Origin of the sequence: Avibacterium endocarditidis (assembly GCF_965138825.1) — a bacterium.
In the GTDB taxonomy this organism is placed as follows: Bacteria; Pseudomonadota; Gammaproteobacteria; order Enterobacterales; family Pasteurellaceae; genus Avibacterium; species Avibacterium endocarditidis.
Window position 1 is genome coordinate 57,672 of the sequence record NZ_CBCSDH010000001.1, and the last position, 115,343, is coordinate 173,014.

Consider the following 115,343-nt stretch of genomic DNA (forward strand, 5'->3'; position numbering starts at 1 on the left):
GGCGCTTAACATAAAAGTGAAAGATTTAGATTGGCTTTCTGACATAATTTTTCCTTTTTATCCAAATAGGTGGCACATTATGCAGAAATTTAAAAGTGCGGTCAAAAATCTATGAATTTTTCTCCTTGTTATAGGGCATATTCCCCCCTAAAATAATAAAAATTTTCACCGCACTTTAATGAAGGGATCTATGCTACTGAGCATTTTGTATATTGTGGGTATCACCGCCGAAGCGATCACAGGGGCATTAGCCGCTGGACGTGAAAAAATGGATATTTTCGGCGTGGTTATCATCGCCTCAATGACTGCCATTGGCGGTGGTTCGGTACGTGATGTGCTGCTCGGGCATTATCCCCTTGGTTGGGTGAAAAATCCTCATTACTTTATTATTGTTGCCAGCGCCGCAGTGCTAACAGTGGTGATCGCGCCATTCATTCGCCATTTTATGCGCTATTTTCGCACCATTTTCTTAGTGCTAGATGCCTTAGGGCTTATCGTATTTTCCATTATCGGCACGCAGATTGCGTTAGATATGGGGCATAGTTTTATTATTGCGATTATTGCTGCCATTATCACTGGTGCATTTGGTGGCGTGCTGCGGGATTTGCTGTGCAACCGCATTCCTCTTGTCTTTCAAAAAGAGCTGTATGCCAGTGTTGCATTGCTGGCGGCAAGTATTTATATTGGCTTGCTTCAATTGAATATTAATCACAATATCGTGATCGTGGTGACCCTCGCTTGCGGTTTTACCATTCGCTTGCTCGCCATTCGTTTTGAGTGGCATTTGCCAGTGTTCGATTATCAAGAGCAGGAAATCGCCGAAAAGCAAGCCGATGACAAACTGCCGAAAAAAATCAAATAAAAATTAAAATAAGGATAAACAATGACGAATTTAGTAGAAATGGGTAAACAAGCCAAACAAGCGGCTTTTGTGTTGGCGCAATGTAGTGAGAAAGAAAAAAATCACGCGCTTCAATGTATCGCCGATCAATTAGAACAACAAGCTGATCGCATTTTGGCGAAAAATGAAAAAGACATTCAAGCCGCTCAACAAAATGGTTTGTCAGAAGCCTTGATTGATCGTCTATTGCTTACGCCTGAACGGCTACACGCCATTGCCCAAGATGTTCGTCATATTATTTCTCTGCCCGATCCAGTGGGTAAAATCATTGACGGCGGCACCTTAGACAGTGGATTAAAAATTGAACGTGTGCGCGTGCCTTTAGGCGTGGTGGCAACCATTTATGAAGCGCGACCAAACGTAACCATTGATGTTGCTAGCTTATGCTTAAAAACAGGCAATGCGGTGATTTTACGCGGCGGCAAGGAAACGCAACATTCCAACAAAATTTTAGTTGAAGTGGTGCAACAAGCCTTATTACAAGCTAATTTACCGCAATACGCCGTGCAAGCCATTACTGATCCAAACCGCGATTTAGTGATGCAATTAATGAAACTGGATCGCTATGTGGATATGCTTATTCCAAGGGGCGGTGCGGGCTTACATCAGCTTTGTAAAGAAAATTCCACCATTCCTGTGATCGTTGGGGGTGTGGGCGTATGCCATACTTTCGTGGAAGAAAGCGCCGATTTAAATCGTGCCTTAGCGGTGATTAGCAACGCTAAAACACAGCGCCCAAGCACTTGTAATACCCTTGAAACCTTGTTGGTGCAAGAAAGCATCGCCGCGCAATTTTTGCCAATGTTGGCGGAATTTAGCCAATCGAAAATAAAATTTCACGCAAATTCCACCGCACTTTCTATTTTAAGCGATTCGGGGGCACAAGTTGTGCCATTGCAAGAGCAGGATTTACAACAAGAATGGGGTTCGCCTGATCTCAACGTGGTGATTGTCAAAGATATTGATGAAGCGGTGGCCTTTATTAATCAATATGGTACGCAACATTCTGATGCGATCTTAACCAGCTTGCAACGTCTTGCGCAACAATTTATCAATCAAGTGGACAGCGCGGCGGTGTATGTCAATGCAAGCACTCGTTTTACTGATGGCGGGCAATTTGGCTTAGGCGCAGAAGTGGCGGTGAGTACACAAAAACTCCATTCTCGCGGACCAATGGGATTAGAAGCGCTAACATCTTACAAATGGGTGGGCGTAGGGGATTATTTAGCGCGTCCTTAATTCCTTAGTGAGAAATTGAAAATTATTCGATTATTCGGGCTAAAATTTTATAATATCAAAACGTCATTTTAAAAATGACGTTTTTATTTAATTTTATAAAATAATATTTGACAATGTTTAATGAAATCGTTATTTCTAGGGCATTCTAATACAACATCATTGATTTTTTATAGGAAGGTAAAACTATGTCAACTCTCTCTGTGGCAAAATTCGGTGGAACTAGCGTTGCAAATCATAGCGCAATGAGCGCTTGTGCAAATATTGTAACGGCAGATCCTAATACGCGTGTGGTGGTGCTTTCTGCTTCGGCAGGTATCACCAATTTATTGGTTGCGCTTGCTAATGGCAAAGACGCAGAAGAACGCGCGAAACTCATCGCAGAAGTACGTCAAATTGAAGAAGCGATTTTAGCTGAGCTTAAAGACGACAGCGAAGTGCGGGCAAAAATTGAAGAAATTTTAAAACATATCGAAAGCTTGGCTGATGCCGCAAGCGTGGCTGCTTCACCGGCTTTAACAGACGAATTGATCTGCCAAGGGGAAATGATGTCCACCTTGCTTTTCGTTCAAGTGTTAAAAGAGCTTGGCGCAAAAGCCGTTTGGGTGGACGTGCGTACCATTGTGGCAACCAACAGTCATTTCGGTAAAGCCGCGCCAGATGACGAGCAAACGCAGAAAAATAGCGATGCGCTATTAAAACCGATTCTTGCTCAAGATAACGACACAATGATTATCACGCAAGGCTTTATTGGACGCGATCCACAAGGCAAAACCACCACCTTAGGGCGTGGCGGCAGCGACTATTCTGCGGCACTTTTAGCCGAAGTATTAAACGCCAAAGATGTATTAATTTGGACGGACGTAGCCGGTATTTACACCACCGATCCACGCATTGTGCCAGCAGCACAACGCATTGACACAATGAGCTTTGCGGAAGCCGCAGAAATGGCAACGTTCGGGGCGAAAGTGTTACACCCAGCAACCTTGCTTCCAGCGGTTCGCAGCAATATCCCTGTGTTCGTAGGATCAAGCAAAGCCCCACAAGATGGCGGTACTTGGGTAACCAAAGATCCACAACCACGTCCAACCTTCCGTGCAATTGCATTACGCCGCGATCAAACTTTGGTAACCCTTTCTAGCCTTAGTATGCTACACGCACAAGGTTTCTTAGCAAATGTGTTCAATATTTTAGCGAAACACAAAATTTCTGTGGATACCATCACCACTTCTGAAGTAAGCGTCGCACTCACTTTAGACAAAACAGGATCTGCTTCATCAGGCGCGGAAATGCTCTCGCCAGAATTGCTCGCGGAATTAAGAGAAGTGTCTAGCGTGAAAGTGGATACAGGCTTATCTTTAGTGGCATTGGTGGGTAATGATCTGCATATCACCGCAGGCATCGCAAAACAAATTTTCGATACCCTAGAAGCCTACAACGTAAGAATGATCAGCTACGGCGCAAGCACTAACAACATCTGTATGTTAGTCCAAAGCGAACAAGCTGATGATGTGGTCAGAGCGTTGCATTTGAATTTGTTTGAATAATACAAAAAAGAAGGCGGAAATTTTTCCGCCTTTTTAGTTTCAACTCAAATTACCTTTGCTGTTCGGCAAACTAAGATCATTGAATTACATTTTCTTTAAACTTTCCAATGATTTATGCTGAATTAAAACATTTTCCCCTTTGGCTTGGAAATATTCACCGATTTGTTGGGCAATGTAAACGGAGCGGTGTTTGCCGCCGGTGCAGCCAATGGCGATGGTGAGATAGCTGCGGTTATTTTGTTTTAACATTGGCAGCCAGGTTTCAATGTAATTGCGGGTGAGATAAATAAAGTGGTTCACTTCATTATGTTTGTTGAGAAAATCCATTACAGGCTGTTCTAACCCTGTCATTGGGCGTAGCTCTGGGTTCCAGTGAGGATTAGGCAGAAAACGCACATCAAACACATAGTCTGCATCGAGCGGAATGCCATATTTAAAGCCAAAAGATTCGACGATAATTTTTAATTCTTTTTGGGTATGCCCGAGCAAAAATTCACGCAAGCGTTCTGCTAACTCGTGGGTGGAAAGATGGGTGGTGTCAATAATTAAATTGGCGGCATCAATCAGTGGCGTGAGATATTGCTGTTCCGCATCAATGGCCGCTTCAAGGGAAAGGGAATCAACGGAAAGCGGGTGCAGACGGCGTGAATCGCTATAACGCTTGATTAGCGCATTGCGTTCACTATCCAGGAAAATAATTTTTACCTGATGATGTTGTTGCAGTTGCTCAAGGCTGTGTTCCAGTTCTGCGTTTGAAGAAGGAAGATTGCGAATATCAATGCTAATGGCAACAGAGGATTGCTTTTTCGCCAAAATTGTTGCCAGCTCAGGCAGCAGGGTGACAGGGAGATTATCCACACAATAGTAGCCAATGTCTTCTAAGGCACGCAAGGCAACAGATTTGCCTGCACCAGAACGTCCGCTAATAATGATGATTTCCATCTGATTTCCCCCTGAATGATTGTTACTGTTCTGTTTCTACCGCTTGCTCATTCTGTGTATTTTCTTGTTCGGCTTTTGGCTCGCTTTCTTGTCCGCTTTGCTGCTCAGCGTCTTGTTCGTCATCAGAATGATTATCAGCATATTCAAAAATTTGCCAAATTTCCTCCGCACTTTTTGCTGCTCTTAACTGCTTGCAAAGGGATTTATCTAGCAATTTTTCCGCTAATTCAGGTAACACGGATTGAGAAAATTCGCCACAAGCTTCAGAAGGAATGAGTAAGGCAAAAATTAAATCCACATCACGGTGATCGGCGGCTTCATAATCAATCGGCGTGGCAAGTTGCAAAAACACGGCAATAGGTTTATCGCCTGTATGCAAACGCCCTTTGGGCATTGCTACGCCATTACCTAAGCCTGAATTACCCAGCTTTTCACGGTTAAATAAGCAATCAAAACTGCTGTGTTCAGGATCGTCTTCGCCGTGGATTTGATCCGCCACAATGCGGCTAATGGTTTCAAAAACACGTTTTTTACTTGAGCAAACCAGTCCTTGGCGAATATTTTCAGGACTCAGTAATTGGGTAAATTTAGTCATAAGTTATAGTTTAAATTCTTCACCGAGATAAACCCGTTTCACCTGTTCGTTATTCATCACTTCTTCAGGTGTGCCTGTGGCGATCATTTTCCCTGCACTTACAATGTAAGCACGCTCGCACACATCAAGGGTTTCACGCACATTGTGGTCGGTAATTAGCACACCTAAACCACGATCGCGCAGATCCATAATAATCTTTTTAATGTCAATCACAGAAATGGGATCGACCCCAGCAAAAGGTTCATCTAATAAAATAAATTTAGGATTCGCAGCTAACGCACGGGCAATTTCAACACGGCGGCGTTCCCCACCAGAAAGGGATTGCCCTAGGTTATCGCGAATATGGCCAATGTTAAATTCTTCGATTAATTCTTCCGCTCTTTCGCGGCGTTGTTGTGCATTGAGATCGTTACGAATTTCTAGCACCGCCATTAGGTTATCGTACACGCTTAAACGGCGAAAAATAGACGCTTCTTGCGGCAAATAGCCCACGCCTTTTCTGGCGCGATCGTGCATTGGCAGTAAGCTAATATCTTCATCATCAATGCGAATTTTGCCCTCATCTTGTTGCACCAAGCCCACAACCATATAGAACGTGGTGGTTTTGCCCGCGCCATTAGGCCCAAGCAAGCCCACAATTTCATTTGATTTCACGTTTAAACTCACATCAGAAACCACTTTGCGGCTCTTGTAGCTTTTGGCTAAATGTTCTGCATAAAGCGTTGGCATAAGGCTATCCTATTTCTTTTTACTGTTTAATTGCGCAGGAATTAATACGGTTTTAACACGAGATTTGCTTGAACCTGAGGCTTTTAGCTGTTGTTTTTTCACATCATAAGTGATTAGTTGCCCTGTGATTTTGCTGTCTAGCTGTTTTAATTCTGCATTGCCCGTTAAGGTTAAAAATTCTGTACCAAGATCGTAATGCACTTTATTCGCTTTGCCGTCCACTGGTTTGCCATCATCTAATAATTGATGAAAGGTAACAGGACGGCCATAGGCATCTACGGTTTCTTTTTTGTTGGAATTTTCAGGTGGACGCGTAATCACCACTTTATCTGCTTTAATCAAAATAGAACCTTGGGTGATCACCACATTATCGGTAAAGGTTACCGTTTGGTTTTCCATATCCAAGGATTGATTGTTGGATTCAATGTTAATCGGTTGATTGGTATCATCTTTTAAGGCAAAAGCTGACATTGAAGTCATAAGTGCGGTAAAAAATAAAAGAGATTTACTTGTTAATTTCATAGTGGGTTTTCACCTGTTCTGCTAAGGTTGCAATTTGTTGTTTTAAGTTACCAGTTAATTTGGCGCCGCTTGATGTAAAATTCAAGCCAGTAATGGTGGCCATTGTATCAGAGTGAATATCTTGCGTCTTTAAATTTACCGTAGCTCGTTCGGTATCCACGCGTTGCAGACGCGAATCGCTCAAGAGGCTTTGCACAAATACATCGCCTTCTAAATATAAAAGATTATCTTTCGTTAATTTGGCATTTTTAGCACTGATTTTCCAACTCTGTGTGCCTAAGGTTTCATCTTGCACATCATAAAGATAAACCACAGGATACTGAAAATCTGTGTTTCCATTAGACGCATAGTGTTCAACTTTGTTTGCGATAGCAAAATATTGTTTTTCCCCTGTAGGTGAATAGACAGTCGTTTGCATTTTCTCCCCAACATATTCAGGGCTATCTTCTGATTTGATCAAGCCGGCAAGCTTTTCAGAATCACTCTGCTGAAGGCTATAAAACCAAGCGAGTAATGCAAGGACAATCACCGACAAAACAATATTCCAACGAATATTCATAGTTTGAATGGCTCATTTTTTCAAGATTAATTAAGTGCGAAATGATAGCATAATTTTACTAAAAGCAAGAACAATTCCGTGTAAATAGAAGTGCGGTGTAAATTTTTACAATTTTTTACAAAGTCTGTTTTCGCCGAAATTCCACGAAAAAAGCGCTGAGTTTACGTCTTTTTATTGTATTTTCAGCTTAACGCATCATAAAACCAATGAATAAAATAGGAAAACAGTCTTTGACATTCTGTTTGCATCGCATATCATTGCCACATTTTGAACAACACTGGTGAATAAGCGTGCTATGACTCGTTCTTTTGTAGAAGTAAAAAATCTCACCTTTAAACGTGGTGAGCGTGTCATTTATGATCGCCTGAATTTACGCGTTGAACAGGGAAAAATCACTGCCATAATGGGGCCGTCAGGGATTGGGAAAACCACCTTGTTGCGTCTTATTGGTGGGCAACTTTCACCTGATAGCGGAGAAATTTTGGTCGATGGTAAGGATATTTGTCAAATGTCCCGTGCAGAGCTTTATAAATTGCGTCAGCGCATCGGAATGCTCTTTCAGTCAGGCGCATTGTTTACCGATATGTCCACCTTTGATAACGTGGCGTTCCCTATTCGCGAACATACCAATTTGCCAGAACAATTAATCCGTGAAATGGTATTGATGAAGTTGCAAGCGGTGGGGTTACGCGGTGCAGCGGATTTAATGCCCTCTGAATTATCTGGCGGTATGGCAAGGCGTGCAGCTTTAGCACGAACCATTGCCCTTGACCCTGAATTAATTATGTATGATGAGCCATTTACGGGACAAGATCCTATTAGTATGGGCGTAATTGTGAGCCTGATTAAACGCTTAAATCAAGCGTTACAGCTCACGTCTATCGTGGTTTCTCACGATGTACAAGAAGTGCTAAGTATCGCCGATTATGCCTATATTATTGCGGATAAAAAAGTGATTGCTGAAGGAACGCCAGCCGAATTGCTCGCTAGCCAAGATCCACAAGTGCAACAATTTATTAAAGGTGAAGCAGACGGCCCTGTGCGTTTCCATTACCCAGCTGGCGATTATGTTCAGGAGTTATTTGATGATAAGTGAGATGATTTCCGCCTTGGGACGCAGTGCCATCAATTTTTGCAAGGGCATTGGGCGTTCAGGTTTTATGCTATGGGGCGCATTAGTCGGGCAACCACAAATTAGAAAGCATTTTCCATTGCTGATTAAACAGCTTTATGTCTTGGGCGTGCAATCTTTACTGATTATTATGCTTTCAGGCTTGTTTATTGGTATGGTGCTTGGGCTACAAGGCTATGTGGTGCTAGTGGATTTTTCTGCTGAAACCAGCCTTGGGCAACTGGTTGCCCTTTCCTTATTACGCGAGCTAGGCCCTGTGGTTACCGCATTATTATTTGCAGGCCGAGCAGGATCTGCGCTAACCGCAGAAATTGGTTTGATGAAAGCCACCGAACAGCTTTCTAGCCTTGAAATGATGGCGGTTGATCCGCTGCGCCGCGTGATTTCGCCACGTTTTTGGGCGGGCGTGATTGCAATGCCGATCTTATCCATTATTTTTATCGCCATTGGTATTTGGGGTGGCTCATTGGTGGGGGTTGATTGGAAAGGCGTGGACGCAGGCAGTTTTTGGTCAGTAATGCAAAACTCAGTGAGCTGGAAAACCGATATTCTCAATGGCTTAATTAAGAGTCTATTTTTCGCCATTGCCGTGGTATGGATTGCTCTGTTTAATGGTTATGACAGCATACCAACTTCCGAAGGCATCAGCAAAGCCACCACCAAAACCGTGGTCAATGCTTCCCTTGTGGTACTTGGGCTAGATTTCGTTTTAACCGCGATAATGTTTGGTGGGAGTTAAAGTCTTTCTAGTGTATAAATAATGATATGCTTACTGTGCAATCAGGGATATGATTAACAATGAACTTGCAAAGGAGGACATATGGAACTTGTGCTAAAAGGTGAGAAAGAACTCAAAAAACGGTACAAAGCTAAAAATAGCTTTTATACGGTAGATGAAATAGATTTACTTTACAAATTAGAAAATGGTCTTGTTGAAACCAAATCGCAGGATCAAGTTATGGAAAATTTGCGTCATCGTTTAGGGCTAACTGAAAAATGATGAAGTTTGATTACAACATCGTTTGGTATAGTGTTGCTGAAAATAAATTGCTCAAGCAAGCAGACTATATTTTGCAAAAATCCCAAAATCCGATTATTTCTGAACAGTTTTATGATGCAATTAAAAGTGAAGTAGATAAATTGTCTTATACTGCGGATATTTACAAATTTCGTAAGCGAAAAGAAATCCCAATTTTAAATGGTAAATATCAAGTGAAATTTCTTATTGGTATTGAAAATGTTTATATTGTCGATTTCAAAGCAGCTTGGCAGAATGCTTATTAGCAGAACAATATTTGGTATATGTAGTTAATAGTTTATAAATTATGAAGTAACCAATGCGATTATTTCATTTCATTAAAAAACAGCACAAAATAAAGTGCGGTGTAAATTTAAGGTATTTTTATGCGACAAACAGCAAAGTATGAATTTTGGGTAGGGTTATTTTTATTGCTTGCCATTGGCGCTTTTGTCTTTTTAGGATTAAAAGTGGCAAATGTGCAAGGCTTTAGCCAAGCAAAATCTTATCAAGTGAGTGCAACTTTTGACAATATTGGTGGACTAAAAGTGCGTGCGCCATTAAAAGTTGGCGGTGTGGTAATTGGGCGAGTAAGTGATATCGAGCTTGATCCACAAACCTATTTGCCAGTGGTGAAGATTGCGATCAATCAAGAATATAACGAAATTCCTGATAACAGCTCGCTTTCAATTAAAACTTCAGGCTTATTAGGTGAACAATATATTGCGTTGAGCATTGGTTTTGATGATGGTGAAACCACTAAAATGCTCAAAGAGGGCAGTAAAATTGTGGATACCAAATCGGCAATGGTGTTAGAGGATTTAGTCGGCCAATTCCTTTATGGGGATAAGAATAAATCTGATGACAGCAAACCTGAAGCGCAACAATAATTTCTTTTTTCGTTTTACGGAGGAATCAATGTTAAAACAAACAATGACAAACTGGTTAAGCAAAACTTTAGTAATTTTCACCGCACTTTTTGCGGTGCAAGCAATGGCGGACGATAGCCCTTATGGCCTAATGCAAAAGGCATCAGACAAATTGTTTAACGATATTGCTAACAGCCAAAGCCAAATTAAACAAAACCCAAATTATTTAAGAACCATTGTGCGTAAAGATTTAATGCCTTATGTACACGTTAATTATGCGGGATCATTGGTGTTAGGGCAGTATTTCAAAAGTACCACGCCAGAGCAGCGTACAAAATTTTTCGCCGCCTTTGATCAATTTATTGAGCAATCTTATGCGCAAGTTTTAACCCTATATAAAAACCAAAAAATTGACATTGAAAAACCGAAAAATGTGTCTGATAACCAAATGAGCATTCGCGTGAAAGTGATGCAAAATGGTAATGCGCAGCCAATTAATTTAACCTTCTTCTGGCGTAAAAACAGCAGAACGGGTGAATGGCAAGTGTATGATATGGCGGCTGAAGGCGTGAGTATGGTAAACACCAAAAAACAAGAATGGAGTGCAACCTTACGCAAAGACGGCATTGAAGCGCTGACCCAACAAGTGCAAAAAGCGGCAAATGCGCCTGTTACATTGGGTAAATAATCAATGCACAATACATCAGGTTTAGCACCAAGTTTAACTTGGGCATTTGAACAAAATGATGATAAGATAACGCTCCGCTTGACTGGGGCGTTATCCAGAAAAACGTTGTTGCCATTGTGGGAACAACGTTATTCTTTTTTATCTACGGATAAAATTGCGCACCAGCAACTTATTTGGGAACTTGCCGATTTAACGCGAATTGACAGTGCAGGCTTTGCCTTATTGTGTGATTTTATTCATCATTGCCAAAAGCAAGCACAGACGCAAATCATTCAAAATGCACCTGAGCAATTCCTCACATTGGCTGATCTTTTTGGGTTATCAAAATGGATTGACCCGTTTTTACAACATAGTGGAAATAATTAATGGAAACGCAAGAAATTGAACGAATTTTAAAAGACGCACTTGGGCTTGAAGAAGTTTATGTACAAGGCGAGAACGCCCATTTCGGCGTGATTGTTATTGATGATGAGATTGCCACACTTTCAAGATTAAAACAGCAACAAACTATCTATGCACCATTAATGGGCTATTTTTCCACTGGCGAAATTCACGCCTTAACCATTAAAACCTTTACCCAAGAAAAGTGGAAACGTGAGCGTTTACTTAACCCAATTAATTAATCAGTAGGACATTGATATGCAAAAATTTCGTGTTTATGGGCAATCTCGTTTAAGCGGTGATGTTAAAATCTCAGGGGCAAAAAATGCCGCTTTGCCTATTTTATTTGCCGCAATCTTAGCCGAAGAACCTGTTACCTTAACCAATGTACCCGAGTTAAAAGATATTGAAACCACACTAAAAATTTTGCGTCAGCTTGGTATGCAAGTAGAGCAAAAAGACGGTGGCGTGGTGTATTTAGACGGCTCAAAAATCAATCATTTCATTGCACCTTATGAACTGGTGAAAACAATGCGTGCTTCAATTTGGGCATTAGCACCTTTGGTGGCGCGTTTTCATCAAGGACAGGTTTCGCTCCCCGGTGGTTGTGCCATTGGTGCGCGTCCTGTGGATTTACATATCAGCGGTTTAGAACGTTTAGGCGCAGAAATTGTACTTGAAGATGGTTACGTCAAAGCGCATACCAATGGGCGTTTGATCGGCACACGAATTGTAATGGAAAAAGTGAGCGTGGGCGCAACCCTTTCTATTATGACTGCAGCCACCCTTGCACAGGGGACAACCATTATTGAAAATGCTGCACGCGAACCTGAAATTGTGGATACCGCCGTATTCTTAAATAAAATGGGCGCGAAAATTAGCGGTGCAGGCACAGATACTATCACTATTGAAGGGGTAGAGCGTCTAACTGGCTGTGAACACGCGGTGGTGGCCGATCGTATTGAAACTGGCACATTCCTTGTGGCAGGGGCGATTTCAGGCGGGCGCATTGTTTGCCATAACACGAAAGCGGATACCCTTGATGCGGTGATTGATAAATTGCGTGAAGCGGGGGCTGAAATTGAGATCACCGAAGATACCATCACGCTAGATATGAAAGGCAAACGTCCAAAAGCGGTGAATATTCGCACAATGCCACACCCTGGTTTCCCAACGGATATGCAAGCGCAGTTCACTCTATTAAATATGGTGGCGGAAGGCACAAGTAAAATTACCGAAACCATTTTTGAAAACCGCTTTATGCACATTCCAGAATTAATCCGTATGGGCGGAAAAGCTGAAATTGAAGGCAACACCGCGATTTGCCACGGTGTAGAAAGCCTTTCAGGTGCGGAAGTAATGGCAACGGATTTACGCGCTTCAATCAGCTTGGTGTTGGCGGGTTGTATCGCAAGTGGTGAAACCATTGTAGATCGCATTTATCATATTGATCGTGGCTATGAGCATATCGAAGATAAATTGCGTGGTTTAGGTGCGAAAATTGAGCGCTTTACTGAACAGGATACGTTTGAATAAAAATAAGGAAATCTCTTCTAAATTTTATTTCCTTTCGTTACCACCTTAATAAAATAGCCAGAAAACTTCTGGCTATTTTTATACCGATAACAAAATTACTCTTTGTAAATAATGCCTTTGTTTGCCTCAAAATCGGCTGCTTTAATTGGCGAATGTTCTTGGAAATATTCTTTCAAGCTGTCTGCATCAACAAAGCCCGCATTAACATAGGTTGGGTTATCTGTCATTACTGGATAACCATCACCACCTGCAGCACAATAACTTGGTAAAGAAATGCGATACATTTTATTGAGATCGATTGGTTTTCCTTGAATTTTCACATCAGATACTTTTTTCGCTTTGCGATCTACAGTCATTGTAATGCCATAGAACTGTGGATAAGCCCCTGAATCCACTTCTTTTAATGCCACGACATCAAGATAATTGAGCAAATCTTTTCCGTTCATCTCAAAATAGCTGATGATATTACCGAAAGGTTGTACAGTTAGAATATCTTTATAGGTTACATCTCCCCCTTCAATAGAAGCACGGATACCGCCGGAATTCATAATACCGATGTCGGCTTTCACGCGTTCTGCTTGTGAACGGGCAATTAGTTGTCCTAAGTTTGTTTGATGGAAACGTACAATATCGCGATCGCCCACTAAACGATCATCAACTTTCCCAACGACTTGACCAAGCAATTTATCCCCTTGATCTTGATAGGTTTTGAGATGCGCAAGTAATGCTGGATCGGCTGGAATTTCTTCTTGATACAACACATATTCACTTGAGCCGTCTTCTTTTTTCACTTTCTTTTTCAAGTTAATTGGTACTAATTGATAATTTTCTAAGGTGAGCTTGCCATCTTTAAAGGTGAAATCTGCACGCCCTAAATATTTGCCCCATTCCCCTGCTTGCATGATCCAAGTGTTTTTCTCAAACAATGGTTTACAGCTATCGCCCGGTTTAAATTTACTGTTAAATGAACCGTCTTCATTTATGCATAGTGTGTCGTGCGTATGTCCGCCGATAACAATATCAAATGCTCCCGCAGGCAATTCGCGTACCATTGAAACATCGCCCGGTGCGTTAGAACCGTATTTCGCATCAGGGTAAAATCCCATATGCGTAAGGGCGATTTTGAGATCGGGCTGTTCATTTTTGTCTAATTCTGCGAGCACGGTTTTTGCACTTTCCGCTGGGCGTTCAAATCTCACAGCGGACATAAATTCAGGATTTCCTAGCTTCGCCGTATCTTCTGTGGTTAATCCAACCACTGCAATTTTTAATCCTTGTTTGTCTAAAATCGTGTAAGGATTGACTAATAAATCCCCTGTTTTTTGATTATAAACATTCGCAGCAAGGAATGGGAATTTTGCCCATTTCTCTTGCATTTCAAGAAGTTGTAATGGATTATCAAATTCGTGATTGCCTAGTGTTAATGCCTCGTAGCCCATCAAATTTAATGCTTCAATATCAGGTTTGGCATTTTGTAAATCAGACTCTGGCACACCCGTGTTGAAATCGCCTGCATTGAGCAAGATCACTGAACCACCTTTCTGTTCAACTTCCGCACGAATGCGATCAATCAAAGTTTTTTGCGCTGCTAAACCATATTCACCATTTTTATTTTGCCAGTAATGACCGTGTAAATCGTTCGTGTGAAGCAATGTGAAATGATAAGTTTGGTTGGCTTGGTAAGCATAGCTGAAAGAAGAAATGGCTAAAAGTGATGTGAGTGTTGAGTATTTGAACAATGAGGCTAATTTCATAATCATTCTCCTAGTTGGTTAATTAGCAAATTTATTTTATCGGAAGTTGCGCAAAAAGAGATCATTTATTTCGTAGAATGAAAAAGAAATTGCGATATTTTTAAGTGCGGTGCAATTTTTACGAATTTTTATCGTAAAAAAGAATCTATGATCTGCCCTTAGTCTGTTATTTCTTGAGGGCAGAACATAGACTATGCCTTTATTTTTCCTTAGCTGAGTTCACGCATAAACGCTTGTGCTTTTTCTACCATTTCTTTTGAACCAACAAAGAACGGTGAGCGTTGGTGTAATTCCGTTGGTTGAATATCTAAAATTCGCTGATAGCCATCAGTGGCAAGTCCGCCTGCTTGTTCGGCTAAAAACGCTATTGGATTGCCTTCATAAAGTAAGCGAAGTTTGCCATTTGGATAGTTTGTAGCACTTGGATAAATATAAATCCCACCTTTCAATAAATTGCGGTGGAAATCAGAAACCAATGAGCCAATATAGCGCGATGTATAAGGACGTTGAGTAGCTTTGTCTTCCTCTTGGCAGTATTTAATGTATTTTTTCACCCCTAATGGGAATTTGAGATATTGTCCTTCATTAATAGAATAAATTTTACCCGATGTTGGCATTTGAATATTTTCGTGTGAAAGGCAAAATACTCCTAAAGACGGATCGTAAGTAAAGCCATTCACCCCATTACCAGTGGTATAAACCAACATTGTTGATGAACCATAAACAATATAACCAGCTGCCACTTGACGATGCCCCGGTTGCAAAAAATCTTCTAAGGTTACTGGTGTTCCGATAGGGGAAACACGGCGGTAAATAGAAAAAATCGTGCCAACGGCAACATTCACATCAATATTTGATGAGCCGTCTAAGGGATCGGTTAAAATTACATATTTCGCATTGCGTCCGCGTTCGGTATCAAAGGCAACAAAATTTTCTTCTTCTTCGGAAGCAAATCCTGCCACTTCTTCGCGTGCAATGAGGGCTTGTTTCATTGTGTTGTGAGCAAATAAATCTAACTTCATTTGCTCTTCACCTTGCACATTCTCCACGCCAGAGTTACCAATAATGTTATTGGTTAGCCCAGCTTTGTTAATATCACGGTGGATTACTTTCGCCACTAAGCGAATAGAAGAAAGAATGCCTGAAAGTTCGCCTTTTGCATTGGGATATTCCGCTTGTTTTTCAACAATAAATTGCCCTAACGTTTTCATAATTTATCCTTATTTTTGAATGAATACATTGTACAGTTTGAAAGAGTTGATTTATTATAGCTAGCCTTTGAACAAGAGAAATAATCTCCTACTGAGTTTGTGATCTCAGGCACATTTTATTTTCGTTTTTTGTATAAGAGATAAAAAAATGACACAAAAACATATTCATATTCTTGGAATTTGCGGCACGTTTATGGGTGGTGTGGCGATTATTGCCAAACAGATGGGATATAAAGTAACGGGATCGGATGTTAATGTGTATCCGCCAATGAGTACTTTTTTACAGGAAAATCAAATTGAAATTATCCCGAATTATGATCCTGCTCAGCTTATGCCTGCGCCAGATTTAGTGTTAATTGGCAATGCAATGAAGCGTGGCAATCCTTGCGTGGAATATGTGCTTGAGAATAGGTTACCTTATACATCAGGACCGCAGTGGTTGCACGATAACTTATTGCGTGATCGCTGGGTGTTGGCGGTTTCTGGTACGCACGGGAAAACCACCACAACAGGTATGCTCAGCTGGATTTTAGAGAAAAATGGACTAAATCCCGGCTTTTTAATCGGTGGCATCGCGGGCAATTTTGGTACATCAGCCCGTTTAGGTGAAAGCCCATTTTTTGTCATTGAAGCTGATGAATATGACACCGCATTTTTTGATAAACGCTCAAAATTCATTCACTACAATCCAAAAACCTTGATTATCAATAACATTGGTTTTGATCACGCGGATATTTTTGATGATCTCAAAGCGATCCAACGCCAATTTCATCATATGATCCGCACCATTCCTGCAAGTGGACGCATTTTATCTTTCGCCAATGAACAAAGTGTAAAAGAAACCTTAGAAATGGGCTGTTGGTCTGAACAGCAATTCTTGGGAGAAGGACAAGAATGGTATGCCGAACGCATCACCAATGATTGCACCGAGTTTGCTGTGTATCATTTTGGCGAAAAAGTGGCAGAAGTGAAATGGAATATTGTTGGACAACATAATATGCACAACGCATTAATGGCGATTGCTGCAGCGTATCACGCAGGTGTGTCGATTGAAAATGCCTGTGCCGCTTTAGGCAGTTTCATTAATGCAAAACGTCGTTTAGAGTTAAAAGGCGAAGTGAATGGCATTAGCGTGTATGATGATTTTGCCCATCACCCTGCAGAAATTCTCGCAACTTTAACCGCACTTCGCGATAAAGTGGGCGGTGGCGTGCGAATTCTTGCGGTGTTAGAACCCCGTTCCAATACAATGAAAATGGGTGTTCATAAAGATGAACTAGCGCCTGCACTAGTGCGTGCTGATCATATCTTTTTATTACAGCCAGACAACATTCCGTGGGATGTGGTGGACATCGCAAACCAATGCGTTCAACCTGCTAGCTGGACAGCAAATTTAGATAAATTAGTGGATATGATTGTGGCAGAAGCCAAACCAAGCGACCACATTTTAGTGATGTCAAATGGCAGTTTTGGTGGTATTCATCAAAAATTACTTGATAAATTAGCTAATTAAAAAATAAATGGGATTTATTGAAAATAAAAGGTGCTATTTTAGCTATATGCTGTTACTATGGCTTTGCTTTTTAAGCAGTAGAGATAACAATCAATAATCTGTGGCTATATTTAAAGTTTTTTATTTTATCATCATAATATTATTGCGTTATCTAAGATTAGATTTAACTTAGGATTTACAATGTCTAAAAATAATGGAACCGTTAAATGGTTTAACGAAACAAAAGGGTTTGGTTTTTTACAATCAGAAGGTGGAGAAGAAGTGTTTGTACATTTCTCAGCAATTCAATCTAAAGGATTCCGCACCTTAAAAGAAGGTCAAGCCGTGGAGTTTGATATTATTGATGATAAAAGAGGAAAAAAAGCAGAAAACGTAATGATTTTAGCTTAATTCTTTTTACTAAAACACCGCAACGAAAGTGCGGTGTTTTTTTATGGAAAATATTCTAAATAATCTTGATCAGAAGAATAAGGAAAAAGACAAATAAAAAACCGCCGATAAAATCGGCGGTTAAAAATCTGGTTGCGGGGGCTGGATTTGAACCAACGACCTTCGGGTTATGAGCCCGACGAGCTACCAAGCTGCTCCACCCCGCGTCTGTGGGGGCGTACTATACGCCGTTTTATTTTTAATGCAAGCCTTAATCCTAAAAAAATGGTTTAACTGATAGAAAAATCAGCAATTTGCTGAGTTTCAAGGCAAAATGCACAAAATTTCCACCGCACTTTTCTTGATCTAAAAAATAAAAGAACGCAAAAACTGCTATCACTTTGAGCGGTTTTTTGTTATTTTACGCCGTTTGATTGCAAATGATTTTATTAAGGAACTTCAAATGCCGATGTCTGCAAAATTTTTCAAAAATTGCACCGCACTTTTAACTATCGCGGTGCTTTCTGCTTGCTCTAGTTCAACCCATAAAACAACCAAAAAAGTGAGCGTTAAAAATACCACTACTGATACCAAAATTTTCGGTGCAAAATATGATGGACGCACCTATCAGCAACAATTCTTAATGCCTGTTTCCAGCGTAGAAAATCGAAGTGCGGTGATAAATCAAGGGGATTTTTTAACTCAACTTTCTAATGTACGTCAATATTCTTCACGCTTAACCAATAAATTTGCGGTGAGCTACGGCAAAATCACTAACTGGGTTTTATCGGGAGCAAACGTCAATGAGTTATCCAGTTTCGGCATTCAGCCAATGATTATGAAAGGGCAAGATGGCTATCAAAACGTGTTGATGACGGGCTATTATTCTCCAGTTATCCACGCACGCCGTACGCCACAAGGTAAATATAATCAGCCCATTTATGCATTGCCAAGCCCATCGCAAAAACGCGTGAGCCGTGCGCAAATTTATGCCGGCGCATTGCGTGGCAAAGGCTTAGAACTAGCTTACAGCGATTCAATGATCGACAATTTCTTGCTTGGCGTGCAAGGCAGTGGCTATGTAGATTTTGGTAACGGCGACTTGAACTATTTCGCCTACGCAGGGCAAAACGGCTTAGATTATGTGGCGGTTGGGCGTTTATTGGTGGAAGATGGTGAAATTGCCAGAGAAAAAATGTCTATCCAAGCCATTAAAGATTGGGCAAAGGCGAACCCTTCACGCTTGCAAGCCTTGTTAGAACGCAATCCATCTTATGTCTATTTTAAAAACGATCCAACGGGCAAAGTGAAAGGCTCGGCAGGCGTGCCGCTCGTGCCAATGGCATCGATTGCTTCCGATCGCTCACTTATCCCTTCTGGCTCGGTGGTGTTAGTGGAAGTGCCACAAATTGACCGTAAAGGTAACTGGACTGGCGAACACAAATTGCATTTGATGATTGCCTTAGATGTGGGCGGCGCGGTAAAAGGCCATCACTTTGATTTATATCGCGGGATCGGTGATGAAGCAGGCCATATCGCAGGCTTATCCAAACATTACGGACGTGTGTGGTTATTACAATAATGACAGCGCGTATTGATAATTATGAACAGCGCTTTGGTGGCATTGGGCGACTTTACAGCCCTGCTGCCTTGCAACGTTTACGCCAAGCGCACATTTGCGTGATCGGCATTGGTGGCGTGGGATCTTGGGCGGTGGAAGCCCTTGCTCGCTCTGGCATTGGTGAGATCACAATGATTGATATGGACGATATTTGCGTTACCAATATTAATCGCCAAATCCACGCCATTTCTGGCAATGTGGGCAAGCTGAAAACGGAAGTGATGGCAGAACGTGTTGCATTGATCAATCCTGATTGCAAGGTGCATATTATTGATGACTTTCTTTCCAGCGAAAATTTAGCGGATTACCTCAATCGTGGCTATGATTATGTGATTGATGCCATTGATAGCGTCAAAACCAAAGCTGCGCTGATTGCCTATTGCAAACGCAACAAGATAAAGGTTATCACCGTGGGCGGGGCGGGCGGTCAAACCGATCCAAGTCAAATTCAAATTGCTGATTTGAGCCGCACCATTCAAGATCCCCTCGCCGCAAAAGTGCGGTCAATTTTACGCAAGGATTTTCATTTTAGCCAAAATCCAAAGCGAAAATTTGGGGTGGATTGCGTGTTTTCAACGCAACCGCTGATTTTTCCTCAAATGAGCGAAAATTGCCAGGTGTCTGCTACGATGAATTGTGCCAATGGTTTTGGTGCGGCGACAATGATCACCGCAACCTTTGGCTTCTTCGCCGTTTCCCGCGTAATCGAAAAATTATTAATGACAACCACCTAGTCTTCTTATTTTTTAATAAAAAAAAAGATAGCAATTTTTTGCAAAACGATCTAAGCTAAGCCGACAATTTCTGAGAATCATTCTTAAAAATGGGAGCGTTTATGACAACCTTAAATCGTTTATTTAAGCACAGTGCTGTCGCGGCAGCGGTGTTTTCTTTTTCTACTTTGGCAAGTGCGAGCGTGGTTAGCTCCATAAAACCCCTTGGTTTTATTGCCTCCTCCATCGCGGACGGGGTTACGGACACGCAAGTGCTTGTGCCAGCGGGGGCTTCGCCACACGACTATAATCTGAAACCTTCCGATGTGCAAAAATTGAAATCGGCGGATTTGGTACTATGGGTCGGTGAAGACGCGGACGCGTTTCTTGCCTCGTCATTACAAAAAAATGTGGACGCAAGCAAAGTGGTTACGATCGCGAAATTGGCAGGCATCACACCTGATATGCTAGCCAAAGGCGAACATCATCACCACGATCACGACCATCACCATCACGATGGTGAAGATCACGACCACGACCACGAGCATCATCACGATCACGGAAAATCAGAGGCTCACGAGCATCAGCACAATCATGGAACAGATGACGCTCACGACCACGATCACGATGAATTAGAAACCAACTGGCACGTTTGGTATTCACCACGCATTAGCCAAGTGGTGGCTGAAGCGGTGGCAGATAAGCTCACTCAACAATTCCCTGCGAAAAAAGCGCTGATTGAAAAAAACTTAGCCGAATTTAACCGCTCTTTGAACGCACAAAATGAGAAAATCAAGCAACAGCTCGCTCCAGTGCAGAAAAAAGGCTTCTATGTATTCCACGATGCCTATACCTATTTCAACGAGGCTTACGGATTAAACCAAGTGGGTGCGTTTACTATCAACCCATTGGTTGCCCCAGGTGCGAAAAAATTGGCCCATATCAAAGAAGAAATCGAAGAGCATAAAGTCGGTTGCTTATTTGCCGAGCCACAATTCACCCCAAAAGTGATCGAAACCTTGCATAAATCCACTGGCGTAAAAGTAGGGCGTTTAGACCCAATGGGCGATGCCGTTGCCTTAGGTAAAGATTCTTACGCCAACTTTCTACAATATACCGCGGACAGTTATTATAACTGCTTGAAATAATAGTATTTTGTGTTTAGAGCGAACATTAACTGTTCGCTCTTTCTTTTGCCTAAAAATCGAATTAAAATCGACCGCTCTTTACGGCTCTGTTATAATCCCGCCATTCTTTTTGATGAAGCATAAGAGATGCCAATGAAAAAATTATTTGCCACCACTTCCCGTGGCTTTGAAGAATTATTAAAAACCGAACTCAGCGAGCTTGGCGCACAAGAATGTCAAATTGCGCAAGGGGGCGTACATTATTTAGCCGATGAAGAAACCCTTTACCGCACGCTGTTGTGGTCAAGGCTCAGCTCGCGCATTTTACTGCCTTTGGCACAAAGCAAAATTTATAGCGATTTGGATCTTTACTCTACCGTCATCGGGCAAAATTGGCTGGATATTTTTGACGAACGCTGCCAATTTGTGGTGGATTTTAACGGCACAAACCGTGAAATTCGCCATACTCAATTTGGGGCAATGCGAGTGAAAGATGGCATTGTGGATTATTTTGAGCGTCAAGGCAAAGCGCGCCCGAGCGTGGATAAAGACAATCCTGATATTCGCATTCACGCCTATTTAAACCGTGATGATTTCATTCTTTCCCTTGATTTAAGTGGCGATGCCTTGCATTTGCGTGGCTACCGTGAAGACACAGGTGCTGCGCCATTGCGTGAAACCTTGGCGGCGGCCATTGTGCTGCGTTCAGGCTGGCAACAAGGCACGCCGCTGGTTGATCCAATGTGTGGTTCAGGCACATTGTTGATTGAAGCAGCACAAATGGAAGCAAAAATTGCACCGCAGTTGCACCGCTTACGTTGGGGATTTGATTTCTGGAAAGGGCATAATCCGCAGGCTTGGCAAAAAGTGAAAGACCAAGCCATCGCCCTTGCCGAACAAGGCTCACAGCAGGCTCAAGCCCATTTTTATGGGTTTGATTTAGATCACCGCGTGTTACAAAAAGCGCAACGCAACGCGAAAAATGCTGGTGTTGCCCATTTAATTCAGTGGAAACAAGGCGATGTGGCAGCGTTGAAAAATCCAGCCAGCGAGAAAGGCACGCTAATTTGTAATCCGCCTTATGGCGAACGCTTAGGCACAACCCCTGCGCTCATTGCCCTGTATTCCGTATTTGGGCAACGTTTAAAACAGCAATTCGGTGGTTGGAATGCGTCTATTTTCGGTGGTGAACCTGCGTTGTTAGACTGCCTGCGATTGCGTTCGCACCGCCAATTTAAAGCGAAAAATGGGCCGTTAGATTGCGTACAAAAAAATTATCAGATCGCTGAAAACAAGCACGCACAAATTGAAAGTGCGGTACAAAATTCGCAAATTTCTTCCGCAGAAAATCCGCCCGTTGCGCAAGATTTCGCTAACCGCTTGCAGAAAAATAGCAAGAAAATCGAAAAATGGGCAAAACAGCAAGGCATTAATGCGTACCGCCTTTATGATGCTGATCTGCCTGAATATAACGTGGCGGTGGATCGCTATTTAGATCATATTGTAGTGCAAGAATACGCCGCGCCAAAAAATATTGATGAAAACAAAGCCCGTCAGCGTTTGCTTGATGCGGTAACCGCCACCCTTGCCGTTACGGGCGTGGAAACCAATAAATTGGTGCTAAAAGTTCGCCAAAAACAAAAAGGCACAAACCAATATGAAAAATTGGCCAACAAAGGCGATTATTTCTATGTGGAAGAATATGGCGCGAAACTTTGGGTGAATTTAACGGATTATCTGGACACGGGGCTATTTTTGGATCACCGCTTAACCCGCAAAATGCTGGGTGAAATGGCACAAGGCAAAGATTTCCTGAATTTGTTTGCTTACACTGGCTCTGCCACCGTTCACGCTGCGCTAGGTGGCGCAAAATCCACCACCACCGTGGATATGTCGAACACTTATCTCAACTGGGCAGAACAAAATTTAATTTTAAATGACATCGAAGGTAAACAGCATAAATTGATCCAAAGCGATTGCCTACAATGGCTAGAAAAATGCGACCGCCAATTCGATTTGATTTTCGTTGATCCCCCTACGTTCTCTAATTCTAAACGAATGGAAAACAGCTGGGACGTACAGCGCGATCACATTCAATTATTCACCCACTTAAAACGCATTTTACGCCCAAACGGCACAATTGTGTTTTCCAACAATAAACAAAAATTCAAAATGGATTTTGACGGCATCGCTAATCTCGGCCTAAGTGCGGTAGAAATTTCAGCCAAAACCTTGCCACTAGATTTTGAACGTAATAAGCATATTCATAATTGTTGGTTAGTAAGGTTCATCAAATAAATTTTGGATTTTTGTACCGCACTTTAAAGTTAAACAATTCTTAGATTGAAAGATAAAAAAACCTTTTCTTACGAAAAGGTTTTTTATTTTCGCGTTTATCTTAAATGTGCCATACGGCAAAAATGGTTAAGATTGAAAATAGCGTAGCGAGTCCGTAGAAAATCACGCCTGCGGCTGGAATATGTACTTTAAAATCGTGCAAACCTAGGTGAACACGGTGAATGCCACACCAAGCAGGGAAGATTAGTAATGCAAGGAGTGCTAATTTTCCTATCCAAGTGCCTGCAAATGCGATGATATTGTCTGGCGAAACCAATCCAAATGGAAGTAAAAAGCCTAAAATCAGCACAAGAACAGGGAAGAATACGGCACTGATTGCACCGCCCGCACCAAATAATAACCATACAACAGGCTCATTCGAACGTTTTGGATTTTGTTTATTCATATTCTTATTTCCTATACGAGAATTAAGGTAATAATGCTAACGAAAGCGGTGATCCCCCAGAATACACGAGAGATCAATTTGGCATCTAGGCGTTCATTTTTCACAATAATATTAGCCATTTGTGGTGCCATATTAAAGAACGTGTAGCTATTTAATAATACTGCACCAAGGGTGATGATGTTTAAAATCACCACGATTGGGTTTTGCAAGAAATGAACAAAGTTTGTGGCGAATGTGCCATTGCCTAGGCAAATTAAGCCGTAAAATAGCTCTAAACAAAACCATAGGGTTGGAACGGCTGTGCTTTCACGCAATACATAGAATTTGTAAAAATCTAACTTTTTCCACCAAGTTGGTTTCACTTCACGCACATATTTTTTGCGTTTGCTTGCGGTTACTGTTGTCATTTTACTTCTCCTTTAGTTTTGCGGTTTTAACATTGCAAAAACGTAGTCTTTCGCACTTTCGATTTTGCCTTGGTTCACTGCGGAGGCTGGATTAACGTGTTTTGGACACACTTCAGAACAGTAACCCACGAATGTACAGCTCCACACCCCGTTATCGCCGTTAAGAATTTTCATTCGTTCAGCTTTACCGTGATCACGATTATCAAGGTTATAGCGATGCGCCAATGTAATTGCAGCAGGGCCGACAAATCCTGGATTTAAGCCGAATTGTGGGCAAGCTGCATAGCATAAACCACAGTTAATGCACATTGAGAATTGACGATATTTCTCTAGCTGTGCTGGGGTTTGTTTGGTGCGACTTTTCGCTAATTCCGCCGATGGGTGCGGTTTGCCGTCCAGCGGTGGGGCTTCATTACCGATAATGTAAGGTTTAATGCTTTCTAAACTTTCAATAAAGTGGCTGAGATCCACCACCAAATCGCGCTCAATTGGGAAGTTAGCCAATGGTTCAATACGCATATGCCCGCTGTAATCACGCAAGAATGTTTTGCAAGCGAGTTTTGGCTTGTTATTCACCATCATTCCGCAAGAGCCACAAATTGCCATACGACAAGACCAGCGGTAAGACAATTCAGGTTCAAGTTTATCTTTAATATAACCAAGTGCATCTAACAATGAGGTTTGGCTATCATAAGGCACTTGGTAAGTTCTTAAATAAGGTTCTTTATCTACTTCAGGGTTATAACGCAGAACCTCAATATTCATCATTGTTTGATTAGCCATTTGTTTGCTCCTTAGCTTTCGCTGCCGCTTCTTGTGCTTCAGCTTCCGCACCATAAACACGTTTTGCAGGTTGAGATTTTGTGATTTTCACTGGGCTATATTCAATGCGAGGCATACCGTCAGCATTGTAGAAAGCCAAAGTGTGTTTTAAGTAATTCACATCATCACGTTCTGTGTAGTCTAAGCGTTGGTGAGCACCACGAGATTCTTTACGCTCAATGGCTGAATTCGCAATAGATTGTGCTACATCTAAAATGTAACCCAATTCCACGGTATAAAGTACATTGGTGTTGAACACGCTTGAGCGATCAGCAATGCGAATGCGTTTATAACGTTCTTTTAGTTCAGCAATTTTATCAACGGTTTGTTGCATACTTTCTTGTGTACGATAAATACCACAACCTTCTTCCATTGAATCGCCCATTTCATCACGGATTTGTGACCAAGATTCAGTACCGTCTTGGTTATATAAATCTTCTAAACGTTGGATTACATCGCGCGCTTGTGCATCTACCGCTGTTTGGTTGGCAGGTGCGGCTTCAGTAGCTCGTTTTGCTGCATATTCACCGGCAACACGGCCTAACACAACTAATTCGGCAAGTGAGTTAGAGCCTAAACGGTTCGCACCGTGCAAGCCTGATGAAGCACATTCACCCACAGCAAATAAACCTTTAATACGGGTTTCGCTGTTGAAGTCCACTTCAATACCACCCATTGTGTAATGCACAACAGGGCGCACAGGAATTGGTGCTTTGGCAGGATCAACACCCTCATAAGCGTTAGCAAGTTCACAAATAAATGGTAAACGTTCGTGCAAATATTTTTCACCTAAATGACGTAAATCAAGGTGGACCACGTCCACGCCTTTTGCGGTTTTTAAGGTGTTGCCTTTACGCCATTCTTGCCAGAACGCTTGCGACACTTTATCACGCGGGCCTAATTCCATATATTTATTTTCAGGTTTACCGATTGGCGTTTCAGGGCCTAGACCATAATCTTGTAAATAGCGGTAACCGTCTTTATTGACCAAAATACCACCTTCACCACGACAACCCTCAGTCATCAAAATCCCGGTATTTGGTAAACCAGTTGGGTGATATTGTACGAATTCCATATCACGCAATGGCACACCGTGGCGATACGCCATTGATAAACCATCACCGGTTACAATACCGCCGTTTGTATTGAAACGGAATGCACGACAACCACCACCGGTTGCGATAATCACCGCATTGGCATTGATTTGCACCAATGTGCCTTCCATCATATTCATTGCCACCATACCACGAGCGTGGCCATCATCAACAAGAATATCTAACACGAAATGCTCATCAAAACGTTGAATTTGCGGGAATTGCATTGAAGTTTGGAAAAGAGTATGTAACAAATGGAAGCCTGTTTTATCGGCGGCGAACCAAGTACGTTCGATTTTCATACCACCGAAACGACGCACATTTACATCACCGTCTTGTTTACGGCTCCAAGGGCAGCCCCAGCGTTCTAATTGCGTCATCTCAACAGGGGAATGTTCTACAAAGTATTCCACCACGTCTTGCTCACATAACCAATCGCCCCCAGCTACGGTATCGTGGAAATGTTTATCATAAGAGTCTTCTTCCTTGATTACTGCAGCGGCGCCTCCTTCTGCAGCCACAGTATGGCTACGCATAGGGTAAACTTTTGAAACTAAGGCAATTTTAAGGTTTGGATTTGCCTGTGCTGCTGCAATTGCCGCTCGTAAACCACCGCCACCAGCGCCAACAATTGCAATATCGACATTAACAGTTTGCACGATTTCCTCCAATATAAAGTAGATGAAATGTCTAAGAAAAATTTCAAATCGTTTGAAATTTATTAGGGTATATCTATTTTGCCACGCTTTTATAAAAGAAATCAGACTTTTTTAGCAAAAAAAGGGAGCAAAGTTTCAAAGTGTGATCTAACTCAAAAAAGTTAGTGAATATTTTAGCCTTAATGAGAACTTTTCTCTTTTAGAATGAAGCGATTGCGTAAAAACCTTTCATTGTGTTGAAATATTTCAGGTAAAATAACCGCACTTTTTTCACAAAATGGCTCAGACAAATTATGACAGAAAATGAACAATGGCGACCAACGGCCAGTATTCAAAATTTATTAGCCCGTGCCAAAATTATGGCAGAAATTCGCCGCTTTTTTACTGATCGCGGTTTATTAGAAGTAGAAACCCCAATTTTGAGTGAATTTGGGGTAACAGATGTGCATCTTGCCACTTTTAGCACAGAATTTACTTCCCCTTTCAAGCATCAATCGAAAACCCTATGGCTTTCTACTAGCCCAGAATATCCAATGAAACGCCTACTTGCCGCTGGCAGTGGTGCGATTTTTCAGCTTTGCAAAGTGTTCCGTAATGAAGAGTCGGGCAGAAAACATAATCCCGAGTTCACAATGTTGGAATGGTATCGTCCACATTTTGATATGTATCGCCTGATTAACGAAGTTGATGATCTGCTACAACAAATTCTGGATTGCGAACCCGCAGAAAGTATGAGCTATCAATTTGCGTTCCAAGAATATGTCGGGCTTAATCCGCTTTCTGCTTCTCGCGAAGAGTTAATTGCCAAAGCGAAAGATCATCATCTGGAACAAGCGGAAAATGAAGACAGAGATACCTTGCTGCAATTTTTATTCAGCTCTGTGGTTGAACCGAAAATCGGGCAAGAACGCCCCGTCGCTATTTATCATTTCCCTGCAACCCAAGCGGCATTAGCACAAATTAGCTCGGAAGATCATCGCGTGGCGGAGCGTTTTGAGTTTTATTATAAAGGCATTGAGCTGGCGAACGGTTTTAATGAACTCACCGATGCAAATGAACAACGCCACCGCTTCGAGCAAGATAATCGCCAACGTGAAAAGCTCGGTTTACCAACTCGCCAGCTTGACGAACGATTCCTTGCCGCACTTCAAGTTGGCGTGCCAAATTGTGCAGGCGTGGCCCTAGGCGTGGATCGGTTAATTATGATTGCACTAGGCGCTGAAAATATCAGCGAGGTTATTTCATTTAATATAGAAAACGCATAGACACTCAAAAAACGCGTGAAAAACCACCGCACTTTAGTTTCAGATAAAAACTGAAGTGCGGTGGTTTTTCTTTCAAATTGTGATCTTTCTCTCATATTTGAAGAAAATATTCAAATAATTTTATTTTATGGAGCTATTCTTTCATTTCTCATTTGAAGTAATCAAAAAAACATTATTTTTCATATGGTTATAGAATTTAACTATCTTTCCTTTCTGGAGCATTCAAGTTGAAATCTATTTTTAGATCACATTTTTACTTCATTAGGGAGAAACTCTATCTTTTATAACATATTGTTTTTAATAGTGTTTCTTTAAATTGGAAAAAGTTTCCTATTTTTGACAGAAAAAAATAACCTACCTATATTATTTCCAACCGAAATTATTTTGGTTAACTAATATCAGGTTGATGGAAATTCAAGCTTTATTCTGTCGAGCATAATAAGGCCTTAAACAAAGGAAGTTCATTATGAAAAAGACACTTATCGCATTAGCTGTAACAGCAATGATTTCAGCCACCGCAAATGCCACCGTAATCTATGAAAAAGAAGGCACAAAAGTTGATTTAGATGGACGTATGCACTTTGAATTGCGTAATGATTCAGAGCAACGAAATGATTTGCGCGACATTGGCTCTCGTGTACGCGTAAGAGCATATCAAGATGTTGGTGCAGGATTTAAAGTGTTTGGTGGAGCAGAATTACGTTTCTCTCATGGTAACGGTTCTGCCAGCGCTATTGGTGGAAATCTCAGAACTCATCGTCTATTTGCTGGGGTAAGCCAAAAAGATGTGGGTACATTAACCTTTGGCCGTCAATTAAACTTAGGCGATCATATTCCTAAAGCAAATTATACTTATGATGGCGGCGGTAACATTTTCTTTGATGGTCATAAAAAAGCAGCAACATTTATGTCAAATAAATTTGCAGGTTTCCGTTTTGCCGCAGATTATTATTTTGGGCAAGCGAATAAAGCAAATCAAACCTCAAGTGGTACAACTGGCTGGGACGAAGGTCAAGGCTACGGTGTAGGCTTCTTCTATGATAATACTTTTGGTGATGTCGCTGTACGTTTTGGCTCAGGTTATTCATCAGTAACGCAATCAGAAGATGGTACAGAAGCAAAAGAATTTAAACTTAAACGTGGTGGTGTAGGCTTTGATATCACTTACGACAAACTCATCACATTAGGTTTTGACTGGGCATTTGGTAAAGTGTCTAAAACGGGGGTAGAAAGCGGTAATATTGGCTTCCAAAAAGTAGCGGGTTATAAAGCAACATTACATAAAAACAACCGTTTCTTAGTTGGCTTAAAAGTAATGGCAACTCCGCAAAATGCAGTTTATGGGGAATATTATTTCGCAACAGGTAAAAAAGCTGCTCCAACAGCCGACTCATTGAAAATGCGTGGCTGGATGCTTGGTGTAGATCATCGCTTTAATAAAAACTTTGTTGTGTATCTTGAAGGTGGTAAAGGTAAAGTTAAACAAGGTGGTAAAGTACTTAACAAAGATGGAAAAGCAAATCACCGTGTTGCATTGGGAGCACGCTTCCTATTCTAATGTTAATGCTTTGATTTAAACCAATTATAAGAACGAGCCACTATAATTAATTATGGTGGCTCATTGTAGTAAAATAGCCTAAACCAAAACTTGTCCGATAATACTTCGTGTTTCCTCTTTCACTTCTGTGAGTAGCACTTGGATTTTATCACCGATTTTATAGGCTTTCTCGCCTTTGATATAAAGGGCGATTTCGTCTGGGTTTACCTGCATTTCTTCCTTGTTATTGTGAATGGTGGAAGCAGGGATAAACATTGACGCACCGTTTTCTAACAATAATACACGCAAGCCACCACGCATAACATCTTGGATTTCTGCGTCAAATTGAGCGTTACTTTCCACTTTGTCGGCTAAATAACGGCAGTATAGCCAGTCGGCAATATCTCGTTCAATTAAACGGTTTTGACGGCGTGCTTCTTGTAAGCGTTGCAGCACATCGTCTGCTGGTCTGTGATATTCCTGAGTAGTCAGGCTGGCTTTGATTAAACGGTGATTGACCATATCCGAATATTTACGGATTGGTGATGTCCAAGTGGCGTAGCCTTGCAACCCTAAACCAAAGTGCGGGGCAAGATCCGCTTTAAATTCGGCAAAAGTGAGATAGCGGCGCAGGCGCAGTTCAAGATAATCCCCTTCAATGGGTTCAATATCGTGACGCATACGGCAGTAACCTTCGAGAGTGGCCAAGTTTTCGCTAGAATAGCGATCTTTAAGTTCCGCTTCATTTTCTTCATTGGCTAATTGTGAAAGAAGAAATTGCTGTGCAGCCGCAAGATTTTTTTGATCAAAACCGCTGTGCGTGTTGAAAATGCCACATTGTGCCGTTTCATTGAGATATTGTGCTGCACAAATATTGGCTAAAATCATTGATTCTTCCACGATTTGGTTCGCAATGCGGCGATATTCTGCCACAATTTCCGCTACTTTGCCGTTTTCCGCTAATTTAAAGCTGTAATCCGGTTTTTCTTTAAATAATAAAGAGTGGGTTTTGCGCCATTGAATACGCGCAAGGGTAAATTGGTGTAGCAAATCAATTTGATTTTTTGTAGCAGGATCTTCTGGTTGCCACGCATTTTCTTGTTGTTCTAAATAATCTGAAACCTTGTTGTACGCCAACTTCGCCTTAGATTGTACATTGGCGGATTGGAAAACGGGGTTGTTACGAATATTGCCTTGTTGATCAATTTCAATGGTGCAAACCAACGCTGGGCGCATTTCATTTTCCATTAGGGAACAAAGCTCATCAGAAAGCTCACGCGGTAACATTGGAATGTTGAAACCTGGTAGATAATTGGTGAAACAACGCTGCTTGGCTTCTTGTTCAATCAGTGAATTTTCATCAATGTAAGCGGTTGGATCGGCAATTGCCACCACTAATGTCCAGCCTACGGCTTGGCCATTTTCTTCCAAGGTTTCGATATAAAGCGCATCGTCCATATCTTGCGTGCTTTCGCTGTCGATAGTCACGAAATGAAGTGCGGTCAAATCTTCACGAGTTTGTTGATCGAGCATTGTGTAGCTTTCTTGCCCTTGAACAGGGTAGCGCGATTGTTGATGGCGCGCGAGGGTTACCCACCAAGGGGCAAATTCATCGTCTTTTTGGCAAATGAACTGTGTGATTTGAGCGAACAAAAAGCGATCATCACGCAGTGGGTGCGTTTTTAATTCTGCCACCACCCAATCGCCTTCTTGCAGATCTTCCGTTACCGCTTTGGCTTTATTTGCGCCAATGGGTTGATTGATCTGTGGGTGATCCACCAACACTTGCAATTTTTTGTCTTTATTGAACCGCACTTTGGCGATAAAACGGGTTAGCATTGGCTCGAGCAATTCTTCTGGTTCGGCTTGTTCTTTATCGCCAATGGTTTCAATGCGCGCTTTGATTTTATCGCCGTGCATCACTTTTTTCATTGCAGCAGGGGGAATGAAATAGCTTTTTTTCTCTGTTTCTAAAAAGCCGAATGCCTTGTCTGAACCGCGCACCACGCCTTCAACCACAGGTTTGCTATCACGAATTTGCTGTTTTAATTGGGAAAGTAAGGGGTTATTTTGAAACATAATTATTTTTTCTTAATAAACGACAAAAGGCAGACGCATTGGTCTGCCTTATTTTTGTAAAAGTTAAAATTATTCCGCACCTAATTCGCTCATTGCGGTAATGCTGAAACCTGCATCAACGTGCAACACTTCACCCGTTACCCCTGAGGCTAAATCAGAGCATAAGAACGCTGCTGAATTACCCACATCTTCAATGGTTACAGTACGGCGTAATGGGGCGGTGTTTTCAAAGGTTGCTAACATTTTCTTGAAGTTTTTAATGCCAGATGCGGCAAGTGTACGGATTGGGCCAGCTGAAATCGCATTTACACGAATACCGTCTTTACCTAAATCTGCTGCCATTACGCGGGTGCTGGCTTCTAATGAGGCTTTGGCTAAACACATCACATTGTAGTTTGGAATGGCACGCTCCGCACCTAAATAGGTGAGAGTAACAAGCCCTGAATTTGGATTTAACATTGGACGTGCCGCTTGTGCCATTGCTACGAAGCTGTATGCACTGATGTCGTGAGCAATGCGGAAGCCTTCGCGGGTTGCGGCATTGACATAGTCGCCGTCTAATTGATCGCCCGGTGCGAATGCGATCGCGTGAACGAAGCCATCGAATTTTTCCCAATGTTTGCTTAATTCCGCAAAACAGTGAGTGATATTTTCATCGCTCGCTACATCAAGGGGAAGAATGATGTCTGAACCAAATTCTTTGGCAAATTCTTCTACGCGTGGTTTTAATTTATCGTTTAAATAAGTGAAAGCCAGCTCTGCACCTTCACGTTTCATTGCCGCAGCAATCCCATAAGCGATAGAGCGATTGCTCGCTAAGCCTGTAATTAAAATACGTTTACCAGTTAAGAAACCCATTTTTTATTCCTATTTGTGATGAAAAAATTGTGCATAGTATAAGGGAAAAGTGGTGTTTATACAAAGCTGACCTGAAAATTCGCAAAATTTACACCGCACTTTGCTTTCCCATTTTTTATGCGGGATTGTAAATATCTTTAAACTCCACATCAAAACCGTGATTTTCCGCGAGCCATTCGCCTAAGGCTTTCACGCCGTAACGCTCGGTGCAATGGTGGCCTGCAGCGAAGAAATTAATGCCTTGTTCACGCGCAGAATGAATGGTTTGCTCGGAAACTTCGCCCGTAATAAAGGCATCAAGCCCATGCTGTGCGGCAAGATCAATATAGCCTTGTCCGCCACCAGTGCAAATTCCCACGCTGTGGATTAAGTGCGGTGCATTTTCGCCACAAAAAAGGGGCTTACGCTGTAATTGCTGTTCAATGCGTTGCGCCAATGCTTCACCGCTAATCGGTGTTTTCAACTTGCCATAAACGGGAATGCTGAATTTTCCTTGTTCCAACGGTTGCAGATCTTCAATGCCAAGCAATGCTGCAAGCTGTGCGTTATTGCCCAGTTCTGGGTGAACATCAAGGGGCAAATGATAGGCATAAAGATTAATATTATTTTGCAATAATGCCTTGATGCGCTTGCCTTTCATTCCACGAATACAGGGATTTTCACTTTTCCAAAAATAACCATGGTGTACCAAAATGGCATCAGCATTTTGCGCAATGGCATAATCAATCAAGGCTTGGCTTGCGGTTACACCAGTAATGATTTTTTTCACCTGCTCTCTGCCTTCCACTTGCAAACCATTGGGAGCATAGTCAGAAATCGCCGCTGCGTTAAGTTTTTCGTTAAGAAGTTGTTCTAGGGCTAAATTATTCATTTTGTTGCCATTTCATAATAAAGGGAAAGATCATAGCTAACCTTTCCCTATTTGATTAAAAATTATCCTTTATGCTTCATCGCTGGGAATAAAATCACATCACGGATTGATGGGGCGTTAGCGAAAAGCATTGCTAAGCGGTCGATGCCTAAGCCTTCGCCAGCGGTTGGTGGTAAACCGTGTTCAAGTGCGGTAACAAAATCGTCATCTTTGAACATCGCTTCATCATCGCCTGCTTCTTTTGCTGCAACCTGCGCATCAAAGCGTTCAGCCTGATCTTCTGCATCGTTAAGCTCTGAGAAGCCGTTACCAATTTCGCGGCCACCGATAAATAGTTCAAAACGATCGGTCACTTCTGGGTTTTCATCATTACGGCGTGCTAATGGTGAAATTTCCGCAGGGTGAGCCATTAAGAACGTTGGCTGAATTAAGTGATGTTCTGCCACTTCTTCAAAAATGGCATTGACGATCGAGCCTAAGCCCCAAGATTTTTGTACTTCAATGCTAAGTTTGGAAGCCAAGGCTTTGGCACGATCGAGGTCGTACAGATCCTCTTTCACGATACCTTTATCCGAACCGTGTTTTAAGATCGCCTCGTGCATTGTGATTCGCTCGAACGGTTTGCCAAAATCAAATTCATAATCACCGTAAGGGACGATGGTTGTGCCTAAAATATCTAAGGCCAACTTGCGTAATAACTCTTCGGTGTTATCCATTAAATCGTGGTAGTCCGCATAGGCTTGATAGTACTCGATCATCGTAAACTCTGGGTTATGACGCACCGATACGCCTTCGTTACGGAAGTTACGGTTTAGCTCAAACACACGCTCAAAGCCACCAACAACAAGGCGTTTGAGATAAAGTTCTGGCGCAATACGCAGATACATATCAATATCTAAAGCATTGTGATGGGTCACAAATGGACGTGCTGCCGCACCGCCTGGGATCACTTGCAACATTGGTGTTTCTACTTCAATAAAGCCTTTGCTGATGAAATATTCACGCATTCCTGCAATTACTTTTGAACGGATAATAAAAGTGCGGCGAGACTCTTCGTTAGAAATAAGATCCAAATAACGCTGACGATAACGCATTTCTTGATCCGCGAGACCGTGGAATTTATCTGGCAATGGACGCAATGCCTTGGTTAAAAGCTGTACTTCGCTAGCGCGCACGGTAAGCTCATTGGTTTTGGTTTTGAATAGCGTCCCTTTCACGCCCACAATATCGCCCAAATCCCAGTTGCCCACGTCATCGGCATAAACGCCTTCAGGCAGGTTGTCGCGTGCAATATAAAGCTGAATACGGCCGCTCATATCTTGCAAGGTAACGAAAGTTGCTTTACCCATAATACGGCGTGTCATAATACGTCCTGCCACTTTCACTTCCACACCTTGTTCTTTCAAGGCTTCGCCATCAACCTCATCATATTGTTGATGTAAATCCTGCGCAAGCGCATCACGGCGGAAGGTATTGGGAAACGCATTGCCTTTTTGACGCAACGCCGCTAATTTTTCACGGCGAACCAGCATTTCACCGTTTAAATCTAATTCTTGGGTTTGTTCTGTCATTTTGTTTTACCTTTAAATTTCAGTGATTATTTTATTGTTCTATTATAGCCCAGCCTTCAAACTCGCCTCAATAAATCTGTCCAAATCGCCGTCTAGTACGGCTTGGGTGTTGCGGTTTTCTATGCCCGTACGCAAATCTTTGATGCGTGAATCATCTAACACATAAGAACGAATTTGGCTGCCCCAACCAATGTCGGATTTGTTGTCTTCCATTGCTTGTTTTTCCGCATTTTGCTTTTGTAGCTCCAATTCGTAGAGCTTGGCTTTGAGCTGTTTCATCGCCTGATCTTTATTTTTATGCTGTGAACGATCGTTTTGACATTGCACCACAATACCGCTTGGAATATGGGTAATTCGCACCGCACTTTCGGTTTTATTCACGTGCTGACCGCCCGCACCTGAGGCGCGATACACATCAATGCGTAAATCCGCAGGATTGATTTCAATATCAATATCGTCATCAATTTCAGGGTACACAAAAGCGGCGCTGAAAGAGGTGTGGCGGCGGTTGTTGGAATCAAACGGGCTTTTTCGCACAAGGCGATGAATGCCTGTTTCAGTGCGTAGCCAGCCAAATGCGTATTCGCCAGAAATGCGAATAGTGGCCGATTTTATGCCTGCCACATCGCCGTCTGAAACTTCCATTAATTCTGTTTTAAAGCCTTTGCTTTCCGCCCAACGTAAGTACATTCGCAATAGCATTTCTGTCCAGTCTTGAGCTTCCGTACCGCCTGAACCTGCTTGCAGATCCACATAGCAATCGGCACTGTCGTGTACACCGCTGAACATTCGGCGAAATTCAAGCCCTGCGAGTTTTTGTTCTAGCTCGTCTAATTCGGCGACAGCTTCGTTGAAGGTGGCTTCGTCTTCCGCTTCAATGGCGAGTTCAAGCAAGCCGTCCACATCGTCTAACCCTTGTTGCAGGTTGTTGATGGTATTCACCACGCTTTCAAGGCTGGCACGCTCTTTGCCGAGCGCTTGCGCTTTTTCTGGCCCATTCCATACATCAGGCTGTTCAAGTTCAGCATTGACTTCTTCTAACCGTTCGACTTTGCTATCAAAGTCAAAGATACCCCCTAAGGGTTGCCGTGCGTTCAGTGAGATCGGCAATTTTATTTTTGATTGGATTAATTTCAAACATAAATTCAGTTCTATCTAATTTTGCATATAAGAGCCGAATTATATGCTATTTTAGCCCAATTTGGTAGGTCAATTATGTTGAAAGCCTTTTCCTATTAGCTTGTTGATTGGGCTTGTGATAAAATCCGCCTTTCACAAGGAATAGACATCAGGAAAGAAAAATGAAGAAAATCATTACCGCACTTTCGTTAGCCGCGTTGTCCGTCTATGCCGTGGCAAGCGATGCACAAATTGAAGCGCAATTAAAAAAACTTGGCGTATCACAAATGGAAATTAAGTCATCGCCGATCAATGGCTTAAAAACAGTTATCAGCAACGAAGGCATTTTTTACGCTTCCGAAGACGGCAAATATGTGCTGCAAGGTCAGCTATATGAGCTAACTGATAAAGGTGCGGTGGATTTAACAGGAAAATTTTTGCTAGATAAATTAAATAGTTATAAAAATGAAATGATTGTTTATCCGGCAAAAAATGAAAAATATGTGGTAACCGTATTTATGGATATTACCTGCCATTATTGCCACTTATTACATCAACAACTTAGTCAGTATAATGATTTAGGCATCACCGTTCGTTACCTTGCATTTCCGCGCGGTGGCTTAAATAACAATACAGCAAAACAAATGGAAGCCATTTGGCAAGCGAAAGATCCTGCACAAGCTTTAAATGAAGCGGAAAAAGGCAACTTGCCGAAAACTTTGAAAAATGCTGATATCGTGAAGAAACACTATGAACTTGGTGTGCAATTTGGTGTGCGCGGCACGCCAAGCATTGTTACGCCGAAAGGTGAGCTTATCGGTGGTTATTTACCACCAAAAGAATTGCTTAAAGCCTTGCAAGAAGAATAGGTATAATACAAATTATGAAAAATTTCTTATATACCCATTTAATCTAGATGATCTTTTGTGGGTTCCCTTCAGTCTTGCCCGAATGGAAGTTAGATTTTTAGGCGAAAAAAATTGTAATTTTGTGTAGCGGAGCGAAACAAAATCTCTTTTTTCGCCGCTTGGAAAATCTAACTGGAATGAGGAAAAGCGAGACTGTAGGGTGTGCTTTCTTTTGCCTACTTTGCTTTGCACAAGCAAAGAAAAGTAGGTCGCCCTTTTAGGGCGAAACCTAAAATGTGTTTAAGGATTTTATTTCGTGATCAAAACAATCCAACGCCGCCCCATTAGCACAGCACAGCCGATTAGCGATCACCCTTTGCTTGATCGTCTTTATCGTGCGCGCCAAATCGAAAATCCGCAACAATTAGACCGCACTTTGAAAGCGATGCTTTCGCCACACGCGTTATTCGGTATGGATAAGGCAGCGGAATTGTTGGCACAAGCGCGTATGGCGCAAAAAAATATTGTGATCGTGGGGGATTTTGATGCCGATGGCGCAACTAGTACGGCGTTAACCGTAGTGGCGTTACGTCAGCTTGGTTTCCAACAAGTGGATTATCTTGTGCCAAACCGTTTTGAGCAAGGCTATGGCTTAAGCGTTGAGGTGGCAAAGCAGGCGCTAGAAAAAAATGTGGAAGTGCTAATCACAGTGGATAATGGCATTTCTTCCTTTGAAGGTGTGGCATTTTTGAAACAACAAGGCGTGCAAGTGGTGGTGACAGATCACCATTTACCTAGCGAAATGTTGCCTGAAGCTGATGCCATTGTGAACCCGAATTTAGCGCAATGCGATTTCCCGTCTAAATCCTTAGCTGGCGTGGGTGTGGCGTTTTATGTGATGTTGGCATTACGCGCTAAATTACGCGAAAAAGGCTTATTTGATAGCAAAACTCAGCCTAATTTCACCGAATTACTTGATTTAGTGGCACTTGGCACAATTGCTGATGTAGTTCCGCTTGATCAAAATAACCGCATTTTAGCCTATCAAGGTTTACAGCGTATCCGTGCAGGGCATTGCCGCTATGGGATTCAGGCCTTGGCGGAAGTGGCGAATCGTGATATGAGCCGTTTCAGTGCATCAGATTTAGGCTTTGCCATTGCGCCACGTTTAAATGCTGCAGGGCGTTTGGATAATATGTCGGTGGGCGTGGAATTGTTATTGGCTGAAGATATGCCCTCCGCCCGTGCTTTGGCATTGGAGCTAGATGGCTTGAACCAAACGCGCAAAGAAATTGAGCAAGAAATGAAATTAGAAGCGCTAGAAATTTGCCGAAAATTGACCGCACTTACGCCACCGTTGCCCACTGGCATTGTGCTGTATCAGGCGGATTGGCATCAAGGTGTATTGGGGATTTTAGCTTCAAGATTGAAAGATCAATTTCATCGTCCTGTGATTGCTTTTGCACAAGATCAAGCTGGCGTGCTTAAAGGCTCGGCACGCTCCATTGAGGGGCTGCACATTCGTGATGCGTTGGAACGGTTGCATTCTCGCCACCCTGACATCATTTTGAAATTTGGCGGACACGCAATGGCAGCGGGATTGAGCATTCAAGAAGAAAAATTTAGTGATTTTCAGCGCCTATTTAACGAGGTGGTGGAAGAGTGCCTAGACGAAAAAGATCTACAAGGCATTGTGTGGACGGACGGCGAACTGGCAAGCCAGTTTATGAATTTGGATACTGCCGAGCTTCTCAAACAATCAGGACCTTGGGGGCAAGCCTTCCCAGAGCCAACGTTTGACGGCGAATTTAAATTGCTTCAGCAACGTTTAGTGGGGGAAAAACACCTCAAAATGATGCTTGAACCCCAAAATGGCGGGCCATTACTCGATGCCATCGCCTTTAATGTGGATACGCGTTATTATCCTGATCTTTCGTTAAAAAGGGTGAAATTAGCTTATAAATTGGACGTCAATGAATATCGCGGACAACGCAATATTCAACTGTTGGTGGATTATATTGAACCTTTGGCTGAGTAGCGTAATCTGATGTGGCGATTAATTTTCTTTATCACAGGGCTTAGTTTTTTGCTTGCGCAAAGCGCAAGAGCGGAAAGCGAAACGCCACCCACCTTACAAATTAATCAATTTGAAGATGGACGGGATTATTTTTCCTACGAAGAACCGCTAGCCATTCCCACGCGCGCAGATCATAAAATTCTGTTGCAATTTTTCTTTGATTACGATTGCCGAGTCTGTTCCGTGGCGCAGGATATTCTTAATTTATATAGCCAAATTAACCGTGATAACGTTGTGCTTATTGAAACGCCCGTGGCAACGGCAAAAGCGAATTTAACGGCAAATATTTTTTATGCCCTACAAGCAATGAATGCGGAAAATGTGTCGGATTTATTGTTGTTTGAAAGCTCAGAAAAACAGCGTTACACCGAATTATCTCGCTTTTCCAACTTGCTAAAATGGCTGCAAGAACAACACATTGATACAGAACAATTTCGCAAATTATATCATTCAGCAGGCGTGCGTTTGCAGGTGCGTGATGCCATTCAACTGACCGAAGATTATGGCGTGTTTACCTATCCTTATTTAATTGTAGAAGGAAAATATGTGCTGACTGCAAGCACGCTTTATAACGATGATTACAGCTTTGCGGTGCTAGATTTTTTAATTAACAAACTATTACAAGAGAAAAAACAATGAAAATCGGAATTGTAGGTGCAATGGCACAAGAAGTGGCTTATTTATCTGAGCTAATGGAAAATAAAACCACCACGCAAATTGGCGGCGCGACTATTTACCAAGGCTCGATTAACGGCAAAGACATTGCCTTATTGCAATCGGGCATTGGCAAAGTAGCCGCTGCAATGGGAACAACGGCGTTATTACAACTCGCAAAACCTGATGTGATTATTAACACTGGCTCGGCAGGTGGCGTGGCGCAAGGGCTAAAAGTGGGCGATGTGGTGATTTCAACCCAAACTGCTCACCACGATGCCGATGTTACCGCATTCGGCTATGAAAAAGGTCAGCTACCAAATTGCCCAGCGCGTTTTAATTCTGACGAAAATCTCACCGCTCTTGCGCAAAAAGTGGCGACTGCCCAAGGACAAAAAGTGCATAAAGGCTTAATCTGCTCGGGCGACAGTTTTATCCACGGCGGCGAACCCTTAGCACAAATTAAACAAGATTTTACTGATGTGTTGGCAGTCGAAATGGAAGCCGCCGCCATTGCCCAAGTGTGCCACGCTTTCAACGTGCCTTTTGTTGTGGTACGTGCAATTTCTGATAGCGGAGATGGTGAAGCCAGTATGTCCTTTGAAGAATTTCTCCCCCTCGCCGCCAAACAATCCTCCGCAATGGTTTTGGCGATGATTGATGCGTTGTCATAATTTAAGCGATAAAAGACAGAAAAAAGTAATAGCAAGAAGCCTTAGTATTTTTATAGCTAAGGCTTTTTTAATTTTGTGCTTTCAAAAATGGCAATAGCAATAATGCGATAAGAAAGGCACAGCAAGAAATCACCACAAAAAAACCATTCCAATGGAAATATTGCATTACTACCGCGAGCGGATAGCCTGATAGTGCAGCCCCTAAATAAGCAAATAGACCGATAAACCCTGTGGCTGCGCCGGGGGATTTTTTATGTGAACATTCAGCCGCCGCCATTCCGATAAGCATCTGCGGGCCAAATACAAAAAATCCAATAGAAAAAAACACCGCACTTTGCAAAATAAAGATTTCTTGCACCATTAACCATAGTGCCAAAATGGAAAAGAAAATACCAATGGCAAATAATAATGCCATTGGGCCACGATTACTGGAAAATAATTTATCTGATCCCCAACCAGCAACTAACGAGCCTAAAATACCACCAATTTCAAATAAAGAAATTGCACTATTAGCAGATACCAAATCGTAATGATACTTTTCAGTTAAATAAATATTTCCCCAGTCATTAATTGCGGTTCTTACAATATAAACAAGGGTATAACTTAGCGCCAAAAGCCAAATATATTTATTTAGGAAAACATAGCGATATAATATTTGTTGCCAAGAAAGATCTTTTCCCTCTTGCTCTTGAATTAACTCTAATTTATCTCTACGCCATTGCCCTATACTTGGTAAACCAAGGGATTCTGGCGTACCTCGTAAACGTAGAGCAAGGAATAAGGCAATAAAAATAGTGATAATTCCTGCAATAATAAAGCCATAACGCCAACTGTAATGCAAGGTTACATAGCCGATAATTAACGGAATTAATGCACCACCCACGTTGTGAGCCGTATTCCAAACCGACCACCAAGCACCCCGCTCTGTGCGCGAATACCAAGTGGTGAGTAATTTAGAACAAGCTGGCCAGCCCCAACCTTGAAACCACGCATTGAGAATCCACAAACTCATAAAAACCAATAATGAACTTGATAACCCAAAGAAAATATTAATTACGCCACTAAAAAATAAGCCAATCGCCATAAAATAGCGTGGATTACTACGGTCAGAAAATATCCCTGATAAAAATTTAGAAATGCCGTAAGTAATATAAAATGCAGTAGTCATCATTCCAATATCATTTTTATCAATACCTAAATCAGCAATTAATGCAGGGACGGCATAGTTAAAACTTTTTCGTGTAAAATAAAAGCCTGCATAGCCAATATACATCGCAAACATTAAATGAATGCGCCAATATTGATAACGTTGATTGATTTGTTGTTGTGTTTCTGTATTCATTAATTAATCCAAGGTAATTCCACAAAAATACTTGTGCCACTTTGTTGCTGTTTTGTCCATTTTAGAGAATGAATATCAAATTTCCCGCCTAACATTGCAACACGTTCTTTCATTCCTTTTATGCCTAAACCAGTATGATTGATTTTAGATAGATCAAAACCAATGCCATTATCCTGAATATGTAATGTGATTTTTTCATCAATATTCAAATAAATATTAACTTCTGTTGCTCCAGAATATTTCTTTATATTATTTAATGCCTCTTGGCATAAGCGATATAAGGTGATTTCCAGTAAATGGGAAAGTATCCTATTTTTAGGGTTGTTACAAAGTAAATGAATTTGTGTATTTTGGCTGGCAAAATCTAATTCAATAAACAGATTTTGTAGGGCTTCTTGCAAATTAAGATCATCTAAAATACGCGGACGGATTTTATTAATTAAGCCTTTAATACTATCGTAAATATTCAGAGATAATTGCTCAATAATTTGTGAGAGTTTTTCATATTCTGGTGTTTTTCCAATTCGTTTTAAAATGCTCGCTTGCGTTCTAATTGCGGTAATGTTTTGTCCAATTTCATCGTGTAATTCTCTTGAAATTTCTTTTCTAATTTCTTCTTCACGATGAATTAATTGTTGGGTTAAATATTGGTTTCTTGCTAATTCTTGGCTTAAATGTTGATTTAAATCGCGTTGATGTTGAATGCCTAAACCAAGGAAAATCCCTGTAATGGTTTGTGCGGAAAGCGTAAGTAATAAATCCGTTAATTCTATGTTAGAAAAATGGTGAGTTGTACTAATCAATGCCAAACTATTTAATAAGATCCCGAGTAGCGCCCCTTGCCAGCCATAACGGAAAGCAAGCAAGATAATCGGAATGGATAAGAAAAACAGCGAAAAACGATTAAAAGATTCAGGCAAATCTGTCTGAATATAAATGTTTAAGACAAAGAGTAAAAGATAAATGATGATAGGCTTAGATCTTAAGCTAATAGGTTTTCTAATCAGGCTAGAAGTTAGCGGCAGCCATTTTATTTCAAACAGGAAATAATAAATTAAATAACAAATTGGAATAATTAGCACCGCACTTGAGAAACTAACCAAAAAGGTGAAATAAAAACTTTCAGCGCCAATAAAGTAGAGTGCATTAATTAGGCTGAGTAATGTAATTAATAGACCTTGTAGCAATAAGCAGCGTAATTGGCTGCCAAAATAGTATTTTTTAAAGATAAGCAATAGTGGAATATTTAGTAATCCAAGGAAAATGATAGAGAATGTATTATTTTCAGGAAATGCAATATAGAGTAATAGTAAAATGCTATACTCGGCAAGATAAATGGAAAACCAATATTTTATTTTTGTATGAATGAGAATGCCAATGCGTAGCGCAAAAGGAAAAAATAAAAAAGAAAGCAGCGGATCTTCTAATAAATAATTAGAAATAATCCATAAACAAAAATAGGCTGGCGCAACAAAAAAGCAGCTATAAATAAAAAAGAAAATTGTGTTCATTTTATCCTTTACTATGGAAGAAATTCGCCAATTCAACGTTATTCTTCACATTTAACTTGCTCATTGCATTGGCACGATGAACGTGAACAGTTTTTATGCTCAATGATAATTCTGCCGCAATTTCTTTCACTGTTAGCCCTTTGGAGAGTAATTCACAGACTTCTTGTTCACGTTTTGTGAGTTGGGCGAGGGTATTTTTAATCGGCGTATTGACGAGTTTTAAGGTGAGCTCTGGCATAAGATAAACACCACCAGCATAAACCGTTCTAACTGCTTGAATTAATTCATCAGGGCTACAACGTTTGCTTAAGTAGCCTTTTGCGCCCAATTCAAGGGCTTTTTTCACCATAAATTCAGAATCGTTTACGCTTAACATTATGCAATGAATGCCTTGCGGAATATCGGGTAATAATTCCAAACCACCTTCATCGGGCATAGAAATATCCATAATGCAAACATCAGGCTTTAGGCGCGGTAAATTTTGACGAGTTTCTTTGGCCGAACCAAATTCGCCTACGATACGCATATCTGGCTCTAAAGACAGCAGTTGAGAGAAGCCCGAACGCACTACAAGATGATCATCAACTAACACGATATTAATCATTTTTATCCTAGCCATAAGGCGTTAAGCAAAGTGGGAGAGCATTGTACTCCAATAAAAAAATTATGCAGTGAAAATCTCACTGCATAATTGTAAAGAACATTAAAAAATTAAGTGCGGTGCAAAATTATTGCGTTTTTGCAATTATTGTGCTTTTTTTAGGCGGCGAATTTTCTTCTCTTCCGCAATTGCCACGAAAGCGAGCAACACCATACACACAATTGCAGAAGTATTTAATGCAGCGAATGTCCCCGCCCAGCCTGTTAAGCCGAAAATTGGCGTACCATCTGCAATCATTCCTAAACCTAATTTTGCAAAGCTATCACCGATTAAGTAAGCGAATGTACCTTTCACACCGTCAGCAACGGCAATGGCTTTTTTCGGTACGAAACCAACTGCCGCAACGCCGATTAATAATTGTGGCCCGAATACCAAGAAACCTAGCACGAATAATGAAATTAAATACATATATTCGTTGGTCGCAAATTGATAAAACTCAAGGGTGAATACGATTAAAACCAACGCAACACAAGCGGTTAAACCACGTCTTCCGTTGGCTAAATCGGATAAGAATCCCCACAAGAATGTGCCAACTAATGCGCCCACTTCAAATAGGGCAAAGCCAGAAATTGCGGCATCTTTTGAGAAGCCAAGTTCTTGGTAAGCATAAACTGGCGACCACTGATCGATCCCAATTCGTACGATATAAAGGAAAATATTGGCAAAGCAAAGTAACCAAATCACTTTATTTTTCAAAATATAACGCACGAAAATTTGCCATTTTGTAAGCTGATTTTCTTCTGCATCACGATCTTCTTCGCTGATTTCTTCACCAAATAATTCTTCCGCTGTACCAAGCCCATAAGCTTCTGGGGAATCTGAACCATAGCGTAATCCCACAAAGCCCACAATTAACGCAATGATAGAAGGGAAGATGAACATTCCGATAACGTGTCCGTCAAATAGCACATTCGCACCGAATAACGCCACGCCCGCTGCCGCTGCACCGCCCACGTTGTGGGATAAATTCCAGAAGCCAAGGAATGAACCACGTTTTTTGCGTGGTGTCCATTTGGTAATGGTGGAATAGCTTGATGAACCGCCCGTACTTTGGAAGAAACCACTTAACGAATAGAATGCGATCATTAAGAATAATGCCACGCTGCCACCGCCCATACTTGCACTAAAACCAAGCATACAAAGGGCAGAAAGGATCAGCATAAACGGCACGAATTGTTTGGTGTTTTTCCCATCGGCATAGTAGGAAACAAGGGTTTTCCCAATTCCGTAAGCCACAGAAAAGCCAAGCCCAATCATTCCCAGTTGGGTTTTGGTGAGTCCATAGGTTTCGATCATATCATTTTGCGCAACGTTAAAATTCTTACGAATTAAATACATCGCCATATAACCGATAAACACCACTAAATAAGATTGCATAAAGGGCTTAAACCACATTTTGCGTCTTTCTTCCACAGGAAGATTTAGCACAGGTTTACGCACCTGTTGTAAAAATTTGAACATAATTTCCTCAATTAAAAAATGAAAGTGCGGTCAAATTTTAATGAGATTTTGCTCTTCTGCCTTGAGATGAGTGCTTAAAGGATTTAGGAAAATTTCCTAGTTTTAGGAAGTTTGGAATATTTTTGTGAGATAGATCACATTTTTGTAAAAATCACGAAAAATCTGACCGCACTTTATTTTGAAGGGCAAAACAATAGGCCGCTTGTCGCAGCCCATTGCGTGATTAGGCTTTTTTCAGAAACTCTGATTTTAATGAGAAACTTTGACCGTCAATTTTGCAATCGACATCGTGATCGCCATCAACTAAGCGAATGTTTTTGGCTTTTGTGCCTTTTTTCAACACAATAGATGAACCTTTCACTTTTAAATCTTTAATCAAAATCACACTATCGCCGTCTTGTAGTGGATTGCCGTTACTGTCTTTTACCACTTTTTCTTCTGTGTCATTTTCTTCCTCGCCAGACCACTCATAAGCACAGTCAGGGCAAACAAAATTTAAACCATCGTGATACACATATTCGCCTTGGCATTTTGGGCAGATTGTTTGTTCCATTTTTTCCTCTTATATAAATTTCAATATAAACAATCAGTTATGTTTTTTTCTGATTGAATAACTGGGATGAGAGCGAAGTATAACAAACAAATCTCTTTCGCTGTAATGATTTTTAAGATGTCAGAAAGGGGAATTTTCGCTAAACTAAGGGCTTTTTAGCGAGGAACAAAATGAAAAAAACAGTTTTATTACTTGGGCTTAGCGCATTATTAAGCAGTGCTCATAGTCAGGCACACAATCTGCAACTGAATGCAACGCTCCCTGCGGTAAGCGTAGCGGATAAAGGCGAGCTTGTGGTGAAAAATCAAGAGGTGAGTGCAAAACCTTGGCAATCTGCCCAGCTTAAAGGTAAGGTTCGAGTGTTGCAGCATATTGCAGGGCGAAGCGCAGTAAAAGAAAAAAATTTAGCTTTAATGGACGCAATTAAAGCGCAACATTTTAATGGCACGCAATATCAAACCACAAATATTATCAACGCAGATGATGCAATTTTTGGTACGGGCGCTTTTGTGCGGAGCAGCGCCGAAAAAGCGAAAAAAGAAAATGCCCATAGTCAAATTGTGCTGGATAATCAAAGTGCGGTGAAAAATGCGTGGAAATTAAAAGAGAAAGAAAGTTTGATCGTGGTGTTGGATAAAAATGGCAAAGTGAAGTTTGTTCACGAGGGGAAACTTTCTTCTGCACAGATTGATGAAGTATTGAGTTTAGTCAACAGTCTGTTGAAAAATCAGTAATCATTTTGAAAAAATAGCCGATTAATCGGCTATTTTCATAGAGTTAATGCGGTTTTCGGCAAGTATTTATTTTCTGTAAAAGTTGCTGAACTTCAGGATCATTAAAAATTTCTGTAACATTCTGGCTTAAGCGTCTTCGCCAGTTAGGATATTGGGTGCTTGTTCCCGGAATATTTACGGGATCAGACATATTTATCCAATCTTCAGGTTGAAGCCCTAGCAAAGCACTTTCCACCTGCCCCACATAGGTTTGTAGTTGATGATTAAATTTTTTACTAATTGGGGAGGATAAATCTTTTGGCTGATCAGGATCAACTCCCGCCTCTGTTAGACGAGCTAAAATTTTGGCTTTAGCTTCCTGACGTTGTTGTTGCAATATCGCCAAAATTTTTTCATTTGGATAAATGCCATAACGCTGTCCAAGTTCAAAATCATAGCCTCGCCAATAACCATCAATAGTTGGCAGATCGTGCGTACTTAAGGTTGTCATTGCCTGATAAGGATAATCGGCTAAATCTCGGCTTTTTCCTTGTTCATCAAATTCAAAATAAAATACTTTATAAGATAAAATCCCCGCGTTTTTGAGTTTACTCACGATGGCTTTCGGAACTGTACCCAGATCTTCCCCGATAATAAGTGCTTTGTGTCGATGGCTTTCTAAGGCAAGAATGGCGATCAGATCATCAACAGGATAACGAATATATGCTCCATCTTGTGCTTGTCCATTCTTAGGAATCCACCACAGTCGTAGCAGTGACATAATATGATCGATACGCAGTGCACCACAATGATTCAAATTTGATTGTACGAGATCAATAAAGGGTTGATAGGCTCGCTGCTGCAAAATATGTGGATTGAGCGGCGATAAGCCCCAGTTTTGCCCTTGTGGCGCTAAAATATCAGGAGGTGCGCCAATGCTGGCTTTTAAGCAATAAAGTTGCTTATCACACCAAGTTTCTGCGCCTTGATCGGAAACGCCAACAGCGAGATCTCGATAAAGCCCGATAGGCATTTTTAAGGTTTTGCAGAGTTCATCGCATTCTTTGAGCTGAGTTTCCGCAATAAATTGTAACCACGCATAAAAGCGAATATCTGCTTGGTGGGTTTGCTGGAAGTGTGCGACCGTTTCGCTATGATAATCCTGATATTGCGTAGCCCAATAATTCCAACCCCATTGTTCAGGGAATTGCTCACTGAGATGTTGATGAAGTGCATCAAAAGTGGCTTGAATAATGAGGCTTTCCCCTTTTTGTTGGAGGAATTGCTCAAAATCAGCTTGGCGATCAGAATTTGCCTGTTGTTGGAAAAAAGAGAAAGCAAGTCGTAGCCCTTCGAGTTTTAATGCCATGACTTCTCTGTACTGAATATGGCTTGCTGTGCGTAATTTTTCTAAAGTTTGTTGAATTTGTGGCTGCTGAAACCATTGCTGTGCTGGCTGGCTTTGCTGAAATTCAGGCAATGTATTGAGATCAACATAAAGAATATTGAGCCATCTTCTTGATGATGGGCTATAAGGGCTAGCACTTTCAGGGTTAGCAGGAAAAAGAGCGTGAATGGGGTTTAGCCCAACAAAATCCGCGCCAGTTGCGGCAATTTCACGCAAAAATTGTTTAAGATCGCCAAAATCACCAACGCCCCAATTATGCTCAGATTTTAAACTATATAATTGGATAAATGATCCCCAAAGTTTTTTACCTTGTACCATTTCTTGAGGTTGATAACAACGTTTTGGGGCAATAATAATACGGCAAGAATAGGTTTTTGTTCCTATTGCTAAGGTTAAATCGTGATAGCCCAACGGCAAATTTTGAGGAAAATAAATGGTATTGCGTTTTACTTTCCCAGTGATTTCCCCTTGTTGATTTTCAAGTTGAAGACACCAATTTCCTTGCAAATTTTTCTTTAAATCGGTGCGATGGAGTTTTAAAAAGTGCGGTGCTTTTTCGTAAAGAATTTTTACGGGTGGTAAAATTGCCGAATAAGAATGGGTATTACCTGAAAATGCGTTGAATAATTGATGTTGCGTTTGGAGGCTAGCTGTTTTTTTTATCCCTTGTTCGTTGTAGAAATAAGGCATTATGCCAGCTTGTTGAAACCGCTTTGTTAATCTTTTCATGATACTGCTTCCTGTTTTATCGTGCTGCCACGCATAAAAATGCGTGGCCAATCCATTATTTTTTTAACCAAATGCGTGATTGATAGTCACGGATAGAACGATCTGAGCTGAATTTTCCAAGTCGTGCTGTGTTTAAAATGGCACTGCGTAGCCATGCGTCACGATCTAAATAAGCCTGACCAATACGCTCTTGAGCTTGTCGATAGCTCTCAAAATCAGCAAAAACAAGGAAAGGATCGTGCTCGAGTAGACTGTCTAACATCAGATTAAAGGTTGTTTTATCCCCCTTGCTGGCTTTGCCTTTGGCTAAAAAATCCACCGCATTTTTTAAGACAGGATCATTGCGATAGTAAGTTTTCGGCGAATAGCCTTCTGCTAATAGTGTTTGAATACTTTCAACAGTATGTCCAAAGAGGAAAATGTGTTCTTGTCCTACCATTTCAGCAATTTCAACATTTGCCCCATCAAGAGTCCCTAAGGTTAATGCGCCATTTAATGCGAGCTTCATATTTCCTGTCCCTGAGGCTTCTTTCCCTGCCATTGATATTTGTTCGGAAATATCCGCCGCTGGGATAATTTTTTCTGCTAGCGATACACGATAATCAGGTAAAAACGCCACTTGTAGCTTATCTTTCATCTGTTTATCGTTATTGATGATCTCTGCGACATTGTTAATGGCGTGAATAATATTTTTCGCCAAATAATAGCCCGGTGCCGCTTTGCCTGAAAAAACAAAGAGCCTTGGTGTGTAATCTTTATTCGGATTATCTTTTAACCATTGATAGGTGGCGATAATATTTAATAAATTCAAATGCTGGCGTTTGTATTCGTGGAAACGCTTAATTTGCACATCAAAAATCGCATCTGGATTGACTGATAAGCTAAGCGTTTGCTCAATTTCTCTGGCAAGAGCCGCTTTGTTTTGCTGTTTTATATGCCAATAAGCCTCGCGGAAGTTGACATCATCAACCACATTTTCCACTTGGTGAAGTAACTCAAGATCTTTTTTCCAATCGCCTTTGACGGTTTGATCGAGCAACTGGCTTAATGCAGGGTTAGCTTGTTGGATCCAACGTCTTGGGGTAATACCATTGGTAACATTGCAGAATTTTGTTGGGAAAAGTTGATGATATTCTGGGAAAAGCTGACTAACCAACAAATCAGAATGAATTTGAGCAACACCATTTACCGCAAAACAACTCACTACGCAAAGATTTGCCATTCTCACTCGGTAATCAAACAAAATCGCCAGTTTTTCCCATACTTTGGCATCATCGCCAAATTGTGCTTTCACTTGTTGATGGAAAAGGTGATTAATTTTTTCCACAATTTTAAAGTGACGTGGCAATAATTGTTTGAATAGGCGTTGATCCCATTGTTCTAGTGCTTCTGGCAACAAGGTGTGATTGGTGTAAGCGAAACTTTGTTGGCAAATAGACCACGCTTGTTGCCAAGTGAGTTGATACTCATCAAGTAAAATCCGCATTAATTCAGGGATAGCGAGGGTTGGGTGTGTGTCATTAAGCTGAATGACTTGACGTTTCGGAAATTCTTCTAGCGAGAAGCCTTGTGCTAAATGGCGAGAAAGAATATCAGCCACAGAACAAGCACAATGGAAATATTGCTGCATTAAGCGTAACTGTTGTCCTGCACGATGATTATCGTTCGGGTATAGCACCTGTGTAAGTGCGGTGCTTTTTATTAAGGTTTTTTCCGCTGCGACAAATTTGCCCTCATTAAACTGGTTTAAATCAAAAGATTGTGGGCTGTCTGCTTGCCAGAGGCGTAGCTGTTGGATTACGTCATTTTGATAGCCCACAATCGGCAGATCAAAAGCTTTGCCTTCAATGGTTAATTTAGGTTTCCATTCATATCTATCTTCCCCAAGGGAAATAATTTTACCGCCAAAATGCACTTGTTGGGTTTTGCTTGGATTATAGCGATGCCAAGGATATTGATTTCTTCCCCATTCATCGCCACTTTCTACTTGTTTTCCATCTTGGAAAGCCTGTTTAAACAGCCCATATTGATAATGCAGCCCATAGCCTGTCGCCGCTTGCCCTAGCGTTGCCATGGAATCTAAAAAACAGGCGGCTAAGCGTCCCAATCCGCCATTGCCTAAAGCAGGATCACGTTCTTGCTCCAGAACATCGACTAGCTCAATCTGATACTGGGCTAAATAGGCTTTGATCGCTTCATAATAGCCCAAATTCATCAGGTTATTCCCCGTGAGGCGACCAATGAGAAATTCCATTGAGAGATAATTAATATGGCGTTGCTCATCAACCTTGCCTTGCGGCTTGTGATATGCCATTTCAAGCACCGTACGAGCGATAACTTGATACCATTGCTCAAGGGTAAATTGTTGCGGCGAACTAAGTTCAAAAAAACGGCAGTATTTTTGTACATTATTATCAAATAACGCCATTTCATTTGTATGAGAAATAGACATAAAAACTCCTTTTAAGGCATAAATTAAACATTCTTCTTGTTTTATTATGCTCGGCAGGAGAAAAAATAAATCCTCCTTGTTATAATCTTGTCAGTATGACGAGTAGGAAGTAATTTCTTATTTGGGGGAGGAGAACTCCAAAAGACATCTTTCATCAACAAAAGGGTTATTAACAATGTTAATTCCATCAAAACTTATTTGTTCTTACCGCCTACAAAATAGCGTAACCAGAACCAATTTACTATCCTTGCTAGAACAGGCTTCAGATTATCCTTTAGTACTGATTACCGCTCCCGCAGGTTATGGCAAAACTACGTTGATTTCTCAATGGGCAAAGGATAAACCGCATCTAGGTTGGTATTCTTTAGATGAAAGCGATAATCAAACGGAGCGGTTTGCAGGCTACTTTTGTGCGGCATTAGCGAGAGCTACCAACAACCACATTCACAATGAAGACAATCCGCCCTATTCCAATTTGTTTTCACTGTTTAATCAGTTGTTGGTCAATCTTGCTTCCTACGAACAGCCATTTTATCTGGTGATTGATGATTATCATTTAATTGAAAACGAAGAAATTCACGACGCATTAAAATATTGGATCAAACATCAGCCGCCTGCAATGACTCTCATTTTGATTTCACGTTCTCAGCCGCCATTAGGTTTAGCCAGTTTAAGAGTGCAAGAACAATTATTAGAAATTAATGCCCATCAACTGCCTTTTTCTCATCAAGAAAGTATTGCGTTTTTCCAATCTCGTTTAGAAGATCCCTTAACGGAACAAGAAATTACCGCACTTTGTGATGAGGTGGAGGGCTGGCCGACGGCGTTACAACTCATCAGCCTTTCTGCCAAACAGCAGAAAAGTACTCTACAAGATATTGCTAAACGCCTTTCCCATCATAGTTTTCACATCAATGATTACTTAAATGACGAAGTGCTTGCCCCTGTGGATCAAGCGACTAGACAATTTATTTTGCGTTGCTCCATTCTGCGTTCAATGAACGAAACTCTCGTGGCTGAAGTAACGGGCGAAACAGAGAGCCGATTTATTTTAGAACGGCTAGAAAAACAAGGGCTATTTTTACAACGAATGGAAAGCGATGATAATTGGTGGCGTTTTCACCCGCTTTTTGCCTCCTTCTTAGCCCATTGTAGCCAACGTGAGTTGGCAAATGAAATGCCCACCTTGCACCAACAAGCGGCACAAGGTTGGCTCGCACAAGGCTATGTTACCGAAGCCCTCTACCACGCTAGCTTATTAGAAAACAAACAATTATTGTTGCAAATTTTATCGCAAAACGGCTGGCAATTATTCCACCAAGGGGAACTCAAATTATTAGAACAAAGTCTAGAACATCTTGATGATACATGGCTTGCCGCCTACCCTAATCTAGTATTATTAAAAGCGTGGCTTGCCCAAAGCCAACATCGACATAGTGAAGTGGCTGGCATTTTTGCCCATTTTGAACAACAGAACATCGATCTCAGCCCTGAAAATCAAGCGGAATTTGACGTGTTGCTCGCCCAAGTCGCCATAAATTCAGGCGATGAAAACACCGCACTTTCACTTGCCTCCAATGCATTAAATCGCCTTGCTGACAACGCCCACTATGCCAAAATTGTTGCCACCTCCATTATTGGCGAGGCGTGGCACGTTAAAGGCAATTTCGCCGATGCCATTACAATGTTACAAAAAGCGGAAAAAATGGCTCGTCAGTATCACACATCTCATAATGTATTATGGACATTGCTACAACAGTCTGAGATTTTGATTGCACAAGGTTTCTTGCAAGCTGGCTACGATATGCTAAATAAAGCCTCGCGGTTTGTGAAAGAAAACCACTTACAGCAAATTCCAATGTATGAATTTTTGCTCCGTTTGAAAGGACAAATTTTGTGGGATTGGTATGACTTAGATAAAGCTGAAGCTATGGCAACAGCGGGAATTTCAGTGTTAGATAGCGAAAAGGCAAAGCTGCAATGCCTTGCGATTTTATGCAAAATTTCTCTTGTTCGAGGCGATATAGATAACGCCACTCGACAGCTAGAAAAAATCACTCAACTACAAAACGCACATCATTACCACAACGATTGGAACGCCAACGCTGATCAGGTCAAAATCGTGTTATGGCAAATGACCAATAATAGTCAAGCAGCTCAAAATTGGTTGATTCAAAACCAACCACCGAGCACGGATACCAATCATTTCAGCCAAGTACAATGGCGTAATATTGCCCGAGCCAAAATGCTCATTGGTGATTATGAAGAGGCCAAAAAGATTTTAGATAAATTGATCCAAACGGCGGAAAATTTGCAATTTATCAGTGATTTAAACCGTGCGTTAATTTTACGTAATCGCCTACATTTTCTCACCCATAACAAAGAGGCGGCAATGGCTGATCTTAGCCTTGGGCTTAGCCTCACCAAGCAGACCAATTTTATCAGCGTCTTTGTTTTGGAAGGAGAAATAATGGCACAACAAATTCGCCAATTACTCGCTCAAAACAGCCTAGATGAATTAGTTGCTCATAAAGCCCAATTTATCTTACGCCACATAAACCAATATTATCGACATAAATTCGCCCATTTTGATGAAGAATTTGTCGCACAATTATTAAAAAATCCGCAAGTGCCAGATTTGTTAAAAATCAGCCCTCTTACCCAAAGGGAATGGCAAGTACTAGGGTTAATTTATTCGGGATATAGTAACGAACAAATTTCTGATGAATTACAAGTCGCGATTACCACAATTAAAACGCACATTCGTAATTTATATCAAAAATTAGGTGTGGCAAATCGTAATGAAGCCATTCAATACACAAGGGAACTTTTGCAGTTGATGGGGTATAATTAAATTGTAATTAATCACCCAAATATCCTTGAAGAAAAATGAGAGGTCAAAAATATTATGGGAATTCTTGGACCACACGAAGATAAAGAGCTTGATTTGATGCTGAAAAATCAAAAACAACTCACTCTTTTTTATACTGATTACAATATTCCAGATGAATTCACCCCCTACTTAGAAAAGGGGGTATTCAAGCTGAAAACAGTTAAATTATTAGATTTTCAAGATAATCTTTTTCACTACTATATAATATATAATCCAAAACACTCGAATAAAGCGAGGTTATTTAAGAAAATACTCAAAAAAAATTATTATTCTTCTTTTAATGAAACCTATGAAAGAAAAATAGGAAAATTATTAGGGTACAAACGAGAAGATGTTGAATTTTTCATACAACATTTCAAACAATATTTACTCTCATTAAAAATTTAACGGATTAGAGTTCAAAAAAACCTTGTGCGGCTAGTACAAGGTTTTTTATTTGTCTTACAGATATTCAAAGTGCGGTCAGATTTTTCGCTATTTTTTTACTTTTTTCCCCTCAGGAATTAACCTTTTACACCACCTGCGGTTAAGCCACCTACAAGCCAACGTTGTGCCAATAAAAAGACAGCAGTGATAGGAATGGCGGAAAGCACAGCTGCGGCGGCAAAATCGCCCCATAAATAGTTTTGAGGATAAAGATATTGTTGCATACCTACCGCAAGGGTATAGCTTTCCACATCACGCAAGAGCAGTGAGGCGATTGGCACTTCTGTAATAGCTGCGATGAAAGATAAAATAAACACCACCGCCAAAATAGGGACAGAAAGCGGAAGCAAAATCAAGCGGAATGCCTGCCACGGCGTTGCACCATCTAATTCAGCAGCTTCTTCTAGTGAGCCATCGATGGTTTCAAAATATCCCTTGATCGTCCAAACGTGCAATGCAATGCCACCGAGATAGGCAAAAATCACGCCAGCGTGTGTGTTTAAACCGAGAAACGGAATGTATTGCCCGAGGCGGTCAAATAATGCATACAAGGCAACAAGAGAAAGTACGGCTGGGAACATTTGAAAAATAAGCATTCCTTGCAATAACGTTTTTTTGCCTTTGAATTTCATTCTGGCGAAAGCGTAAGCACAGGTGGTGGAAAGTGCGACAATTCCCACTGAAGTCAGCGTTGCGACTTTCACCGAGTTCCAAAGCCAAAGTAATACGGGAAACGGCGGTGGGGTGATAGTGCCATCGGAATGCACCACATCAAACCCGAGGGCGAGTTTCCAGTGTTCCCAAGAGATTTCGTGCGGAATAATATCTCCAAGTGCCAAATTCCCCGGACGTAGCGAAATGCCAACCACCATCAATAATGGAAACATTATTAACGCAATAAACGCAATTAAGAAAAAATGGGTTGCCCATAGGCGATATCGTAAGGATTTTGCTTGAACAATAGCCATAATGCCTCCTAGTCAAATTTCATTTTTGTGGCTTTGATATTTAATAAAGCAAGCCCTGCGACTAATAAGAAAATGAGGGTTGCAATGGCAGCAGCGAGCCCGAAATCTTGGCTACCGCCGCCTTCAAATGCAATTCGGTAAGTGTAGCTCACTAAAAGATCCGTATGCCCTGCTGGTGTTGTTGTGCCGATCATATCTGGTCGCCCATTAGTTAATAACTGAATCAATACAAAATTGTTAAAATTAAAGGCGAAAGAGGCGATCATCAATGGTGTGAGTGGTTTTAACAATAGCGGTACGGTAATTTTATTAAAATTTTGCCAAGTTGAAGCGCCGTCCATTGCCGAAGCTTCATATAAATCGTTTGGAATCGCTTTTAATAATCCCATACATAAAATCATCATATAAGGGTAACCTAGCCAAGTATTTACGATTAAAATCATTACCTTAGCTAAGAACGGATCATTAAACCATTCAGGGCGAATGCCGAAAAGCTGGTTCAAGATCATATTGATTTCACCGAAACTTTGATTAAATAACCCTTTGAAAATTAAGATGGAAATAAATGCTGGAACGGCATAAGGCAGAATTAATAAAAGACGATAAATTGCCTTGCCTTTCAACGCTTCCCATTGCACAAGACTTGCGAAAATCATTCCTAAAATTACGGTGAAAAGAACTGTTAGCACTGAAAACACAATCGTCCAAATAAAGATTTGGATAAAAGGTTTTTGAATGCCTTCATCGGTGAAAATTTTAATGAAATTTGCGAATCCGATAGAAACAGTGAAACCCGGTTCTAACGTTTCCTTAAGCCAGTTGCCTTGAGAGTCAATTTGTTGAAAAAAGCCCGTATCAAAATTAGCTAAATAGATTTTTCCGTTTTCGTTATTAATGAGTTGATGCGTAGTTCCATCATAACGATAGCGTGGGCTTTGAGCAGAAAATTGACGTAATGAGCTCATTGTTAATGCTGAACCATTCGGCAAGATTAAAGTTATCGCTTGTAAGGCTTGGCGATTTTGCGTGATGGTTTTCAGCGGAGCCGCATTAATGTCTGGCAAATCTTGCTGGGCTAAATTAACTTGTGCGGGCACTAAAGATACAGGGTCGGAAAGAAAATATTCGCCATTATGAGATAAACCAATTTGATATTTTCCTTCAGTTTGTGGGTAGAGCTTGAAATCATATTTTTCGCCAGATAAATATTTCTGAGCGGTTAAAACGTTTAACGCACGCTCAAAGGAAAGCTGGTTTGTGCTGCTGTAATTGGTGAATGCGATGGCGATAGTGGCTACCAATGGAAACAAAATAAAGATGATCATTCCCGTGATACCAGGATAGACATAACGCCACGCATAGGCTTTAGGACTGCTAAAAATATACACGCCAGAGGTAAGGATTACGAGAGTTAAAATCGCAAAAAGATACTCGCCTTGGGAATACATCAACATTACTGCATAAAAATCTAGCAGTAAAATAGCAATAATTAAAAGGTATCTGACAAAATGTCGCTGAGTTAGGTTGGGGCTTAAAAATGATGATCGCATACTACACCTCAAAAAACTGTGAAAAAAAGCACCGCACTTTTATTAACGCTTAGATTTAGCGCTTAGGTAAAAGGGGAGTAATTCTCCCCTAAGAAAATTATTGTTGTTTTAAAATTCTTTCCTGAGCTTCATCAAGAGCTTGTTTCACCGTTTGACGACCATTCACCGCATTAGTAATCGCACTGCGTTCAGCGTACCAAAAGGCGGACATTTGCGGAATGTTCGGCATAATTTCTCCGTTTTCCGCATTCGTCATCGTGGCAGCAATGCGAGGATCAACAGCAAGTTTCGCTTGATAAGATTTCAATGCAACAGCGCCTAATGGTTTGTCTTTATTCACTGCCTCTAAGCCTTCATCGGTTAAAAGATAATTTTCTAAGAACTCAACGGCAAGATCCTGATTTGGGCTTGCTGCATTAATTGCAGCACTTAATACACCAACAAAAGGCTTAGAAGGGTTGCCATTTAAAGTTGGGAGCACAGCCACGCCATAATTGATCCCACTTTTTTCAATGTTGCCCCATGACCAAGGTCCGTTGATGGTTAAGGCCGTTTCCCCTTTGTTGAAGCTAGCTTCCGCAACGGAATAGTCCATATCAGGATTGATCACTTTATCTTTTACTAAATTAACCACAAATTGTAGGCCTTGTTGTGAGCCTTCATTATTTACACCAATATCTGTAGGATTGTAGAGTCCATTGGTAAATTTGAATGCATAGCCACCATTAGCCGCCACCACAGGCCAAGTGAAATAAGGTTCAGCAAGATTCCACATAATGGCATTTTTTCCTTGGGATTTTAAGTTTTTATCCACTTCAATAACTTCTTCCCAAGTTTTAGGTGGGGATTTGATAAGATCTTTGTTATAGATTAACGAAAGGGATTCAATCGCCACAGGGTAAGAGATCACTTTGCCGTTATAGGTTTGTGCGTCCCACACGAAATCGGCAAATTTTTCTTTAAAGTCAGGGCTAGGGTGCAATTCGGCTAACAAACCTGCTTGTGCATATCCACCGAAACGATCGTGTGCCCAAAAAATAATGTCAGGTCCATCACCTGTTGCGGCAACTTGTGGGAATTTTTCTTCTAGCTTATCAGGGTGCTCTACAAGCACTGGAATGCCCGTGTCGGCTTCAAATTTTTTTCCGACTTCCGCTAAGCCGTTATAGCCTTTATCGCCGTTAATCCAAATAACCAGTTTTCCTTCTGTCATTTTTGCCATTACTGAGCCAGAAAAAACAAGACTTGCTAGCGTGCTTAGGGTAAAGGTCAATAAGGTTTTTTTCATAATATTACTCCTGATAAATTGTGAGTTAATAAAGGATTGCTGGTTTCATTATGCGTTAATTTTGTAATTTTTTATCCTCCTCCGTTCTCCTCCCCTGAATAAAAATAAGCGTGTTATAGTAATTTCTTTTATTTATGTGATATGGCTCACAAAAATGAAAAAGAAAAATGTGATCGGTATCACAAAATAACGATAAATAGCGCGTCTTTGGTAAGTAAAATCATTTTAGACGATTTTTTTATCTAATCCTTAAAAAAATACCTAAGGGAGGATCTTTTTAAGGAAAAGATCAGTGAAGATAAGGCACACTGAATTATCCTAGCATTCAGATATAAACGCAAAATGAGGTTAAATATGGCAAAGGTATCCTTACGCAACGTGGGTAAATCCTACGGCAATGTACAGATTTCAACGGACATTAATTTAGAAATTGATGAAGGCGAATTTGTCGTTTTTGTTGGACCTTCTGGCTGTGGAAAATCCACCTTACTTAGAATGATCGCAGGGCTTGAAGACATCAGCACAGGGGATTTATACATCGGCGAAAAAAGAATGAATGATGTGCCGCCAGCCAAAAGAGGCATAGGAATGGTGTTTCAATCTTACGCCCTCTATCCTCATTTGAATGTGGCAGAAAATATGTCTTTTGGTTTGAAACTGGCTGGCGTGAGCAAAGCTGAACGTGAATCGCGGGTGAATCAAGTGGCAGAAGTATTACAACTTGCTCACTTACTTGATCGCAAACCGAAAGCCTTGTCGGGTGGGCAGCGACAACGTGTAGCAATCGGTCGAACCCTAGTTTCTCAGCCTGAAGTCTTTTTACTAGATGAACCTCTTTCCAATCTTGATGCTGCATTGCGGGTGCAGATGCGGGTAGAGATTTCCAAATTACACAAAAAATTGAACCGCACTATGATTTACGTTACCCACGATCAAGTGGAGGCGATGACTCTTGCGGATAAAATCGTAGTATTAAAAGCTGGCGGAATTGCACAAGTTGGTAAACCACTTGAACTTTATCATTATCCAGCGAATCGTTTTGTTGCTGGTTTTATTGGCTCACCGAAAATGAATTTTTTGCCTGTTAAAGTAACTGGCGTTGAAAATGAGCGGGTCAGAGTCGAATTGCCTGATGCCAATCATCATAACTTTTGGATTCCTGTTCGCGGTGATGGTGTGAAAGTGGGAGATAACCTTTCCCTTGGTATTCGACCAGAGCATCTCGTTCCCTCCGAAAACGCCGAAGTGACTTTGCGAGGCAAAGTTCAAGTGGTCGAGTTATTGGGTAATGAAACGCAAATCCACCTAGAAATCCCTGAAATCAAACAACCTACATTAGTCTATCGCCAAAATGATGTGGTACTGGTGGATGAAGGTGCGGAGTTTGATATTGGGATCGTGCCAGAACGTTGTCATTTATTCAAAGAAAATGGCATAGCCTGCCCAAGGCTTTTTAAAGAAAAAGGTGTGTAGAAACGCTTTTATCACCGTTTAATCTCATAGTAAGACGAAGCAGCTAGCAGTATAAAGCGATACTGCAAACTGAAGCTATCCCACTTATTAAGAAATCAAACGGCGATATTTTCCTTTTCCTAACCTAAATTATTCTCAAGTGAGGTCGATTATGAAAAACGCAAAAACACGCATTGCAACCATTATTGCAGCAAATTTTATCGCACTGAGTGCGAATGCCGTTGATTTCCACGGCTATGCTCGTTCAGGTATTGGTTGGACATCAGGTGGCGGTGAGCAAACTGCTTTCACCGTAAACGGTGGTGGTTCAAAATATCGTTTAGGTAATGAAGCGGAAACCTATGCGGAATTTAAATTGGGGCAAGAGCTATTCAATGAGGGCAATAAATCCATTTATTTAGATTCCAATCTTGCCTATTCCATTAATCAGCAAGGCGATTGGGAAACCACCACGCCCGCCTTGCGTGAGATCAATGTACAATTTAAAAATTTCCTCGACAGCCTACCCGATGCCACTTTATGGGCGGGGAAACGTTTTTATCAACGCCACGATGTCCATCTTAATGACTTCTATTATTGGGATATTTCAGGCCCCGGTGCTGGGGTAGAGAATATTGATGTGGGCGTAGGGAAATTGTCTTTTGCCGTAACTCGCAATACCGAACGAGATAGTGCATATAGTTGGGAATATGTCGTAGATAAGGACGATAAGAATAAGAAGGAGTGGAAATACATTCGTCAGAAAGACGTGTATAACGATGTCTTTGATGTGCGTCTTGCCGATATTGCGGTGAATAAAAATGGCAAATTAGAAATCGGGCTAGATTACGGTAGTTCACATACTAAAAAGACGACTGATTATGCAAAAGGAGCGAGTAAAAACGGGTATATGCTCACCTTAGAACATACTCAAGGAGAATTTTTCGGCGGTTTCAACAAGTTCACCGTGCAATATGCCACTGACGCGATGACCTCTTGGAGTACGGGGCATTCTCAAGGCGGCTCAAATACCAATAAAGGGCATATGCTACGTTTAATCAATCAAGGCGTTGTCGCACCGTCAGATAAAGTGGAAGTGATGTATGCGTTAATTTACGAAAAAACCGATTTAGATAATCATCAAGGGAAAACCTGGTATTCCGCAGGCGTTCGCCCGATGTACAAATGGACTGACACAATGAGTACGCTGGTTGAAGTGGGTTATGATCGCATCAAAGATCAGCAAACAGGATTGAAAAATCAGCTAATGAAATACACCCTCGCCCAACAATGGCAAGCCGGTAGCAGTATTTGGGCAAGACCTGCAATCCGCGTGTTCGGGACTTATGCTCACTGGAATGATAAATTTAACACTCAACAGCGCACTGATGCAGGTTATAAAGCCAAAGATGGTGAATTTATCGCAGGCGTACAATTTGAAGCTTGGTGGTAATGTCAAATAGCTAAATTAATTTCATTCTTATACAACAAGTTGCTTACGAAGCTGTAATAATAGGCGACATCAGATTTTATGAAAATGAAAGCGGCTTAGCACCCTACATAGGCAAGCAAAAATTGCGAAAAAATCACCGCACTTTTGCTTGCCTAGTTCTAACAATAAACAGGCTTTTTTCAAACGAGGTAACAATGAAAAAGAGAATTTTTTTGACCGCACTTTTTGCTGCAACCCTTTTAACAACGCGTTCTATTTTGGCTGAAGAATTTTCTTTGCCATCGAAAAGTCTAACACAATTACATTGGCAAGATGTCGCTTTACCGCAGCAAGTAAAGATAGAACTGAATGCCTTACAAAAACAAGCGTTTACGCTTCCTTTTGCTGGAATCGAAAGCCCTATTGTTGCATACCGCTTACCTGCTAACCAAGGAACGATAGAAATCGAAATTGAAAGTGCGGTGCAAAATCAGCAAGTTTTTGTTCCGAATGTGGTGGTGTTGGATAGCCAATTCAATGTCGCCGCACATTATGATTCCAGCTATTTCAAATTACAAGAAGAACGCGGGCTAAAACCCAATCGCTTAGTCGCGACGTTAAATTTAACGCCAGTGAACCAAGGAACACTTTATTTATTAATTTACACCACAAAAGCGGATTTGGCGAAACAAACGCTTGTTCCTCACCCTTCAAAATTATTTGCTAAAGCTACAGGCAAGCAACCACCTGCGATTGCCGATATTCAAGTTGCACACAGCTTAAACGGCAAATTGACTATTGATTTCCAACCTGCAAATGGCACGAATTTTATCGGTTTAAATCAAATTTTAGGAGGAGAGAAAAAAGCGCCGACGGCAAGCACTGTAATTGCAAATCAAACGACAACACAATCATCACAGAATATAACAAATGGAAATAATGCAAAAGTTGAAAAGGAAACAGAAGCTTATTTTAATCAAGCCGTTCTCAAAGCATTAAAACAAAAAGACATTAACCGAGCCTTAAACCTTGTTAATGAAGCTGAAAAATTGGGATTAACAACGCCGAGAAAGTTATTTTTACAGAAAGTTTCTGCAAAATAATTCTTATCTGTCTTTTTCATTATTTACTGCACCAATAGGTGCAGTTTTTTTATGCTGTTAATGAAATAAATCCTGATGTAATGCTTGGAGCTGTGCCTTTTCGTTTTCAAGGGAAAGCCCATTTAGTGCATAGTCTAAATCTATTTTGGCTTGTTTTAGCGCGGCTTCGCGAATGGCTTGGTTGTCTGATTGTGTCCGTAGCACCGCGAGCGCTTTTTGTACTTTGATGTGAATTTCTAACATTGCGCTCCCATCGCGACAAATCGGCGTGAACGGTTGCAAAACAAGTTCTTGTTCATTGAGATTTAACATTGCCAGACGATCATATTTCACCTCTTGCTTTTCAGTTTTGCTATCAAGTAGTAAGCGCAATAAGACGCTAATCACTTTAATTGCCGTGCCGGGATCGTTCACCGCTTGAGATAAGGCACGTTGAGCTACTTCGCTTAACACAATCAAACCAAATTTCGGATCTTGTGCATAAGAGCGGTTGTTTTCGATGATAAAATTTTCTTGTAGCTGTACCATTTCTTCAATAGATTTATTGACATAAGCCAGTGGCATATCCGTATAAACCAATTTTCCCGGCTGAATGGCAATCTCAATTTCGCACTCATTTTTGTCAGCAAAATCTTGCAAATTTTGCATATTGATATGGCTTAAATAGCCTGTTTTATGGGCGTGGATCGCATAAGTAAAGCGGATTTTGTCAAGGGATTTCGCCCCCATATTGGGCTGTTGCCAATAATTATTTAGGGCTTGTTGTGAAGCCGTTTCAATTTTTTCTAAGGTATTATTTAATAGCCCGAGTTGCGATAAGGCACTCACCCAAGTAATTAAGGTGGTGATTAAATAAATCAGCACGCAAATCGTACCAACAAACAGCACAAAGCGCCCTGCTTCGTTGTAATACCCCATTCCGAGCGTGATTTTGGCAATCACCGCATACACAAAGGCGGAAATAAAACTTGAAATGGCAAGGCGAGTGGTATTGTCGCCCATCACCAATTCTGTGGCCCTTGGCGTTGCGCCGTTAGAAGCTGACGAAAAGGCGGAAACCATAATAGAAAGGGAAAAGGTACTCACCGCCAGCATACTCGATGCCATAATGCTGAGAATATCATTGAGCAGTTCTTCGCTAATATCAGGTATTATATCTATCGGCAATGCTTTATTTTTAATAAACGCAGAGAAAAGCGCCAAAAACACGGCAAATAATGCACCTAAAATTGGGGTGAGCCATAACCCATTACTTGGTTTTTTTAGCCATAAAATTAGGGGAAAGAGTTTTTCTTTGAAGTAGCTTAGCATTAATAACCTTACATATTTTGAGAGCTAATTGATATTAGCCCTATGCTGATTAGAAACTTTTACTAAAGTTAAAATAAATATTGTGCTTATCGTAGCTATAAAAAGGATTATTGCTATTTACTTTATTATATTCCCAAGTAATTTGCGGTGTAATACCAAAAAACTTCAGATTACGATGCCAAAGTGTCAGCTGCGGAGAATATTCGTGATCAATTTGCTTTTTTGCTAACATTCTTCCTGCAGCTAAATATCTTCTCTGTGCATAGCTAAATACTAGACGAGTGGACAATCCAAAATCCCATTCTTGCACCCAACCTATGCGAATACCTACGCGATTGAATGCCTCATCTTTATCGCGGGCATTGCTGCGATAATAATTTGTACCAACAAACCAAAATTGGGTACTTTTAGGGATATATAATAAACTTATATCAGCAAAATAACGGTTGCCATTTAGATGCTTACGAGTCTTATAGCGTATTTCAGAGTATTCTAAAGTATTAGCTAATTTCCACTGATTATTTAGCCAATAACTTGAACTGAGTCTGACACCGCTATTTTGTGAAAATTGTTTTAAACTCTTACTACCTGATGCGCCACCACCATACCAACGTTTACTTGTAAATGGCATTAAAAGGGTTTCAAAATAGGTACTATGATAGCCTATCCCAAGACCTGAACGAAATTCTAGTTCATTATATTTTTTATTATCCCAGTAATAGCGACCAATTAGATCTAAATCAAGCTGGGTAAAATAGCCATTTTTTATTTCCCATTGTTTAGATGCGCCTAAATTATAGGAAAATCCTTCCGCACTTTCAGAATCCCAAGCTTTCCAGTTTCCTATGTAGGTGTCTGATTTAGGGGCATTATTAATATTGTTGTCTTTAACATAGCTAATACCGCCATAGAAACGCCAGCTTTGTCGTTTTTTCAGTGCAGTAATATAGTTATCTATCACTTGATAATTTGTTGAGGATAATGATTCAGAACGTAATTTTGTGAATTGATCGAGCGCAGCTTCATTATCATAGTTTAAATATAATACTTGCGCTAATTGAAATCTTACGGGGGTAATTTGTGGATAATTACTGATAATTTCACGATAAAAATCAATAGACTGATGATAATTTTCTTCTTTTGCAGCAAGAATTGCTTTACACCATAAAATCAGAGTAGGATCGGTATTAGTTTGTTGTTGATAAAGGGGAAAAAGTAACGCCACTGCCTCACTATTGTTTTGGGTAACAGCTGGAATTAAAGCGCGTATAATTAAATCAGGGTGTTTAGCTAATTCTTCCTTTGAAATAGATAATGTATTTTTGGTGTTTGCTGTATCAGGGCGATCAATTAATGGCTTAGAGGGATCAATTTTTACCTCTGGAGTATTTTGTTGTTCGCTTTGATCTAATCGTTCGTTTGCAGGTAAAACTTGTTGATTTCCGTTTGCTGAAATTGTAAACATTAGTGCTAATGTGGCAAAAGGAAATGTTAGATGATGTTTCAACATAAAACCTCACTATGAAAAAAGCCATTCAAGCGAATGGCTTTTAGTAAGAAAATTGACAATATTATTCTGATTTGCTCGCTGCAAAAACAACGCCCCATTTTTCATTATGTGCCGTACCTGCTACTTCTTTAGCATTTTCACCATAGAATTTTGCATTTAATGGCGCTGAGAATTGGGCATCATTTTCAATATTGAGAGATTGTCTATTGGTGTCATCCTTAACTGAAACACTGACTTCACCATTTACGATAGTATTTCCCGCAATTTTTCCATTTTTAATATCAAACACACCACCGTCATCATTATATAAATTTCCCGATACGGTTTTATTGTCAAAATCAGCATTAATGCGAACGCTTAATTCATTTGCTAGCCCTTTATTATTTATGTCACCTAAAGGTATAAGTCTTGCTGTATCTTTTCCTTCATATACAACTTGACCGCTTGTAGGAATTTGATCTTCTGGTGTAGGTTTTCCTTGAACAAAGGCGTATAGTGTTTCATTATCTAATACAGCACCTATTTTCACAGATTTAACATTTCCTTGTGTGCCACAACAAACATAGCGTTTTCCATCATTAACCCATAAATAGCTAATATTTACTGTGTTGCCCGAAATTCCTGCTAAGTTAGGGATAAGGGAATATGATTTTCCATTAACCACAATGGTATCAATAGAATCTGAATTAATTGTTGTTGTGCCACCTGGATTAGCCGGTTCTCCAAGTTTGGAATTAGAAGAGAAAGCATAACCAGAGAATTCAGCAGGTGCAGGTTGTGGTTCAGTATTGCTTGAGTTTGAGGTATCTGGCTGCGAGCCTGTGTTATTGCTTGTGGACGTTTCTGGTTGGGTTGTTGTGTTATTATTTGTTGATGTATCAGGTTGAGATGTTGATGAAGTCGTTGTATTAGATGAAGTATTGTTAGCCGCTGGCTCATCAGAAGAACCGCTACCACCACTGCTACAAGCTGTTAATGCAGATAACATTAATGTTGCTAATGTAATTTTTACTGTTTGGTTCATAATTGTCATCCTTTGGTTATTTAGTTAAATAAAAGTTAGAATAGCAAGTACCTTGCTTTGTTCATCTTATATCAGTGAATGGGATAGGACAAGATTAAATTTCATTTAATAAGCATTTTATATCATAGGGGGAGAGTATCCCCCTAGATACAAGTGGCTAGAATTTATAAGACACAGAAGCATTGATATTACGCTCAGCACCGTAGTAGCAGTAATAATCGCAGCCTGCGATATAACGGCGGTTGCCGACATTTTCTACATTTAACTGAGCAATCCAGTTAGAATCAAATGCGTAGCGTGCCATTAGATCTACCACAGTGGCGGATGGTACTTCTTTGCCTGAATAAAGTGAACCTTGAGAAGTAACACTTTTACCAATATAACGTACGCCTGCGCCCACCGTTAAACCATTTAATGCGCCGTTATCAAAGGTGTAATCGGTTTTCACAGCAAAAGTATGTTTTGGAATTAATGGGTTACGCACATCGCCGCTCTCTTTACGAGTGATTGATTTCAAATAGGTATAAGCTAAGCCCATATTCCAGTTGTTAGTTACATTCACATCGGCTTGAACTTCCACCCCTTTGCGATGCACAGGATTGGCATTGCTCACTGTTTTACCTAAACCATTCGACACTAACGCACCTTTATCTTTAGCTTTGAAAGCAGCAACGGTGATTGATCCGTTTAACCAGTCTGGCAAATATTTGATCCCCACTTCATATTGGTGAGTGATATTTGGATCATAAAGTTTTTGATTGCCACTTAATCCCACTGGTAAATTAAAGGATTCACTGTAACTAAAATATGGATTTAAGCCAAATGGCGCTTCATACATTAATGACGCAGAATAGGACGTATTGCTGATTTTTTGTGAAGATGTGTATTCATCTTGTTTCGCACGATCGTGGCGTACCCCAAAGTTTAACACAAGGCTATCCATAAAACGGCTTTGATTTTGTAAATAAAGCCCAAGTTGGCGCGCAGTGATGTAGGTATAAGGGGCATTGATGATTTGAGCCTGATTATAGCCAGAACGAGCCTGTTTTAAATTCACCGCAGAGGTGCTGCCAAATAGGGTATAGTAGGCTTTCACTTTTTGATGACGATAATCTGTTCCCACGACTAAGGTATTTTTCAGCCAATCGTTGCTATATTTCCAAGTGAGGTAATTATCTAGGGTATGAGAAATAGATGTGCCGTCATTAAATACGACACCGCGAGCCAATTCATAACCTGCCGCACTTGGTGCTTTTGGCGTCCAGTCTGCATTATAAGCAGAAGGATAAGCATAAGAACCACGGTGATAGTTATTGGCATAAGTGTAGCGATAGCTACTGTCAAAACTTAAATTATCATCAAATTGGTGGCTAAATTCATAGCCGATATTGTATTGACGGTTGTATTCACGATCATTGACTGGATCACCAAGGTTGGTGGAACGCCCAATATAGCTACCATCAGGGAATGGCATGAGCGAACCTTCTTGTGGCAAGAAATTCGAGCTTGGCACGCCTTTATCAAATTGATAGCTGGTTAAAAGGGTTAAACGAGTGCGATCAGAAATATCCCATTCCAAAGATGGTGCGAAATAAACGGTTTTATTTTTTGTTGCGTCCCATTGTCCATTTTTAGACGAAAATGCACCCACTAAGCGATAACGCAGATCATCATTATTGCCGATGAGATCCGTATAATCTACGCCGACGCCATATTGATGATGATTTCCAGCGTTAAGGGTAAATTCCCCTTTGCCAATTTGATCTTTATGCGGACGCTTGGTGACATAGTTGATCAAACCACCTGAGTTTGCTGCGCCGAAGGTCATTGCGTCTGCACCTTTGGTTATTTCCACCGCTTCTAAGCCAAAGGTGTTTACATAAGGGGTAAAAAAGCCATAGCTTGCCATTGGTAAACCATCAAGAGCTTGCGTAACCTCCGCACCACGCACTCTAAACCAGTTGGTGTTGGTATCTTCACCAAACACTTGGTTTTCAAAGCCCGCTTGATAACGCCCGATTTCATCGGCTTTAGTGATATTTTGCTGATCCAGTTGTTCGCGAGAAAGGGAAACTGCAGATTTAGCTTGATAAATCGGCACTTCACCCATACGGTACATCGATCCCGCTTCTACCGTGATCGCCTCCAACTCTTCCGCCCAAAGATTTTGCGAGGCGAGTAAAAGTGCGGTGGATAAAAGGGATAATTTAAAAACAGCTTTTGGCATAAATAGTCCTTAATTTACTACAAGTTACAGCTTAAATAAGGGGCGTTTCCGCCCCACGAAAATAAAATTATTTGTTCACTTTAAAAGTATAAGTGCTATAAAGTTTACGTTTTTGGCACACTTTTTGATCTGGGTAATCCATTTCATAAATTGCCTTGATTTTCCAAGTCCCCGCTAAGGCAGGAATGAAATTCACCTTGCCTTGAGCGTCCGTTTTGCCAGAGAAAGCTTGCGGTTCACGGTGATCGTAAACGGCTTTTTCATCAAGTTTGGTAAATTCGTTGGTCGTGCCGATCACGCTCACGCCTTTTGCGGGCTGACCTTGATACAACACTTGCACAGGGAAGACTTCCATCGGGCTTAGCGTGGTTGGATCAACCAATGGCACAATTTCCAACGGTAATCCCACTGGGGCAATGGCAAAGTCGCTCACATCAACGCCCGTGTTTACATAGGTTGAAGCGAACATACTGGATTCTTCGCAGTAATTGGCATCTTTCATTTGAGTGAGATTTTCACGCTTCCAGCCGTTGTCATTTTTCGACCAAAATGTCGGTTTATAGCTGCCCGAAATTTTGTATTCCGCTTTCGCCAACGGGCTGGTGGTTACATAGTGAAAATTTTCGCCCTTTTGGGTGAGGGTAGTGCTTTTGCCGTCCGCACTGTGCAACACCAGCGGATTTAAAATATTTAAACGCCCCTCAGCAATTTTTTCCCCTTCAGGAAAACGATCGCCATAGCCAAGCACCGCAAGCAAATCTTTGCCCGCTTCCGCTTGTTGTGCATATGCCCATAAATCGTGTGCTTGCCCTGCCAGAGGGAACGCCAAGCCACATACTAAGGCGAGATGAGTGAGTTTTTTCATTTGATGTCTCCTATTTTGTAAATAAAAAAAACGTGGAATTTTCTGACCGCACTTTTCTACCTCTATTTTCAAAGTGCGGTGTAAAATTCCGCCATATTGCCGTTCAATTTCAACCGTTGAAAGCAAACGGCGATAACTTTTTAGCTTTTGGAACAATATCTTGCATTACAGCGAATTTCATTGAGCGAAGCCGATACGTTCAGCAAAACAAGGCTTACGCACGCCTTTTCCCGTCAAGCCGATGGCTAGATTTTTTTCATCAGCCATAAAAAATACGTTCCACCGAGCAAGGTGGCAACCAAGCCCGCCGGGATTTCGTAAGGGAACAACAACTGTCGCCCGAGCCAATCTGCCATAATCATCACCGTTGCTCCTAATAAGCCTGCCGCCAACAGTTGGCTTTTGCTGTGGCGGAAGCCAAGGCTGTATGCCAAATGAGGGGCAAGCAAGCCGATAAAACTAAGCGATCCCACAATTAAAGTGGCGAGCAAGGTGAGTAAGATGGCAAATAAAAACAAAATGCTACGCGATTGTACAAGGTTCACCCCAAGGGATTGAGCCACTACGCTATTTAAGCTGAGTAAATCTAGCCAGCGAACAAAAATAAAGCTCAAGGCGAAAAGTACCGCTGCGATAATCAGCATTGGGATTGCCACATCATTGCTGGCGTAATAGGTTGAACCCGATCCCCAGCTTAATAATTGCCACGCGCGAGGATCGCCGCTAGCGATAAGAATGCGTTGCACGGCGTCAAATAAGGCGGAAATGCTAATTCCTGTGAGCAACACCTGATCAGGTTGCAAGCCGTTGCGGCGGTTGATAAGCCAGATTAATCCTAAGATCAATAATGCTCCCAACGCCCCCCATAACACATATTGGCTAAGTACGCTCGCCCCTGCAACAAAAATCGCTAATAACACGCCAAAGCTCACGCCGGAAGTAATACCCAGTAATTCAGGGCTTGCCATTGGATTGCGGCTTAAGCGTTGTAAGATCGTTCCCGCCAAAGCGAGCATTATGCCTGCACAAAGGGCATAGGCAAGGCGTGGGAAACGCAAGTTGAACAGGCTTTGATCTAAGTAAACTTGCCAGCCGTTTACACCTTGAGCTAAAAATAAAGAACAGCCTAACGCGGCAGCCAAAAACAGCGGTAAATAAAGTGCGGTGCTTTTTGATGATGTTTTTTTCCACGCATTTTGCCCAAGGGGTGAACTGTCCACCACTCGTCCATATTGTTGGCGATGACGAAACACTAGCCACAACAGCAACGGCGTACCGAATAATGCGGTAACCGAGCCAGTCGGCAAGCCTACGCCCCATTGTTTTTCGATCAGTTGCAAGGTTAAATCAGCGATCAATAACAGCACGCCCGAAAAATAGGCACTTCGCCACAATAAAGTTCGGAAATCCGCACTATGGTATTGGCGTGCAATGGTGGTGGCGGCTAAGCCAATAAAGGCGATCATTCCTACGCGGCTGACGATAATAGCGACCAAATAAGCGGCAAGCAACACACCGAGCAGGCGGATTCTTTTCACATTCACGCCTAAACTTTGTGCGTTACTTTCTTGTAATTGCAGAATTTGCAACGCTGGGCTAAGTAGCACGATGCCAACAATGGCAGGGGCGAGTAACGGCAGCAGGGTTAGGCTGTCATACCAGCTTTCTTGTACCAGTGAGCCGCTGCCCCACACGAGCAAGCCACGGCTTTCTTCAGGGTAAAAAAGCATTAAAAGGGAAGAAAACGCCCCAAGATAAAAACTCACCACTAGCCCTGCAAGCACGATCAACAACGGCGAAAGCATTTGTCGCCACGCCAGTAATAGCACTAAGCCTAAGGCGAATAATGCCCCAATAAAGGCAATCGGCGTGGTGCCAAATTGCAATAAATTTGGTAAAAACAGGGTAGCCAGAAACAGGGAGAATTGTGCGCCACCGCTCACTGCAAGGGTGCTATCGGAAGCCAGCGAATTATTCATAATCTGCTGTAATAATAGCGAAGCCACACCTAGGCTCGCCCCTGCTAAGATTGCCATTAGCACACGCGGCAAAGTGAAATTGAAAATCAGCAGTTGGCTGGTTTCACTTTGTTCGGGCTGTTGCCAAAGTAGCAACGCAAATAACGCCAGTGCAATCAGCCCAAGGTTTGGCATTAAACGAATTTTTACCATTGGCTTTCCCCTTGTGGCTGACGTAACCCTTGGCTTAAGGCAAGGGCTAAACGCTGAGCAGAGGGCAACGCACCGAATGTCCAAATAGCGGGTAAAATCAAGGGATCTTTCGCTAAAGGCAAGGCTTGCCATAGGCTATTACTCGTCAGTTCTTGTGGCACATTTTGCGGATAAGGCTTGATGATCACTAATTTTGCGTGGGGGAATTGTGCAAGCTGATTTAGGCTAATTTGGCTAAATCCCCATAAATTTACTGCTTCTTGCCACGCATTTTGTAGCCCAAGTTGGGTTAGCACCACACCGGGCAGACTTTGTTTGCCGTAAACACGCAAATGACGACCATCAATAAATTGTACAATTAACAACGGGCGTGCTTGAAATGGGGGGAGTAAGGCTTTTTGTGCGGCAAAAAGGGTTTCGGTTTGATGAATTAACGGCGTGGAATCCACACCTACCACATTGGCAAGTTGGCGTGTTGCTTGAAGTTGATTTTGCCAGAAATCGCCTGCTTGGTAGAAATTAACGAGATCCAAGTTTTTTACGTGGGATAAATAAGGCAAATTGGCTTGTGCGGTGGCGAAATACATATCGCTATTGGGGAAAATTTCAATATCGAGTTGTGCCAATAATTCTTTATTAGGTTGTAATCTTGTGCCTAAATCCACCGCACTTTGTGGTAACGCAGGTTCGCTCACCCAGTTTTGATAGCTTTGTTTATCGCCTACGGCAACGGGCGTTACGCCTAGTCCGAGCAAGGTTTCGGTGATCGTCCAATCTAAGGTGGCAACCTTTGGTGTTGCTAATGCCGGCAAAGTAACAATAAGCCAAAGGGCGTGCAATAAGTAAGCATATTTTTTCATTATTGCCCCCTAAAAGAACGCCACAGGAACCTGATCCACAGGGTGGGATAGCACTTGCAGATCAATATGATAAATTTGCTCAAGGGCTTGTGGAGTCATAATCTCTTGTGGCGTGCCTTGCATTAATAATTTGCCTGATTGTAAGGCGATGAGTTCATCACAAAAACGTGCGGCAAGATTGATGTCGTGAATCACAATAATCACGCCTAAATTGAGCTGCTTCACCAGTTTTTGAATCAGCTGCATCACTTCCACTTGATGGGCAATATCCAATGCCGCCAAAGGTTCATCTAATAATAAAAAGCGGCTTTGCTGTGCCAACAACATTGCAAGCCAGACGCGAGAACGTTCACCGCCTGAAAGGGTATCCACAAATTGATCGGCATAGCCTTGCATATTTGTCCACTCAAGGGCATTTTGAATGGCTTGCTCATCTTGTTTAGGATTGCGCCCTAACAGCCCATTCCACGCATAGCGCCCCATTTGTAGCAGCCCTTTTACCGTTAAATTTTGTGCGTTCGGCAAATATTGCGGCAAATAGGCCACTTCACGGGCAAAGGCTTTGTTTTTCCATTGCTGAATAGGTTGATTAGCGAAATGCAACGTGCCGCTCGAAGAAAATTGCTGACGCGCTAAGAGTTTAATCAGGGTAGATTTACCCGAACCATTTGGCCCAATAATGCCATAGATTTTTCCCGTGCCGAATTGCAGTGAAATAGGCTGCAACAACACTTTTTCAGGTAACGCAAAAGACACTGAATCTAATTCAAACACAAGATTTCCTACGGCGAATAAAATAAAGGTAGTGGATTTTAATTGATAACCGTTATCATTTCAATAGATGTATTCTTAAAAATAAATGGGTATCTTAAAAGACGATTAAAATTGTAAATTTTTCTTTCCATTTTTACGGAAAAGTTTACAATACTTGCCAGTTTCATCAAAAAATGGCGTGGAGAGCAAGCAATGTCAGCAGAAAAAGATCTTTTTTCACAGGTGGTTACGCAAAGCCACAAAATGCAAGAAGTGGTGGAAAAAGCCAAAAAATTTGCCTTGCTAGACGCGCCTTTGTTGATTCAAGGTGAAACGGGAACAGGCAAAGATCTCATTGCGAAAGCCTGTCATTTTTATAGTCCGCGGCGAGAAAATCAATTTATTGCGGTGAATTGCGCGGGGCTACCAAGTGAAGATGCCGAAAGCGAAATGTTTGGACGCGCCAATGCACAAGCGGAAAGCCAAGGCTTTTTTGAATATGCCAACGGCGGCACGGTGTTGCTTGATAGCGTGGCGGAATTGCCACTGAGCTTACAGGCAAAATTGTTGCGTTTCTTGAATGATGGCACGTTTCGCCGCGTAGGCGAGGAAAAAGAGCATTATGCTGATGTGCGCGTGATTTGCACTTCGCAAATTCCCCTTAGCCATTATGTGGAAAAAGGCAAAATGCGCGAAGATTTATTTCATCGCTTGAATGTGCTGAGTTTAACCATTCCCCCACTGCGTGGGCGTAAAGAAGATATTCCACAGCTAACAGCAATGTTTGTTCAGCAAATCAGCCAAGAATTGGGCATTTCTGCACCGCACTTTGATGAAGCCTTTCTTAATTATCTTACCCATTACACTTGGGCAGGCAACGTGCGGGAGTTGCACAACGCCTTGTACCGTGCTTGTTCATTGGCTGAAAATAATCAGCTGACTATTGCCGATTTACACTTGGTGGAACAAGAAATTCCGTTGCCAAGCATTGAACAATTTGGCAATCAAACCCTTGATGAAATTATGAATAATTTTGAAGCAATGGTGCTGCAGAAATTTTATGAAGAATATCCAAGCACTAGAAAGCTGGCTTCCAGGTTAGGCGTTTCACACACCGCCATCGCCAATAAATTAAAACAATACGGCATTGGGAAATAGCAAGCCGCAGAAAGGCTTTGTTTATTTGCTTATATAGCCTGATAAGTGCGGTTGTTTTTTCAATAATTTTTGCCATTCGCTTTGTTCGATATTCACCTTCAGCAAAAATTCCCCTTGATCACTGATTTTTTCTTCACGGATACAATCCATTTCATACAACCAATGGCGAATTTTGCCCGCTTGCGGCGGCAAGCAAAGCTGTAGTTGCACAATGCTTTTGCTTAATTTTTGTCGAATGGCATCAAATAGTAGGGCAATGCCTTGTTGCAAATGGGCGGAAATATACACTGCAACAGGGCGATTTTGCTCATCATATTCAATATGTGGCGCAAGGTTTTCCACTTGATCAATTTTGTTATAAACCAGCAAAGTCGGCACTTGAGCCGCATTGATTTCTTGCAGAACTTCATTTACCGCGTGGATATTTTCCTCTTTTCGCGCATCGGCACAATCTACAATGTGCAACAACAAACTGGCTTCCGTGGTTTCTTGTAGCGTGGATTTAAAGGCTGAAACCAAATCGTGTGGCAGATCTCGGATAAAGCCTACGGTATCCGCCAAAATCGTTGCGCCAATATCGGGAATGCTTAGGCGGCGTAGGGTGGGATCAAGGGTAGCGAAAAGCTGATCCGCGGCATAAACCTCTGCATTGGTGAGCAAATTAAACAGCGTGGATTTGCCTGCATTGGTATAGCCCACCAAGGAAATGGTTGGAATATCCGCTTTCTTTCTGGTTTGACGATTTTGATTGCGCTGTTTTTCCACTTTATTCAAGCGATTTTGCAACTGAGCAAGGCGAACTTTGATCAAACGGCGATCGCTTTCTAGTTGCGTTTCCCCCGGGCCACGCAAGCCTACCGCGCCTTTTTGCTGATCTAAGCCTGTTTTACGCCGTACTAAACGAGTGGCAAGATGTTTTAACTGAGCTAGCTCTACTTGTAATTTCCCTTCGTGAGATCGCGCACGCTGGGCAAAAATATCTAAAATCAATCCCGTGCGATCCACCACGCGACATTCACAAAGGCTTTCTAAATTTCGCGTTTGCGCTGGTGTAAGGCAATGATTCACCAAAATCACATTGGCGTTGTGATCTTTTACTGCTTGGGCAATTTCTTCCGCTTTGCCCTGACCGATAAAATACTTCGCTTGCGGTGTGGCACGGCTGGTGGTGATTATGGTGGCAATCTCCACCTGAGCGGATTCTGCTAAAAGTTGAAATTCAGCCAAATCGTCCAGATTTTTATCCGCAGAAAAAAACGCTTGCACAATAATGCCGCGATCTTGAGGTGTATTTGGTGATGAGAGAGATTGAGAAAAAGGCGAAAGTGCGGTGGAAATTTCGTCTAAATTTTCTACCGCACTTTTTTCTATTGTGCTTTGTTCTAATAAGCTTGAAAAGGTTGGATTATCCAAAATTATTCAGCTTGTGCGTCTGAGGCTGCTTCTGCAACAACTTCTTGGTTTGCATTGTGCTGTTGTTGGTGAGCTTGGTTATTGTGATGAGAAACCGCACGAGCTGGCACAACCGTAGAAATAGCGTGCTTGTAAACCATTTGATTTACTGTGTTTTTTAATAAAATAACAAATTGATCGAATGATTCAATTTGTCCTTGTAATTTAATGCCATTCACCAAATAAATTGACACAGGAATGCGTTCGCGACGCAATGCGTTTAAATAAGGATCTTGTAATGATTGTCCTTTTGCCATCTTTTTTTCCTTCTTATATTAGTTATAGGGTATTATGGGAACAAAAATCGTCTCCGTGGCTCAATATAGCAATAATCACGCCTGTTGTCATCACTGAGATTTAATTATTTTAACGTTTGCGTCATTTGCTGGAAGGATTTTTCTGGCGCTAAACTATCAAGCCAAGTGATGGGTGATTTCCAACCGCGTAGCCAAGTAATTTGCCGTTTCGCCAACTGCCGTGTCGCACAAATGCCACGAAAAACCATTTCATCGTGATCATAATCGCCTTGCAAATATTCCCACATTTGACGATAGCCCACACAGCGAATGGACGGCAAGTCCGCGTGCAAATCGCCACGCTGATAGAGTTTTTCCACTTCTTGCTGAAAGCCTTGCGCAATCATTTTATGAAAACGCTGTTCAATGCGTTGGTGCAAAATTTGACGATCCTGTGGGGCAATAGCAAATTGCGTGATCTCATAAGGCAGCGCTTCGCCTTTTTGTTCGGTGAGTTCGGTGAGTGATTTCCCTGTGAGATAAAACACTTCCAGCGCGCGGTTGATCCTTTGGCTATCGTTCGGATTAATGCGTTGTGCAGAAACAGGGTCAATTTTTGCCAGCTCTTGATGCAAGCCATTCCAACCGATTTGTGCGGCTTTTTGCTCAATTTCTTGACGTAAATTTTCATCTGCCGATGGCAGCGGTGAAAGCCCTTCAAGCAAGGCTTTGTAATAGAGCATAGTGCCGCCCACTAACAAAGGAATTTTGCCTTGCGCCGTGATGTCCGCCATTTCACGCAACGCATCTTGACGAAAATTTGCCGCAGAATAGCTTTCGCTCGGATCTTTAATATCAATCAAACGGTGCGGGGCGAGTGTTAGTTCTTCCGCATTGGGTTTTGCCGTGCCAATATCCATTCCACGATAAATTAAGGCTGAATCCACGCTGATCACTTCCACCGGGAAATGTTGGCGTAATTTGATCGCTAAGTCTGTTTTGCCTGAGGCCGTTGGCCCCATTAAGAAAATCGCGCGAGGTTTGGCTGACATTATTGTTCCTGCTGTAAATAAGGTTGCCAATCAATGGCGATAAATAATTGGGATAAATCAAATTTCGTTTGTTGCTGAGCTAGTTGTTCGGTTTCGCTGAGCAAATTTACTGCATCACTGAAAATTTCAATATTTACATAATCCAGTTGTTGACAAAGTGCGGTTAAAAATTGGGTGAAATTATCCACATTTTGATTGAGCAGATTGCCCACACATTGTTGTAAATTTTGCTGACGCAAACAGCTCGGCACTTTGGTTAAACTAATGCGATGTTGGGCAAGATTTTCATTAAAATCAAAACCTGCTTGCACAAAGAACGCTTTTTGTTGCTGCCAATGGGCTTGTTGTTCCGTGTCTAAGCGAAACATTATGGGGATCAGCAACGCTTGCTGCGGCACATTATTTTGCTGCAGGCTTAATTGAATATGCGTTTGTTGTAATTTTTTAATTGGCAACAGATAAAATTGCTGATTTTGTTGCAATAACAAGGCCTTATTTTCCACTAAGGCTAAGGTGCGTAGCATATGGTTAGATTGCGCAAGGGGCATTTCAGGCGCAGATTGAATTTTATTCGGTGCAGCCGTTTGCGTGCTTTGTTGCAATTCCCCTGTTTGTAGCAATTCACCATAGGCTTGGCGTTCCTTTTGGGATACCGCAGGCGTTTTGGTGTAATGCTCAAAGTGCGGTGTAAATTTTGCTGATTTTTCTACCGCACTTTCTACCGTACTTTCTTTTGACGCTTTTGGCGTATTTTTTTCTGCCGTGCTTTTTCCCACCGTGTTCTGCTCATTCCGTTCTGAATAATCAGGCATTGGCTGAAAAATATTTCTTCCTGCTGCTGCACGGTTTACCGAACCCTGATTAGGCTGCCATAAGCCTTGTGGCTCTTGCACTTGGAAAGTATTTTCTTCTCGTTGTGTAGCGGTTTCAGGGGACGACATTTGCTGCATAGCAATCTCATTACGCCCTAATTCAAAACTGGTCTGTAAGGCATTTTGTACACCCTGATAAATAAAATCGTGTACCAAACGGGCTTGCTGGAAACGCACTTCGTGCTTGGTGGGGTGAACGTTCACGTCCACTTCGTTAGGGTTGAGATCAATAAATAGAATATAAGCAGGGTATTCTTCCGCGCCTAAATAATCCGCATAGGCCTGACGAATGGCGTGGGTGATTACTTTATCGCGCACCATTCGCCCATTCACATAGCAATAAGTGAGATCGTTTTGCGAACGCTTAAAATGCGGTTCAGCCACCCAACCAGAAAGGTGCAAATCATCGTGTTTCCAATCAATATGCAGGGCGTGAGCAATAAACTCATCGCCACAAATGGCAGCAATACGCTTTAATTTTTGCGAAAAATCCACCGCACTTTTGTATTGACGCACGATTTTGCCATTATGCGTAAGCGTGAAAGCAATATGCGGTTTTGCAAGCGCGATGCGGCGGATCACTTCATCAATATGAGAAAATTCTGTTTTATCGGTGCGTAAAAATTTACGTCTAGCAGGCGTATTAAAAAATAAATTGGCAACTTCAACGGTGGTGCCAACAGGGTGAGAAGCTGGCTTGATAGTGGTTTCCATTTCTCGCCCCTGAGCGTAAACCTGCCAAGCTTCTTTTTGCTTTTCCGTGCGCGAGGTGAGCGTAAGGCGTGAAACTGAGCTAATACTTGCTAATGCCTCGCCACGAAAGCCTAAACTTAGAATGGCTTCTAAATCTTCAATGCTCGCAATTTTGCTGGTGGCGTGGCGTGCAAGAGCAAGGGAAAGTTCGTCTTTCGGAATACCTGTGCCGTTGTCGCGAATACGGATTAGGCTTGCACCGCCGTTTTCAATATCTACTTGGATTTTATTCGCGCCCGCATCAAGGCTGTTTTCCACTAATTCTTTCACCACAGATGCAGGGCGTTCCACCACCTCGCCGGCAGCGATTTGGTTAGCAAGTTGCGGTGGCAGAATTTGAATTGGCATTGGCGTTCCTATATCAACAGCCCTAACGTAGCTGAATTTTTTGTCCTGTTTGCACTTTGCCGTTTTTCAATTTTGGATTGAGTTTTAACAGCGTTGGCACAGGAATATTATATTCACGCGAAATCGCATACAGGGTTTGATCTTTTTTCACTGTATGGAATTTCGGCGGAGTTTTGTCTTTTCCGTTATTCTCGGTTTTGGTATTTTTGTTTGCAGTTTTATCCGCTTTTTTGTTATCGGTTTTTGACTTATCTGTCTTTTTATTATCTGCTTTTTTGTTTTCTGTTTTGCTTGTTGTTTTACTATTTTTCGGCTCGGCTTTACTTGTTGCAGCTTTGCTATTTTTGCCATTGTCAGGAATTTTGATGGTTTCACCAATCCATAATTCATGGCGCTTGAGCTTGTTTAAGGCAATAATATCGCTCATTTTTACATTATATTTAGTTGCTAATCCACCAAGGCTTTCGCCATTTTTAACTTTATGACGAAGTCCGCTATCTTTAATTTGCGTTTGTGATTTTTCGTTTGAGTTTTTGACCGCACTTTCTTTCACCGTAGGCGTCTTGGCTACATTAATGTCACTTTTCACATAACGGCGGCGGAAATCCACCAAACTTTCATAAATCACCATCGCCAATTTTTTACGATAAGCCAGTGAGTTGAGTTTTTTCTCTTCATCAGGGTTGGATAAAAAGCCTGTTTCCACCAAAATCGATGGAATATCAGGAGAACGTAGCACGCCAAGGCTAGCGTGTTGTGGCGTGCTGCGGCTTAAGGTGGTGATTTTGGCAAAACGGCGCAATACAATCGAACCAAGCTCATAGCCCACACGTTGGCTATGGCCAAATTGTAAATCTAGCACTGTTTGATCTAAATATTTCTCTTTATGTGAAGCTAGCACCGAACCTGCGCCGCCTAATAACTCAGAACGCTTTTCATGATCTTCCAACCATTGCCCCATTTCGCTGTTGGCGCGGCGGTTGGATAGCACCCACACGGACGCACCGCGTAAATCAGGGGAAACAGACGAATCGGCGTGAATGGAAACCAGATAATTCGCTTTATATTTGCGTGCAATCTCTGAGCGTTCTGGCACAGAAATATAATAATCGCCTTTGCGCGTTAGTACCGCGCGGAAATTGGGATCTTTATCCAACAAGGCTTTAAGTTCTCGCGCAATAGAAAGCGTTACATTTTTTTCATAAATGTGTTGGGTACGGCTAATTGCACCGGGATCTTTTCCGCCGTGTCCGGGGTCAATGGCGATCGTCCAAACATTGGCGAAAGCGTTTGAAACGGCGACAAATCCGCATAAGAAAAAAAGGTAAATAAATCGGTAAAGGTTTCTCATTCTAAAACTTCACAAAAAAATAGCTTAGGTTAAATGGTATTATCAATCAGTTTATGCGATGAGCTGTTGAATAATCTGCTCGCCTTGCTTGCTTTTGGCGTGCAAAGTGAGATTGCGTGCATCATCAACATAATCAATTTGAATGATCAAATCAGGCTCAGCAAGTAAACCACGCCCTTTTTCAGACCATTCAATTAGGCAAATACTTTGCGCATTAAAATAATCACGAATGCCCATAAATTCTAATTCTTCGGGATCACTTAAACGATATAAATCAAAATGATAAATGGATTTTCCCGCTAAATGATATTCTTCCACCAAGGTGTAAGTTGGGCTTTTCACCTTACCTTCATAGCCTAACCCTTGGATCATTCCACGGCTTAGGGTGGTTTTCCCTGCGCCAAGATCACCGTTTAAATAAATCACAATGCCTTTTTCTGTCGCCATTTGGCTAACAATTTGCATTAATTTCGCTCCAAAGCGACACATTGTGATTTCATCAGGAATATATTGATTAAACTGTTCCATATTTTCTCGGTGATTGGCTAATTTTAGATAAAAATAGTGCGGAATTGTACCGCACTTTTATTGTATTTTGTAGGGGAAATGATACGAGATTGTATTAATTTGTAATGCCAGCACGCTCTACTTTTTCTTTAATTGCTTCGGCAACAAAGGCATTCAAGCTCAGATCGCCCGCAGCCAACACGGCATTACGGTGAAGTTCTTCGCTAATTCTCACATTAAATACGCCTTTGAAAGGTTTGTCAGGCGTTCGCCCAAGTTCTTGGCAATCTTGTAAATACAGATCCACAGAAGTTTGAAATTCTTTCTCTAATTGTGGCAAGGTTTCTGCTTCGTAGGTAACCACATCTCGGATATATGCCAATTTGCCAAATAGCACATTATTTTCTAAATCTGCTTCTATAGTGCCGACATAGCCTTTGTATTTGAGTAATGTCATAGTAATCCCACTCCTTTTAATCCCTCTTTAACTGATTTTAACGCCCCACCTTTGATGTAATTTTCAGGGTGCGGTTTATGTAACAAGATTAAGTGATCAAGCTCTGCGTTGTAAAATCTAACGCGAGAGCCAGCCATTTCACGTTTTTCATAGCCTAACCGAGCTAATAAGGTGAGTAAATCTGTCCAAATAAAGGTATTTTTAGCGTTAGCTAATTTTTCTAATAATTTTTCAGATTTCCCCATTTACCCTACTTTTTTGATACTAATTATAGTTACACAAATTAAAAAAAACAGATCTATTTGCTATTTTGTATAATCAACCTCAATTTTCTTTGGATACCCCACCTGTAATGTAAGCGGTTTATCTGTACAAAGTTGATTTTCTCTCGTGCAGATGAAAAAGCGTGAGGTCATTGCTTTTTCGCCGTTATTGAGAAAAATTTCAGCCACGGAGCGATCGAAGAAAATTTCCACTTGGTGTAAGTTTTTGATTTCACAATAGCGTTTTTCGCCTAATGCCTGTATTGAATCTGTTTGTTCCGTTTGACTGCGATCTAGGCAGAGCAACTTGCCGTCATAACTTAGGGTTAAATGCTGATTTTGTGCATTATTAAAGAATTTCAGGCTGAACGGTTGGGCGTTTGCATCAAATTTGAGATAAGCACGATCTAAATCTGCAATCACAGCCTCTTTTTCAACCGTAATAGATTGAAGTGCGGTGAGATTTTTATAAATATTTTCAATCGGTTGCTGATAGATTTTGCCGTTTTGTAAGCGTAATTGACGTGGCATTGAAAGCATCGAATGCCATTTGTAGAGATCCGTAGGGTAGCTTAAATCAGGCAATCCCACCCAGCCGAACAGCATTGTTTGTGTGCCAGAAAAGGTTTGTGGCGCATAGAAATCAAAGCCTTGATCCAGTTCTGCAATCTGTTCTGCGTGGAATTGGCGATCATCAAGATTACCCAAGGCATAAACCGCGTGGTAATTATTTTGATATTGCTCGCGCTCACGCGCTTTGCCCTGTGGCGACCAAATAAAGAGCGATTTATCGCCCATTTGCGATAAGTCAGGGCATTCCCACATAAACACGCCTTGATTATCGAAAGCGGGTAGGGCAAGTTCGCCTAATAAACGTGGGGTGCCGGCTAAATTATCCATTTCAAACACGAGCGCTGTACCGGTGAGATTTTCCCGTTGCGCACCGCAGATAAAGCGAATTTTGCCGTCTTTGGTGAGAAACGGTTTGGGATCGCGAACGTGTTCGGTGTAGCCTTGTGGCGCTTGTTCGATAAGCGGGCGCTTGCTTAATAATTTTCCGTCTTTGCTGAAAATTGCCAGATTTTGATAAGGCACGCGCTGATTATCGCTTGGGCGTCTGGTATTGCCTGTGTAGAACACCGCGATGTTGTCATCAATTAACACCGCACCGCCTGAATAGCAGCCGTGGCTTTCATATAATTCGCAAGGCACAAGCAAATCTGCTTGGCTAAATTGTTGGAAATCTTGCGTGATGAAATGCTGCCAATGTTTCATTCCATGTAGGGCATCAAAGGGATACCATTGATAGAAAAGATGATATTTTTCGCCATCAAAAATCAAACCGTTCGGATCGTTAAGCAGGCCCGTTGGTGGTGCAAGATGATAAACAGGGCGAAAATCCTGATCTTGCGCCACGGTTTGAGCGATTTTTTCTAGCTCCCCTTGCTCTGCAGCATAAAGGCTTTTGTATTTCCCTTCATTGAAAATGATCATTGGCGTTCTCCTTATTCGCTTAAAAACGCTTGTAATTGTTCGTGGTTCGGTAGGGCAGACATCGCGCCTTTTGCTGTGGTGGCTAACGCACCGCAGGCGTTGGCTTGGCGTAAGATTTTCACGAGCGTTTCGTGATTGCTGTGCCAATCAGGATTTTGCGAAAGCCCTGCTAATAAACCACCCACAAAGGCATCGCCTGCGCCCGTGGTATCCACAGGTTGTAACGCTTTGCCTGCTACAATTTCTTTTGTGCCATTGAAATGATAAAGCGCCCCTTCTTTGCCTAGGGTAACGATAATCAGCTTTTGCGGATAAAGTGCGGTGATTTTTTCAAAGGCTTTTTCAAGGCTGTCGGTTTGCGTTAGGAAAGTGAGTTCTTCTTCCGAAAATTTCAGCACATCAGCTAAAGCCACCGCTTGCATTACCACCTGCCGCATTTCATCAAGGCTTTGCCATAGGCTTTCACGCAAATTGGGATCGAAAGACACATAACCTTTCGCCTGACGAATATTTTTCATCGCGGTGAAGGTTGCCGTGCGGGAAGGATCGTTGATTAATGCAATGGAACAGCAGTGCAACCATTGCCTTTGCGAAAAGGTTGGTAATTCAGAAACTTGCAAAAATTGATCCGCACTTGGATTAACCATAAAGGTAAAGCTGCGTTCACCTTGATCTAATCCAACCACCACGGTAGAAGTGCGTTGCGCGGGATCTAAGGTCATAAACGTGGTATCCACCTTTTCTTGCTGCAAGGTTTGTTGCATAAATTCGCCCAAAGGATCTTTGCCCACTTTGCCGATAAAACCGCTTTCACCGCCGAGCCGTGCTACGCCCACTGACACATTGGCTGGCGCGCCACCGGCACAGCGTAAATAATGTTGTTCGCCATCGGGGATTAAATCCACCACCGCATCGCCTAATACCCAAATTTTTTCTGACATAATTCCACCTATTGATAATATTAAAAATGGCTAATTTTTTTACCGCACTTTTATTTTACGTTTTATTACACTGTATTTTTATATGGAAATGTTGCTGATCTTTCAATGACTTGCAAAATCCATTTAGCTTGCTGGTAAAAAGAAGGCGTATTTTCATACGCCTAACATTCAACTTTTATTTCACGGTAACGCGTGCAAATTTGCGTTTGCCCACTTGATACACCGCAGTGGATGCTGAAATCACAGCTTTCGCATCTTCAACTTTTTCACCGTCAATTTTCACCCCACCTTGGTTTACCATACGAATGGCTTCTGAAGTTGAGCTCACTAAGCCTGCTTCTTTTAACAGGTTTGCCAAGCCGATTTCCCCTTCAAAAGTAAATTCTGGTATTTCATCTGGGATCGCCCCTTTTTGGAAACGGTTAATGAACGCCTGTTCTGCGGCGTCTGCCTCGGCTTCGGAGTGGAAGCGAGCAGTGATTTCTTTCGCTAATAACACCTTAATATCACGCGGGTTGCGTCCTTCTGCTACTTCTTGTTTGAACTGAGCAATTTCGCTGAGTGGACGGAAAGAAAGCAAGTCGTACCAATCCCACATTAATTCATCAGAAATCGACATAATTTTGCCGAACATTTCATTAGGTGCTTCCGTTACGCCGATGTAGTTGCCGAGAGATTTCGACATTTTTTTCTCGCCGTCTAAGCCCACAAGCAGTGGCAAGGTGATGGCGACTTGCGGTTTTTGACCGTCTGATTTTTGCAGTTCACGCCCGATCAGCAAATTGAACGTTTGGTCTGTGCCACCTAATTCCACATCGGCTTTCAAATGCACGGAATCGTGGCCTTGTAATAATGGATAGATAAATTCGTGAATTGCAATCGGCTGATTATTGCTAAAACGCTTTTTGAAATCATCACGCTCAAGCATACGCGCCACGGTGTAATTGGAGGCAAGGCGGATCATTCCTACCGTGCCTAATTGTCCTAACCAATCAGAGTTGAACACGATTTCTGTTTTTTCAGGATCAAGGATTTTGAAAATTTGCTCTTTATAGGTTTCCGCATTGCGTAACACATCTTCGCGAGAAAGTGGCGGGCGGGTTGCGTTTTTACCCGATGGATCGCCCACGGTGGCGGTGAAATCCCCGATCAAAAACATCACGTGATGACCAAAATTTTGGAATTGACGCAATTTATTTAACACCACCGTATGCCCTAAATGAATGTCGGGTGCAGTTGGATCAGCCCCTAATTTAATGCGTAACGGACGGTTTTCTTTAAGTTTTTCGATTAAATCTTGTTCTGAAAAAAGTTGATCTGTGCCGCGTTTAAGCTCAGCAAGCTGCTCGGCAAGCAAAGGTGAAAGATCAGTCATTGAGGTATCCTATATGTGTAAATTATTTTCTTGAATTTCATTATTATAGATAGGAAAAAACAATATTCAAATGAAATCTATGAAATAAAGACGTGTCGTTGAAATCTTTGTAGCAAAAGTATAGCCATAGTGTTATTAAAAGAAGATGATGTTACTGCATCGTATTAAAGTATTTTTTGAATCATTTTTTCAAAAAAAATAATTTTATGTTTTATTTTGTGTGAGCTATTTCACAGTTTTAAAATGAAAAGTGTCATATCATTCTCTACAGGGTTTCACTTAAATATCTTGGAGGAACGATGAGTATTACACGTAGAAAATTTATTCGTAATGTCGCATTAGGTTCTGCTGGTATGGTGGTAATGCCAGAAACTATGGCTAAGGATACCTGTAGTAATGAAGGCGAAAAATTATTAAATGCTAAAAATATTGTCATTATTACCGCTGATCAGCTAGCTAAACGTGCGGTTGGGGGATATGGAAATAAGGTCGTAAAAACGCCGAATATTGATGCGTTAATGGCTCAAGGTGTCAGTTTTGAGAATGCTTATTGTAGTTATCCGCTATGTGCGCCTTCGCGCTCGAGCTTTTGGACAGGATGTTTACCTCATCATACGGGAGTTGTTGCCAATGATAATGCGGATATTCCTGAAACTTTGGCAACCGTGGGATCTATTTTTAGTGAGGCGGGCTATGAATGCTACCATTTTGGAAAACGCCATGATCACGGTGCGTTGAGAGGTTTTATTAGTGCGGAACAAATTGAAAAAGATTTTCCCGCTGAACCCGCTTTTCCTGTGAATTATGACACTAAAGAAGATGTATATTGCTTAGAGGAAAGCTTAAAATTTATTAATCGTTTGAATCAACGAAAAGAGAAAAAACCATTTTTATTAGCGGTTGAATTCAATAATCCGCATAATATTAACGGCTGGGTAGGAAAATTTGCAGGAGAACACGGCGATATTGAAGGGATCGGCGAATTGCCTGAGCTTTTAGATAATTTTGATACAAAATCAGATTTAATTAATCGACCAAAAGCGGTTCAATATGCTTGCTGTACTCATACAAGAGTAAAACAGGCAGGCAAATGGAATGAAAAGAATTTTCAACAATATCTTAAAGCTTATTATTACTATACAGAACTTGCGGATAATTATATTGGGCAAGTCATTAATGCATTGAAAGAAAACGGGCTTTATGATGATACGCTCATTGTCTTTTTCTCTGATCACGGCGACGCAATGGGGGCGCATCGGCTTGTTACAAAAATGAATTGGTTTTATGAAGAAGCGATGAATGTACCTTTTACCTTCCTCGGGCCAGATATTCAAAAAAATCAGCATAAAAAAGAGCTGGTATCCTTATGTGATTTATTGCCAACACTTTGTGATTATGTAGGGTTAACCGTTCCTAATCCGATTTATGGGCGTTCCTTGTTACCGTTATTACAAAATAAACCGACCGAAGCGTGGCGAGAATATGTTGTTGCCCATTGGAATACGGATCGAAATCTTGATCTTCAACCAGCACGAATGTTAAGAACGAATGAGTTTAAATATGTGCTTTACAAAGAGGACGAGGAAGAAGAACTCTATGATATGGTCAATGATCGCGGCGAAACACGTAATTTAGCAAATGATCCAAATTACCGAGAGATTAAGCGGGAATTACGTGCGAAATTAGACAAACATATCCAAAATAATTCTGATCCTTTTTATTCTCAAGATGTGTTAATTGATCCTCAACGTTGGCGTAGCCATTCATTGGGGTACGAACATCATACAGGGGAAACAAGTACCGAAATTTATTTACGGGAAATTCGCCCATTACTAACGAAGAAAGATTGGGAGAAAGCACATAAGGTAACGCTTGAATTACAGAAACAATTACGTTTGAGTAAAAGTGTACTTGTGGTGGATAAGTAATATCATAATGCTGTATGGCTGAGTGTTGTTTTGACATTCCACAGTTATACAAAAAAGCTAAAAAAACACCGCACTTTTTAAAAGTGCGGTATTAATTGAAAGATTTTTTAACTGGCTTAATTGAAAGTTTTCAGGCTATCGACAGTATTATCACAACCAGAGGTCGTGCAATAAAACAAGTCATTATGCAGTACGACAGCTGTATTGAAATTAGCATTTAAAGCTTTAACATCAAGTATATCAATTATTACAGGTGTTACGCCTATTTTTATGAGGGAGTACAATGCCAATTAACCATCTCGGTCAGCCTATCGGTGAACTTATTGCAGATTTTACAGTGGGAGAGTTGCCGAATATTCAAACGTTAGAAGGGCAATATTGTCGTTTGGAACGGCTTTGTGTATCTCGTCATTTTAGCGATATTTATGATTTTTTTGGGCCAAATAGCCCTGAAAGCCAATGGACTTATTTGTCTATTGATGCACAACCTAACGAACAAGCCGCACGGCAACTTTTGCAACAATGGGAAAGCCTGTCAGATCCCTATTATTTGGCGATTATTGATAAGGCGAGCAAAAAAGTGGTAGGGACATTTTCTCTAATGCGCATTGATACGAAAAATCGTACTATCGAAATGGGCTGGGTGATTTATTCAGAAAGCCTTAAACATTCCCGTGTTGCAACCGAAGCCCAATTTTTAGCAATGCAATATGTGTTTGAAACCCTACAATATCGCCGTTACGAATGGAAATGTGATAGTCTAAATCAGCCGTCTTTCAATGCGGCGAAGCGCCTTGGCTTTCAATTTGAGGGGGTTTTTAGGCGTGCGCTGGTGTATAAAGGGCGTAATCGCGATACGGCGTGGTTTTCAATGTTGCAAGAAGAATGGCAGGCAATGAAACCTAAGTTCCAACGCTGGCTTTCGGCTGATAATTTTGATGCCACAGGCAATCAATTACGCGCATTAAATGACTGCTAAAAATTTGCCAAATTTTGACCGCACTTTGTTATTTCTTATTGGTAAAGCCTATTGAATTTAGAGAGATGACCCTATTTTTACCTATTGTTTTTGCTTATGATGAGCGTATGATTGCACAAAATTTATCATAAACTTTATGTAAACTTAGGAGTAAAAAATGGAAAAACCTGCAATTGTTTTAGTACACGGTTTTTGGGGCGGTGCAAGCCATTGGAATAACGTGATTAACGCATTGAAAGCACAGGGGTATTTTGATGTGTATGCGGTAGAAAATCCGCTCACTTCATTAGCTGATGATGCAGCGCGTACACGCAAAATGGTGGCACAAATTCAGAAGCCAGTGGTGCTGGTAGGGCATTCTTATGGGGGTAAAGTGATCACAGAAATGGGCGATTTACCTAATGTGAAAGCTTTAGTTTATATCGCCGCCTTTGCTCCTGAAGTGGGTGAAAGTGCGGGCGGAATTAGTCAACAAAATCCACCTGAAGCATTTTCTGCCATTGTTGGCGATAGTGATGGTTATTTATGGATTGACCGCAGTCGTTATCAGCAAAGTTTTTGCCAAGATGTGAGCGAGGACGAAGCGTACCCAATGGCGATTACACAAAAAGCCCCATTAGCTTCCACTTTTGCGGATACCGTCAGCCAAGCCGCTTGGAAGGTGAAACCAAGTTTTTACCAAATTTCTACGCAAGATAGAATGATCTCTCCGGCTAACCAAAAAATGATGGCGGAACGTATTTCCCCACGTAAAATTATCAGCCTTGATGCAAGCCACGCTTCGCTAATGTCGCAAGCCGAAGCGGTAACGCAACTGATTTTAGATGCCGCGACAATGGCATAAAATCAAGGAAAAATCCCCGCACTTTGAGTCAGTAAAATAACATCAAAGTGCGGTGATTTTTTCAAAAAAATACCGCCTAAAATTAGGCGGTATAAAATAAAAAACACACTCATTAAAAAGTTATTTTTCAGAATCTAAAACTTCGTGGTTTTTCTCAACTTCACGGGCTTTTTGATAGCTTTCGATTAATAGTTGATATTCAGGGAAAACGGCTTGATAAGCTTCTGCCCATTTTTCTGCATCAGGACGATTCCAAGTTTGTTGGATTTCAGCGCATAGCCTTATATTTCCGTACGCAAAGAAATACAGCATAACCAACTCAACATTGCCCTTGCCGAGCCTTATCATTTACCGAGCGGAATGATCCACGCAGTTTATCCGTCAAGGAAAAGCCTATTGCCCAGCGCAGCCGCCTTGCTGGAATATTTAGCGCAATGGTTTAAAGAAAGTGATGTGGAATAGGGGAAAATTTGTGAAATTTTGACCGCACTTTGAATGGTTTCCCAAAGTAGCTCAAAGTGCGGTAATTTTTTTCAATATTTTTTAGAATGCGATGTTCTCACCATCATTTGGCACACTAACGCGATCGGTTAATTTTTCTTTGGCGATAAATTCACGTAAATCTTTACGGCTTACCGCAGTGTGATTGACTGAATCCATATGCACCGCAATGATTTTGGCATTTGGCACAGCTTGGTAAGCGTGAGCCACGTCTTCTTTGCTCATAATAATGCCGTTATTTGGAAAGGCATTAACGCGCGCATCACCTGTATTCATCACTAACACATCAGGGTTGTAATTGATTAAGGCTTTGTTTACATCTGCCGTCCACAGTGTATCGCCCAAAATATAGAGAGTTTTGTGATCTTTGGCGGTGAATACCACACCCATTGCATCGCCTAAGAGCTTACCCAATGGGGCAACGGCATACATTTCAGGCGTGCCGTGTGCGCCCCCTGTTTTGTGTAGCGTTACTTTGCCGATTTTTAGGCTTTCATCTAGCACGCGAACATCTTTAAACCCTTGATCTTTAATGAGTTTTGCATCGGCTTGATTTTGTACGATGATAGGCAAATTTTTCGGTAAGATTTGTTGTGCCACAGGATCCCAGTGATCTAAATGGGTATGAGTAACCACCACCGCAGACACGCCTTTGAACACGTCTTCAGCAGGCATAGGTAACTCAATCAATGGATTACGCTTTTGGCTGTTGAGCGTGCCTTCAAAACCTTCATAAGTGCCTTTTTTGGCAAGCATTGGGTCGATTAAAAAGGTTTCGCCCGCATAAGTGAGCTTAGCGGTGGCATTGCGAATATGTTGATAGACATCTTGCGCCAAAGCGTTAGTTGCCAATACGGCGCTAAGTAAAAAGCTAGAAAATAAGTGTTTAATCTTCATAAAATTTCCTTTGTTGATGAAAAATGCCATTATCGCTATTTTGCTAAATCAAAAATATTGGCTTATTATTCATATAACGAAAAGATTGACTCAAAAATCGAGAAAAATATGACCGCACCTGTTGTTGCTTTGGTTTTATACCCTAACTTTAATCCCTTTCAATTTGCCATTCCGAATATGGTTTTTTCGCTAAATATTGGCGAAGCTCCCTTATTCAAAGTGAAAATCGTGGCAGAAAATACCCAAAGTTGCTATGGCGAAAAGGGCATTTTTGTGCCTGCTGATGGGGATTTATCCTTGTTGGAAACAGCTGATGTTATCGTTCATTTTGGTTGGCACGATTTAACCCAACCGCCTAGCTTAGCAATGCAGAACGCCTTGCAAAGTGCCTTGGAGCGTGGCGCGTTATTAGTGGGGCTATGTTACGGTGCGTTTCCATTGGCATACAGTGGCGTGTTAAACGGCAAACGTGCCACAACCCATTGGCTAGGGGAGGCGGCTTTTCGTCAGCGTTTTCCAAACGTAAATTTGGATATTCAAGCGATTTATGTGGAAGACGGTAAGGTGATGACTTCAGCAGGCACGGCGGCAGGGCTAGATTGCTGTTTAGCCATTGTGCGGCGGATTTATGGGGTGAAAATAGCCAATCAGTTGGCTCGAATGTTGGTGATCTCACCACACCGAGAAGGTGGGCAGGCACAGTTTATCGAACGCCCTGTGGCAAGAAAATCTGCCAGTGAAAATATCAATGAATTATTGCAGCATATTCAGCAAAATTTGACGCAGGATTATTGCATTAATGATCTTGCTCAGCGTTTAAATATGAGCCGTAGCACCTTTACCCGTCATTTTCGCCAAGCCACAGGAATGGCGTTTACAGAATGGTTGATTGAAATTCGCTTGCAACAAGCACGCATTTTATTAGAAAGCACAGATTTAGAAATTGAACGCCTTGCGGCTCAAGTGGGATTTCATTCTGCCACCGCCTTTCGCCAACATTTCAAGAAAAAACATCAAATTAGCCCAAGCCTTTGGCGGAGAAGATTTAAGGAAAAATTGTGAAAAAAGTACCGCACTTGTCAATTTCACACACAAAAAAAGTGCCTCTTTCTGTGGGGGGAGAGGCACTAAAGTGTTGGAGTGATTATCTATTATTGTTTGAATGATTAGATGATAATAGTTCTCAAATAGGAAGTCAATAGATAAATGCAAATAATTCTCAACAAATTTTGTTATTCGATGTAAGGTACTGAATTTGTAAGAGAAAGTGCGGTAGGAATTTGTTGAGAAAATTCAAATTCCCCTGCGTAGGCATAAACTTCCACGCCTTCTTTAATGGCTTGTTTGAGTAGTTTCGCATATTCGGGATCGATATATTCTGCTACTTTGAAGCGATCGAAACCGTTGTGCAATCCTGCGAAAAAAATCACCGCTCTATGTCCCAGCTTTTTCATCGCCATTAATTCACGCAAGTGTTTTTGCCCGCGGGTTGTTACTGCATCAGGGAACATTCCGAGATTGCCTTTTACGAGCGTGACGGATTTCACTTCAACATAGCAATCGGGCAAGCCTTCGCCTTTGAGCAAAAAATCAATGCGGCTGTTTTCTTCGCCATATTTCATTTCTGGCAGAATTTCACTGTATGCGGCTAATTCTTTGATTTGCTTATTTTGCAAGGCTTCAAAGGTGAGCTGATTGGAGCGGTGCGTGTTAATGCACACCATTTGTCCATTTTTGAGCTGGGTGAGTTCCCACGAATGGGGATATTTACGGGTTTTGCTGTCGGAGATTGAATACCAAATGGTATCGCCTTTTTCGCCACAGCCTGTCATTGCCCCTGTGTTGGCACAGTGAATGGTGAGAACTTCACCATTCGCTAGTTCTACATCGGCTAAAAAACGTTTGTAACGGCGTATCAGTGTGGCGGATTGAAGTGCGGGTAATTGCATTTTGTGTTCCTGTTTCGATTAAAAAGGGAAGTGTATCATTTTGTAAAATTATGAAAAAGTAAAGTGCGGTGCTTTTTTATTCGTTTTTAATTATTGATTCTATGGCTTTTTTAGATGATTTTTAAAAATTTGATTTATAGGTAAATTTTTTCAATGAAATTTGCAAAATCTTTTTGTATCTTTTTTGCAATAAATGGTACAGTTAGAGCGGTTTTGACTATTGTCATTTATGGGCTGGAAAGCAAGGTTTTCCAGATTTTATCATCAACCAATTTGAAGGAAACATTATGTTAATTGGTGTACCTAAAGAACTGCTTGATAATGAAACCCGTGTGGCGGCAACGCCAAAGACTGTTCAGCAAATTTTAAAGCTTGGCTTTGAAGTGCTGGTTGAACACGATGCAGGTTTTAAAGCAAGTTTTGAAGATCAGGCATTTATTAATGCAGGCGCGAAAATCGGCACAGCACAAGAGGTTTGGAATGCCGATGTGATTATGAAAGTGAATCCGCCAACTGATGAGGAAATTGCGTTAATTAAAGAAGGGGCAACCCTGATCAGCTTTATTTGGCCAGCCCAAAATGAAGCCTTAATGCAAAAATTATCGGCTAAGAAAATCAATGTATTAGCAATGGACGCGGTGCCGCGTATTTCTCGTGCGCAATCCTTAGATGCCCTTTCGTCAATGGCGAATATTTCAGGCTATCGTGCGGTGGTGGAAGCCGCCAATGCGTTTGGTAGCTTCTTCACTGGACAAATCACGGCAGCAGGTAAAGTGCCACCTGCGAAAGTGTTGGTAATTGGTGCGGGTGTGGCAGGTTTGGCTGCGATTGGTACCGCAAATAGCCTTGGTGCGATTGTGCGTGCCTTTGACTCTCGTCCTGAAGTAAAAGAGCAAGTGAAATCAATGGGCGCAGACTTCTTAGAAATTGATTTTGAAGAAGAAGGCGGTTCAGGCGATGGTTATGCGAAAGTGATGTCGGAAGAATTTAATCGCCGTGCAATGGAGCTTTATGCGGCACAAGCGAAAGAAGTGGACATTATCATTACCACTGCTGCGATCCCAGGAAAACCTGCACCACGTTTGATCACCAAAGAAATGGTGGATTCAATGAAACCAGGCTCGGTGATTGTGGATTTAGCTGCCTTAACAGGGGGGAATTGCGAGTACACTAAACCGGGCGAAGTGTTCGTTACCGATAATCAAGTGAAAGTGATCGGTTATACCGATTTCCCTGCACGCTTGCCAACGCAATCTTCCCAACTTTACGGGACTAACTTGGTGAACTTGCTCAAGTTATTATGTAAAGAGAAAGACGGCACAATCAATATTGATTTTGATGATGTGGTATTGCGTGGTGTAACGGTTATTCGTGATGGTGAAATCACTTGGCCTGCGCCACCAATTCAAGTTTCAGCCCAGCCGCAGCAAAAAGTGGAAGTAGTGGTTGAGAAAAAAGAAGAAAAACCGCAAGACCCACGCGTGAAATACGGCATTATGGGCGCAATTGGTGTGTTGTTCCTATGGTTAGGTTCAGTGATGCCAGCGGCATTCTTATCACACTTTACCGTATTCGTACTTGCTTGTGTGGTGGGGTACTATGTGGTTTGGAATGTGAGCCACGCCTTACATACGCCATTAATGGCGGTAACCAATGCTATTTCAGGCATCATCATTGTGGGGGCGCTATTGCAAATTGCTCAAGGCAGTTTCTTTATTAGCCTGCTCGCGTTTATTGCAATTTTAGTAGCAAGTATCAATATTTTTGGTGGCTTTAAAGTTACCCAACGTATGCTTGCAATGTTTAGAAAAGGTTAAGGAGAAAAAGCAATGTCAGAAGGTTTAGTACAGGCTGCATATATTGTAGCGGCATTACTTTTCATTATGAGCTTAGCAGGGCTTTCTAAACACGAAACTGCTAAAGCAGGTTGTTGGTATGGCATTGTGGGTATGACCATCGCCCTTATCGCAACCATTTTTGGCCCACAAACTTCAGGGCAAATTTGGATCTTAATCGCTATGGCGATTGGCGCGGTGATTGGTATCCAACGTGCATTAAAAGTAGAAATGACCGAAATGCCAGAGCTTGTAGCTATTCTACATAGCTTTGTTGGTCTTGCAGCGGTGTTAGTTGGCTTTAACAGCTTTGGCTTACACGTTACCCCTGAATTTGTTGCGCCTGAAGGTACAGCATTTATCAGCGAAGCAGCATTAGAAAATGCGAAAGCTGCCTTTGATGCAGAACAAGCAACCCTTGCTACAATCCACAATGTGGAAGTGTTCTTAGGGATCTTCATCGGTGCGGTAACCTTTACAGGATCTGTGGTCGCATTCGGTAAATTACGCGGCATTATTAACTCTAAAGCGCTAATGTTACCGCATCGCCATAAATTAAATTTAGCGGCGCTAGTGGTTTCTGCCTTATTAATGATTGCGTTTTTAAGCTCACCAGAAAATATCTTCCCAGTGCTATTAATGACGCTCATTGCCCTTGCCTTTGGTTGGCATTTAGTGGCATCAATTGGTGGTGCAGATATGCCAGTGGTGGTGTCAATGCTGAACTCATATTCAGGTTGGGCAGCTGCGGCAGCAGGCTTTATGCTTAATAACGATCTCTTGATCGTAACTGGCGCATTAGTGGGGTCATCAGGTGCGATTCTTTCCTACATTATGTGTAAAGCGATGAACCGTTCATTTATCAGCGTTATCGCTGGCGGCTTTGGTAATGATGTGGTTGCAAGTGGTGATGAAGAACAAGGCGAACACCGCGAAACAACGGCAGAAGAAGTGGCGGAAATGCTGAAAAATGCAAGCTCTGTGATCATCACCCCGGGATATGGAATGGCGGTGGCTCAAGCGCAATATCCAGTAGCTGAAATCACACAAAAATTGCGTGATCGTGGTGTGAACGTGCGCTTTGGTATCCACCCAGTAGCAGGGCGTTTACCAGGTCATATGAACGTGTTACTCGCTGAAGCCAAAGTACCTTATGACGTGGTATTAGAAATGGACGAAATCAACGACGATTTCGCAGATACTGATGTGGTATTGGTTATCGGCGCAAATGACACCGTAAACCCTGCGGCAATGGACGATCCAAACAGCCCAATCGCAGGAATGCCAGTGCTAGAAGTGTGGAAAGCCGCTAACGTGGTGGTATTCAAACGCTCAATGGCAGTGGGCTACGCAGGCGTACAAAATCCATTATTCTTCAAAGAAAACACCCAAATGCTCTTCGGCGATGCGAAAGAGCGTGTTGATGATATTTTGAAGGCGTTGTAGGGATTGCTGAAAATACGTTAAAAATAGACCGCACTTTTGGTAAAGTGCGGTTTTTTCTAGGCATAGTAATAAGTGTGGAATATCTAGATTCAATATTGTTACTTTTAGATTAAGCAAGTAGGATATAAAACTATGATGCAATGTTTTCCCATCAATCGCAATTAACTCCTTGCTCTTATCTCATTGATAAAATCAATAAAAATCTCGTTAAAAGCTTTTGGAACGATGTGTTTGATAATACGAGCAATAGTATCATAGACATGAATGCCATGTTCGAGAGGACGATATCTGCTCAACTAATCCTGATGCTATTCTCCGAAAAGTTTAATGCCCGCCAAGCTATTAGCACCAGAAAACACTGCGGTAATGACAAGAAAAACAATATCGAGAAAGTCATATTTTTTGGGGTAAGGTCTGGGGGGAAGTCATTGCGAAAACTGAAGACATTCATATAGCCTCAATAGGTTTTGTAGGCTGAGACTATATGACTATATTGGATCATAAAATTGGAGAAAATGCGATCTTACCCTGTGAATTAGGATATTTACTCTTGAATAAAAATGTACAAGATTTAACTACGCAAGTTTTATTCGTGAGTTAGGGGCCGTAATAATAATCTCCGTTTTTGGGATACCAGAAGTTTTCATCTTCTAATAAATAGTTTAACGATATTTTAACATTATACCTTTCACATTCAAAATAAATAAAAGCTTATAATAGGGTAGTGTTAGTAGTATTATTCAATAAACTTAACTCATTTCTTATTTAATAAAAGATAATCTTTTTACTAAAAATTTAGCAAAGATTTTATATTTCAAAACTTGCCTTTTCAGGAAAAACTTTTTCCAATTCATTTAATAATCGTTCTTTTACTAGATAAAATTCTTGCTCAGTTAAGTCAGGACTATCATTAAAGCATACAAAATTAATATGTGGATCTTTTTTAAGTTTTTCGAAAATTTCATTGACATCTTTCACTGAGGAAATATTTTTATCACCTATTCCATCATTAAATTTTAGTGGATAAAACTCACCACTTAACAGATGCCAATATCGATATAAATACGGTGTTAGATCAGTTTTATCCCTAAATTTATTTTTAGATACTCTCTCTAGTTGTAGCTTAAAAATTTCTCTTACTTTTTCTAAAGTATTTATTAAGTAGGGTTGAGGATGGTGCCAATGTTTTAGACTAATGGCTTTTCTATAAAAATTTTTCATTAAGAAGTTATTTAATTTTTCGGTCATAGAATAACTAGCATGATATATAAGATCTTTAGAAATAGTTTGAATATTTTTTTTACTATTTACTAAAGTTATATCATTCAATAATGAATAACTCCAGGAATCAGTTATCCCCCGTAATTTTAATAAAAACTTAGATCTTGGAATTAATGTATGACACAAAAAGTCAACTGGAAGATTATTTATAAAAAACCTAGAGGCATCAACCTTTCGGAATATTAGCATATCATCATTTAAATATATAAATTTTTCAGTAAGCCCTAAGTTTTTTAAGGAGGATAAATTGCATTCTATAGAATTACTATTAAAAGTAGGTAGATCTGTTTTATCATAAAATAGTTCTTCATGGCTAATTAGGCGTATTTTATGGTGTTTTATATTTAGCCATTTTGGATAATGGCCTTCTGTTATTAAAAATATATTATTGTACCAGCTGCAATTCTTTTCAATTGAACGTAAAACGTATTTTAATATTTCCATATCCCGATATCTAGCAGATGTATTAGAACCTAAGTCGACGTTTCTCTCATTACTAAAATGCTCTTTTTTTTCTTGCCATAATTCGTCTGATGGGTCAACCCAAGGTAATACAAAATCAATCTTATCAAGGTTATTATTGTTCATATCCACTCCTTAATCTATGAGATACTATATTTAAAAAATACCATACTAATGAAAATAATATAAATTCATAAAAATACTCAAAAAACTCTCCTCTAGGTAAAAATAATAGTGTCATAACAAAAAGCAAGGATAGGTATTTAATATATGGAGTATTTTTTCTTATTTCAATAAAAATGACTAACATTCCTAGAAAAGCCATTCCTAGAAAAACAGAAGCTTTCCCACCTTCATATAATTCTACAATATAACTTGCTCCTACTCCTTCTCCATTTAAATAGGCTTCATGGGAAATCGCATAGGTAAGTTCATAAGACAAGTAATTTGTATTATTTATTACTCTCATACTTGCTCCTCCTCTATGCATCCTATCGATAATTGGTGCCATTATATAAGGATAACTATCTCTATTAATTATATCTTTATATTCTATGTAGTAAGGTAAAACAATACCGCTAACACCTTGGGAGGCTAAAAAATTTATTATTGAGATATCTTTGGTGCTTTTATTAGTCTCTGAATCAGTTCTATAATAATTTATATATTGAAAAATAAAGGAGAAAGAAATTAAACCAACTAATATTAGTAGTGATAATTTTATATTTATTTTTCTCTCTCTATGCAAATAAGAAAACCAATACCATATAAGAAATATAGTTGAAATTCCAAACTCTGCTCTTTTTCCTAGAGAAAGATATACCCCGGATATAACCACCATTAATATTGCTAAAAAATAAAATTGTTTTTTATTAAGATTACAAGATAATAATAGACTTATTCCTAAAAGATACAATTTATAACTGGTAAATTCAATAGTTCTAATTAAATCTGATGGATTATCTATTTTATATAAAGAAAGGTAACCAAGTTCATTGACCATACTAATTAGTAAATACATTTTATAAATTAATCCTGGAGCAGATAAAATTAAAAATAATATGCCTATTTTATATATAAATTTTTCATTTGCTAATTTTTTTTTGAGCGTTTTTTTATTATTTGAATCCATGATTAAAAATCCACTCATTAGTCCCATTATTGAAATAATATAAATTATAATAGTTTCACTTATAGTTTTATCCTCAAAATAATTATGAACAAATCGAGTCTGAGATCTTATATCATAAGGTAATAAATTCCATAAGTCCAAGATAAATCTAGAGTAAATAAAAAGCCCAAATAAGGCTGTTATAATAAATGCAAGTGGATACTTATTTATGTTGAATATTGTCCAAATAATACAAACTCCATAAAGTAAAAATAAAAATAATTCAAGTAAAAAAATAGAAATATCTGAGTTGATACTTATATATAATGATAATATTAAGTATGGTAAAAAAATAAAGTAATGTGATGTGAGTTTTTTTAGTTTCATATTAAATAATATATCCAATTAAATTTTTATTTTTGCAAACATATATTCTATATATAAGTTCAACTAAAACACTAGCATTGTATGCGATAATTAAGGACTCTATAGAAAATATTTTCGTAATATATAAAAACAAAATTAAGAAAAAATAACTTATGGAAGTAATCAATAAACTTTTTAAATATAATTTTTCTAGATTATTTGTAATCAAAACAAATTGTCCTATGCAAGAACTAAAAGTGGCTAGGAAAAGATAGATTCCCATCAAATGGATAAAAGAATTAATAAAGAGCATATTTTCATCTCTAGATATAAAATAAATTATTTTATCTGAGAATAAATATAAAATAGCATATAGAAAGCAACTGCATAAAAATATAGCCCAAATAATTTTTCTTACTTTTCCTTTAATATTATTCTTCACTACGTATGGGAAAAATACTACATTCATATTATATAATATAGATCTAAAGGCCCATATTATCTTTTCAGCTAGATCATAATATGTAACATATGACATACCTAAGAACATTCCTATTATAGTAATATTTCCTTTATCTTTTATAATTGATGAAAAATCAGAAAATAAAAAAACATATCCTTCTTTAATTCTCTCTATAATATTTTTCTTTTCAACAAATATCAAACGTACATTTTCTTTCTTGATAGCAATATAGAGTGAAATTATAGAGCCTACTAAATTTCCAATAAAGTATAAAAAAGGTATAAATATATAATCATATTCATTTCTTACTATTAATATTATAAATATTGCTCCCAGTATTCTTGATAATACATTAACTATGGTTATATATTTCATTTTTTCAATTCCCTGAAAAAACCATATTGGTAATAAAGCATCAGAAAAACAAATAAAGAGAGAAGCTATATAAAGAACCATATCATTCTGGTTTATACCAGATATAATACAGAATAAGATAGTAATTAATAATGAAATAAAAAATAAGATTAATTTAGCGTATATTGTTGAAGAAAAAATAATGTTGGTTTTCTCTTGGTTATCCTTATTTAGACTAATAGATTTTGTGCTAGAAATGTTAAATCCGAAATTGGTGAATACTAGAAAATAATTGGCTATTGTTTGTGCAAAAATAATTTTCCCATACAAGCCTTCTCCTAATCTGTGTAATAAAAAAGGAAACAGAACTAGAGGTAAAAAAATATTTACTCCATAAACAATAGACAGGTACAAAAAGTTATTGATCTGAGTTTTGTATTCTATATATATTTTAATCATTAAAATTTTCAATTTAAATATTAATTAGTTATCATAAAAAAATAATAGTATAACTAAATGCAGATTCTATAATGAATATCTACATTTATACAAGTAAGAATAATATTTCTAATATATGTCAGTATTGAGTTTTGCAAGCTTTAACTTTTTATTCCTTTTTCAAATATACTACGTGACGCCATCTTGGCATACTGATTAGTCCCCAAATGGTACCTATCCCATAAGAAAAATGTAAAAGTATAAAGATGATTGGAAGAAAGATATCCCCTATCCAGAAATTTTTTTTAAAAATAGATGTTATTGTCATTATGATATTAGCTATACCGTATAGCACTGTTAATAATATAATGAAAATAGGGCAACCTATAGTCGCTAAGATTAATGAAGCCAAAATAGATAATACGAATATTGCAGGTACAAAATGAAAAATAGAAAAACATTTAGGACAAATTCCTATTGTCCGTCCGATCCAAAATCCATTTCCATACTTTTGTTTCAGCATGGCTTTTAAAGAGCTTCTTGTATGGTGATATGAAATGCAGGAAGGCTCAAAACAAATTCGATATCCAGATTTCCTAATACGATAGTGCATTTCATTATCTTCTGTTCGTCCGAGTTTTTCATTGAATCCCCCAGTTTTATCAAAGACTTCTCTACGATAGATTCCGTGTGAAATCGATTTTACATATGTTCGAGTTGAATTTCTTCTGTAAGGAGCTATACCACTACCGAACATTGAAGATTCCGCTGTCGAAAGCGTTTCTTTCCATTTTGTTTGTTCATCGACAATTCTATGACAGGGCCCTCCTGCAACGTATTCCCCATCTTTGATAACTCTGACTCGACGACTTACGAAATCAGGAGGAGCACAGCCATGAGCATCAAATCTAATTATAACATCTCCACTAGCATTTTGAATTGCTATATTCCAACCGGGGGCTTGTTTTATCTTTTCATTTTCAATCACTTTCGAGTTATAGAATCCTCTTGCTTTTGCTACAAATTCATCCATATATTTTTTTGTTTTATCTGTAGACATTGAATCCACAAAAATAATCTCAATTTTTTCATGAGGATAATCTTGGGCCATGATCATATCAAAAATGGCAGGCATATTTTTTTCTTCATTGTGTGCAACAATACAAAAAGATACAATCATTGTTTAGTCTCTCTTAATTGTAACTAAAAAATTATTAATAATATCAATATCCTACATATATAATGGTTAATTCGTCTTAAGATATTGTATTTCTTATTATAATAAAATATCTAAATAAAAGTTGAGTTTTTATATTAAATAATACTGTCTAATTTAGAAAATTATTTTAGATATATCTCTATTACTTAATTACCGCTAATACTGTTTTTATCATTGTAAATAGATCTCTACTAAACGAATAATTTCGAATACTCTCTAAATTCCATTTCATTTTTTCGGGAAGTACTTTTTCAATGTATTCTTTATCTGAATCTTCAGCATTAGATAAAAGTCTATCTTCATTTTTATATTCAATACTCGCTTCACTTGTAATGCCTGCTGGCAAGAGTAATGTTGACATCATTTCCGCAGTATAGTTATTTACGTATTTGGGTACTTCAGGTCTAGTACCAACAAAACTCATTTCTCCTTTGAGAACATTGATTAATTGAGGGAGTTCATCTAAACGAGTTTTTCTGAGCTTTTCTCCAATAGTTGTAATCCGTTTGTCATTATCCACTGTGACTTGTGAACCTAAAGACTCCGCATTTGCTACCATTGTGCGAAATTTATAAATTTTAAACTCTCTGCCATATTGAGTTATTCTTGTTTGTCTGAAGAATATCTCGCCTGGACTATCCTTATTAATTTTATAAGCTATATATAAAAATAAGGGAGATAGTAAAATCAATAAAATAGTAGCTAAACATCTATCAAGAGCAAATTTAAACAGTAGGCTAATTTTCTTTTTCTTCAAGTAGTCATAATACGGCTTCACTGATTCATTTTTTATTTGTGAAGGTAAATCATTCCAATTTCTCAAAATCATATTAATCACTCAAAATTCGCTTGAAGTTTTCAATAACATAATCAATTTCCTCATCAGTTAGCTGGGTATGTAAAGGTAATGTTACCTCATTACAATATTGTTGATAAGCATTAGGGAATTGCTCTATTGAAAAGCCGAGTGATTTATATGCTGTATGCATAGGTAAAGGCTTGTAATGAACATTAGTCGCGATACCAGCTTCTGCCATTTTTTCGATAAATTGGTTACGGGATACTTCATCTTTATTTAATAGGCGTGTCAAAAATAAATGTCCACTACTTGAATATTCACTCGTAAAATGAGGAAGAATATCAATATTAGAATTTTTTAATCCAGAAATATATTTCTTAATAATTTCTTTTCGTTTTTCTAATAGGCTAGGATAACGGTTGAATTGCGCTAGTCCAATAGCAGCACTAATATCTGTCATATTACATTTATAGTAGCAGCCTTGGATATCATATTCCCAAGCACCTAACTTAGTTTTAGCTAACGCATCTTTGCTTTGACCATGCAAAGATAGTAATTGAAACTGGCGGTAAAGATCCTGATTATCTATACCATCAATATTTTTCCAAGTAGCACATCCACCTTCAGCTGTAGTAAAATTTTTAACTGCATGAAAAGAGAAACTGCTAAAATCAGCAATATTTCCCGCCATTTTATTCTTCCATATACTACCTAAAGAATGTGCGCAGTCAGCAACAACCGCAATGCGACCTATTTTCTGCTGTAAATCATTAGAAGGTTTAAATAGGGATTTTTTGCGTTCTACTATTTCGAAAATTTTATCGTAATCGCAAGGAACTCCAGCTATATCAATGGGAATAATTGCTTTTGTTTTATCGGTAATGGCATTTTCTAATGCCTCGTAATCCATTTGATAGGAGTTTGGGCTTGTATCTATTAGCACAAGTTTTGCTCCAATATGGATAACTGGGCTTGCGCTGGCCGTATAGGTATAGGCACAGGTGATGACTTCATCACCTTCTTTAATACCTAATATTCTAAGGATAAGTTCTAAAGCTGCTGTTGCTGAATTTAAACAAACTACTTTCTCTGTACCTATGTAGGAGGCAAGTTTATTTTCTAATTCTTTTGTTTTAGGGCCTGTAGTTATCCAACCGCTCTTTAAGGCAGAAATTACTTCGTTAATTTCTAAATCTGTAATATCAGGAGGAGAGAAGCTAATTTTCACCGTTTATTCCTTAATGTAAATATATTATTGAGATAAATTTTGATATACCATATCACAATTTTCTGTTGCTGGGCTAAAAGCTGTAGATGAAGAAATCAATAAATCCCTAATCTCATCAATCTTGTACTCTGAACATAATATGTCTAATCGCTGCAAGATGTTATTCAAGTCATTCCAATCAAGCATTGTTTCGATAGCTGTCATAATTCTTGGATGTTGTGTTCCCTGTACGTTATCACCGATAAGTAGTTCTTCATATAATTTCTCACCAGGTCTTAATCCTGTAATTGAGATCTCAATATCTCCGTTCGGATTTTTCTCATTTCTTAATGTTAGACCGCTTAAATGAATCATTCTTACGGCTAAATCATAAATTTTTACTGGTTTACCCATATCTAAAACAAAAACATCTCCACCTTTTCCCATTGCACCAGCTTGGATAACTAGTGAGGCGGCCTCAGGGATTGTCATAAAAAAGCGCGTGATTTTTTGATGTGTTAATGTTATTGGGCCACCTTCTTGAATCTGTTTATTAAATAATGGAACCACAGAACCCGAAGAACCTAAAACATTTCCAAAACGAACCATACAAAAACGCGTTGTATTTTGCGTTTTGGCCAATGCTTGTAGAATTAATTCAGCCATACGCTTTGTTGTACCCATTATATTGGTTGGACGAACCGCTTTGTCAGTAGAAATCAAGACAAAAGTAGAAACTCCTGCTTCAATAGCTGCTTGGGCACAATATAAGGTTCCAAAAATGTTATTACGAATCCCTTCAACAACATTGTATTCAACTAAAGGAACATGTTTATATGCCGCAGCATGATAAACCGTATCTACTTTGAACGAACGCATAATAATATCTAGCCTATGCTTTCTTTGTACCGAACCCAATAGTGGAATTAATTCAACGTGTTGAAAATCAGCATTCCTTAATAATTCTTGGTGTATTTGATATAAGGAAAATTCATTTAATTCAAATAAAATTAACTTTTTAGGTGATTGTTTAATAATCTGACGACATAATTCAGAACCGATAGAACCACCAGCACCGGTCACCATAACAATTTTATTTTTTATATCCTGCGCCAATAAGGACTCAATGGGAGTTACTGGATCACGCCCTAAGAGTTCAGAAATTGAAACTTGATTTAAACTAGTTAAATGTGCTTTACCGCTGACAATATCTTCCATTCCTGGTATTGTAAGTACTTCACATTTATATTTACTAATTCGATTAATAATCGCTTTACGCTGACTTTGCGTTGCACTAGGCATTGCTAATAGGATTTTTTTAATGTTTTTATTGTCTATTAATTTGCCTAATGATTTAGGGCTATAAACAGTAATGCCATGTAATATGGTTTTATGCAGAGCTTTATTATCATCAATAAAGCCAACGACTGAATAATGAGAACCTTGATTTAAAGCTGTTAGTAGTTGTCGGCCTGAATAACCAGCTCCATAGATCAAAACTTTAGTTCTAGAATCTTTATTATGACTAAGTAACATTCGCCATAAAAAACGAGTGTATGTAATAAAAATAGATATAAAGATAAAATAGAGAAAAGGAATTGATCTAGGTAAATTAAATTGAAATATAAATACAACAGCTAATAGCGTGGCTGTTGATAAAATTGAAGCAAGAATAGCAACTTGAGTAAATTTTATTGTAACAAAACGAATAACAGCCCGATATAATCCTAATCGCATAAAAAACAGAATAGAAATACATCCAACTAATAAGATAATATACCAATTTTCGGTCAGTTTGAGTTCTTCACCAAGCTCAAGGCGAACTCCTAGTGCCAAAAAGTAAGAAAATATAATAAGGAAGATATCAATAGTTATTGATATAAATCTTTTTATACTGCGTGGCAAGGATAAAATGTAATCAAGCATAAATTTATGAACTCTCGCGACAGATTTTGGTCCGTTTGTTATTGAAAAAAATTGGTCTTGTAAGAATTGAATTTTAACTAATAAGCAGTGAGTTGTCAAAGTTAGAAGACTATGTAAGGGAGCTATTAGCAGAATGAGATTCTATCTATGCATTATGCAAAATAGTCTTAACAGTAGAGGTTTTATAAAAAAAAGTGTATCATATATAGATATGTTCTTTAAAGGAAGTGTTTATGATCAGAAAAAGTTTTTTCTTATATAGCATTAATGTATTGGTTCTATGTTTCTTTTTGGTACTTTTATCAATAAAAAGATCTTATTATGTTGCGCCTGCTATCTTGGTGCTTTTTTCATTTATTTATATTTTTTATACTTATAAAAGTATAGAGTATGAATATGATGCTAAGAAGTATGTGAAATTTTCTTTACTTTATTATATTGTTGGATTGTTTGTTGCTACTCTTAATGGTGATGCGATTCCAAGTTCTTTTAAGGCAGATCATTTTTTATTATTGTCAATTCCTATTCTTTTCCTTCTTATTAGATATAGACCAAACTTTAAGTTTTTGACAATTGTTTTTGGTGTTAGTTGCCTGTTCTACGGTATTCAGTCTTTATATAATAAGTTTTATCTTGGAATCGATAGAGCATTTGATCCTGATATTATAAATCCTATACCTGCTGCTGCAATTATAATGACGGTTACATTATATTGTATAGCATTAGGATTTCATTATTTAGAAAAAAAAGTTAAAGTTAAAATAGGCGTATTTTTACTTTTTTCTTCTTATATAGGTCTTTTGGGAAATATTGCAACAGGAAGTAGAGGAAGCTGGATTGTCTTTCCCTTTGTACTTTTTTTTCTATTTTTTAAATATAAAAAGTCTCTCAAAAGAGTGGTCTACTCATTTTTTATGTTACTAATCTCAATTATTATAGTTGTAAGTATTATACCTCAGTTTGGCGTTAGCAAAAGATATCAAGCTGCCCTGGATAACATTACTCAGTATGTAGATGATTCTAATGCTCATAGCTCTGTTGGTGTCAGATTTGATTTATATAAAGGTGCTTGGTACGCAATTCAAGAAAAGCCTATCTTAGGATGGGGACGAGATGGCATGTTGCACAAACGTCATGAGCAGGCAGAATCTGGCGTAATTCCAAACTACACTAAAGATTATACCCATTCTCATAACCAATTTATTGAACAAACTTATCATAGGGGTATTATTGGGTTATTTGTATTATTATTGCTAATATATACTTTCTTAAAATACTTTATTGATGTTTATAAAAATTCGAGTGTGGAAGATAGAAAGATTATAGCATTATTAGGAGTAATAAATATTTTTGGATTAATATTCTTTAATCTAACGGATTCTTTATTAATAAATAAAGAATATGCAATGTTCTTTTATATGTGTAATGTTATTTTTTATGCAATGACAATTGACAATAATCGGAGATTAACCGAATGATACCTATTTATGTGATTCATATTGAATCAGCAAAAGATAGAGAGAGACTTATTAAAGCGCAATTTGATAAATTAGGCATTAAATTTCAATTTTTTTCTGCGGTTAATGCTAGAGAGAATCCTGGGCATACTTTATTTTCGCATTATAATGCCAAGAAACATTTTCAAAGAAAAGGAAGAACTCTTTCATTAGGCGAATTAGGTTGTTTTGCTAGCCATTATTCTTTGTGGAAAGAATGTGCTAACAACAATACACCTATCATTGTATTAGAGGATGATATAAGTCTTCTTGATAACTTTAAATCTGTTTATAGTAATTTAGATGAACTTTTAGGAAGTTACCCTTTTTTATGGTTGCATAAAAATTATCGTAATGTTGAAAGAGTTGAAGTAGAAAAATTTAGTGATTTTTCAGTAACGAAGTTTTATAAGGATTATTTTTGTGCCCAAGGTTATGCTATAACTCCTAAGGCAGCTAGAAAATTGCTTGATTATTGTAAGGTTTGGATTTTTCCTGTGGATGATCAGATGGCGCGCTTTTATGAAAACAAAATTGAGAATTTTGCAATTTATCCTCCTTGTATTGATCGAATAGAGGGAATTGACTCTCTTATAGGAGAGGATAAACGAGGTGAAAAGAATCTATCTCTGCTTTCAAAAATCAGACGCGAATACTTTAACTTAAAAGATCGTATTAATCGGTTTATACATAATTTTTTATTTAGGCTAAAACATTAATTTCACTATGCAATACCTCCTACTCTCCCTCTTCACCCTAGCTGCGGTGATTTTTGTGATTAACTCGCATTATCGCTGGACGTATTTCTTTGCGATTGCGCAGTTTGTGTTGTTTTTTAGTTTGATGTTTAGCATTACAGGGCAGTGGCAGCGTGGGCTGAATTTTGCTGCGGTGCTGTTTGTGGTACTGATGCTTTTTCATCGCCTGAAAATACATTTTTATAAACAACCGCTCTTGGTGTCTGATTTCTTTTTAGTTCTGGACTGGCGAAATTGGGAAACTTTGCTGCATTATCGCTCGGCTATTTTCGCCATTGCAGGCTTGATTGGATTGCTGGTTTATGCCGTGATGGGCTGGTCCTCAGCAGACGTAGCAAGCATTGAATGGCGACTTTTAGCAAGTGCGGTGCTTTTTTTCACAATTTTTTCCATTTGTCATTACAGCAAAAATAAATCGGCGATTAAACAATGGTTGGATTCGTTGCCCGATGATGGACGCGATGTATTTTTAAATCTACCAATGTCTTGCCGTGGCGTATTTTTTAAGCCCCCAGTATTTGAGGGCGATGCAAATTATTTTTTACAGCAAAAACAACGTGTTCCCGACTATCCACTCAGCGCAGAAAACGAGCAACCTGACATTGTCGTATGGCTTCAGGAATCTACCCTAAATCCGCATAGCTTTGTATTTGAGAACGCTGATATTCCGCCAATCACAATGTATGAAAATCAGGTTGATACCAAGTTTAACAGCCATTTGCGTGTGCATACTTTAGGTGGCGCAACCTGGAAATCGGAGTTTGCGTTTCTGTCTGGGTTACCTTCAACGGATTTTGGCGCAATGGCAAATGCCGTGTTTTATTCTGTTGTGCCGCATTTGCAATACAGCTTTATCCAAAATCTGAAAGCGCAAGGCTATTATTGCGTGGCTTTATCGCCATTCACGAAAGGCAATTACAACGCCAAGCCGGCCTATGATCATCTTGGTTTTGATCTAATGTTGCAGCCGCAAGAGTTAGGTTATCCCGCACCATTAAGCAAAAATTTATGGACGATTGGCAGTGATGAAATGAGCCAATATGTGCAGAAAATTTTGCAAAAAGAAGGCATTCCTGCGCTTGAAAAGGTAAATCAGCCTTTATTTGTTTATGTTCTTACAATGCGTGAACACGGGCCTTATCACGATGTTGGGAATGTATTTAATCTGCAAAATCAAGGGTTTACCGCTAAAGGAACGGGCGAGTTAAACGATTATATTCAGCGAATTGTGAAGCTCAATGATGTTATCGAAGATTTCAATCGCTATATGCAAAATCGTCATAAACCTTATGTGTTGGCTTATTTTGGTGATCACCAAATTTCTATTAGTGGTGCGCAGCCTACTTATCAATTTGATTATTCAAATCCAGATTACATTACGCAATTTGTGGTGCGTAGCAATATGCAAACTGACTTTGAGCAACAACAGGATTTCCTTGATTTAGCGCAGGCTGGCGGTTTAATTTTAGAAATTGCGGGATTGCCTGCTGATGAATTTATGCAAGCCAATATTGCAATGCGCAAATTAAGCGGTGGAAAACTGCAAGATTGCCAAGATGAGCAATTATTGGCGGGCTATCGCCATTATTTGTATCAACAATTAAAGGTGGCAAAATAGATGAGTGAGCAAATCGAAACCCACCCATTTCCCGCAATATTGCCACCGCACGCCACGGTGATGATGAGGGGAAGTTTTCCCCCTAAGGCGGAAAAACGCTGTATGGAATTTCATTATCCGAATTTTCAAAATGATATGTGGCGCGTGTATGGTGAAGTGTTTTTCGGACGTGCGGATTATTTTCAAGTGCCAAATGAAAAACGCTTTGATTCCGCTCGAATTAAGGATTTCTTATGGCAAAAGGGCATTGCATTATGTCCAACGGTGCGCAAAGCCATTCGAGAGCAAGATAATGCCTCAGATAAATTTTTGAAAGTGGTGGAAAGCGTCAATCTTAGCGAAGTGTTGCCCCAAGTGCCGCAATGCCACTGGATTTTCACCACAGGGGGCAAAGCCACTGAGATTTTGCTTTCTCTATTGCCTGAAAAGGTTAAAGCACCGAAAACCAACAGCTTTATCCCTTACCCTTATCCCGATTTTTCGCTTAATTTATATCGACTGCCGTCCACCTCAAGGGCTTATCCACTTGCCTTTAACAAAAAAGTGGCGGCCTATCGGGAGTTTTTTGAAATGGTGGGATTGGTTTAATAAAATACTTTGATCGATTATATATGAATAATTGTTTCATTATTAACAAATAAGAAAAAGTGATTTTCATTATTATGAATTGTATAGGTAATGCAATTCCGTTATGATACGCGCTCTTTCGCTCCTACTGGAGTAAGATTATTTTTAAAGGAAACATTATGAATTCATTAAATAAAATTAGCCCTTATGCACTCGGATTATTACGCATTATTGCAGGCTATATGTTTTTATTACACGGCACGTCAAAATTCTTTGAATACCCAGTTTCAATGACAGGTGGCAACGGTGCTGTGGAACTCTTTTCAATGATGGGCATTGGTGGCGTGTTAGAAATCGTTGGTGGCGCATTATTGATCTTAGGGTTATTTACCCGCCCGGTGGCATTCATTCTTTCTGGTATGATGGCTGTGGCATATTTCCAAATTCACGCATCTTTGGATAACGTGTTATTGCCAATCGTTAATAAAGGCGAGCTTGCTGCATTATATTCTTTAGTTTTCTTAAACTTTGTTTTCTTAGGCGCAGGCGCTTTTGCATTAGATAATAAAGTTTGCAAGAAGAGCTAATAAAACTAATTTGTCTTTTTTAGAGTTGTTGATTTTAACCCGCATTAGCGGGTTTTTTTGTCTTTGAAGAAAAATAAATCAAAAATACACCGCACTTTTGGCACGCCTTGCCTATGGAAATCTTGAGTTGTTGGTTTTTTGTTAAGAAATTTGATTTCGTGCTATATAAAAGCAAACGATTGCGTTATAATGCGGGCGTTTTTTCATTTCATTAAATTAAAGGAAATCTCAATGCAACCAAATCGCCCAATTCGTCAGGCTTTACTTAGTGTTTCAGACAAAACTGGTATTGTGGAATTTGCTCAAGGCTTAGTGCAACGTGGAGTGAAACTGCTTTCCACCGGCGGCACGGCAAAATTATTAATGGAAAAAGGTTTGCCCGTTATCGAAGTATCCGATTACACTGGCTTTCCAGAGATGATGGACGGGCGAGTGAAAACCCTGCACCCGAAAGTTCACGGCGGTATTTTAGGACGCCGTGGAGTTGATGATGAAGTTATGGCGCAGCACCAGATTGATCCTATTGATATGGTGGTGGTGAATCTTTATCCTTTCGCCCAAACCGTGGCAAAACCAGATTGCACCCTTGAAGATGCAGTAGAAAATATTGATATTGGCGGCCCAACAATGGTGCGAGCTGCAGCGAAAAATCATAAAGATGTGGCGATTGTGGTGAATAATCAGGATTTTTCTGCGATTTTGGCTGAAATGGATCAAAATCAAAATGGCTTAACCTTAGAAACACGTTTTGATTTAGCCATCAAAGCTTTTGAGCATACCGCACAATATGATGCGATGATAGCCAACTATTTTGGCAAATTGGTGAAACCTTATTTTGCCGCAGATGAAGAAGAGCAAAATGCCTTGTGCGGGCAATTCCCACGCACCTTGAATTTGAATTTTATTCGCAAACAAACAATGCGTTATGGGGAAAATGGTCATCAAAACGCCGCATTTTATGTGGAAAAAGAACAAAAAGAAGCCAGCGTATCCACTGCAAAACAGCTACAAGGCAAAGTCCTTTCTTATAACAATATTGCCGATACGGACGCCGCACTAGAATGTGTGAAAAGTTTTAATGAACCTGCTTGTGTGATCGTGAAACACGCAAACCCTTGCGGTGTTGCTTTAGGCGAGGATATTTTAGACGCCTACAACCGCGCCTATCAAACCGATCCAACTTCTGCTTTCGGCGGCATTATTGCCTTTAACCGTCCTTTAGACGAAGCCACCGCACAAGCCATTGTTGATCGTCAATTTGTTGAAGTGATTATTGCTCCAGTGGTGCAAGAAGGGGCGAAAGCGGTATTGAAAGCGAAGAAAAATGTGCGTGTTTTAGAATGTGGTGAATGGCATAGCGAGCCACAGCAATGCTTAGATTTTAAACGAGTTAATGGCGGATTATTAGTGCAAGATAGCGATTTAGGAATGGTCGATCTTGCTGATTTACAAGTGGTGAGCAAACGTAAGCCAACAGAAAAAGAACTGCAAGATTTACTATTTTGCTGGAAAGTGGCGAAATTTGTGAAATCGAATGCCATTGTGTATGCCAAAGATAATCAAACCATCGGCATTGGCGCAGGACAAATGAGCCGTGTTTATTCCGCCAAAATTGCGGGCATTAAAGCACAAGATGAAGGCTTGGAAGTGAAAGATTGCGTAATGGCGTCTGATGCCTTCTTCCCATTCCGTGATGGCATTGATGCCGCTGCTAAAGTAGGCATTGAATGTGTGATTCACCCAGGCGGTTCAATGCGTGATCAGGAAGTGATCGATGCCGCAGATGAACACAATATGGTGATGGTGCTAACGGGAATGCGTCATTTCCGTCATTAATTAAAAGTGGGGTAGAAAAAATGAATATTTTAATTATCGGAAATGGTGGGCGTGAACACGCCCTTGCGTGGAAAGCAGCGCAATCCCCTTTAGCCAGTAAAGTGTTTGTTGCCCCGGGCAATGCAGGCACGGCAAGAGAAAAAGGCTTCGGCAAAAGTGCGGTGGAAAATGTGGCAATTTCTGCGACAGATATTCCAGCATTAGTGAAATTTGCCCAAGAAAATCAAGTGGGCTTAACCATTGTTGGGCCAGAAGCCCCGTTGGTAGCAGGCGTTGTCGATGCTTTTGAACAAGCAGGTTTAACCATTTTTGGCCCAACTCAAGCAGCCGCACAGCTAGAAGGCTCAAAAGCATTCACCAAAGATTTCTTAGCCCGTCATCAAATTCCAACGGCAGAATATCAAAACTTCACAGATGTGGAGCAAGCCCTTGCTTATGTCCGCCAAAAAGGCGCGCCGATTGTGATTAAAGCAGATGGCTTAGCGGCAGGGAAAGGCGTAATTGTGGCAATGACATTAGCGGAAGCAGAAGATGCCATTAAAGATATGCTTTCAGGCAACGCCTTTGGTGATGCAGGCTCACGCGTGGTAATTGAAGAATTTTTAGATGGCGAAGAAGCAAGTTTTATCGTAATGGTGGACGGCAAAAATGTTGAGCCAATGGCAACAAGCCAAGATCACAAGCGTGTAGGTGAGGGCGACAAAGGCTTAAATACGGGCGGAATGGGCGCTTATTCGCCAGCCCCGGTGGTTACCCCTGAAATTCACCAGCGTGTGATGGAGCAAATTATTTATCCAACCGTGCAAGGAATGGCTGCTGAAGGCAATGTGTATAAAGGCTTTTTATATGCAGGCCTGATCATCGATAAAAATGGTCAGCCAAAAGTGATTGAATTTAACTGCCGTTTTGGTGATCCTGAAACGCAACCTATTATGATGCGAATGGATTCTGATTTGGTGGAACTTTGCTTAAAAGCCTGCGAAGGAAAGTTGGATCAAGTTCAATCGCAATGGAAAAAACAAGCCGCGCTAGGCATCGTGCTTGCAGCAGAGGGCTATCCTGCGAATTATCGCAAAGGTGATGGCATCCAAGGCTTACCAACTACTGAGCTGGCGGATGAAAAAGTTTTCCTTGCTGGCGTGAGTGAAGAAAACGGCAAATTAGTGACCAACGGCGGCCGCGTTCTTTGTGCCACCGCATTAGGTGATTCCGTGCTTGATGCTCAACAGAAAGCCTTAAAACTCGCCGAACAGATTCAATGGCAAGGACGTTTCTTCCGCCGTGATATTGGCTGGAGAGCTATTGCGCGCGAGAAATCATAATAGAGAAGTAATAAGAAAAAGGAGAAATATGTATCAAGATAAATCACTTTTCCGCGTGAGAGCAATCAGCCTGTTTTTATCCCTAACTAAAGATAAAGCACAATGGCAACAACAGCTACAAATGGCGAAAGCGGAATTTGACCTGCTTATTCCTGCTATTCAGCAAAAAGGTTATGAAATTCAGTCTATCCGTATTATCACTAATCCTTTTGGTGAATATTTGGATTTGACCAGCATTGACACGGCAAAGCGTGATTTAGCCTTGCTTAAAACTTTGCTCAATGAATTAAATGAGAGCGGATTGCGTATTCGCTTTGCGATTGGTGAGGCGAAAACCAAACAAGAGATTGCTTTATTGCCAGAATTAATCGCAGATTATGGTGATTTATGTAACGCTTGCGTGAATGTGGAACGCGATGAAAATGGCTTTCTAAATTATGATTTATTATTAGATTGTGCAAGTGCGGTGCAAAAAATTGCAGAATTAACTCCACGCGGCGAAGGCAATTTTAATTTTACCGTGAATTTTAATTGCAAACCTTTTATTCCTTATTTCCCCGCAGGTTATCATCGCAGTGAGTTAGATAATGCTGTGGTAATTGGGTTAGAAACGCCAGATTTATTAGTGGATGTGCTAGAAACTTTACCGAGCAGTGAAAATCGTCAACAGTTTTTTCATCAAGCAAGTGTGGCAATGTCTCAAGCTTTGCAATATCACATTGATGAAGTGCAAAACGCCGTAAAATCTGCGTTATCTGGTCATTTTAGCTTAGCGGGTTTTGATAGCTCAGCAGCACCATCAAAAAATTGCCATTCAATGAGAAAAGTTTATGAATTACTTGATGTGCCTTATTTTGGTGCAGCAGGCACTGTTGAGGCATCTGAATTACTCACTCGCGTGTTTAAATCTATCAAAAATGTCAATTTGGTTGGCTTTTCGGGTTTAATGTTAGCCGTAATTGAAGATTTGGGATTAGCAGAAGGCACAAAAAGATCGCAATTTGATATTCGAGCATTACTCACTTATAGTGCCGTATGCGGCATTGGTTTAGATACTGTACCAATTTCAGGTGAGGCAACCATTGAACAAATCGCAGGATTAATGAGTGATACTGGAACAATGGCGTTTCGTTTAAATAAGCCTCTTACCGTCAGGTTATTCCCTATTCCTAATAAAGTAGCAGGAGAAATGACCGAGTTTGAAAGCGATGATTTATGTAATTGCCGCATTTTAGCTGTACCATAGTTTATGATATGTAAAGGAAAAATTGGCCTTCACGAAGGAATAGAGCTTGAGTTAATGTTATCGAGAAAGAAAATGTTAGCACTTTTCTTTAATGATATGGGAGTTCCAGGTACGTTTTTACCTTATATAGAACGGGGTGTTTTTCGTTGTAATTATCTTGTTTTAGTTCCTCAAGATAAGCAGACTCCAATAGAGTTGGGAGCCTTTATTCTATTTAGACCTGTTCATCAAAAATATGCAGGACAGTTTGAGCAACTATTGAAGAAAAGTATACGACACTTTGATCCTATGGTAGAACGAGAAATTGGTAAATTGCTTGGTTACCAAGAAGAAGATATCTTGCTTTATATTAATAATTGTAAAAAGGAATTGCGACAAGCATAGGATATGAATAATATTCATCATCGCAATGAAAATTTTGAACCTAATTTTTCATTACAAGATAGTGAAAAAAGGCTAAACTAGTTAAATCTTAAATAATCATATTTATAAGAGGACAAACACAATGTTAAAAAGAAGTATGAACATCGCTGATTACGATCCCGTATTATGGCAGGCGATCCAAGATGAAAATCGCCGTCAAGAAGAACATATTGAATTAATCGCATCAGAAAACTATGCCAGCCCACGCGTGATGGAAGCGCAAGGTTCTCAATTTACCAATAAATATGCGGAAGGTTACCCAGGCAAACGCTATTACGGCGGTTGTGAATATGCAGACATTGTTGAACAACTTGCGATTGAC

The 115,343-nt window shown here is 40.3% G+C and carries 103 protein-coding genes and 1 tRNA gene (2 of these 104 cut by a window edge); 47 read left to right on the forward strand and 57 right to left on the reverse strand.

The window, feature by feature from the left end; translation table 11 throughout:
* Positions 1-45, reverse strand: partial view of a hypothetical protein gene (locus ACNAV8_RS00280; RefSeq protein WP_415777008.1) — the 5' end (the start) only. It extends 768 nt beyond the left edge of the window; only the first 45 of its 813 coding nucleotides appear in the window; its start codon is at positions 43-45; its stop codon lies beyond the left edge, outside the window.
* Positions 46-190: 145 nt separating this feature from the next.
* On the opposite strand from ACNAV8_RS00280, the gene ACNAV8_RS00285 reads away from it, so the two are divergent.
* The 3 genes from ACNAV8_RS00285 to lysC all read left to right on the forward strand — a co-directional run bounded on the left by ACNAV8_RS00285 (position 191) and on the right by lysC (position 3,684).
* Positions 191-862, forward strand: a complete 672-nt coding sequence (locus tag ACNAV8_RS00285; RefSeq protein WP_103855849.1) for a trimeric intracellular cation channel family protein — start codon at positions 191-193, stop codon at positions 860-862.
* 21 nt (positions 863-883) lie between these two features.
* A complete protein-coding gene (gene proA / locus ACNAV8_RS00290) occupies positions 884-2,140 on the forward strand; it encodes a glutamate-5-semialdehyde dehydrogenase (RefSeq protein ID WP_103855850.1) in 1,257 nt (418 codons plus the stop codon).
* A 185-nt stretch (positions 2,141-2,325) separates the two neighbouring features.
* On the forward strand, positions 2,326-3,684 hold the full coding sequence (lysC, locus tag ACNAV8_RS00295; RefSeq protein ID WP_103855851.1) for a lysine-sensitive aspartokinase 3: 1,359 nt from the start codon (positions 2,326-2,328) through the stop codon (positions 3,682-3,684).
* 84 nt (positions 3,685-3,768) lie between these two features.
* Here the strand turns inward: lysC and rapZ are convergent, their stop codons facing one another.
* From rapZ to lptC, 5 genes are read right to left on the reverse strand one after another with little or no spacing between them, the layout of a single operon-like run.
* A complete protein-coding gene (rapZ, locus tag ACNAV8_RS00300) occupies positions 3,769-4,626 on the reverse strand; it encodes an RNase adapter RapZ (RefSeq protein ID WP_103855852.1) in 858 nt (285 codons plus the stop codon).
* A gap of 22 nt (positions 4,627-4,648) precedes the next feature.
* Positions 4,649-5,221: a PTS IIA-like nitrogen regulatory protein PtsN gene (gene ptsN / locus ACNAV8_RS00305; RefSeq protein WP_103855853.1), complete on the reverse strand. Its 573-nt coding sequence runs from the start codon at positions 5,219-5,221 to the stop codon at positions 4,649-4,651.
* Positions 5,222-5,224: 3 nt separating this feature from the next.
* Positions 5,225-5,950: an LPS export ABC transporter ATP-binding protein gene (gene lptB, locus ACNAV8_RS00310; RefSeq protein WP_103855854.1), complete on the reverse strand. Its 726-nt coding sequence runs from the start codon at positions 5,948-5,950 to the stop codon at positions 5,225-5,227.
* 9 nt (positions 5,951-5,959) lie between these two features.
* Positions 5,960-6,472 carry a lipopolysaccharide transport periplasmic protein LptA gene (gene lptA, locus ACNAV8_RS00315; protein ID WP_115249035.1) on the reverse strand — a complete coding sequence of 171 codons (513 nt, stop codon included), beginning with the start codon at positions 6,470-6,472 and terminating at the stop codon, positions 5,960-5,962.
* Positions 6,456-7,031: an LPS export ABC transporter periplasmic protein LptC gene (gene lptC, locus ACNAV8_RS00320; protein ID WP_103855855.1), complete on the reverse strand. Its 576-nt coding sequence runs from the start codon at positions 7,029-7,031 to the stop codon at positions 6,456-6,458. The genes lptA and lptC overlap by 17 nt, the downstream gene beginning before the upstream one ends.
* Before the next feature lie 295 nt (positions 7,032-7,326).
* On the opposite strand from lptC, the gene mlaF reads away from it, so the two are divergent.
* From mlaF to murA, 9 genes are all read left to right on the forward strand, one after another.
* Positions 7,327-8,127, forward strand: a complete 801-nt coding sequence (gene mlaF, locus ACNAV8_RS00325) for a phospholipid ABC transporter ATP-binding protein MlaF (RefSeq protein ID WP_103855856.1) — start codon at positions 7,327-7,329, stop codon at positions 8,125-8,127.
* Complete coding sequence (gene mlaE, locus ACNAV8_RS00330; protein WP_103855857.1) at positions 8,117-8,902, forward strand: lipid asymmetry maintenance ABC transporter permease subunit MlaE; 786 nt, start codon at positions 8,117-8,119, stop codon at positions 8,900-8,902. Before mlaF ends, mlaE begins: the two co-directional genes overlap by 11 nt.
* An 81-nt stretch (positions 8,903-8,983) precedes the next feature.
* Positions 8,984-9,163 (forward strand): hypothetical protein, encoded by a 180-nt coding sequence (locus ACNAV8_RS00335; protein ID WP_103855858.1) that lies wholly within the window; start codon positions 8,984-8,986, stop codon positions 9,161-9,163.
* Positions 9,160-9,447 (forward strand): plasmid stabilization protein, encoded by a 288-nt coding sequence (locus ACNAV8_RS00340; RefSeq protein ID WP_103855859.1) that lies wholly within the window; start codon positions 9,160-9,162, stop codon positions 9,445-9,447. The genes ACNAV8_RS00335 and ACNAV8_RS00340 overlap by 4 nt, the downstream gene beginning before the upstream one ends.
* A gap of 120 nt (positions 9,448-9,567) precedes the next feature.
* Complete coding sequence (gene mlaD / locus ACNAV8_RS00345) at positions 9,568-10,071, forward strand: outer membrane lipid asymmetry maintenance protein MlaD (RefSeq protein ID WP_265755125.1); 504 nt, start codon at positions 9,568-9,570, stop codon at positions 10,069-10,071.
* Between the two features lie 28 nt (positions 10,072-10,099).
* Positions 10,100-10,738 (forward strand): phospholipid-binding protein MlaC, encoded by a 639-nt coding sequence (mlaC, locus tag ACNAV8_RS00350; RefSeq protein ID WP_103855518.1) that lies wholly within the window; start codon positions 10,100-10,102, stop codon positions 10,736-10,738.
* A 3-nt stretch (positions 10,739-10,741) separates the two neighbouring features.
* Complete coding sequence (locus tag ACNAV8_RS00355) at positions 10,742-11,104, forward strand: STAS domain-containing protein (protein WP_103855517.1); 363 nt, start codon at positions 10,742-10,744, stop codon at positions 11,102-11,104.
* Positions 11,104-11,361 (forward strand): BolA family protein, encoded by a 258-nt coding sequence (locus tag ACNAV8_RS00360; RefSeq protein ID WP_103855516.1) that lies wholly within the window; start codon positions 11,104-11,106, stop codon positions 11,359-11,361. The genes ACNAV8_RS00355 and ACNAV8_RS00360 overlap by 1 nt, the downstream gene beginning before the upstream one ends.
* Before the next feature lie 16 nt (positions 11,362-11,377).
* Positions 11,378-12,655, forward strand: a complete 1,278-nt coding sequence (gene murA, locus ACNAV8_RS00365; RefSeq protein ID WP_103855515.1) for a UDP-N-acetylglucosamine 1-carboxyvinyltransferase — start codon at positions 11,378-11,380, stop codon at positions 12,653-12,655.
* Positions 12,656-12,750: 95 nt separating this feature from the next.
* Here murA and ushA read toward each other — a convergent pair whose 3' ends face one another.
* Together ushA and fbp are read right to left on the reverse strand one after the other, a co-directional pair.
* Entirely contained in the window at positions 12,751-14,409 is a 1,659-nt protein-coding gene (gene ushA, locus ACNAV8_RS00370) for a bifunctional UDP-sugar hydrolase/5'-nucleotidase UshA (protein WP_415777009.1), read from the reverse strand.
* A 209-nt stretch (positions 14,410-14,618) separates the two neighbouring features.
* On the reverse strand, positions 14,619-15,620 hold the full coding sequence (gene fbp, locus ACNAV8_RS00375; RefSeq protein WP_103855513.1) for a class 1 fructose-bisphosphatase: 1,002 nt from the start codon (positions 15,618-15,620) through the stop codon (positions 14,619-14,621).
* A gap of 148 nt (positions 15,621-15,768) precedes the next feature.
* Here fbp and mpl point away from each other — a divergent pair, with 148 nt between their 5' ends.
* Together mpl and ACNAV8_RS00385 are read left to right on the forward strand one after the other, a co-directional pair.
* Positions 15,769-17,133, forward strand: coding sequence for a UDP-N-acetylmuramate:L-alanyl-gamma-D-glutamyl-meso-diaminopimelate ligase (mpl, locus tag ACNAV8_RS00380; protein WP_103855512.1), 1,365 nt, complete (start codon positions 15,769-15,771; stop codon positions 17,131-17,133).
* A 180-nt stretch (positions 17,134-17,313) separates the two neighbouring features.
* Positions 17,314-17,523, forward strand: coding sequence for a cold-shock protein (locus tag ACNAV8_RS00385; protein WP_103853257.1), 210 nt, complete (start codon positions 17,314-17,316; stop codon positions 17,521-17,523).
* A gap of 129 nt (positions 17,524-17,652) precedes the next feature.
* Here ACNAV8_RS00385 and ACNAV8_RS00390 read toward each other — a convergent pair.
* A tRNA-Met gene (locus tag ACNAV8_RS00390) sits at positions 17,653-17,729 on the reverse strand.
* 236 nt (positions 17,730-17,965) lie between these two features.
* On the opposite strand from ACNAV8_RS00390, the gene mltA reads away from it, so the two are divergent.
* The 4 genes from mltA to rlmKL all read left to right on the forward strand — a co-directional run bounded on the left by mltA (position 17,966) and on the right by rlmKL (position 23,261).
* A complete protein-coding gene (gene mltA, locus ACNAV8_RS00395; protein ID WP_415777010.1) occupies positions 17,966-19,084 on the forward strand; it encodes a murein transglycosylase A in 1,119 nt (372 codons plus the stop codon).
* Positions 19,084-19,857 (forward strand): tRNA cyclic N6-threonylcarbamoyladenosine(37) synthase TcdA, encoded by a 774-nt coding sequence (gene tcdA, locus ACNAV8_RS00400; RefSeq protein WP_181022031.1) that lies wholly within the window; start codon positions 19,084-19,086, stop codon positions 19,855-19,857. Before mltA ends, tcdA begins: the two co-directional genes overlap by 1 nt.
* 101 nt (positions 19,858-19,958) lie before the next feature.
* On the forward strand, positions 19,959-20,984 hold the full coding sequence (gene znuA / locus ACNAV8_RS00405; RefSeq protein WP_103855510.1) for a zinc ABC transporter substrate-binding protein ZnuA: 1,026 nt from the start codon (positions 19,959-19,961) through the stop codon (positions 20,982-20,984).
* 132 nt (positions 20,985-21,116) lie between these two features.
* A complete protein-coding gene (gene rlmKL, locus ACNAV8_RS00410; RefSeq protein WP_415777011.1) occupies positions 21,117-23,261 on the forward strand; it encodes a bifunctional 23S rRNA (guanine(2069)-N(7))-methyltransferase RlmK/23S rRNA (guanine(2445)-N(2))-methyltransferase RlmL in 2,145 nt (714 codons plus the stop codon).
* 100 nt (positions 23,262-23,361) lie between these two features.
* Here the strand turns inward: rlmKL and frdD are convergent, their stop codons facing one another.
* Genes frdD through frdA form a run of 4 tightly spaced genes read right to left on the reverse strand, consistent with a single transcriptional unit; the run spans position 23,362 to position 26,688 of the window.
* A complete protein-coding gene (frdD, locus tag ACNAV8_RS00415; RefSeq protein WP_103853252.1) occupies positions 23,362-23,706 on the reverse strand; it encodes a fumarate reductase subunit FrdD in 345 nt (114 codons plus the stop codon).
* An 11-nt stretch (positions 23,707-23,717) separates the two neighbouring features.
* Positions 23,718-24,113: a fumarate reductase subunit FrdC gene (frdC, locus tag ACNAV8_RS00420; RefSeq protein WP_103855772.1), complete on the reverse strand. Its 396-nt coding sequence runs from the start codon at positions 24,111-24,113 to the stop codon at positions 23,718-23,720.
* Between the two features lie 12 nt (positions 24,114-24,125).
* Positions 24,126-24,896: a succinate dehydrogenase/fumarate reductase iron-sulfur subunit gene (locus tag ACNAV8_RS00425; RefSeq protein WP_103855773.1), complete on the reverse strand. Its 771-nt coding sequence runs from the start codon at positions 24,894-24,896 to the stop codon at positions 24,126-24,128.
* A complete protein-coding gene (frdA, locus tag ACNAV8_RS00430) occupies positions 24,889-26,688 on the reverse strand; it encodes a fumarate reductase (quinol) flavoprotein subunit (protein ID WP_103855774.1) in 1,800 nt (599 codons plus the stop codon). The genes ACNAV8_RS00425 and frdA overlap by 8 nt, the downstream gene beginning before the upstream one ends.
* 293 nt (positions 26,689-26,981) lie before the next feature.
* Between frdA and epmA the strand changes: the two genes are divergently transcribed.
* Together epmA and ACNAV8_RS00440 are read left to right on the forward strand one after the other, a co-directional pair.
* Complete coding sequence (epmA, locus tag ACNAV8_RS00435) at positions 26,982-27,953, forward strand: elongation factor P--(R)-beta-lysine ligase (protein ID WP_103855775.1); 972 nt, start codon at positions 26,982-26,984, stop codon at positions 27,951-27,953.
* Between the two features lie 466 nt (positions 27,954-28,419).
* Complete coding sequence (locus ACNAV8_RS00440) at positions 28,420-29,511, forward strand: porin (protein WP_415777012.1); 1,092 nt, start codon at positions 28,420-28,422, stop codon at positions 29,509-29,511.
* Between the two features lie 78 nt (positions 29,512-29,589).
* Here ACNAV8_RS00440 and rnb read toward each other — a convergent pair whose 3' ends face one another.
* The 5 genes from rnb to prfB form a co-directional block, all read right to left on the reverse strand.
* A complete protein-coding gene (gene rnb / locus ACNAV8_RS00445) occupies positions 29,590-31,569 on the reverse strand; it encodes an exoribonuclease II (protein ID WP_103855776.1) in 1,980 nt (659 codons plus the stop codon).
* A gap of 69 nt (positions 31,570-31,638) precedes the next feature.
* Positions 31,639-32,427 carry an SDR family oxidoreductase gene (locus ACNAV8_RS00450; RefSeq protein WP_035685113.1) on the reverse strand — a complete coding sequence of 263 codons (789 nt, stop codon included), beginning with the start codon at positions 32,425-32,427 and terminating at the stop codon, positions 31,639-31,641.
* 115 nt (positions 32,428-32,542) lie between these two features.
* Positions 32,543-33,298, reverse strand: coding sequence for a Nif3-like dinuclear metal center hexameric protein (locus ACNAV8_RS00455; RefSeq protein ID WP_103855777.1), 756 nt, complete (start codon positions 33,296-33,298; stop codon positions 32,543-32,545).
* Between the two features lie 62 nt (positions 33,299-33,360).
* A complete protein-coding gene (lysS, locus tag ACNAV8_RS00460) occupies positions 33,361-34,869 on the reverse strand; it encodes a lysine--tRNA ligase (RefSeq protein ID WP_103855778.1) in 1,509 nt (502 codons plus the stop codon).
* Positions 34,870-34,911: 42 nt separating this feature from the next.
* A protein-coding gene (gene prfB, locus ACNAV8_RS00465) for a peptide chain release factor 2 (protein ID WP_103855779.1) occupies positions 34,912-36,010 on the reverse strand; the annotation gives its coding sequence in 2 pieces (ribosomal slippage) (positions 34,912-35,934 and positions 35,936-36,010; 1,098 coding nt in all).
* A gap of 160 nt (positions 36,011-36,170) precedes the next feature.
* Between prfB and dsbC the strand changes: the two genes are divergently transcribed.
* The 4 genes from dsbC (at position 36,171) to ACNAV8_RS00485 (ending at position 40,241) form a co-directional block, all read left to right on the forward strand.
* A complete protein-coding gene (dsbC, locus tag ACNAV8_RS00470) occupies positions 36,171-36,857 on the forward strand; it encodes a bifunctional protein-disulfide isomerase/oxidoreductase DsbC (RefSeq protein ID WP_103855780.1) in 687 nt (228 codons plus the stop codon).
* A gap of 295 nt (positions 36,858-37,152) precedes the next feature.
* Positions 37,153-38,874 carry a single-stranded-DNA-specific exonuclease RecJ gene (recJ, locus tag ACNAV8_RS00475; RefSeq protein ID WP_103855643.1) on the forward strand — a complete coding sequence of 574 codons (1,722 nt, stop codon included), beginning with the start codon at positions 37,153-37,155 and terminating at the stop codon, positions 38,872-38,874.
* 9 nt (positions 38,875-38,883) lie between these two features.
* Positions 38,884-39,552, forward strand: coding sequence for a thiol:disulfide interchange protein DsbA/DsbL (locus ACNAV8_RS00480; protein WP_415777013.1), 669 nt, complete (start codon positions 38,884-38,886; stop codon positions 39,550-39,552).
* Positions 39,549-40,241, forward strand: coding sequence for a 5'-methylthioadenosine/adenosylhomocysteine nucleosidase (locus ACNAV8_RS00485; RefSeq protein WP_103855642.1), 693 nt, complete (start codon positions 39,549-39,551; stop codon positions 40,239-40,241). Before ACNAV8_RS00480 ends, ACNAV8_RS00485 begins: the two co-directional genes overlap by 4 nt.
* Before the next feature lie 67 nt (positions 40,242-40,308).
* Here ACNAV8_RS00485 and uhpC read toward each other — a convergent pair whose 3' ends face one another.
* The 5 genes from uhpC to ACNAV8_RS00510 all read right to left on the reverse strand — a co-directional run bounded on the left by uhpC (position 40,309) and on the right by ACNAV8_RS00510 (position 45,769).
* Positions 40,309-41,583: an MFS transporter family glucose-6-phosphate receptor UhpC gene (gene uhpC, locus ACNAV8_RS00490; protein ID WP_415777014.1), complete on the reverse strand. Its 1,275-nt coding sequence runs from the start codon at positions 41,581-41,583 to the stop codon at positions 40,309-40,311.
* Positions 41,583-43,094 (reverse strand): signal transduction histidine-protein kinase/phosphatase UhpB, encoded by a 1,512-nt coding sequence (gene uhpB / locus ACNAV8_RS00495; RefSeq protein WP_415777015.1) that lies wholly within the window; start codon positions 43,092-43,094, stop codon positions 41,583-41,585. The genes uhpC and uhpB overlap by 1 nt, the downstream gene beginning before the upstream one ends.
* Position 43,095: 1 nt before the next feature.
* A complete protein-coding gene (locus ACNAV8_RS00500) occupies positions 43,096-43,698 on the reverse strand; it encodes a response regulator (protein ID WP_103855641.1) in 603 nt (200 codons plus the stop codon).
* Positions 43,699-43,839: 141 nt separating this feature from the next.
* Complete coding sequence (gene uhpT / locus ACNAV8_RS00505; RefSeq protein ID WP_046098405.1) at positions 43,840-45,216, reverse strand: hexose-6-phosphate:phosphate antiporter; 1,377 nt, start codon at positions 45,214-45,216, stop codon at positions 43,840-43,842.
* Positions 45,217-45,439: 223 nt separating this feature from the next.
* Positions 45,440-45,769 carry a zinc ribbon domain-containing protein YjdM gene (locus tag ACNAV8_RS00510; protein WP_103853233.1) on the reverse strand — a complete coding sequence of 110 codons (330 nt, stop codon included), beginning with the start codon at positions 45,767-45,769 and terminating at the stop codon, positions 45,440-45,442.
* A 170-nt stretch (positions 45,770-45,939) separates the two neighbouring features.
* On the opposite strand from ACNAV8_RS00510, the gene ACNAV8_RS00515 reads away from it, so the two are divergent.
* Positions 45,940-46,503 carry a YtfJ family protein gene (locus ACNAV8_RS00515; RefSeq protein WP_415777016.1) on the forward strand — a complete coding sequence of 188 codons (564 nt, stop codon included), beginning with the start codon at positions 45,940-45,942 and terminating at the stop codon, positions 46,501-46,503.
* Positions 46,504-46,546: 43 nt separating this feature from the next.
* Here ACNAV8_RS00515 and malQ read toward each other — a convergent pair whose 3' ends face one another.
* Positions 46,547-48,619, reverse strand: coding sequence for a 4-alpha-glucanotransferase (gene malQ / locus ACNAV8_RS00520; RefSeq protein ID WP_415777017.1), 2,073 nt, complete (start codon positions 48,617-48,619; stop codon positions 46,547-46,549).
* 55 nt (positions 48,620-48,674) lie between these two features.
* Positions 48,675-51,071 carry a glycogen/starch/alpha-glucan family phosphorylase gene (glgP, locus tag ACNAV8_RS00525; protein WP_415777018.1) on the reverse strand — a complete coding sequence of 799 codons (2,397 nt, stop codon included), beginning with the start codon at positions 51,069-51,071 and terminating at the stop codon, positions 48,675-48,677.
* Between the two features lie 175 nt (positions 51,072-51,246).
* Here glgP and malT point away from each other — a divergent pair, with 175 nt between their 5' ends.
* Together malT and ACNAV8_RS00535 are read left to right on the forward strand one after the other, a co-directional pair.
* Positions 51,247-53,925: an HTH-type transcriptional regulator MalT gene (gene malT, locus ACNAV8_RS00530; protein ID WP_103855711.1), complete on the forward strand. Its 2,679-nt coding sequence runs from the start codon at positions 51,247-51,249 to the stop codon at positions 53,923-53,925.
* A 54-nt stretch (positions 53,926-53,979) separates the two neighbouring features.
* On the forward strand, positions 53,980-54,351 hold the full coding sequence (locus ACNAV8_RS00535) for a hemocin immunity protein (protein ID WP_245872614.1): 372 nt from the start codon (positions 53,980-53,982) through the stop codon (positions 54,349-54,351).
* Between the two features lie 116 nt (positions 54,352-54,467).
* Here the strand turns inward: ACNAV8_RS00535 and malG are convergent, their stop codons facing one another.
* From malG to malE, 3 genes are all read right to left on the reverse strand, one after another.
* The gene (malG, locus tag ACNAV8_RS00540) at positions 54,468-55,358 is read right to left on the reverse strand and encodes a maltose ABC transporter permease MalG (RefSeq protein ID WP_126373050.1); all 891 of its coding nucleotides are present in this window, start codon (positions 55,356-55,358) and stop codon (positions 54,468-54,470) included.
* An 8-nt stretch (positions 55,359-55,366) separates the two neighbouring features.
* Positions 55,367-56,908, reverse strand: coding sequence for a maltose ABC transporter permease MalF (gene malF / locus ACNAV8_RS00545; protein WP_415777019.1), 1,542 nt, complete (start codon positions 56,906-56,908; stop codon positions 55,367-55,369).
* Between the two features lie 97 nt (positions 56,909-57,005).
* The gene (gene malE / locus ACNAV8_RS00550; protein ID WP_415777020.1) at positions 57,006-58,196 is read right to left on the reverse strand and encodes a maltose/maltodextrin ABC transporter substrate-binding protein MalE; all 1,191 of its coding nucleotides are present in this window, start codon (positions 58,194-58,196) and stop codon (positions 57,006-57,008) included.
* Between the two features lie 354 nt (positions 58,197-58,550).
* Between malE and malK the strand changes: the two genes are divergently transcribed.
* The 3 genes from malK to malM all read left to right on the forward strand — a co-directional run bounded on the left by malK (position 58,551) and on the right by malM (position 62,183).
* Positions 58,551-59,669, forward strand: a complete 1,119-nt coding sequence (malK, locus tag ACNAV8_RS00555) for a maltose/maltodextrin ABC transporter ATP-binding protein MalK (protein WP_415777021.1) — start codon at positions 58,551-58,553, stop codon at positions 59,667-59,669.
* Between the two features lie 151 nt (positions 59,670-59,820).
* Complete coding sequence (locus tag ACNAV8_RS00560) at positions 59,821-61,101, forward strand: maltoporin (RefSeq protein WP_103855709.1); 1,281 nt, start codon at positions 59,821-59,823, stop codon at positions 61,099-61,101.
* Positions 61,102-61,295: 194 nt separating this feature from the next.
* On the forward strand, positions 61,296-62,183 hold the full coding sequence (gene malM / locus ACNAV8_RS00565; protein ID WP_103855708.1) for a maltose operon protein MalM: 888 nt from the start codon (positions 61,296-61,298) through the stop codon (positions 62,181-62,183).
* 57 nt (positions 62,184-62,240) lie between these two features.
* Here the strand turns inward: malM and ACNAV8_RS00570 are convergent, their stop codons facing one another.
* The 8 genes from ACNAV8_RS00570 to ACNAV8_RS00605 all read right to left on the reverse strand — a co-directional run bounded on the left by ACNAV8_RS00570 (position 62,241) and on the right by ACNAV8_RS00605 (position 72,925).
* Positions 62,241-63,494 carry a DUF2254 domain-containing protein gene (locus tag ACNAV8_RS00570; protein ID WP_415777022.1) on the reverse strand — a complete coding sequence of 418 codons (1,254 nt, stop codon included), beginning with the start codon at positions 63,492-63,494 and terminating at the stop codon, positions 62,241-62,243.
* Positions 63,495-63,543: 49 nt separating this feature from the next.
* Positions 63,544-65,004 (reverse strand): surface lipoprotein assembly modifier, encoded by a 1,461-nt coding sequence (locus ACNAV8_RS00575; protein ID WP_245872507.1) that lies wholly within the window; start codon positions 65,002-65,004, stop codon positions 63,544-63,546.
* Positions 65,005-65,065: 61 nt separating this feature from the next.
* A complete protein-coding gene (locus ACNAV8_RS00580; RefSeq protein WP_415777023.1) occupies positions 65,066-66,028 on the reverse strand; it encodes a transferrin-binding protein-like solute binding protein in 963 nt (320 codons plus the stop codon).
* 157 nt (positions 66,029-66,185) lie between these two features.
* Entirely contained in the window at positions 66,186-68,255 is a 2,070-nt protein-coding gene (locus ACNAV8_RS00585) for a TonB-dependent siderophore receptor (RefSeq protein ID WP_415777024.1), read from the reverse strand.
* 67 nt (positions 68,256-68,322) lie between these two features.
* Complete coding sequence (locus ACNAV8_RS00590; RefSeq protein WP_035687185.1) at positions 68,323-69,120, reverse strand: DUF4198 domain-containing protein; 798 nt, start codon at positions 69,118-69,120, stop codon at positions 68,323-68,325.
* Positions 69,121-69,365: 245 nt separating this feature from the next.
* Positions 69,366-71,291, reverse strand: coding sequence for a Fe(3+)-hydroxamate ABC transporter permease FhuB (gene fhuB, locus ACNAV8_RS00595; RefSeq protein ID WP_103854901.1), 1,926 nt, complete (start codon positions 71,289-71,291; stop codon positions 69,366-69,368).
* Complete coding sequence (locus ACNAV8_RS00600) at positions 71,285-72,151, reverse strand: ABC transporter substrate-binding protein (protein WP_103854900.1); 867 nt, start codon at positions 72,149-72,151, stop codon at positions 71,285-71,287. Before ACNAV8_RS00600 ends, fhuB begins: the two co-directional genes overlap by 7 nt.
* A 9-nt stretch (positions 72,152-72,160) precedes the next feature.
* On the reverse strand, positions 72,161-72,925 hold the full coding sequence (locus tag ACNAV8_RS00605; protein ID WP_103854899.1) for an ABC transporter ATP-binding protein: 765 nt from the start codon (positions 72,923-72,925) through the stop codon (positions 72,161-72,163).
* A 192-nt stretch (positions 72,926-73,117) separates the two neighbouring features.
* On the opposite strand from ACNAV8_RS00605, the gene ACNAV8_RS00610 reads away from it, so the two are divergent.
* On the forward strand, positions 73,118-74,062 hold the full coding sequence (locus tag ACNAV8_RS00610; protein WP_415777025.1) for a sigma 54-interacting transcriptional regulator: 945 nt from the start codon (positions 73,118-73,120) through the stop codon (positions 74,060-74,062).
* A gap of 21 nt (positions 74,063-74,083) precedes the next feature.
* Here ACNAV8_RS00610 and hflX read toward each other — a convergent pair whose 3' ends face one another.
* The 11 genes from hflX to tyrS all read right to left on the reverse strand — a co-directional run bounded on the left by hflX (position 74,084) and on the right by tyrS (position 85,163).
* Positions 74,084-75,475, reverse strand: coding sequence for a ribosome rescue GTPase HflX (gene hflX, locus ACNAV8_RS00615; RefSeq protein WP_415777026.1), 1,392 nt, complete (start codon positions 75,473-75,475; stop codon positions 74,084-74,086).
* A gap of 2 nt (positions 75,476-75,477) precedes the next feature.
* Complete coding sequence (gene hfq, locus ACNAV8_RS00620) at positions 75,478-75,771, reverse strand: RNA chaperone Hfq (RefSeq protein ID WP_330933400.1); 294 nt, start codon at positions 75,769-75,771, stop codon at positions 75,478-75,480.
* 104 nt (positions 75,772-75,875) lie between these two features.
* Positions 75,876-76,802 (reverse strand): tRNA (adenosine(37)-N6)-dimethylallyltransferase MiaA, encoded by a 927-nt coding sequence (gene miaA, locus ACNAV8_RS00625; protein ID WP_103854898.1) that lies wholly within the window; start codon positions 76,800-76,802, stop codon positions 75,876-75,878.
* The gene (gene mutL, locus ACNAV8_RS00630; RefSeq protein ID WP_103854897.1) at positions 76,802-78,775 is read right to left on the reverse strand and encodes a DNA mismatch repair endonuclease MutL; all 1,974 of its coding nucleotides are present in this window, start codon (positions 78,773-78,775) and stop codon (positions 76,802-76,804) included. Before mutL ends, miaA begins: the two co-directional genes overlap by 1 nt.
* Before the next feature lie 22 nt (positions 78,776-78,797).
* Entirely contained in the window at positions 78,798-80,126 is a 1,329-nt protein-coding gene (locus ACNAV8_RS00635; protein WP_103854896.1) for an N-acetylmuramoyl-L-alanine amidase, read from the reverse strand.
* A 51-nt stretch (positions 80,127-80,177) separates the two neighbouring features.
* Entirely contained in the window at positions 80,178-80,654 is a 477-nt protein-coding gene (gene tsaE / locus ACNAV8_RS00640; RefSeq protein ID WP_103853213.1) for a tRNA (adenosine(37)-N6)-threonylcarbamoyltransferase complex ATPase subunit type 1 TsaE, read from the reverse strand.
* Between the two features lie 94 nt (positions 80,655-80,748).
* Positions 80,749-81,090, reverse strand: coding sequence for a type II toxin-antitoxin system HicB family antitoxin (locus ACNAV8_RS00645; RefSeq protein ID WP_103853212.1), 342 nt, complete (start codon positions 81,088-81,090; stop codon positions 80,749-80,751).
* The gene (locus ACNAV8_RS00650) at positions 81,087-81,335 is read right to left on the reverse strand and encodes a type II toxin-antitoxin system HicA family toxin (RefSeq protein ID WP_103853211.1); all 249 of its coding nucleotides are present in this window, start codon (positions 81,333-81,335) and stop codon (positions 81,087-81,089) included. The genes ACNAV8_RS00645 and ACNAV8_RS00650 overlap by 4 nt, the downstream gene beginning before the upstream one ends.
* 60 nt (positions 81,336-81,395) lie before the next feature.
* On the reverse strand, positions 81,396-82,847 hold the full coding sequence (locus tag ACNAV8_RS00655) for a glycoside hydrolase family 32 protein (RefSeq protein ID WP_103854895.1): 1,452 nt from the start codon (positions 82,845-82,847) through the stop codon (positions 81,396-81,398).
* Positions 82,848-82,858: 11 nt separating this feature from the next.
* Positions 82,859-83,788: an aminoimidazole riboside kinase gene (locus ACNAV8_RS00660; protein ID WP_330933406.1), complete on the reverse strand. Its 930-nt coding sequence runs from the start codon at positions 83,786-83,788 to the stop codon at positions 82,859-82,861.
* A 175-nt stretch (positions 83,789-83,963) separates the two neighbouring features.
* Positions 83,964-85,163 carry a tyrosine--tRNA ligase gene (gene tyrS / locus ACNAV8_RS00665; protein ID WP_103853208.1) on the reverse strand — a complete coding sequence of 400 codons (1,200 nt, stop codon included), beginning with the start codon at positions 85,161-85,163 and terminating at the stop codon, positions 83,964-83,966.
* 299 nt (positions 85,164-85,462) lie between these two features.
* On the opposite strand from tyrS, the gene ACNAV8_RS00670 reads away from it, so the two are divergent.
* The 3 genes from ACNAV8_RS00670 to ACNAV8_RS00680 all read left to right on the forward strand — a co-directional run bounded on the left by ACNAV8_RS00670 (position 85,463) and on the right by ACNAV8_RS00680 (position 88,914).
* Positions 85,463-87,091, forward strand: a complete 1,629-nt coding sequence (locus ACNAV8_RS00670) for a sulfatase family protein (RefSeq protein WP_415777027.1) — start codon at positions 85,463-85,465, stop codon at positions 87,089-87,091.
* A gap of 283 nt (positions 87,092-87,374) precedes the next feature.
* A complete protein-coding gene (locus ACNAV8_RS00675; RefSeq protein ID WP_103855946.1) occupies positions 87,375-88,070 on the forward strand; it encodes a GNAT family N-acetyltransferase in 696 nt (231 codons plus the stop codon).
* A gap of 157 nt (positions 88,071-88,227) precedes the next feature.
* Positions 88,228-88,914 (forward strand): alpha/beta hydrolase, encoded by a 687-nt coding sequence (locus tag ACNAV8_RS00680; protein WP_103855945.1) that lies wholly within the window; start codon positions 88,228-88,230, stop codon positions 88,912-88,914.
* Positions 88,915-89,034: 120 nt separating this feature from the next.
* Here ACNAV8_RS00680 and ACNAV8_RS00685 read toward each other — a convergent pair whose 3' ends face one another.
* Together ACNAV8_RS00685 and ACNAV8_RS00690 are read right to left on the reverse strand one after the other, a co-directional pair.
* Positions 89,035-89,226: a hypothetical protein gene (locus ACNAV8_RS00685; protein WP_208107154.1), complete on the reverse strand. Its 192-nt coding sequence runs from the start codon at positions 89,224-89,226 to the stop codon at positions 89,035-89,037.
* 231 nt (positions 89,227-89,457) lie between these two features.
* Positions 89,458-90,312 carry an MBL fold metallo-hydrolase gene (locus ACNAV8_RS00690; RefSeq protein ID WP_103853205.1) on the reverse strand — a complete coding sequence of 285 codons (855 nt, stop codon included), beginning with the start codon at positions 90,310-90,312 and terminating at the stop codon, positions 89,458-89,460.
* Positions 90,313-90,420: 108 nt separating this feature from the next.
* Between ACNAV8_RS00690 and ACNAV8_RS00695 the strand changes: the two genes are divergently transcribed.
* A complete protein-coding gene (locus ACNAV8_RS00695) occupies positions 90,421-91,374 on the forward strand; it encodes a GlxA family transcriptional regulator (protein ID WP_103853204.1) in 954 nt (317 codons plus the stop codon).
* Between the two features lie 170 nt (positions 91,375-91,544).
* On the opposite strand, the gene sfsA is transcribed toward ACNAV8_RS00695, so the two are convergent.
* The gene (sfsA, locus tag ACNAV8_RS00700) at positions 91,545-92,261 is read right to left on the reverse strand and encodes a DNA/RNA nuclease SfsA (protein ID WP_415777028.1); all 717 of its coding nucleotides are present in this window, start codon (positions 92,259-92,261) and stop codon (positions 91,545-91,547) included.
* 287 nt (positions 92,262-92,548) lie between these two features.
* Here sfsA and pntA point away from each other — a divergent pair, with 287 nt between their 5' ends.
* Together pntA and pntB are read left to right on the forward strand one after the other, a co-directional pair.
* Positions 92,549-94,078: a Re/Si-specific NAD(P)(+) transhydrogenase subunit alpha gene (gene pntA, locus ACNAV8_RS00705; RefSeq protein ID WP_103855944.1), complete on the forward strand. Its 1,530-nt coding sequence runs from the start codon at positions 92,549-92,551 to the stop codon at positions 94,076-94,078.
* Between the two features lie 12 nt (positions 94,079-94,090).
* Positions 94,091-95,542 (forward strand): Re/Si-specific NAD(P)(+) transhydrogenase subunit beta, encoded by a 1,452-nt coding sequence (gene pntB, locus ACNAV8_RS00710; RefSeq protein ID WP_103855943.1) that lies wholly within the window; start codon positions 94,091-94,093, stop codon positions 95,540-95,542.
* Between the two features lie 807 nt (positions 95,543-96,349).
* On the opposite strand, the gene ACNAV8_RS00715 is transcribed toward pntB, so the two are convergent.
* The 7 genes from ACNAV8_RS00715 to ACNAV8_RS00745 all read right to left on the reverse strand — a co-directional run bounded on the left by ACNAV8_RS00715 (position 96,350) and on the right by ACNAV8_RS00745 (position 105,168).
* On the reverse strand, positions 96,350-97,411 hold the full coding sequence (locus ACNAV8_RS00715) for a Stealth CR1 domain-containing protein (protein WP_415777029.1): 1,062 nt from the start codon (positions 97,409-97,411) through the stop codon (positions 96,350-96,352).
* Positions 97,401-98,783, reverse strand: a complete 1,383-nt coding sequence (wzy, locus tag ACNAV8_RS00720; protein ID WP_103853199.1) for an O-antigen polysaccharide polymerase Wzy — start codon at positions 98,781-98,783, stop codon at positions 97,401-97,403. The genes ACNAV8_RS00715 and wzy overlap by 11 nt, the downstream gene beginning before the upstream one ends.
* A 1-nt stretch (position 98,784) precedes the next feature.
* Positions 98,785-100,038: an oligosaccharide flippase family protein gene (locus tag ACNAV8_RS00725; protein WP_115261383.1), complete on the reverse strand. Its 1,254-nt coding sequence runs from the start codon at positions 100,036-100,038 to the stop codon at positions 98,785-98,787.
* Between the two features lie 148 nt (positions 100,039-100,186).
* Positions 100,187-101,197: a glycosyltransferase gene (locus ACNAV8_RS00730; protein WP_103853196.1), complete on the reverse strand. Its 1,011-nt coding sequence runs from the start codon at positions 101,195-101,197 to the stop codon at positions 100,187-100,189.
* 181 nt (positions 101,198-101,378) lie between these two features.
* The gene (locus ACNAV8_RS00735) at positions 101,379-102,065 is read right to left on the reverse strand and encodes a sugar transferase (RefSeq protein ID WP_462934449.1); all 687 of its coding nucleotides are present in this window, start codon (positions 102,063-102,065) and stop codon (positions 101,379-101,381) included.
* Position 102,066: 1 nt separating this feature from the next.
* Positions 102,067-103,263 carry a DegT/DnrJ/EryC1/StrS family aminotransferase gene (locus ACNAV8_RS00740; RefSeq protein ID WP_103853194.1) on the reverse strand — a complete coding sequence of 399 codons (1,197 nt, stop codon included), beginning with the start codon at positions 103,261-103,263 and terminating at the stop codon, positions 102,067-102,069.
* Positions 103,264-103,287: 24 nt separating this feature from the next.
* On the reverse strand, positions 103,288-105,168 hold the full coding sequence (locus ACNAV8_RS00745) for a polysaccharide biosynthesis protein (RefSeq protein WP_415777030.1): 1,881 nt from the start codon (positions 105,166-105,168) through the stop codon (positions 103,288-103,290).
* Positions 105,169-105,401: 233 nt separating this feature from the next.
* Here ACNAV8_RS00745 and ACNAV8_RS00750 point away from each other — a divergent pair, with 233 nt between their 5' ends.
* The 10 genes from ACNAV8_RS00750 to glyA all read left to right on the forward strand — a co-directional run.
* The gene (locus ACNAV8_RS00750; RefSeq protein WP_415777031.1) at positions 105,402-106,646 is read left to right on the forward strand and encodes an O-antigen ligase family protein; all 1,245 of its coding nucleotides are present in this window, start codon (positions 105,402-105,404) and stop codon (positions 106,644-106,646) included.
* Positions 106,643-107,383, forward strand: coding sequence for a glycosyltransferase family 25 protein (locus tag ACNAV8_RS00755; protein WP_415777032.1), 741 nt, complete (start codon positions 106,643-106,645; stop codon positions 107,381-107,383). Before ACNAV8_RS00750 ends, ACNAV8_RS00755 begins: the two co-directional genes overlap by 4 nt.
* 7 nt (positions 107,384-107,390) lie before the next feature.
* Positions 107,391-109,040, forward strand: a complete 1,650-nt coding sequence (locus tag ACNAV8_RS00760; RefSeq protein WP_415777033.1) for a sulfatase-like hydrolase/transferase — start codon at positions 107,391-107,393, stop codon at positions 109,038-109,040.
* Positions 109,041-109,628, forward strand: a complete 588-nt coding sequence (locus tag ACNAV8_RS00765; protein ID WP_103854911.1) for a DNA glycosylase — start codon at positions 109,041-109,043, stop codon at positions 109,626-109,628.
* 158 nt (positions 109,629-109,786) lie between these two features.
* A complete protein-coding gene (locus ACNAV8_RS00770) occupies positions 109,787-110,194 on the forward strand; it encodes a DoxX family protein (RefSeq protein WP_103854912.1) in 408 nt (135 codons plus the stop codon).
* 231 nt (positions 110,195-110,425) lie between these two features.
* A complete protein-coding gene (gene purH, locus ACNAV8_RS00775) occupies positions 110,426-112,030 on the forward strand; it encodes a bifunctional phosphoribosylaminoimidazolecarboxamide formyltransferase/IMP cyclohydrolase (protein ID WP_103854913.1) in 1,605 nt (534 codons plus the stop codon).
* Between the two features lie 20 nt (positions 112,031-112,050).
* Positions 112,051-113,352: a phosphoribosylamine--glycine ligase gene (gene purD / locus ACNAV8_RS00780; RefSeq protein ID WP_415777034.1), complete on the forward strand. Its 1,302-nt coding sequence runs from the start codon at positions 112,051-112,053 to the stop codon at positions 113,350-113,352.
* Between the two features lie 28 nt (positions 113,353-113,380).
* Positions 113,381-114,598: a DUF711 family protein gene (locus ACNAV8_RS00785; RefSeq protein WP_415777035.1), complete on the forward strand. Its 1,218-nt coding sequence runs from the start codon at positions 113,381-113,383 to the stop codon at positions 114,596-114,598.
* A gap of 72 nt (positions 114,599-114,670) precedes the next feature.
* Positions 114,671-114,982, forward strand: a complete 312-nt coding sequence (locus ACNAV8_RS00790) for a hypothetical protein (protein WP_146256853.1) — start codon at positions 114,671-114,673, stop codon at positions 114,980-114,982.
* 121 nt (positions 114,983-115,103) lie between these two features.
* Positions 115,104-115,343, forward strand: partial view of a serine hydroxymethyltransferase gene (glyA, locus tag ACNAV8_RS00795; protein WP_103854915.1) — the 5' end (the start) only. 1,026 nt of this gene lie beyond the right edge of the window; the window shows 240 of its 1,266 coding nt (coding positions 1-240); its start codon is at positions 115,104-115,106; its stop codon lies off the right edge, out of view.

Bases quoted from the DNA above. Each gene is read 5' to 3' on its own strand.
- ACNAV8_RS00285 (WP_103855849.1), top strand. From the start codon at position 191: ATGCTACTGAGCATTTTGTATATTGTGGGTATCACCGCCGAAGCGATC.
- proA (WP_103855850.1), top strand. From the start codon at position 884: ATGACGAATTTAGTAGAAATGGGTAAACAAGCCAAACAAGCGGCTTTT.
- lysC (WP_103855851.1), top strand. From the start codon at position 2,326: ATGTCAACTCTCTCTGTGGCAAAATTCGGTGGAACTAGCGTTGCAAAT.
- rapZ (WP_103855852.1), bottom strand. From the start codon at position 4,626: ATGGAAATCATCATTATTAGCGGACGTTCTGGTGCAGGCAAATCTGTT.
- ptsN (WP_103855853.1), bottom strand. From the start codon at position 5,221: ATGACTAAATTTACCCAATTACTGAGTCCTGAAAATATTCGCCAAGGA.
- lptB (WP_103855854.1), bottom strand. From the start codon at position 5,950: ATGCCAACGCTTTATGCAGAACATTTAGCCAAAAGCTACAAGAGCCGC.
- lptA (WP_115249035.1), bottom strand. From the start codon at position 6,472: ATGAAATTAACAAGTAAATCTCTTTTATTTTTTACCGCACTTATGACT.
- lptC (WP_103855855.1), bottom strand. From the start codon at position 7,031: ATGAATATTCGTTGGAATATTGTTTTGTCGGTGATTGTCCTTGCATTA.
- mlaF (WP_103855856.1), top strand. From the start codon at position 7,327: ATGACTCGTTCTTTTGTAGAAGTAAAAAATCTCACCTTTAAACGTGGT.
- mlaE (WP_103855857.1), top strand. From the start codon at position 8,117: ATGATAAGTGAGATGATTTCCGCCTTGGGACGCAGTGCCATCAATTTT.
- ACNAV8_RS00335 (WP_103855858.1), top strand. From the start codon at position 8,984: ATGGAACTTGTGCTAAAAGGTGAGAAAGAACTCAAAAAACGGTACAAA.
- ACNAV8_RS00340 (WP_103855859.1), top strand. From the start codon at position 9,160: ATGATGAAGTTTGATTACAACATCGTTTGGTATAGTGTTGCTGAAAAT.
- mlaD (WP_265755125.1), top strand. From the start codon at position 9,568: ATGCGACAAACAGCAAAGTATGAATTTTGGGTAGGGTTATTTTTATTG.
- mlaC (WP_103855518.1), top strand. From the start codon at position 10,100: ATGTTAAAACAAACAATGACAAACTGGTTAAGCAAAACTTTAGTAATT.
- ACNAV8_RS00355 (WP_103855517.1), top strand. From the start codon at position 10,742: ATGCACAATACATCAGGTTTAGCACCAAGTTTAACTTGGGCATTTGAA.
- ACNAV8_RS00360 (WP_103855516.1), top strand. From the start codon at position 11,104: ATGGAAACGCAAGAAATTGAACGAATTTTAAAAGACGCACTTGGGCTT.
- murA (WP_103855515.1), top strand. From the start codon at position 11,378: ATGCAAAAATTTCGTGTTTATGGGCAATCTCGTTTAAGCGGTGATGTT.
- ushA (WP_415777009.1), bottom strand. From the start codon at position 14,409: ATGAAATTAGCCTCATTGTTCAAATACTCAACACTCACATCACTTTTA.
- fbp (WP_103855513.1), bottom strand. From the start codon at position 15,620: ATGAAAACGTTAGGGCAATTTATTGTTGAAAAACAAGCGGAATATCCC.
- mpl (WP_103855512.1), top strand. From the start codon at position 15,769: ATGACACAAAAACATATTCATATTCTTGGAATTTGCGGCACGTTTATG.
- ACNAV8_RS00385 (WP_103853257.1), top strand. From the start codon at position 17,314: ATGTCTAAAAATAATGGAACCGTTAAATGGTTTAACGAAACAAAAGGG.
- mltA (WP_415777010.1), top strand. From the start codon at position 17,966: ATGCCGATGTCTGCAAAATTTTTCAAAAATTGCACCGCACTTTTAACT.
- tcdA (WP_181022031.1), top strand. From the start codon at position 19,084: ATGACAGCGCGTATTGATAATTATGAACAGCGCTTTGGTGGCATTGGG.
- znuA (WP_103855510.1), top strand. From the start codon at position 19,959: ATGACAACCTTAAATCGTTTATTTAAGCACAGTGCTGTCGCGGCAGCG.
- rlmKL (WP_415777011.1), top strand. From the start codon at position 21,117: ATGAAAAAATTATTTGCCACCACTTCCCGTGGCTTTGAAGAATTATTA.
- frdD (WP_103853252.1), bottom strand. From the start codon at position 23,706: ATGAATAAACAAAATCCAAAACGTTCGAATGAGCCTGTTGTATGGTTA.
- frdC (WP_103855772.1), bottom strand. From the start codon at position 24,113: ATGACAACAGTAACCGCAAGCAAACGCAAAAAATATGTGCGTGAAGTG.
- ACNAV8_RS00425 (WP_103855773.1), bottom strand. From the start codon at position 24,896: ATGGCTAATCAAACAATGATGAATATTGAGGTTCTGCGTTATAACCCT.
- epmA (WP_103855775.1), top strand. From the start codon at position 26,982: ATGACAGAAAATGAACAATGGCGACCAACGGCCAGTATTCAAAATTTA.
- ACNAV8_RS00440 (WP_415777012.1), top strand. From the start codon at position 28,420: ATGAAAAAGACACTTATCGCATTAGCTGTAACAGCAATGATTTCAGCC.
- rnb (WP_103855776.1), bottom strand. From the start codon at position 31,569: ATGTTTCAAAATAACCCCTTACTTTCCCAATTAAAACAGCAAATTCGT.
- ACNAV8_RS00450 (WP_035685113.1), bottom strand. From the start codon at position 32,427: ATGGGTTTCTTAACTGGTAAACGTATTTTAATTACAGGCTTAGCGAGC.
- ACNAV8_RS00455 (WP_103855777.1), bottom strand. From the start codon at position 33,298: ATGAATAATTTAGCCCTAGAACAACTTCTTAACGAAAAACTTAACGCA.
- lysS (WP_103855778.1), bottom strand. From the start codon at position 34,869: ATGACAGAACAAACCCAAGAATTAGATTTAAACGGTGAAATGCTGGTT.
- dsbC (WP_103855780.1), top strand. From the start codon at position 36,171: ATGAAGAAAATCATTACCGCACTTTCGTTAGCCGCGTTGTCCGTCTAT.
- ACNAV8_RS00480 (WP_415777013.1), top strand. From the start codon at position 38,884: ATGTGGCGATTAATTTTCTTTATCACAGGGCTTAGTTTTTTGCTTGCG.
- ACNAV8_RS00485 (WP_103855642.1), top strand. From the start codon at position 39,549: ATGAAAATCGGAATTGTAGGTGCAATGGCACAAGAAGTGGCTTATTTA.
- uhpC (WP_415777014.1), bottom strand. From the start codon at position 41,583: ATGAATACAGAAACACAACAACAAATCAATCAACGTTATCAATATTGG.
- uhpB (WP_415777015.1), bottom strand. From the start codon at position 43,094: ATGAACACAATTTTCTTTTTTATTTATAGCTGCTTTTTTGTTGCGCCA.
- ACNAV8_RS00500 (WP_103855641.1), bottom strand. From the start codon at position 43,698: ATGATTAATATCGTGTTAGTTGATGATCATCTTGTAGTGCGTTCGGGC.
- uhpT (WP_046098405.1), bottom strand. From the start codon at position 45,216: ATGTTCAAATTTTTACAACAGGTGCGTAAACCTGTGCTAAATCTTCCT.
- ACNAV8_RS00510 (WP_103853233.1), bottom strand. From the start codon at position 45,769: ATGGAACAAACAATCTGCCCAAAATGCCAAGGCGAATATGTGTATCAC.
- ACNAV8_RS00515 (WP_415777016.1), top strand. From the start codon at position 45,940: ATGAAAAAAACAGTTTTATTACTTGGGCTTAGCGCATTATTAAGCAGT.
- malQ (WP_415777017.1), bottom strand. From the start codon at position 48,619: ATGAAAAGATTAACAAAGCGGTTTCAACAAGCTGGCATAATGCCTTAT.
- glgP (WP_415777018.1), bottom strand. From the start codon at position 51,071: ATGTCTATTTCTCATACAAATGAAATGGCGTTATTTGATAATAATGTA.
- malT (WP_103855711.1), top strand. From the start codon at position 51,247: ATGTTAATTCCATCAAAACTTATTTGTTCTTACCGCCTACAAAATAGC.
- ACNAV8_RS00535 (WP_245872614.1), top strand. From the start codon at position 53,980: ATGGGAATTCTTGGACCACACGAAGATAAAGAGCTTGATTTGATGCTG.
- malG (WP_126373050.1), bottom strand. From the start codon at position 55,358: ATGGCTATTGTTCAAGCAAAATCCTTACGATATCGCCTATGGGCAACC.
- malF (WP_415777019.1), bottom strand. From the start codon at position 56,908: ATGCGATCATCATTTTTAAGCCCCAACCTAACTCAGCGACATTTTGTC.
- malE (WP_415777020.1), bottom strand. From the start codon at position 58,196: ATGAAAAAAACCTTATTGACCTTTACCCTAAGCACGCTAGCAAGTCTT.
- malK (WP_415777021.1), top strand. From the start codon at position 58,551: ATGGCAAAGGTATCCTTACGCAACGTGGGTAAATCCTACGGCAATGTA.
- ACNAV8_RS00560 (WP_103855709.1), top strand. From the start codon at position 59,821: ATGAAAAACGCAAAAACACGCATTGCAACCATTATTGCAGCAAATTTT.
- malM (WP_103855708.1), top strand. From the start codon at position 61,296: ATGAAAAAGAGAATTTTTTTGACCGCACTTTTTGCTGCAACCCTTTTA.
- ACNAV8_RS00570 (WP_415777022.1), bottom strand. From the start codon at position 63,494: ATGCTAAGCTACTTCAAAGAAAAACTCTTTCCCCTAATTTTATGGCTA.
- ACNAV8_RS00575 (WP_245872507.1), bottom strand. From the start codon at position 65,004: ATGTTGAAACATCATCTAACATTTCCTTTTGCCACATTAGCACTAATG.
- ACNAV8_RS00580 (WP_415777023.1), bottom strand. From the start codon at position 66,028: ATGAACCAAACAGTAAAAATTACATTAGCAACATTAATGTTATCTGCA.
- ACNAV8_RS00585 (WP_415777024.1), bottom strand. From the start codon at position 68,255: ATGCCAAAAGCTGTTTTTAAATTATCCCTTTTATCCACCGCACTTTTA.
- ACNAV8_RS00590 (WP_035687185.1), bottom strand. From the start codon at position 69,120: ATGAAAAAACTCACTCATCTCGCCTTAGTATGTGGCTTGGCGTTCCCT.
- fhuB (WP_103854901.1), bottom strand. From the start codon at position 71,291: ATGGTAAAAATTCGTTTAATGCCAAACCTTGGGCTGATTGCACTGGCG.
- ACNAV8_RS00600 (WP_103854900.1), bottom strand. From the start codon at position 72,151: ATGAAAAAATATGCTTACTTATTGCACGCCCTTTGGCTTATTGTTACT.
- ACNAV8_RS00610 (WP_415777025.1), top strand. From the start codon at position 73,118: ATGTCAGCAGAAAAAGATCTTTTTTCACAGGTGGTTACGCAAAGCCAC.
- hfq (WP_330933400.1), bottom strand. From the start codon at position 75,771: ATGGCAAAAGGACAATCATTACAAGATCCTTATTTAAACGCATTGCGT.
- miaA (WP_103854898.1), bottom strand. From the start codon at position 76,802: ATGTCAGCCAAACCTCGCGCGATTTTCTTAATGGGGCCAACGGCCTCA.
- mutL (WP_103854897.1), bottom strand. From the start codon at position 78,775: ATGCCAATTCAAATTCTGCCACCGCAACTTGCTAACCAAATCGCTGCC.
- ACNAV8_RS00635 (WP_103854896.1), bottom strand. From the start codon at position 80,126: ATGAGAAACCTTTACCGATTTATTTACCTTTTTTTCTTATGCGGATTT.
- tsaE (WP_103853213.1), bottom strand. From the start codon at position 80,654: ATGGAACAGTTTAATCAATATATTCCTGATGAAATCACAATGTGTCGC.
- ACNAV8_RS00645 (WP_103853212.1), bottom strand. From the start codon at position 81,090: ATGACATTACTCAAATACAAAGGCTATGTCGGCACTATAGAAGCAGAT.
- ACNAV8_RS00650 (WP_103853211.1), bottom strand. From the start codon at position 81,335: ATGGGGAAATCTGAAAAATTATTAGAAAAATTAGCTAACGCTAAAAAT.
- ACNAV8_RS00655 (WP_103854895.1), bottom strand. From the start codon at position 82,847: ATGATCATTTTCAATGAAGGGAAATACAAAAGCCTTTATGCTGCAGAG.
- ACNAV8_RS00660 (WP_330933406.1), bottom strand. From the start codon at position 83,788: ATGTCAGAAAAAATTTGGGTATTAGGCGATGCGGTGGTGGATTTAATC.
- tyrS (WP_103853208.1), bottom strand. From the start codon at position 85,163: ATGACTGATCTTTCACCTTTGCTTGCCGAGCAGCTTGCTGAGCTTAAA.
- ACNAV8_RS00670 (WP_415777027.1), top strand. From the start codon at position 85,463: ATGAGTATTACACGTAGAAAATTTATTCGTAATGTCGCATTAGGTTCT.
- ACNAV8_RS00675 (WP_103855946.1), top strand. From the start codon at position 87,375: ATGCCAATTAACCATCTCGGTCAGCCTATCGGTGAACTTATTGCAGAT.
- ACNAV8_RS00680 (WP_103855945.1), top strand. From the start codon at position 88,228: ATGGAAAAACCTGCAATTGTTTTAGTACACGGTTTTTGGGGCGGTGCA.
- ACNAV8_RS00685 (WP_208107154.1), bottom strand. From the start codon at position 89,226: ATGCTGTATTTCTTTGCGTACGGAAATATAAGGCTATGCGCTGAAATC.
- ACNAV8_RS00690 (WP_103853205.1), bottom strand. From the start codon at position 90,312: ATGAAGATTAAACACTTATTTTCTAGCTTTTTACTTAGCGCCGTATTG.
- ACNAV8_RS00695 (WP_103853204.1), top strand. From the start codon at position 90,421: ATGACCGCACCTGTTGTTGCTTTGGTTTTATACCCTAACTTTAATCCC.
- sfsA (WP_415777028.1), bottom strand. From the start codon at position 92,261: ATGCAATTACCCGCACTTCAATCCGCCACACTGATACGCCGTTACAAA.
- pntA (WP_103855944.1), top strand. From the start codon at position 92,549: ATGTTAATTGGTGTACCTAAAGAACTGCTTGATAATGAAACCCGTGTG.
- pntB (WP_103855943.1), top strand. From the start codon at position 94,091: ATGTCAGAAGGTTTAGTACAGGCTGCATATATTGTAGCGGCATTACTT.
- ACNAV8_RS00715 (WP_415777029.1), bottom strand. From the start codon at position 97,411: ATGAACAATAATAACCTTGATAAGATTGATTTTGTATTACCTTGGGTT.
- wzy (WP_103853199.1), bottom strand. From the start codon at position 98,783: ATGAAACTAAAAAAACTCACATCACATTACTTTATTTTTTTACCATAC.
- ACNAV8_RS00725 (WP_115261383.1), bottom strand. From the start codon at position 100,038: ATGATTAAAATATATATAGAATACAAAACTCAGATCAATAACTTTTTG.
- ACNAV8_RS00730 (WP_103853196.1), bottom strand. From the start codon at position 101,197: ATGATTGTATCTTTTTGTATTGTTGCACACAATGAAGAAAAAAATATG.
- ACNAV8_RS00735 (WP_462934449.1), bottom strand. From the start codon at position 102,065: ATGATTTTGAGAAATTGGAATGATTTACCTTCACAAATAAAAAATGAA.
- ACNAV8_RS00745 (WP_415777030.1), bottom strand. From the start codon at position 105,168: ATGCTTGATTACATTTTATCCTTGCCACGCAGTATAAAAAGATTTATA.
- ACNAV8_RS00750 (WP_415777031.1), top strand. From the start codon at position 105,402: ATGATCAGAAAAAGTTTTTTCTTATATAGCATTAATGTATTGGTTCTA.
- ACNAV8_RS00755 (WP_415777032.1), top strand. From the start codon at position 106,643: ATGATACCTATTTATGTGATTCATATTGAATCAGCAAAAGATAGAGAG.
- ACNAV8_RS00760 (WP_415777033.1), top strand. From the start codon at position 107,391: ATGCAATACCTCCTACTCTCCCTCTTCACCCTAGCTGCGGTGATTTTT.
- ACNAV8_RS00765 (WP_103854911.1), top strand. From the start codon at position 109,041: ATGAGTGAGCAAATCGAAACCCACCCATTTCCCGCAATATTGCCACCG.
- ACNAV8_RS00770 (WP_103854912.1), top strand. From the start codon at position 109,787: ATGAATTCATTAAATAAAATTAGCCCTTATGCACTCGGATTATTACGC.
- purH (WP_103854913.1), top strand. From the start codon at position 110,426: ATGCAACCAAATCGCCCAATTCGTCAGGCTTTACTTAGTGTTTCAGAC.
- purD (WP_415777034.1), top strand. From the start codon at position 112,051: ATGAATATTTTAATTATCGGAAATGGTGGGCGTGAACACGCCCTTGCG.
- ACNAV8_RS00785 (WP_415777035.1), top strand. From the start codon at position 113,381: ATGTATCAAGATAAATCACTTTTCCGCGTGAGAGCAATCAGCCTGTTT.
- ACNAV8_RS00790 (WP_146256853.1), top strand. From the start codon at position 114,671: ATGTTAGCACTTTTCTTTAATGATATGGGAGTTCCAGGTACGTTTTTA.